The following is a 115,343-nucleotide window of genomic DNA, read 5'->3' as shown; positions in this document are numbered from 1 at the left end:
ACAAAGTTATTCCCGGCATCGCCGCAACCAGGTTTAAATGGAGGCAGCTCCTTATAATCACTATTTTTGATCTTATAATAATATTCCATAGACGGAGGTAAAATAAACCACGATTTATGCACCATGGCAGATGGCGCTTCGCATTCATCGGTTACCCTGTAAGTTCCTGTACGGTCCAGATGGACCATTTTATGGTAGGGGCAAAGACCTGTTTTTTCACCTGCCGGAGAAACCAGCTGTATCACTTTATCAGTGCAATATTCGCCAGCTTTATAGCCACTTTCTTTGCAAACCACAATTTTCTTAAGTTTACTTGTAGGGGTTTTAAACCATTTAACAACAGGTAATTGCTTAAAAATATCAAACATAACAGGAGCAGCAGCATCTATACCGGTTAAGCCCGGTCGGCCTTCGCCATCGGCATTGCCAACCCAAACGCAAACTACATAGTTCGGATTAAGTCCAACTGCCCAGGCATCCCTGAAACCGAAACTGGTACCTGTTTTCCATGCCAATCGCTGCGAAGAGGAAAACTGTTCCCATAAACCTTCCTCGCCCGGCCTCATTAACTCCTCCATAGCATTAAATGCATTCCAGATAGAACCATGATCAATGGCTGAGTTTACTTCAGTCTCAAACTCATCAAAACGTTTATCCCGCTGTTCGTTCACATACAAAGGCTCATCGTAATCATGCGGATTGTACCTGCCTTTATAATCATTAAAATGGTTAAGCGTTCTGGCCATTCCCATATAAGTTCTTGCCAGGTCCCACATCGTTACCTCGCTGCCACCAAGAATAAGTGAAAGCCCATAATGATCGGCTGGTTTGTTTAGCGTAGTAAAGCCCAATTGTTTAAGCTTATCATAAAACCTTTGGTACTTATAGTTCTGCAGCATTTTAACCGCAGGGATGTTTAGAGAGCGGCTCAGCGCTCTATCGGCTTGTATGGCACCATCGTAGCCCATATCATAATTTTGGGGCGAGTAGCCGCCTATTTGGGTGGGTATGTCGGCTATTAAAGTTTTAGGAAGTATAAAGCCATCATTTAACATACTGGCGTACAGAATGGGTTTTAATGTACTTCCCGGACTCCTTGGTGCCTTAATCATATCCACATGACTTTCCAGTTCGGTGTTTTCCGGTTGGTAGATGTTGCCAACATAACTAAGTACAGTACCTTTTTTTACATCTAAAACCAATGCTGCAATGTTGTTAATGTCGTTTGCCCGATATCGGTTGTTGTAGCGCTTCAGCAAACTGCTTACCCGTAGTTGCAAATCATAATCAAGTGTAGAAGTGATCCTTGTAGATCCTGTTTTTAAGGCCGACCGCTCTGCCTTAAATCTGTTAAGTAAATGCGGTGCGTTTTGAGGCAGTTGTTGTGGCTTGCCCGGAATAGGCTCCAGCTTAGATAGATTGGCGGTTGATTGGTCTATGATTTTTAATACCGCTAATTTATCCAGCAGATCGTTCCGTTTTTTAATCAGTCGGGGAGAGTTTTTGCCAGGGTGTACCAGTGACGGGCTGTTTGGTAGCACAGCCAGTGTAGCCATCTCTCCCCAGGATAAACTTTCGGCACTGCGGCCGAAGTACCTCCATGCTGCAGCATCCAATCCAACCACGTTACTCCCAAAGGGGGCGTTGCCGGCATAGAGCTTTAAAATTTCTTTTTTTGAATAGCTGGCTTCTAGTCTGATAGCCAGGATAACCTCTATTAGCTTTTGCCAAACTGTTCTGCTTTCGCGTCTGGATAGCCTGATCACCTGCATGCTTATTGTGCTTCCGCCACTTACCACACTTTTGGCTTTAAAGTTTTGGCGCATAGCTCTTGCCATAGCAATAGGATCTACACCGGGGTGGTAATAGAAACGTTTATCTTCAAAAGCGACCAGACATTGCGCAAATTTCTCTGGTATGGTGTCGGCTACAGGGAAACGCCATTGCCCATCTTTAGCAATAGAAGCGCTTAATAAATCGCCATTTGAAGCTTCTACAACATATGAGGTAGGGCTTACAAAAAGCTTTGAAGGCAAAGAAAATAGGAATATAAGTAGTAAAATGAGGAAAACAACATCCGTCATCCAGAGCGCAGCGAAGGATCTCTTGTTGTTGCTATTCAAGAGATCTCTCCTTTGTCGAGATGACGGAAGTCCGGTTTCAGGAAGTCCTGTTTTGGTTAATTTACAACTACTCACTTACTTTATACCTACCCACTTGCTTATTTAATAACCTGCACCCATTTTCCTGCTTCTGTTGCACTTATGCTGTTGTTATACATTGCTTCGCACTGAACAGCCGATAAATAGTACCTACCAATATAAGATGCATTTAAAAGCACTTTATAAATAACCGTTTCGTTCTCACGCAGGTTAAAATAAGTAAACACACGATCATCTCTAATATCCCTGTAAGTATATGGCGATGAAGCAATGATGCTTTCATTGTCATTTACGCGGGTATTAATGATTTCCCATCCCGATGGGAAGATCTGTGTAAGTGCCATTTGCTCATAATATCCACTCTTACCAGGATTTTTAACCACAACTTCAGCATAAAAGTCTGTGCCTTGTTTCAAAGTAGTAGGATCCAACACCTTGCCATTAAGTAATTTATAGCTGATACTCATGTCTAACAGATCAGGGTTGTTCGGTTGAAAATTATTTTGTCCGGCCGAAGGTTGCCCCTGTAAAATCAAACGGGCAAACAACACCCTGTCGCTGGTATTGGTAACAGCCACATTGCCTTTAAATGCCAGTGGCGTGCTAACAATGTACTGGTTTGAATTTACATTGCCTTTTTTACCATCAATAGTATAGCTGTATTTAAGGTTATTTGATGAAGAATTTACACCACAAAACTTTGCGATGCCTAGTAAACTGTAAGCCGTAGTTTGTGTACTGTACCAATCATCTTTACCTAATCTGGCAGCTACCGACTGCAATAACTGCGCTGCTGTACCTTTACGGCCCAATAGAGTCAGTGTTTCCAATATCATGGCCTCATCTCTTAAATCAGAACCATAAGTGCCGCCTAGCTGATTGTAAGGTTTTATTTCAGTAGGTAAATCTTTTATCAGTTTATTGGCTGCATCTGCTTGTCCGGCAAGTTTATATGCGGCAGCCAAACGCCATTTTGCAGATACAGAAAGGTATTCAAATGCCCTTAATCTGTTCATTGCTGCTATCTCCGGTCTCTTGGCCAATGCAAGCACATATAACCTGTACGATTGAGAAAGATCACCACCATAAAAATTACTGCTATTTGGCGCCCAGTTATTGGCTTTTGTTTTTAAATAACGAACAAGTTCATCAATCATTCCTACTGGAAGGGTATATCCTGCATTTTGCGATTCCACAAGGAAATGCCCTGCATAATTGGTTCCCCACTCATCAGACGTACCTTCGCCCGGCCAGTAACTTAAACCACCATCAGTAGTCTGGAAGCCTTTCAACCTGTTAATACCCGCTTTTATGTTTCGCTCTGTATTTGCCTTTTGCTGTTCATTTAAAGCAGTTAATTGGTTAAGGAATAACTGAGGGAATACACCGGAAGTAGTTTGCTCTACACATCCATGCGGATATTGCATCAGGTAACTTAAGCGCTTTTTAAGATTGATAGGAGGTATAGACGAAAGCTCTATAGACCCTGAATTTGTACCAGCCATACCAATAGGCGCATAGTTTAACGACCAATTGGCACCCGGTTCAACTACTGCCGATACCACATTGGTAACAAACGGATTAGGATTACGAATGTCCATCTCTACATCATAAACAGCCTTCTCAGTACCGCTTTGTGCAATGATCTTAACCTTGGCAATACCTGTAACCTCAGGAGCCTTGATTTCGAAATATGCCATCTGTTCGCCTGGTTGTTTAAATCCAAGCTGTTGTGTTTTACTGCCAATTACCTGTAAATTCTGTGCCTGTAGTTGAACAGTTACGTTTTTAAGGTTATTTTCTGTAGCAAATACGGTTGTAGGTAAAGTAAAGCTTTCGCCCGGACCAATAACACGTGGTAAAGTAGCCAGCAGCATTAAAGGTTTTTTAACCTGTACAGATTTCTCTGCAAAGCCATAAGCACCATCTTGTCCGGCAACCACCATTGCTCTTACCGCGCCAATATATTGCGGAAGCGTAAACTTATGGGTTTTGCTTTCGCCTTTGCCCAATGCAAAAGGACCAAGATATTTTACCACAGGTACAAACCTGTTGGCTTTTGCCGGATTCAAATTCCTGTTTACACTGCCATCACCACCAATGCTTAAAATACGTTCCAGATTGCCGCCCCATGCACCAAGTACATAATCGAACAAATCCCATGTTTTAACACCCAAGCCTTCTCGGGCATAAAAAGCACTATGAGGATCAGGAGTTTTAAATCTGGTCAGGTCAAGCAAACCTTCATCTACAATGGCTATTGTATAGGTCATGGCCTTGCCATTTTGTTCCGCAACAGTAATGCTATTCTCTGTTTCAGGTTTAATCTTATCGGCCATTTTAATAACCGGTTTTAAGATCGTTTCAGGATCTTCAATAAGCAATGGAATAGCTCCATACATCCTTATTGGCAAATCATTTACCGTTTGGGCATGTGGCTGAAGCAAAGTAACCACGGCAAACACATTAGGCGCCATGTTCTTTTCGGCCTTAAAGGTAAATTGTGTTTGGCCGGCTTTAGTTTCTGTCCAGAAGGTTTTTAATACCCTGCTGCCATTTTCTATAGAGATTAATGCTCTGCCGCCTTTACCTGATGGAATGGTTAATACCACATCTTCGCCAACATTGAACTTGGTTTTATTGGCAGTAAATGATAGCATAGAGGCTTCGGTAGGGTTGTTGGCCTGTTCACGTTGTGCCCAACCCGGCCAGTCAACATATACAGATTTGCCGGTTACATGGCCACCATTTACATCGCGTACCAGAATCAGATAACGACCCCATTCCGGTTCATCTATTCTTAAATTCCAGCTTCCTTTACCGTTTGATAAAGTGATGCTTTCTTTTTTAACGAGTTTATTATAAGAGTTTTGGGTAAAGTTAGCATAGGAGTTCTGGTCGTCCTGATCCCACCACCAACGCCACTGTACTTTGTATAGCTCAACCTCAACAGTTTTGCCACCTTGTACCAGTTTACCGTTCCTGTCTACATTCACAATATTAACTTTATGATCCTTGTCGGTTACCAGCATTCCGCTTAATTTCTCACCATCAGGGGTTTTAATACCGTAATAGTTGTTGTAAACATGGTAAGGGATACTAAAGTTATCGATACTGAAATTACCGCCTGCTTCAAATACCTTAGTGGTAAAGTTTGCCTTAAGCATGCCCGGAGCAGTATTGTTTTCATTTAAACTGGTATTTACAACGGCAGTTCCATTCTCATTTAGTGTGCCTTCGAATATGGTTTTTACCTGCGATTGGAACACTACTGTAGGGTTATCAAAAGTATACTCATCAAAACCCTTAAAAGTAGTTTTCATGGTATTCAGATTCACATCAACCTTGGCTTTAAGGTTTTTGCCTACAGAACCAAATAACCAGTTTGCCGAAAGCGTGGCTGATGATGCACCGCCAACACCTAAATAGGTAGCATTACCGATATTGAAATTTATCTTTAGCCTGTTAGGCATAACGGTTTCAACCTTAATGGTTTTGCTGAAAACTGCACCACCTGCTTTTACCTTGGCCAGCCAGTTTCCGGTAGGAGCAGTATTTTCTGTAGCCGTTTTAAAAGCATAGAATCCATTTAATGGTTTACCATTGATGATTCTTTTAATTAATTGTCCCTGAGGGTTATATAATTCAAAAGTGACCGGATATCCGCCTGGAAGTTTCTTTAATTTATCTTCAAGAATAAAGGATACGAATATAGAATCGCCTGGTCTCCAAACGCCGCGTTCTCCATAAATGTAACCTTTCAATCCGTTCTGCACCACATCGCCGCCAACATCAAAGCGACTTAATGGAAGCGAACTACCATCATCCATTTTCAGATAGCCACGTTCATCGCCATTTTTAGCGATCAGTAAGAAGGGTTTTCTTTTCAGATCAAAGGTAGCCATACCATCGCCATCGGTTTTAACCGTGTGGATGATCTGACGCTGGTAATCTAACAGCTCCAAAGTAACACCGCTCATTGGTTTAGCGGTAAGCAGATCTGTAGTTACAACAAGCATACTGTTGTCGTTACCACGTTTGGCAATAAGACCAATATTCGAAGCCATTACATTTCTGCTGGCCCATTTGTCATTGGTATAATAGGATGGGGTACAAGGATTGTCACGATCTTCCCATCTGTAATTATTTGGATAATAACTGTTGTAACGCTCCCAGAACTCATCGTCCTCATCAATCTTTTCACCATAACCACGATAGCCGTCTTCATCAGAAGTTTCTTCATCGTTAGTTACTTCAGCACATTTAAATACATTGTACTCATTTCTGAAACCGATGGTTATGCGGTACATGGCACCAGGTTCAGTTTTAATCAGCTTATCAAGATCTAAGGTAAAACGGTTCTTTTTATGCAGATTAAGCGCTTTATCTTCATCTAAACGAATTGTTTTTTGTATCACAGGTTTACCAACACGACGAATCTCACCTCCATCTTTATAGCTGTTGGTTTGGAAGAACTGAGGGATATTATTTTCATAGATCTTGATAACCGTAACATCAACCGCCTTTAAATTGGTTGCTTCGAAAGGCAACACCAATTTACCGGAATTTGGAAGTATGGTACCACTGCCTGCAATAACCACCGAAGGCAGTTTGTTCTCAAAAACGATATTGGCAGTTTTTCCTGCTCCAAGTTTCTTTCCGTTGATATTTTCGATGCCAGAATTTACTGTAAGAGAATAATTGCCTTCTAAAGCCAGGGCTGAGTAAACTTTTACCTGACTGCCATCGATGGTAAACCTTAAATCAGATAAACCGCTTAAAGAGATTAAACCGGCCAGATCCTGAGCTACGCCTACAGGTTCAGAAAGCTGTACTAAGGCATAATCTTCGAGGTCTTGTACTGCTTTCATGTCCAGTACTTTAAATACGCCTTTGGCAGGAACAGCAACGGTTTGTTCGCCTTTGCTGTCGGCATTAATAGCCTCACCAGACCATTTTAAAGTTAGTTTTGTATCCTGACCAGCTTTTTTAATACTATCTATGGTAAAGGCAGAAGTGTTTTTCTCTGGATTATGCTGCCATTTAACTTTTAAAGTTTGCGGAAAATTTAGTGTTAATGCTTTTTCAATCGCCTTTGGGTCTTCCTGATCGGAGGTCGTAATCTCTCCCTTAAGCTTCATATAATCAAGAGAAGTGTTGTTTTGCGACACCAACCCATCCTGAGTTAAATTCATGCCGGGTTTGATCACTCTAAATCCGAACTCAAATTCTTCAAGGTCCTTTTCTGTTTCAGTAACCTTGCTCAAATCGAGATTGGCCTCATAGGTTTCGCCTGATTTTAAAGGCTCATCAGGTCTGAATTCGACTGTTTGCGCATCGATCCAGTAAGCTTTTCCTTTTACAGAAGGAGAGAAGCTAAACAAATCACGGGTGTCGGCAACGCCAACATCACTCATTGTTTTTACTTCACTGGCCAGATGCACCCTTATAAAACTCTTTTTAGAGATGGTTCCGGAAGTGTAAGCTTCTATATATTTAGAATATTTTTGGTTGTAGTCCTTAGGCTTTTCTTTTTTAAAGAGAAAAAAAGATGCAATTCCAGCTAGCAGAAAAGCAGTAATGCCAATAACCAGGGGTTTTTTATTCCTTTGGAAAAAGGAAGAGCGAGATGATTCCATAACACAGATATTTCATAATAAGATGTGTACGAAAATCAACAAAAATCATCGGAAACGAAAATAATTGTTATCCACAAGAGAAAAATGTTGTGGGAATACTTGCAGGTGGCTATTTAATCATTACGCCCGGCATATTAACTAGGGGAACACGGATTAGGTTTTCATCTACAATACTTTCTGGAAGGAAAATAAACTTTTTATCGTAGATGACCCCGTTGATGTAATAGCTTAACCAGTACTCATTTGTTAAGCCAAATACTTCGGTATCAATAGCTTCTACGCCGGCGAAAGACTTCGCTTTAATATCGCCCAGGAAGTGTCTTAATACCGATGTTTTTACCATTTTACCGTCTTTTTCTCCATAACCCTTAGAGCTGATTAATACGTTGTCAAGCGGGATATCTTTAAGATTGATCAGGTAAACGGTCCAGTTTTTTACTTCCGGGCTTTCGTTTTTTAGCACTACGGCCATTGCAACATCTTCAACTATATTTTCAGGAAGGTCTTTTTTCATGTTAAATTATGCAAATCGTCATCTCGAACATCGTGAGAGATCTCTTGAACTATATCTGAACAAGAGATCTCTCACGATGTTCGAGATGACGGGTGTATTAATTATGACAGGCGTACACCTACTTCTTCGCTACTGCTTTCTTTTTTGCAGGTGCTTTAGTTGCTGTTTTCTTTGCAGTGGTACCAGTTTTCTTTGCTGCAGCTTTCTTTGCTGCAGCTTTCTTGGTTTTAGGTTCAAAAGCATTAGGCACTTGCTCAACTATCAATTTTTTAACCTCATCTAAAGAAACTACTTCTAATTCCTCCTGAGTATATTTATCATTAGTAGCCGGGTTTTTACGCAGCTTAAGCATTTCTTTGCCGAAACGGATAAAAGGGCCCCATCTGCCATTTTCTATCGCAATTTTTTCTTCAGCCCATTGCTGAATAAATCTATTTGCTTCTTTTTCTAACTTTTTACCAATCAGTTCTTCAATGTCCGACTGTTTAAGGTTATCAAAATTATAAGCCTTAGGAACATTGATAAACAAATCATTCCATTTAATAAACGGACCGAATCTGCCTTTTCCTTTAGTAACTGGTAAGCTCTGGTAATGAGCAACAGGAGCATCGGCAGTAATTTTTTCGCCAATAATCTCTATTGCGCGATCTCTATCTATCGATAAAGGGTCCTCATTTTTAGGAACAGAGATGTAAGCATCGCCCCATTTAACATACGGACCAAAACGACCTACACCAACAGAAACCTCTTTACCTTCATAATCTTCAAGCTGAAAAGGCAATTTAAATTGCTCCAGAGCACTTTCTAAAGTAACAGTTGCTACAGATTGCGATTTAGATAAGCTCGCATAACGAGGTTTTTCTTCGTCGTCATTCTGACCAATTTGAACCAGCGGGCCAAATTTACCAACTTTAGCATATACATTTTTACCACTTACCGGATCAATACCCAATAAACGTTCACCATTAGCTCTGTCGGCTGTTTCTAAAGTAGTTTCAACCTCAATATGAAAAGGAGTATAGAAGGAGTGAAGCATTTTTGTCCATTCCTGTAAACCCTGTGCAATCTCATCAAATTCCTTTTCTACATTCGCAGTAAAGTTAAAATCTACGATTCCTTTAAAATGTTCAACCAGGAAGTCATTCACAACTTCGCCTATATCTGTAGGGAATAATTTACCTTTTTCGGCACCTGTTATTTCCGTTTTAATTAGCTTTTTAACAGAACCATTGTTTAAAACAATAGAACTAAATGAACGCTGACGGCCATCACGATCTTCCTTAACCACATAACCACGGTTTTGGATGGTTGAAATAGTTGGCGCATAAGTAGATGGTCTGCCGATACCAAGCTCTTCCAGTTTTTTAACCAAACTAGCCTCAGTATATCTTGCCGGTGGTCTGGAGAAACGCTCAGTTGCATTCATCTCTTTTAAAGTCAGTTCCTGACCTCTTACCAATGGTGGCAACATGCTGTTACCTTCTGAATCTTCAACATCCTCATCATCGCTTGATTCAAGATAAACCTTTAAGAAACCATCAAATTTCAAAACCTCACCCTCTGCAATCAAATTCTCTTTACGAGTGCTGATGCCGATCTGAGCTGTTGTTTTTTCAAACAAAGCCTCACTCATTTGTGAAGCAATGGCGCGTTTCCAAATCAACTCATATAAACGTTGTTCAGAGCTGTCGCCTGGTACAGTATGGTGATTAAAATAAGTAGGGCGGATGGCCTCGTGAGCCTCTTGTGCACCTGCAGATTTAGTTTTATATACTCGTAAGTGATGATATTTATCGCCATAGGCAGATTTTATTTCACTTGCAGCAGCTTGTAATGCGGTTTCCGATAAGTTCACTGAATCGGTACGCATATAAGTAATGCGTCCACTTTCATACAGCCTCTGAGCGATCTGCATTGTTCTTGAAACGGAGTAACCCAGTTTGCGGGAAGCCTCCTGCTGCAAGGTAGAAGTGGTAAACGGAGCTGCAGGATTACGCTTTGCAGGTTTTGTCTCCAAACTATCAACCGAAAAACCAGCATTGATACAGTCTGTTAAAAACTGTTCTGCATCTGATTCTTTCTCAAAACGCTGAGGTAGTTCTGCTTTTACAATTTCCTTACCTTTTCCGGTTGAAAACTGTGCTGTTATTTTAAATGCTGCTGAAGCATTAAATTTATTTACTTCTCGTTCTCTGTCTACAATTAAACGAACCGCTACCGATTGTACACGACCTGCAGAAAGTGATGGCTTGATTTTTTTCCATAATACCGGAGAAAGTTCAAAACCCACCAATCTGTCGAGCACACGACGAGCTTGTTGTGCATGAACAAGGTTATAATCAATTGTACGTGGAGTTTCTATAGCCTTTAATATAGCAGGCTTAGTGATTTCGTGAAAAACTATACGTTTTGTTTTGGCTTCTTTAAGTCCTAAAGTTTCGAATAAGTGCCATGAAATTGCTTCTCCCTCGCGGTCCTCATCGGATGCTAGCCATACCATTTCGGCTTCCTTAGCTAGTTTTCTTAATTCGGCAACAACTTGCTTTTTATCAGAAGGAACTTCATAGGTCTGAGCAAAATTATTAGAGATATCAATCCCCATATCCCCTTTAATTAAGTCACGAATATGACCGTAACTAGATTTAACAAGGAAATCTTTGCCCAAATACCCTTCAATGGTTTTCGCTTTCGCAGGTGACTCAACTATTAGTAAATTCTTCGCCATTCAGAACGTTTTTCTGCAAATAAAGCTATAAATAAGCCTAATTTCAAAATCCGATCTAATTTTTCTAACAAATTTATTTAAAAATGACCTGTTTTACCTGATAATGAGCAATGGCCGGAATGCTGCTTTTAGGGCATTAAATTAATTCGACCGAGATAAAAGCTGTTTGAAACATTTTACTTAAATAATATAATTATCTATTTTTTTTGTGCTTAACTTCGTGAGTATAAAAAAACTTAAAACCATGAATACAATACTCATCCTGTTAAGCCTTTTATTTACGCCTCCAACTAAAAGCGTTTATGATTTTTCTTTTAAAACCATTGATGGCAAGGAAATTAAGCTTTCGAAATTTAAGGGCAAAAAAATCCTTATTGTAAATACAGCTTCGAAGTGCGGATTTACGCCTCAGTATGAAGATCTTGAAAAACTACAAAAACAATATGGTAAAAATGTAGTTTTAATAGGTTTCCCGGCTGGCAATTTTGGCGGTCAGGAATTGGCTACAAATAGCGAAATCAAAGAATTTTGTACAGGAAAATATAATGTTACTTTCTTGTTGTCGGAAAAAAGCAGTGTTAAAGGAGATGACATCAGTCCTTTATTTAAATATTTAACCAGTCAGGAAAATCCTGATTTTACAGGTGATATTCAATGGAACTTTGAAAAATTCCTGATTAATGAAAAAGGTCAGTTGGTACACCGCTTCCGCTCTAAAGTTAAACCTTTAGATGAAGCGATTACAAAGAATTTGTAGGGTAGGAACCCATCATCTGCCCCTCGTCATCCTGAATTTATTTCAGGATCTCGTTTAAGCAGGTTTTTAATGTCATGTCCGGGATCCTGAAATAATTTCAGGATGACGAGAGACGCGTAAAACGAATCAGATAAACACAGCCTGTATTAAACCATGATACGGGCTGTATTATTTAACACTATTATCACTATATTTTTACACCATATTCTAATGTTTGCCGTACTTTTGTACCAAAATAAGTATGGATCATATCAAATCATTCCGGAATTATTTAGCGCTATCAGTTGCCCTTTTAGTGGCTTCCTGCTCATCAGGATACAAACTGGTAAAGACCAATCGTGCAGAATACAATGTTAATAAGGAGCTTGCGGTAGACAGCTCTATTATAAAAACCTATTTGCCCTATAAAGTTCAACTTGAGGCTGAAATGAATAAAGTAATTGGTCATTCTGCAGCGCAGATGTCTAAAAAAAGCAGCGACACCTTACCTGAAAGCTTGCTTAGCAATTTCTTTTCTGATGCTGTTTTGGAACAGGCCCTTAAATATGATCAGAATATTGATTTTGCATTGCCATCCACAAAAGGAGGTTTAAGGGTAGATTTTCCTAAAGGCAACGTTACTGTTTCTAATGTGTTTGAGCTGATGCCTTTTGAAAATCAACTCATGATTTTTACACTAAAAGGTACTGATGTTAAACAGATCCTGGACTTTATTGCTTCTACCAACGGACAGCCTGTGGCCCGTTTACAAATAAAAATAGTAGATAAGAAACCTGTAGATGTACTTGTAAACGGTAAACCTTTTGATGTAAACAAAACCTACCGAGTACTTACATCTGATTATATTGGTGGGGGTGGCGACAATGTTCCTGCTTTTAAAAATGCGACAGATACAAAGGTTATAGGTCTTAAAGTACGCGATGCACTGATGAATTACGTTAAAGAAGCTGAGGCCGCTGGCAAAACAATTAATCCAAAATTAGATGGAAGAATTACTAAAAACTAACCGCAGAGATTTTCTAAGAACCGGTGGTATTGCTGCAGCGGCTCTGGCCTTAAACTTAAATGCGTTTGAAGCTGAGGCTGCAGGAGGGGTAACAAAGCTTACCATTTTGCATACTAACGATGTTCATAGCAGGGTAGAACCTTTTCCTATTGATGGATCTAAATATGAAGGTTTGGGTGGTACTGCCCGGCGATCGGCCCTGATCAAAAGGATAAGAAGTGAAGAGAAAAACGTGTTGTTGTTTGATGCCGGTGATATTTTTCAAGGTACGCCATACTTCAACAAATTTGGCGGTGAGCTTGAAATTAAGCTGATGACCGCAATGGGTTATGATGCGGTAACCATGGGTAACCATGATTTTGACAATGGTATGGAGGGGTTTTATAAGCAACTTCCTCATGCCAACTTTCCTATTCTCAGCAGTAATTACGACTTCTCTAATACAATACTAAATAAATCGATCCTTCCGTATAAGGTATTTAAGAAGGATGGACTAAAGATCGGTGTTTTTGGAGTTGGGATAGAATTGCATGGTCTGGTTGAAGGTAAAAACTATGGTGATACAGTTTACTTAGATCCAGTTGCAAAGGCTAATGAAATAGCTGATGTATTAAAGAATGACTTTAAGTGTGATCTGGTAATTTGCTTGTCTCATTTGGGTTACAAGTATAATACTGATAAAGTATCCGATCAGATTTTAGCGAAAAACAATAAGAGTATCGACCTGATAATTGGTGGGCATACGCATACTTTTATGGATCAGCCAGAAGATGTGCAGAATTTAAGCGGGGCAATAACTACTATAAATCAGGTTGGTTTTGCTGGTATTAACCTGGGTAGGGTTGATTATTATTTTGAAAGATATAAAGGTAAAAAGTTAAAAAAGGCTTCACCTTATCTGATTTCAAATAAATTGGAAGCTTAGCATCTATTTGTATATTTACGATCTGTTTTTTTTCTAAAGAGAAATCATATTCCTCTGGTAGTTTAATGTGTATCTATTTTTTTACTGATATTTACGCTATTTTTAATTTTTTCTGTAAAAATGGCGTTAAAATTGAGGACGAGAATACACACACAAATTTGAACCAAATGAAAAAAGCAATTCTATTTATGGTAGTCGTTGTCACGTTTGCCTCGTGCAAGAAAAAATCTGAAGAAATCATAATTGAAGAGAAATTATCACCAGATATTGAACTGGTAGTTAACGGAGCAACTGAAGAGACTCAACCCTTATATCAGCCATCTGAAACCTATAATTTTTTAGGATTTGGATATGATGCTACAGATAAGTTCAATAACCAGGCTTCTATAAGAGCAAGCGTAGTTGATGTTGAAGCTTATACTGCTGCTGAATTTTCTAAAATTAACATAGATAGAGCCGGAGAGGGTTCATGGAAAACTATCGAAGCGGATAATGCAGTAGATTTATCAGAAAGATTTTCCAATTCGTTTCAAGACACTCAAGGTTTGAGACTCTTTGGAAACACCGTAGAAAATACATTCCCTGGAACCTTTGTTACTGATAAAAAGTATGTTTATGGACATTATTGCCTTTACTGGATTTTTAAAAGATGCAAGTTTCATGATTGGCAGTCCTTAAATAATTCTTTAACATCTGGTTTTAAGAGAGATATTACTTTATTAAGTGCTCAGGAGCTTGTTCATAAATATGGAACTCATGTTCTGAAAGGGGTGAGAATGGGTGCTAAATTAGACGTCTTTTATCAGGCAGAAGCTAAGGGGGAAAATAGACAATCTATCATTAAGGAGGGATTACGTTATGCTGTGAAACGGACATTTGGTTTACCAACTGGCGGTTTGGATGATGTGAATTTACGGAACTTAAATGCAAATTCTTCGGCCCAGATCTACTTTAGCTCTACTGGCGGCGATATGAGCAAATTGAAAATCGAAACTATAAATAATAGGCAAATAGTGAATATTACAAACTGGCTTTCGGCTAATACAGAAGATAATGCACAGTTTATTTTTGCTTATGACAATGGTTTGGTACCGCTTGATAGCTTTATTGATGATAGCGTAAAAAAAGCTGAGGTAAAATCTTATCTCGAACAATATTTTGCCTCTAAAGCGGCTAAATTGACAAATTAAATTTAAGGTACTGAATCATGACGGTCTGCATCGTCATCTCGACGATAGGAGAGATCTCTTGGTTATGCAATTTGTAGCTGCTTTGTAGTCAAGAGGTCTCTCGTTGCCTCGAGATGACGACCTTTATGTCTTTTAACAAAGGAAACCGCCGCCTAACAGATCGTTTCCTTCATAGAAAACTGCTGATTGGCCGGGTGCAATTGCTGATACATTATGATCAAATACTACGCGCATTTTGTCTTTTTCCTGAACAATAGTGCTTAACATACCTGCATCTTTATATCGGATTTTAGTAACCACGTTATCCATTGGCTCTAAAATACTTCCGTATTTTACCAGGTTAACGTTGCGTACAAGGGCCTCGTTTCTTTCCAGATCTTCGGCTCTTCCAAGTACTACTGTATTACTTTCAGGCATGATTTGGGTTACAAACATTGGTTCGCCGAACGCAATTCCAAGTCCTTTACGTTGGCCAATGGTGTAAAAAGGGTAGCCTTTATGCTGACCAACTACCATTCCGTCTTTAGTGATGAAGTTACCACCAGCAACTCTGTCTTCTAAATCTTCAACTTTATGTTTTAAGAAAGCACGGTAATCATTGTCAGGTACAAAACAGATTTCGTAGCTTTCACTTTTCTTAGCAAGTTCTTCCTGTCCCATATCTAAAGCCATTTGTCTGATATCAGATTTGGCAAATGAACCTAAAGGGAATTGTGTACGTGCAAGGTTTTCCTGAGAAACTCCCCACAGTACATATGATTGGTCTTTGTTTTCGTCTTTTCCTTTAGAGATTACATAACGACCGCTATCTTGTTGTCGGATGTTCGCGTAATGTCCGGTTGCAATAAATTCGCAATCCAGTTTGTTGGCACGTTTTAATAGTGCTTCCCATTTGATATGGGTGTTGCACAATACACATGGGTTTGGAGTGCGGCCGGCAAGGTATTCATCAACAAAGTTGTCGATTACAAAATCTCCAAACTCGTCGCGAATATCAAGGATGTAATGTGGGAAGCCATAGTTTACGGCAAGCGTTCGGGCATCGTTTATGCTATCCAAACTGCAGCAACCTGTTTCCTTACTGCTGCTGCCTGATGTGGCATAGTCCCATGTTTTCATGGTAAGCCCAATAACTTCATAACCTTGCTCGTGTAGCATTACTGCGGCTACTGAACTGTCGACACCGCCACTCATGGCGACTAATATTCTTCCTTTTTTACTCATTTTATTTAATACTGCCTCGGGTTCAAAGCCCGGTGATTAGAAATAAGATGCAAAAGTAAGTGATTTTAATGGGAATTTTTTAATTGAGACGTCAATAGGTTGTCAAAGTAAAATTAAGTGATCGGTTTTCGGGCTGGAACAAATTGCGCTGAAGGGCGCAAATGGTTCCGATGCCCTCTTCCCGACACTGAATTTTAGCCGAATTGGGAGGAGAGGAAGGGAGGTTTAGTTAGGAAGAGAGTTAAGGGGTGATAGGTATGGATGGTAGATGGTTAAAGCATAGTGAGAAATATTTTGATCAAACGTTATAGCAAGACTGAAAAAGCTGTTTTTTGTATGATTTTTTTATACCTTAGACAATCATAAAAAAATAGAACTAAAGTTAAATATGAAAAAAATCCTCCTGTACTGCTTTTTATCGGCTCCGGTGCTAGTAAATGCGCAGCAAAGCCTGGTAAAATATGTGAAACCAATTATTGGAACACAAAAAATGGGACATACTTATCCAGGAGCTACGGTTCCTTTTGGATCTGTTCAGCTAAGCCCTGATACTGATACTTTGTCGTACGAATTGAACGGCAAGTATAATGGCGACGTTTATAAGTATTGTGCAGGGTACAAGTATGAGGATAAAACGATTGTAGGATTTAGCCACACACATTTTAGCGGAACGGGACACTCTGATCTGGGTGACTTCCTGATTATGCCAACTCAAGGAAAACTTCAATTAAATCCAGGTACAGCGGATGATCCTAAATCAGGGTTTAGATCGGCATTTTCTCATGATAATGAGGTTGCAGAGGCCGGATATTATAAGGTTAAACTAGACGATGACAATATTTTAGCTGAACTTACCGCAACTAATAGGGTAGGTATGCATCAGTATACATTTCCTAAGTCAGATCAATCGCATATTATACTGGATTTGATGTCGGGCATTTATAACTATGACGACAAAACGGTATGGACTTTTGTGCGTGTGGTAAATGATACTTTAATTACGGGTTACAGACAAACTAATGGTTGGGCACGTACGCGCACGGTGTATTTTGCTATGTCATTTTCTAAACCGTTTGTTTCTTATGGACAAAAGAATTTCGATAAGCCTCAGGTATATAAAGGTTTCTGGAGAAAGTTTGACCAGACTAAAAACTTCCCTGATATAGCGGGAAGACGTATCAGAATGTATTTTGATTTTAAAACTGAAGAGCAGGAAAAGATCAAGGTAAAGTTCGCTTTATCACCGGTTAGTCAGGCCAATGCATTAGAAAACATGCAGGCAGAGACTCAGGGATGGGATTTTGATAAGGTAAAACAGCAGGCACAGGCAGAGTGGAATAAGGAGCTTAACAAGATTAAAATTGATGCTTCTGAAGATGATAAGATTAATTTTTATACTGCAATGTATCATGCATTTATTAATCCAACAAACTATAGCGACGTAAACGGAGAATATAAAGGGTTGGATCAGAACGTACATAAAGCCGATGGCTTTAACAACTACACCACGTTCTCTTTGTGGGATACTTATCGTGCTCTGCATCCTTTCCTGAACATTATGCAGCCTGCCAGAAACAACGATATTGTAAAATCTATGATGGCTCATTATGATCAGAGTGCGCTTAAAATGCTTCCGATATGGTCTCACTATGCAAATGACAACTGGTGTATGAGTGGTTACCACAGTGTTTCTGTTTTAACGGATGCAATTATTAAAGGTGTATATAATGGTGATGCTAACAAGGCACTGGATGCTTGTATAACGACTGCTAATCATCGCGACTACGAGGGGATAGGTGATTACATTGATTTGGGTTACATTCCTGCAGAGCGCAGCGGAACGTCGGTTTCAAATACATTAGAATATGCATATGATGATTGGTGTATTGCCAAGCTGGCTAAAAAGTTAAACAGAACGGATGTTTATGATGAGTTTACCAAACGTTCAGGAAACTGGAAAAATGTGTTTGATAAGTCGATTGGTTTTATGAGACCAAAAATGGCTGACGGTTCGTTTAAAAAGGAATTTGATGCGTTAAGTACTCATGGCCAGGGATTTATTGAAGGTAACACATGGAACTACAGTTTCTTTGTACCTCAGGATCCTAAAGCTTTAATTGAGCAGATGGGTGGCAATAAAAAGGTTGGATTAAGATTAGATTCTTTGTTTTCTATGCATCTTCCGGATGAGTTTTTTGCCGAAACTGAGGATATTACCAGAGAGGGTATTATTGGTGGATATGTGCATGGGAATGAGCCTGCTCACCATGTGGCTTATTTATACAATTGGATTGGGCAGCCGTGGAAAACACAGGAAAAGATACGCATGATTTTGAAAATGCAATATAAGCCAACACCTGATGGACTTGGTGGTAATGATGATTGTGGACAAATGAGTGCGTGGTATATGTTTTCTTCTTTAGGTTTTTATCCTGTATCTCCGGGATCGGAAGATTATTCTTTAGGAAGTCCGGCGGTTAAAAATGCAGTGCTAGCACTTGAAAATGGAAAAACATTTACTGTTGAAGCTTTAAACCAAAGTGATAAGAATGTATATGTTCAGAGGGTTTTGTTAAATGGAAAACAACTTGCTGGAACTACCATAAAGCATTCTGATATTACGGGTGGGGGGAAACTGACGTTTTATATGACATCTAAACCGGTTAAGAAATAAAGGTTTTAAATAATGCTAAACAGAAAAGGCCGATATAACTATCGGCCTTTTCTGTTTAATCGCTGAATTCATTTCTAAACAAACGCAGGCACATCTGATCTCGGATCATTGCCCTGAATTTGATTTCTTCTTATATCCGATATTTCGGTTGGTTTTTTAATTATTTTTTTGTTTAAACCACTTGCTGCATTATACAGCAGGATACTTCCCAGCGCTACTTCTTCTATACCAGTAAACGGATGTTGACGAATATTTCTGATTCCCTTTTGTAAGATATATACACCCGCAATTACAGAGATCAGTCTTTTTCCGGTATTTAAATCTTTCGCTTCGTAACCAGCAAGCGAAGTATTTACCACAGATAGCACGAATCTCTCTTTTATTTTCCCAAACATATTATTCTTAATTTAATTCTATTGACCAAACATTTCTATTGAATGTACATTAATCATACCGAATGAACATTGGACGCATTATTTTTGTTTGATTATTTTCTCTAAAACCATTTTTATCGCCTTGTCTACAACTGCCGCCGGATTTTTACTGAATTCGAAATTAACCCGGCTTGCAAGTATTGCATTTACTGACAGGGCTTTATGTCCTAAAGCTTTTGCCAACGCATAAATTCCTGCGGTTTCCATTTCTAAGTTAGTAATTCTATAGTTACTATGCTGAAAATTATTTAATAAATTGATAAAATCAGGTATGGCATTCTTAGCTCTTACCTGTCTGCCTTGTGGTGCATAGAAACCTGGAGCAGTTACTGTGATTCCTTTTTCCATATCACTTCCTATGGTATTCAGCAATACATTGTCGGCGGCTGTAAGGTAAGGGGTAATGCCTTTAATATGCGAAAACCGTGATTTAAAGGCATCTAGAATGCTATGTTCATCACCAGATAGTTCATTAATGTAGTATTGCATTAAGGCATCCAGTCCGAGGCCAAATGAAGAAGCAAGTATGGTTCCCATGGGTATGTCGGGCTGTATAGCACCTGAGGTACCAATGCGAATAATATCTAATGAGGTTAATTCTTTTTTAACTTCCCGCTTTTCAAAATCAATGTTTACAAGGGCATCAAGTTCATTAAAAACGATGTCGATGTTATCTGTTCCAATGCCTGTAGAAATTACGGTAATGCGCTTTTTATCTAAATAACCTGTATGGGTTATAAATTCACGTTTTCCTTTTTTAAGCTCTATGCTATCGAAGTGTTTAGAAACTTCAGAAACCCTGTCTGGATCACCAACTGTAATTACTGTTTGAGCCAAGTCTTCGGGCAGCAGGCTCAGGTGGTAGATGGTACCATCCTGATTAATAATCAGGTCTGCTTCAGATATTTTATTTCCCATATGTTCTCAATCTTATCTAATTTACCTAATACTGTATTTAAATTTGCCTTTCTTACCTCAAACTGTATCACACAAGCGTTGTCAAAATTTTGATTAAGGATGTTCAACTGCTCGTCTTTCATTAGGCGCATTACATCATTCATAGCCAGATAATCGAAGGTGATTTCGTAAATATCGTTTAGTGTTTTTTCTACAACATTGGCTTCTTTAATTGCTTCTGCAGCAGCAGTTTTATAGGCGTTAATTAAACCGGGTACACCGAGTAAAGTGCCGCCGAAATACCTTACCACTACAATAAGGATATTTGTTATATCAGCCGAGAGCAGTGTGTTTAAAATAGGTCTGCCGGCTGTGCCAGATGGCTCGCCATCATCTTGAATTCGGAATACGCTTCTATCAGGACTTAAACGCAATGCCCAGCAAAAATGACGTGCTTTTGGATGTTCTGACCGAAGATTTTGAAGTATATTTTTTACTTCTTCATCAGAACGTATGGGGTATGCATAAGCAATAAATTTGCTTCCTTTATCCTTAAAAACCCCTTCGGAAGCAGCGGATATGGTTTTATAGGTGTCATCAAATAGCATAAATCTTAGATAGTGTTATTAAAATAATGGCGGCCAGCGCTAAAAACAGACCCCAGTAGTTCAATTTGTTTAGTTTTTCTTTGAAAACAAATATTCCGATAAGGCTGCCCAGGATAATTACACCCATATTCATACTGGCAAATACGGTTGATGGGTTTTGTGCCATTGCACCATGCGCTTTAAGGTAGAACAGGATATTGAAGAAGTTAAAGAAGCCTAACACACAGCCACAAAGGAAGTTAACCAGTTCCAGCTTTTGGTTTTTGAATGCCCTGAAATATAGGATGGCAACAATTGAAATGGTAAAAGCTAAGATGAAGACGATGGTTAATGAAGTAGTATAAGGTATTGATTTGATCTGTGCAACCTGCTTAAAAAGTATGTCTATTATCCCAAAACCTACAAAAACTACAAGCGGGTAAAACCAGCTGCCAATGGTAATTCTTTGCGTTGTTTTCTTATGTAAAGTAAAAAATATGGCTACAAAGCCAATAGCAAGTCCGCAGATTTTAGTGATGGTAAAGTGTTCTTTGAATAGGAAATAGGAGGCCAGGATTGGAATAAATAAGGATAATCGCTGTGCAATGTCTGTTCTGGCGATGCCAATGTTTCTGATTGAACCTGCAAGGAACCAAAAAATAAGTGGCAGCAAGATTCCAAGACCTAAATAAATATCGTAATGTGAAGTGGAGGCAAGGTCTTTGAAGCTGGGTTTAAAAAAGAAAATACTTAAGCCAATAGCAAAGAGGTAATTCCACGTAACTGCCTGAAGGATATTGATTTTATATCTTTTGGCAAACTTTAGTAGTACGCCAACAGTAACGCTGCAAAAAATGCTTATTAGCAGGTAAATCATTTGTTTTGGTTATTTTGATAGATAGTTAATTTGTCTTTTTCTACGTAGTGTTCTTCTGTTATTATTCCATTGATTACAGGAGATGCGATGCCGTCTGACCAAGAGGTGGCAGAGGTGAAAACTCTTGCCTCATCCCATAAATTGCCCTGAATAAATTGGTTAAGGATATTTGCTCCGCCTTCAATAATGACAGATTGGATATCCATAAGATACAGCTGGAAAGCTATTTTTTGTGGCAGGTAGTACTGCATATCTTCCATCTGAATGAAGTGAACATTGTTTTGTACTTCTGTTTTTACTTCATTTATAACGATGGTTTTTGCGCTGTTATTATATATGTGGTTATTGGCAGGAACATGCAGATTGCGGTCAATAAGTATCCTTACCGGGTTTTTACCGGGCCATTCTCTGGCGCTTAATTGAGGATTATCGGCAATTGCGGTTTGCTTTCCAATAAGTATGGCGTCTTCTTCGGTTCGCCATTTATGTACCAGTTTTTTTGAAAGTGGACCGCTTATCCATTGTTGTACAGTGTTTTTTGGTGCAAAGTATCCGTTTGCTGTTGTAGCCCATTTAAGAATTATGAATGGACGTTGTTGCTTTATCCTGGTAAAAAAGCGACGGTTAAGGTACCTGCATTCGTTTTCCAGAATGCCTGTTTCTACTTTAATACCCGCATTTTGCAGCTTTTCTATTCCTTTTCCGTTTACATCTGCAAATGGGTCTGTATTACCGATAACAACCTTTTTTATTCGGTGTTTAATGAGCAGATCTGCACAGGGAGGGGTTTTGCCAAAGTGAGCGCAGGGCTCTAAACTTACGTAAGCTGTTGCATTTGATAGCAATTCGGCTGCTTTATCGCGATGGTTTTTCAGAACATCGTTTATGGCATTTACTTCTGCATGGGCTTCGCCGAATTTTTTGTGGTATCCTTCGCCAATTATTTGACCATTATTTACTATTACACATCCTACAAGTGGGTTTGGGCTAACACTTCCGATTCCCATTTTTGCCAATTCAAGGCAGCGTTGCATATATAGTTGGTCTGTCATTACAGCAAAAGTAAGGTATATTGTTCGATTTACTTACTTTTGCATAGCATGAATTTAAAGCAATTATTGCATCATTTTACGAATGAGTTAATAGCCATTTACGATGAACAGGAAATAATTTCTATTTTCAATATTACTGTGGAGCATATTTCTGGTTTCAATAGGAGCCAATTGATGCTAAATGCAGATGCTGAAATAGAGGATGTTAAGTATAATGAGTATTTACTGGCATTGAGCAGATTGAAAACCGGTGAGCCTTTGCAATATGTTATTGGGGATACTGTTTTTTATGGTTTAACTTTTAAAGTTAGTGGCGCTGTATTGATTCCGCGACCGGAAACAGAAGAGCTGGTTGATTGGGTTATAGAAAGATGTGGTTCAGATCAGTCTAAAACGCTTAAGAATGGTAGTATTTTGGATATTGGTACCGGGAGCGGTTGTATCGCCATTTCACTGAAAAAGAACCTGGATAACTTTAAAGTAAGTGCTATTGATGTTTCAGAAAGTGCTTTGGCAATTGCCAGCGAGAATGCGCAGCTAAATAATGCTGAAATTAACTTTATTCATGCGGATATTCTGAGCTATAAAAGTACTGAAATGTACGATGTGATAGTGAGTAACCCACCTTACATTACAATGGAAGAGCAAAAGGCTATGCATAAAAATGTATTGGAAAACGAGCCTCATTTAGCCCTGTTTGTATCTAATGAAGAGCCTTTGATATTTTATGAGGCAATTGCAGAATTTGCACTTCGTAATTTGAATGAGAATGGTCTTTTGTGTTTCGAGATTAATGAATATTTAGGTAAAGAGACAGTACAAATGTTATCTGATAAATCATTTATAAACATAGAGTTAAGAAAAGATATGCAGGGCAAAGACAGGATGGTTTTAGCTTCGGGGATGAAACTCCGTAATGATTCCTTTTAGATAATCTCTATCCAGATGTGTATAGATTTCGGTGGTAGTAATGCTTGAATGACCCAGCATTTCCTGCACCGCTCTTAAATCGGCACCGCCTTCTATTAAATGGGTAGCAAATGAATGCCTGAAGGTATGTGGACTGATGCTTTTTTTTATTCCCGCCTTTAAAGCTAAAGCTTTGATCATGGTAAAAACGGAGATTCTTGATAAACCGGTTCCGCCACGATTTAGAAAGATGTAGTCTTCAAATCCTTTCTTAATGCTAATATGTACCCTGGATTCTTCTATATAGATTTTAATGAATTTTAAGGCACTGGCCCCAATTGGCACTATACGCTCTTTATTTCCTTTTCCAATTACCTTTATGTACTCGCTTTCGTAATGTATATTGGATATTCTTAAACTGATAAGTTCTGTAACCCTTAGTCCGCATCCGTAGAGTACTTCAAGGATTGCTTTGTTTCGCATCCCATCTGGTTTGGATGCATCTATGGCCTCAATTAATTGGTTGATTTCGATAATGTTGAGCGTATCAGGTAGCTTACGTGATAACCTGGGTGATTCTAACAGGGCTGTAGGATCTATAGTAATGATCTGCTCCAATAAAAGGAAACTAAAGAACGACTTTAGGCCCGATATTACTCTGGCTTGTGTGCTTGGGAGCATTCCGAGTTCATTTATCCATGTGATAAATAACTTTAAGTCGTTACTTGTAACATCCTTTAAATTAGTGTGTTTATTTATAGAGTCGAAGTACTGGAACAACTTATCGATATCGGTAAGATAGGCATCAATAGAGTTGCCGGACAGCGAGCGCTCCAGTTTTAGATAGTCTTTAAACGATTTTAAGTAGGGGTTATTAATCACACAAAAATTTTCTGATGTAAGTTTTTAGCTTTAAGTTTGAACTGATGAAGATACAAATTATTAACGGCCCAAATTTAAACCTTTTAGGGGTTAGGGAGCCTGGTATTTATGGAAATTTAAGCTTTGATCAATATATTCCGCAATTGCGTGAAATGTATAGCATCTTTGAGATTGATTATTATCAGAGTAATGTTGAGGGTGAGCTTGTAAATAAACTGCATGAGGTTGGGTTTGATTATGATGGTATTGTACTTAATGGTGGTGCTTATACGCATACTTCTGTAGCTATTGCTGATGCAATTGCAGCTATTAAAACGCCTGTAATTGAAGTTCATATCTCTAATATTTATGCAAGAGAGGAGTACAGACATGTTTCACTTACAGGTAAGAACTGTAGAGGCGTATTAACGGGATTTGGGATGGATGGTTACAGACTGGCAATTGAAAGTCTGTTAAAGGGCTAGAAAGCATGCAGATTAAAATTTGTTTATTGATGGCCGTTTGTTCGGCTATAGGTTTTGGCGCTGTTGCACAAACTGATGTTACTGAAAAAGAGATCCTGGGTCATATCTCATTTCTTGCTTCGCCAAAAATGGCTGGCCGTTTCCCTGGAACTAAAGAAAACAAAAAGGTTGTAAGTTATCTGATTAAAGACTTTAAAAAGGCTGGTATTAAGCCTGTTAATGGTAGTTATGTTCAGGAATTTATTGCTAAAATACGGGTGAAAAAAGGGGTGACAGATACCCCAAGAGTTAAAACCCAGAATGTTGTGGGTTTTATTGAAGGTAGTGATCCGGTTTTAAAGCATGAATTTATTGTGCTTGGCGCACATTATGATCATTTGGGAATGGGTGGACCTTCGTCTAAAAAGCCGGATACTGTTGGTATACACCTTGGTGCCGACGATAATGCGAGTGGTACGGCTGCATTACTGGAAATTGCAGAGAAATTGTCGGCCAACAGAAAAGATTTAAAACGCAGTGTGCTTATAATTGCTTTTGGTGCCGAGGAGCAAGGTTTATTGGGATCCAAATATTTTGTTGAGCATCCATTGATTCCTTTATCCGCGATTAAGCTGATGCTGAATATGGATATGGTGGGCAGAATGAATGCTGAAAAGCAATTATATATGGGTGGTGCAGCTTCTTTTGATGGTGGTATGGATTTAATGAAAAGTCTGGGCCCACAGGTGGGAATTAACCCGATTGTAATTGCTTATGATGTTGGTGGCTCGGATCACGTATCATTTTATAAAAAGAACATTTCAGTATTAGGTTTTCATACTGGAGGGCATCCTCAGTACCATACGCCGGAGGATGATATTGCTCATATCAATATAGCCGGTGAAAAACTGGTTTGTGATTATATTTACAAAGCAATTGTGAGTGTAGCAAGCAGGGAAGGGGCAATATCGTTTGTTCCTGAGAAAAAGGATTGATATTGGTGTAGAAAAAGGGTTGATGTTGATGTTATTGCACAACATTCCGCCATGGCTGTTACACACACCGTCATTTCGACGATAGGAGAAATCTCTTGATCAGTAAGTAGTTGCGAGCAAATTAGCATGGCCAAGAGATCCCTCGATTCCTCGGGATGACGGCAGTTTTAAGTAATCTGTGATTATCGTTTAAATTTTTAGCTGACTAAAAAACCTGATTTTCTGTATAAAATAGGCATACACAATACTTGATGGATACTGACCAACGTGTTTTTGAAAGCTGATCTGTTTAGCTGTTCTTTTCTTTGCGTTGGCTGATAGGCTTTTAAGGAAATGAAAATGGGCTTTGTTAATGGCAAAAGCAAAATCTGTTTTTCCTTGTAGCAAAAAATGGATCCAGGCTACAAAATCTATACACATTCTAATAAATATCCTTGAATACGCATCGCCTATTGGCAGGTTCTTTTGAAGTATAATCAGGTTATTTCTGAAGTTTAAATAGGTTTTATAAGGATTATTTGCGCTTAAAGTTCCACCACCAACATGGTATACTTCTGCATCGGCACAGTAAACCACCTTGTAACCGAGGTTTTTTAAGCGCCAGCAGAGGTCAATTTCTTCCATGTGGGCAAAGAAATCAGGGTCCAGACCGCCAACTTCTTTCCATTGCTTGCTTTTTATAAAGAGGGCAGCTCCACTGGCCCAGAATATCTCACTTGAATCGTTGTACTGACCAAAGTCTGATTCAACTGTCTCAAAGAGTCTGCCTCTGCAGAATGGAAATCCGTGAAGATCAAGGTAACCTCCGGCTGCACCGGCATATTCAAACTCTTTTCTGTTTTTTTGCCATTTTATTTTAGGCTGGGCAACGGCAATACTACTGTCCGTTTGCATCATATCTATAACTGGCTGTATCCAGTTTTCTGGAACTTCTACATCTGAATTTAAAAGCACGTAATATTCGGCATCTACCTGCTCTAGTATTTTACGGTATCCTTCTGCAAATCCGTAATTGGCGTCGTTTTGTATGATCCTGATATTAGGGTAGTTGGTACGAACAAACTCAACTGAATTATCAGTAGAAGCATTGTCGCCAACTATTAATTGTAAATTACCGTACTTAGATTGAATTACACCGGGTAAAAATTGCTGAAGCAAAGCCTGCCCATTCCAATTCAAGATCACTACTGCTACACTTGGTTCCATTTATCCTGCGTTTTCGTGTTTATTGTGTTTCCATCGCCTATGGCTCCATAACCAGTAGGCGGGGTTTTCATTGATCATATTTTCAAGGATATTGAAACTCATGTCGGTAATTTGATGTTCGGTAGTTTTACTTGGGTCGTTGCAAATTGTCTCGCAATCTACCTCATAATAACCATTTTTTATATGTTTCATTTTGAAATAGATTACTGGCCTGTTGGTTTGTAAGGCTATTTTTTCTAATCCAAGTAACACAGGTGTACGCTGATTGAGGAAAGGGAGCCAGTATTGTATTTCGTGTCCAACAGGTGTTTGATCGTTGGCAAAACAAAACATAGTGAGCTCATTCCTGGTAGATGCTAATACTCTAAGTGTTTGTTTCATAGCAATAAACCGATTGCCAAATCTGGTTCTCATTTTATAGAACCAGCTGTCAAAAAGTTCATTGTTGATTGGCTTAAAAATCACGTAGCTCTGGGGGCAAAGCGTTAAACTGAGCGCCAGCATACCCCATTCCCAATTGCAGTAATGCCCTGTACACGCTAATATGCTTTGGCCATTTTTAACGTGTTGTTCTACTATTTGAAGGTTGTTAAACTTAACACGTTTTTTAAGTTCTGATTCAGAAATGGAAGCCATTTTTATTGTTTCGAGAACGAGCCGCGTAAAGTGTCTGTAGTACGCTTTCTCAATTTTAATAATCTCTTCAATGCTCTTTTGAGGAAAGGAATTGACCAGGTTCTGGCGAACAACTTTTTTACGGTAGCCTAGAATATAATATAGCGGATAGTATAGTAGTGCCGCAAAGAAATACAACAAAGAGGTTGGGAGCAGAGACAAAAAGTTCAAAAAAAATATTCCTGTAGAAGAAAAGCTTTTTTTTATCATTAATTTGGCGAATTGAGAATGCAAACATAAATTATCAGATGCAAAGTTCAGCTATATTCCCACTTTTTTATCTTCCACCTATCAGTTATTTTTCTGGTTTAAAAGACTTTGATGGTAACTTTTTGATTGAAAAGGAAGAGCATTTCCCTAAACAGACCTATAGAAACAGAGCTAGAATATACTCGCCGAATGGAAGTTTGGATCTTATTGTGCCTGTTATTAGAGGTAATAAAGTCCATACAAAGGTTAAAGATGTTAAAATAAGTAATGATTTTAACTGGCAAAGGCTTCATTGGAAGAGCCTTGAAAGCTGCTATCGCAATTCAGCTTATTTCGAATTTTACGAGGATGAGTTTGCCCGTTTTTATCATAATAAATTTGAATTTCTTTTTGATTATAACCTTGAGCTATTGGAATGGTTATTGAAACAGTTAAAAAAGGATGTAAAACTTAATTTTACTTCTGAATATATTGATGATATTGCTCCTGAATTAGACTACAGGACTAATAAAATACATTTTAAAAACGTAGATGATAATACGGTATATAAGCCTTATTTTCAAGTTTTTGACGATAGGGAAGGGTTTAAGCCAAATTTAAGTATTGTAGACTTGTTGTTTAACCAGGGACCACAATCCAAATCATATATGTAGTATGAGTAAACAAGCAAAACGTAAACATCATAAGCACAAAAAATATTCGCTGCCAGCTGCTGGATCTAGTCCTGGTGTTATATACATTGATGAAAATGCCTTAAAACCTGTAATTAGGTTGTATAAATACAATGCTGAACATTATGAGGTTAAGGAGCTTAGTTCCTTAAATAATGTAGCTCAAATTGTTTCTGATAAGAATTTTACGTTTTGGATTGAAATTAAGGGGTTTGATTCGTTAGCGATGTTTGAAACCTTATCCACTGATTTTAATGTAAATAAACTTGTCTTAGAAGATATTACGCGTACTTATCAGCGACCAAAGTTTGAGGAGTATGGTAGTTATGATTATGCGGTAAGCAGAATGCTCCATTTTGATGAAAATAAAGATCTGGATAATGTTCAGGTGTCATTTTTACTTACAGATAATGCATTATTTACGCTTCAGGAAAATTACGAGGATTGCCTCGAACCTATTAGATCGAGGTTAAAAGGCGGAAAAGGTAACATAAGGATAGCTGGTAGCAGCTATTTGATGTATGCCCTGATGGATATTATAGTTGATACTTATTTCGTGATTTTAGGTTCATGGGGAGAGGATTTGGATGCTATTGAAGACCGTTTGTTTGATAAACCTGATAAAACGGTGATGTTCGATACTCAGATGATTAAAAGAAACCTGATTGGAATTCGTAGAGTGGTATGGCCCGAAAGGGATAAGTTAAATGATATCCTGAGAAGTGATAGTCCTTTAGTTAGCGATCAAACGAAGCTCTATATTAAAGATGCTTATGATCATTGCATACAGATTATTGATGTTGTAGAGTCCTTAAAAGAGATATCTATCAGTAACCTGGATATGTACTTATCAATGATCAGTAATAGAATGAATGAGATCATGAAAGTACTTACTATTATCTCATCCATCTTTATTCCTTTAACATTTATTGCAGGGATATACGGAATGAATTTTGCCATACAGGATCCACTTACGGGTAAATTACTGCCTAAAAATATGCCTGAATTGTATGCTGCCCATGGATATTTATATACTATGATTGGTATGGGCCTTATTGCAGTAGCACAAATCATATATTTCTGGCGTAAAGGATGGTTTAAATAGGACTGATTATTCTTACCTTAGCGGCTTATGCAATCTTTCGATCTAGACAAAACAGACGTATCTAAGATTAAGGCTGCTTTAGGCGGTAGTGATGAGGAACTAAAGGTTATTCTCGAAGAATATCACGCGTCTGAAATTGCGATCTTATTTGAAAGTTTAGCTAAAGAGGACAAGCAGCGCATTATCAACCTTTTATCGGTAGAAATCGCTTCAGAAGTCATCTCAGAGATGCACGAGGAGTCGCATCCTGAAGAACTTTTGCTTCAGTTGCATCCCGATAAGCGGACAGAGATTGTTGAGGAATTGGATTATGATGATGCTACAGACATCATATCTCAACTGGAGGAACACGAACAGAAAGAAATTCTTGGAGATCTGAGTGAAGATGATGCTTCGAGCATCCGTAACTTGTTAAGTTACCACGAAGAAACTGCCGGTGGTTTGATGAACACGGAGTTTATCCGTATAAATTTAAACCTGACCAAAAAGGACGCTATTGATGAAATTATCCGCCAAAGCGAAGAGATTGAAGAGTTTTATACTGTTTATGTAATAGACGATGAAAATACTTTTCAGGGGATTGTTTCTTTAAAGGACATCATTAAAGCCAAAGGAAATGTAAAAATAACAGAGCTTGTTAAAGCTGAGGTTGCATGGGTACATCCGGATACAGATCAGGAAGAGGTTGCCCGGCTTATTTCTCAATACAACATTACCAGTATTCCGGTTTTAGACAATGACATGAAATTGCTAGGACGTGTAACGTTTGATGATGTTATTGATGTTTTAGAGGATGAAAATACTGAGGATATCTTAAAAATATCAGGGGTATCGGAAGATGAGGAACTAAGTGGTAACTGGGTTGAGGCTGTGAAATCGCGTTTACCATGGTTGATATTGAATCTAGGAACGGCGTTTCTCGCTTCTGGGGTTATCCGTCATTTTGAGCCCACTATTAAGCTAATTGAAGTATTGCCTGCTTACATGACAATTATTGCCGGAATGGGCGGTAATGCAGCTACTCAGGCACTTGCTGTAACCGTGAGAAGGATTTCACTATACGACCTTACGGATAACCAGGCATACAGAACAGTATTGAAAGAGGTTACCGTAGGTCTTATTAACGGTGCCGTAACAGGCTTAATTGTATTTTTATTTGCCGTGTTTTTTGATTCTAATCCAATGCTTGGATTGGTGATTTTTCTGGCTATGACAGGTAATTTGTTAATAGCCGGCATAACAGGAGCAGGTATTCCATTAATTTTAAAGCGGGTTGGAATTGATCCGGCCATTGCTTCTTCAATAATTATTACAACATTTACAGATGTTTTCGGATTTTTGCTGCTGCTGGGTTTAGCAAGCAAGCTTTTACTTTAATTCTATTATTCATTATTATATGCAACCAACAAAACACAACTGGACAAAAGAAGAAATATCAGCCATATATCATAAGCCATTTTTGGATCTCGTTTACGAAGCAGCAACAATACACCGCGAGAATAAAGACTATGCAGAAGTGCAGGTGAGTTCTTTGATCTCGATAAAAACAGGTGGTTGCGCCGAAGATTGCTCTTATTGCCCGCAGGCAGCACGTTATCATACTGATTTGGAAGTTCAGCCTTTAATGCAGGTTAGCCAGGTGGTAAGTGCAGCTGTAAAGGCTAAAGAAGGCGGTGCATCACGTTTGTGCATGGGGGCGGCATGGCGCGAAGTACGTGATAACCGTGACTTTGATCGTGTAATTGAAATGGTGAAGGCCGTAAATGATATGGATATGGAGGTTTGCTGTACATTAGGTATGCTTACTGAAAATCAGGCCCAACGACTTGCTGACGCAGGTTTATATGCCTATAATCATAATATTGACACTTCAGAAGATGATTACAAGCGCATTATCTCGACCCGTACTTATGATGATCGCCTGAATACTATAAAGAACGTGCGTAAAGCAAAATTAACAGTATGCAGTGGTGGTATTATCGGATTAGGGGAAACTGTTGAAGACAGGGTTTCTATGCTGCAGACCTTAGCAAATATGGCTGTCCACCCGGAGTCGGTTCCGGTAAATGCATTGGTTCCGGTGAAAGGAACACCATTAGAATCGCAACCACGTGTTCCAATTTGGGATATGGTTAGAATGATTGCTACAGCACGTATTGTAATGCCGAATTCGGTAGTGCGATTGTCGGCAGGTAGAAATGAAATGAGCACACTGGAGCAAGCATTTTGCTTTATGGCAGGAGCAAGCTCTATTTTTGCCGGTGATAAATTACTGACTACACCAAACCCGGCGTTTGTTGACGATATGGCTATGTTTGAACTGTTGGGCTTAAAGACCAGAGATGCTTTTAAAAATGGAAGACCTGCGAATACACTTGCAGATAAACAGACTGAGGCAGCAGTTTAATCATTAGAGAATTTTACATAAAAAGAGACCCAGACGTAATGCCCGGGTCTCTTTTTATGTAATAAAAGGCCTTACAAAGCTGTAACCCTTGTTTCAATATTGCCTTTAGTAGCTTTAGAATAAGGACATGCCCTGTGTGCTTTTTCTGCCAGGTGCTGAGCTTCTTCGGTAGTTATCCCTGGAATATGTACATCCAGATCTGCTGATAAAACAAAGGCGTTTCCATCTTTATTAAAAGACACCTGAACATCTACAGTTGCCTCGGAGGTATCAACGCCATCGTGTTGTGCAATTGAGCCGAGTGCGCCTAAATAGCAGGCTCCCCAGGCAGCGGCAAATAGTTGCTCCGGATTTGTTGCACCGCCTTGTCCGCCTAACTCTTTTGGTTTTCTTAAATCGAATTCTATTATTCCGTCACTAGATTTGATATGTCCATCGCGACCGCCTTTAGCGGTTACAGATGCAGTATACAGTTTTTCCATATTTTTCATTTTACAATGAAATTATAACAACAGCGGCAGAACTAAAGTTTTACAATTTAATTTTTTCTGATAGTTTATAGATATCGTACGCTACCTTTTGGATCATGTCAAACTGCTCTGCAATGATTATCTCATCACTTTGCTCATCATCGTTAACATTCATATTTCTTCTGATTAATGGAACGTTATTAACCACTCCGGTATTTTTGAACAGATTCTCAGAAGCTAAGTTTAGCAAATAGATGGTGTTTTGTGTGATTGGATTTAGCTCTTCAAAATTTGAAAAAACAAAGGAGTGGTCTTTGTTATACAAAGATAATGTAGCTATATAAGAGGATAAGAGGTGATTTAGGGCAGTAAACTGATGTAACTCCTTCATCATGATTTGCTTGCTTTTTGGCTCAGAAAACATACGCTGAAATAGCGAGGCCAGATTTGCTGTTGTTACATAAACTTCTTTTCTGGCTACCTTATAGTTAGTTAGATCTGTAACCTGCTCTGAATAAAACAGCTTAACCTGTTCAAAGTATCTTATGTTTGCGGTTAGCGTGTCCATCATGGCCTCCTTGAGCTTTTCATACTCCCAATTTGGAAACAATGAATAGCTGGCCAGCATTGCGATACCTGATCCTATTAATGTGTCGTAGATTCTTTCGCGGGCCAGGGAGAGACCTCCAAGGCCAAGGAAATCAAATAATACTAATATATAGGGTGTCATGAAAAGTACACTTACTACGTAATTTTTGCGCTGAAAGCTGTAACAGCCAATCATACATATCAGTAAAATCACAAAGAGGGTGTTTTTATCGTCAATGTAGACCAATATTCCCATACCAACGAAAGCACCAATTACAGTGCCTATCAGACGCTCTATATTTCTTTTTTTAGCTAAACTAAAACCTGGTTTAGAGATTACCAGTATGGTTAAGAGTATCCAGTAGCTATGAGAGAAACTTAAAGATTTTGCGACAATAAAACCAATAAGCATTACTATAGCAACCCTTAATGAATGCCTGAAAGTTGAAGAGTTAAAGGTTATGTTTTCAAGTAATAGTTTAAAATCGATATTTTGTCTTGTAATGAATCTTTCAACCTCAATGTTACGTGGTTTAAGGTTCTTTTTCTCACTTTTATTGAAATATCCATTGATGGTTTTAATTCTAGATAGGATATTTTCTATGTTTACCTCAATATTCTTTAAAGCGATGATACCAAGCGTATTATATTGATTTTCCGTATTATTAACTTCAAGTGCAGTAATTTCATTTTTTAGTTTAGCTACATCTTCAATTAGCGAAGTGGGTAGGCTAGGGGTGCTTCCTGTTTTTAAGGAGAAGGCAATATCATCGAGCTCATCGGCTATTTTTATAATTACGGATTCGTAATGTATCAAAATTCCTGAAGCATCAAATTGTTCATGAAGTTGCTTGTAATTGTAATAGGTAGACATTACTTGTTCGAAGAGATCGACCATATCTACAAAAACCAATAGGAGGAACCTGCCTTCGGGAGTTGTTTCTCTAACTATTTCTCTAGTTTTAAATAGAACTTCTCTAACAGCATCTTGTTTTTCATGTACGGTGACTTGCAATTGAAGTAAATCAGCATAATTATCGTCGTAATCTGTATTTTGACGATAAAATTTCGCTTTTGCTCTTAAAAACTCGCTAACCGAGTGGATTGAGTCACTAAGGGTTTGCTGAACAATTCGATATGGCCTTAATCTATAGAAAAAGTAGCTGAGCAACGTATACCAAATGCTACCAGCGAAAATAAGTAAAGCAGAGAACAGAACTTCCGTCCAGGGTCTAATGTCATCAATACTTAACACCATGATCAATAATGCAGCGGTTCCAATTGAAGCAGCTCTTAAACCATATAGAAAAAACATGGAGAACACAAAGCTGAAGGCAGCGATAACAATTCCTGTAAAATAAATATTGCTGTTGGTAAGCCCGACAATTATAAATATTAATGTGATTAAAACTGTGGTAATTAACATGGCATTTCTGCGATGTATAATTGGGCCAGGAGAATCGACAACGCTAGCACATAAAGCTCCCAATGATAAAGTCATACCATATTGAAGCATTCCAAACTGGGCTAAAATTAAAGAAGGACAAAGAACACCGAATGTAATTCTCAGGCCGTCAGCAAAGTAAGTGCTAAGCAGGAAATCATGAATACTTCTAATGGGACGATCAAACATATTGCAAATTTAGCAGATCAAATACCAATAATTTGACAATTTTTAAAACTATGTATCAGCAAAATCACTTATTGCAAAATAATAAAAAAACTGATAGAACGCACTTACAAATAATATTATATATAAGTCACATAATTAATATTATGTTAAGTAATAAATTGCACATCTCTCTTGTGAGGGATGTTATCCGAATTAAAACTCTTCTAGTTTGGATTTAAGTTCTTGAACTTTATCCAGCTTGTTCTTACGCGTATAGATTTCTATTAACAGCTGGACAGTTGGTTTATCATTCTGATTGATCTCATGAGCTTGTAGTAATGCAACTTCAGCTCTGTTAATGAATGATGTAAATTTCTGATTTTTATCTGCGCTGGTTGATTTTAAGGCTTCATTGGCAGATTGTATATACGCGACACCTAATTGGTACAAAGCATCGAAATAATTCTCATCTATAACTAATGCTTTATTATAAGCCAATTCTGCCGTTCCTAAGCCGGAATTATTTTGGTATAGGTATCCATATAGGAAATAAAGTAATTTGTTGGCTGTGTCAGTCTTAAGTGTATTCTCAATAACTTTTATCGCTTCAACATATTTTTCGTTATCAAGTAATAAGTTGATGTAGTTGTTAGTCAAATTTACATCTCCGGCATTTACTCGAATTCCATCTTCAAGTGTTTTGATTGCTTGGTCGGTTTCAAATTTTGAAGTGTATATATTGGCAAGATTCTGAAATATTGCGGGATTTCTTGCTCCGTTTTCTTTTGCTCTTTTGAAATATTCGAGCGCATTGTCGAAACCTCTGATATTTTGAGCAGCTAAAGCTGTATTAACAGCTAAAGTGGTATCTTTTGGAAAAAAATCACTTACTTCTTTTAATAAGCTGAAGGCTGTTGTGAAATCATTCTTTGCGAAAGCTGCATTTGCTTTTTCCTGCTTTTTGATATTAATATTGTATATAGATGCCTCTATTAAATGGGTATTTGTTTGAAATTTATCTAGTCTTTTAGCTGAATCTATAGCCTCTATGGCTAAACCATAATATTTATCGGAATTACCCTCATTAGGATCTGTGATAGCTACATATGAGCTTAAGTATGCTTTAATTGCCCATGTTTCAGGCCATTTCTTTGTTTTCTTATCATTCTGCGCAGCTTCGCTCGCTTTTATCCCTTCCCCTATTATTCCCAATTGTGCATTAGCATCTTGCTTATTGTTTATGGCCATTTGCAATTTACCTACGCTATTTCTTGCTATTAGAAGTTGACTTTTTTGTGAAAAAGCCAGGTTCCAAGTCGTTACAACTAAAAATATAGTACCAATAAAAGATATCTTACTCATAATACAAACTTAAAAAAAAAGAGGGATAAATCTATCCCTCTTTTCACTTTCAAAATTTTTGAATATACCTATTTTAATTCGGCAAGTCTTTTCTTAATTGCTTCGTAGTTAACATTGTCATTTTTAAAAGCATATATAATAGCTAAGTTTTCCAAAGTATTTACATGTTTTGGATCTATATCAAGTGCTGCTTTATAGTAAGGAATTGCCTGATCTATGAATTTAGTCATTTTAGTACCCAACTCACTAAATTCTTTAGTTTTCTTAGGATCTAAAGCATTTCTTTGAGTTTGTATAGCAAGTGCTTGTTTATAGTAAGTATCACCTAGTAACGACTGATAGTTTGCATTTTTAGGCTCTTTTGCTACCAATTTACCAAGCATTTCCTGTGATTTAGCAATATCTCCTCTTTTTAAGTAAATGTCAGTTTCAACACCTATAAAATAAGGATCCTCAGGATACTTAGCAGATGCTTCTTTTAATATAGTTAAACCTGCAACACTATCCTTTATATCATCAAAAGTAGTTTTGATGATATCATTATAAAGCATTTTAGAATCTTTGTAGTTCAGCTCAATAGCTCTTTTAAAGTTTCTAACTACTTCAGGGTAGTTTTTTGCTTCTTTAGCCACAACACCAGCGTTGATAAACATGGCTGTGTCATTAGGGTTTTTGGCAGTTACTTCATTAAATGCTGCTAAAGCTCCAGCGAAATCTTTCTTTTGGTAAGCGTAGATTCCTCTGTTTCTCATTGCATCCTGAATAGTCAGTCTGGCATTTTCAATGTTTTCTTTTTCATTGCCTTTAGTATCTAATGCTTTTGCTTTTTCTACCGCTTCTTCAGCAATTTTTTGATTTGCAGATGAATTGGCAGCATCTAATGAATCTACCAATGCAATTCTTGAAGCAAATAATGCTCTGTACGACCAAGATTCAACCAGGTCTTTAGATTTCTCATGAGCAATTGCTTTATCTGTATGTGCCAATCCTTCATTAAGAGTTTTTAAATTGTCAGCCAAAGTTTTGTCTTTGTTTAAAGACAAAAGTGCCCATTGTTTTTTAGCAGCTTCAATTTCACTCTTTTGTGCATTAGCAAGTGTGGCAACACCTACAAATAATAAACTAAAAAGTATCTTTTTCATTTTATTTAATATATGTTCAACAATTTGATTTTTAATCTTCGGTTTCTTCCTCCGCATCGTCGCCAGCTTCCTCTTCGCCAGTTTCTTCTGTAATATCCTCATCAGGAGCAGCTTCAAGAGCTTCACCGTCTACCACAATATGGCTTTCAGTTGTTTCTTCTACTTCTTCGTCATCGTGATCAATTCTAGCTACTGAAGCAATCTCGTCGTTACCTTTTAAGTTAATTAAACGAACACCCTGTGTTGCTCTGCCCATTACTCTTAATTCGCTAACCACAATTCTGATAACGATACCTGATTTATTGATGATCATTAAATCATCTGCATCAGTTACGTTTTTAATCGCAACAAGTGCTCCGGTTTTTTCAGTAACGTTAATGGTTTTAACTCCCTTACCACCCCTATTTGTAACGCGATAATCTTCGATGTCGGTACGTTTGCCATAACCTTTTTCTGATACAACAAGAACAGTAGCTCCCGGATCATTAACAGCAATCATGCCAACTACTTCATCATTTTCATGAGCAAGGGTTACACCACGAACACCAGTTGCGGTTCTACCCATCGGTCTCACCTTTTCTTCGTTAAAGCGAATTGCCCTTCCAGAGCGCAATGCCATAACAATTTCACTGGTTCCGGTGGTTAAACTTGCTTCAAGTAACTGATCACCTTCATTGATATTGATTGCATTAATACCATTAACCCTAGGTCTTGAATATGCCTCCAAAGAAGTTTTCTTGATTGTTCCTTTTTTGGTACACATGATAATATAATTATTTTCAAGGTACTCCTGATCTTTAAGGTTTTTAACCTTAATAAAGGCCTTAATCTTTTCTTCTTTAGGGATATTAATGATGTTCTGGATTGCTCTTCCTTTACTTAATCTAGATCCTTCAGGAATTTCGTATACTCTTAACCAGAAACAACGACCTGTTTCTGTAAAGAATAACATATAGTTGTGGTTGGATGCAATTAGCATATGTTCAATGAAATCTTCATTTCTTGAGTCACTGCCTTTTGAACCTTTTCCACCTCTACCTTGTGTACGGTATTCTGTTGCCGGAGTACGTTTGATATAACCTTCGTGAGAAATGGTAATTACTACATCTTCATCTTCGATGAAGTCTTCCATGCTCATGTCTTCTGCAGAGTGTACGATCTGAGTTCTACGCTCATCACCGTATTTTTCTCTCATTTCGGTTAATTCCTCAGTGATGATCTGCATACGTTTACCTTCATCATCTAAAATAGACTGTAGGTATTCTATCGTTTTCATTAATTCGTTGTACTCATCTTTAATTTTATCACGCTCCAGACCAGTTAACCTGCGGAGTGTCATATCAAGGATGGCTCTGGCTTGAATATCACTTAATCCAAATTTCTCCATTAAGCCTACTCTCGCTTCTTCAGGGGTATCTGAACTACGAATCAGGTTAATTACTTCATCTAAATGATCAAGTGCAATTAACAAGCCTTCTAAGATGTGAGCACGTTTTTTTGCTTCGGCTAATTCAAACTTAGTTCTGCGGATCACTACTTCGTGACGGTGTTCAACGAAATATTGAATCAGATCTTTTAGATTTAATAATTGCGGCCTGCCTTTAACCAGGGCAATGTTATTTACACTAAATGAAGTTTGTAGCGCAGTTTGCTTGAATAGATTGTTTAGTACGATTGAAGCATTGGCATCGCGTTTAATTTCGTAAACAATACGGATACCGTCTTTATTGGACTCATCCTTAATGTTTGAAATACCTTCAATTTTTTTCTCTCCAACAAGTTCAGCAGTACGCTCGATCATCATTGCCTTATTAACCTGGTAAGGTATTTCGGTAACAATAATGGTTTCGCGGTCCTTTGTGGTTTCAATTTCTGCTTTAGAGCGCATTACAATACGGCCTCTACCAGTTTCAAAAGCTTCCTGAACACCTGCGTAGCCATAAATAATAGCTCCTGTAGGAAAATCAGGTGCTTTTATGTGCTTCATTAATTCAGGAATAGTAATATCGTTATTTTCGATGTAAGCTATTGTTGCATTAATAGCTTCTGTAATGTTGTGAGGAGGCATATTTGTAGCCATACCCACTGCAATACCTGATGATCCGTTGATCAGTAAGTTTGGAACTTTTGACGGAAGAACTGTTGGTTCTTGCAATGAATCATCAAAGTTTAACTGGAAATCTACAGTATCCTTATTGATATCAGCAAGCATTTCCTCTGCAATCTTCTGGAAGCGGGCCTCTGTATAACGCATTGCTGCTGGAAAGTCACCATCGATTGATCCAAAGTTACCCTGTCCTTCAACCATTAAATAACGTAAGCTCCATTCCTGAGCCATCCTTACCATAGTGTTGTAAACAGAAGCATCACCATGTGGGTGATACTTACCCAGTACCTCACCTACAATACGTGCAGATTTTTTATATGGTTTGTTGTTTGTTAATCCCAGATCGAGCATACCATATAACACTCGGCGGTGTACAGGTTTTAATCCATCACGTACATCAGGTAGAGCCCTTGATACGATAACCGACATCGAATAATCGATGTAAGCTGATTTCATTTGCTCGTCAATATCGATCCTTATTATTTTGTCGTTTTCTTGATTTTCTAAATCTTCTGCCATAAATATTAATGTTCCTTAAGAACGATTTAAATGTGGTATTCTTATAACCTTGCGAAGCTAATAAAAAAAGCGCCATTAAGGCGCATTGTGGAAAAATTTTAACGTAAAAATTAGGCTATTCTTAAGCCCATTCTATCCCCTTTTTAAGCTTGCTTAATGTATAGGATTCTTCACTGTCTGGAAGTGTTTGATGATTGTAGATCCATTTGGCCATAGGTGGTAAACTCATTAAAATAGATTCAATTCTACCGTTGGTTTCGAGACCAAATTTTGTTCCTGCATCGTACACCAAATTAAATTCAGCATATCGGCTTCTGCGCAGGTATTGCCACTCTTGTTGTTTCTCGTCAAATTCTTTATCTCTGTTTCTGTCAATTAGTTCCGTATATGCGGGAATAAATGTATTGCCAACTGCTATAGAAAAATCAAGAATCTGATCAAAGGATAAACCTGTGTTTTCAGGTCTTAATCGGTCGTAAAAAATACCTCCAACTCCCCTTGTTTCTTCACGGTGTTTGATGAAGAAATAATCATCGGCATGAGCCTTAAACTTAGGGTAAAAAGACGTATCAAATTCGTCGCAAGTTTGTTTTAAAAGATGGTGAAAATACCGTGCGTCGGTATCAATAATATAATGTGGAGTTAAATCTATCCCTCCACCGAACCATCTTGTTTCGTTATCCATTTCGAAATACCTGATATTCATATGAATTATAGGTACAAACGGGTTATTTGGGTGCATAACGATTGATACACCGGTAGCAAAGAAGTCTTCGCTATCAACCTTAAAGGCTTTTCTAACGGATTCTGGTAGTTTACCATGTACTGCAGAAAAGTTAACGCCACCCTTTTCAATAACATCGCCATGTTGCATTATGCGTGTGCGACCACCGCCGCCACCATCTCTATTCCAAATCTCTTCTTCAAATTTAGCTTTGCCATCTGCCAACTCCAGGCTTTTGCAAATCTGATCCTGAATTTGCTGATAAGCCGCTACTACTCTATCTTTAAACACCATTTCTTTAAAACTATACACGCAAAGTTAACCTTAATAAAAAGGCATCATTCCTTTAATTTTCAGATAGTACATTTTTTTGACACTACTCCTCTTCAAAGTTCAAATCGCGACTATAAGTCTCATCCAAATTATACAAACCGATGTATGCAAGTCCTACTGTTAATACTGCCAGACAAAGTGCTGCGTTGATAATTCCCATTCTTACCACTAAAAACTGAAATAAAAGCGTAACCAGGATTAGCGATCCTCTTACCATATTTGGAACACTTGTAGTTACTGTGGCACGCAGGTTGGTTCCAAATTGTTCTGCTGCAATAGTTACGAATACAACCCAATATCCTGTGAACAAACCGAAAAATACGCACAATATATAAAAACCAGTTGCTGTCCATCCTGTGTTTAACAGATATACCAGCATGGTGCAAAATGTTAGGGTAATAAAGATAAAAACGATCTTTTTACGTGTTTTGAAAAGCTGACTTAAAGCACCGCTTAAGAAATCACCTAGTGAAATTCCTATATAGGTAAACATTACACCCTTTCCGTTGTCTAGAACATCCACGGCCTTTAATGCTTTTCCAAATTCAGGGGCTATGCCAACCAGAATCCCTACTACAAACCATAGCGGCACAGCGATAATGATACAGCTTAAATATTTAGAGAAGCGCTTCCAGGGATAAAATAGCATGAAGAAGTTTCCTTTGGTAACTTCTTTTTTAGACATTTTTTCGAATAATCCAGATTCAAAAACACCAAATCTTAAAAGCAATAACACAATACCCAGGCCTCCGCCCACAAAAAATGCAGTTCTCCATTCAAAAAGATCCCCAACTATATATGCTGCTACTGCACCCATAAGGCCAATTCCCGCCACCAACATGGTTCCATATCCCCTCTTTTCCTTACTCATGCTTTCGCTTACAAGCGTAATACCAGCACCGAGTTCTCCTGCTAAGCCTATTCCTGCAATAAATCTTAACGCCGCATATACCGGAATGCTTGTCGCAAATCCGTTCGCAATATTAGCAAGGGAATACATGATTATGGAGCCAAAAAGTACAGACAACCTTCCTTTTTTATCTCCGAGAATACCCCAGAATATACCTCCAATAAGTAGCCCCGCCATTTGCCAGTTCATCAGATAAAGGCCTGTTTCGGTAATTTTGTCTGTCGGAACTCCTAATGACGATAAGCTTTTGTTTTTGATAATAAGGAATAAAAGAAGGTCGTATATGTCTACAAAATAGCCTAGGGCGGCCACCAGGATTAAAAAAAATACACTTTTATTCTGTTTGCTGTTAATCATACAAAGTTTGTTTGGTTGCTGAAAATACAAACAAATTTTATTTATGATAAAACATTTTGATAAAAAAACATGTATCGAAGAATTTAGCCCCGATACATGTTTGAATTATTGCTCGTTATTTACCTAAGATTTCTATTACTAAGGTTTTACAGTTGTATCTGGAGGTAATTTAGTAGTGTCAGCCGGAACTGTTTTAGCAGTATCCACGGGTTTCATTGTTGTGTCTGTTGAGGTACTATCTGAAGTACCTGATACATTCTTCGTTGAGTTGCATGCTGAAGTGGCTATTATAACCGAGCCCGCAAAAGCAAGACTTAAAATTAACTTTTTCATAGGATTATTTTTATATAAGTACTGGACAATCAACAAGGTCAACCCATAAAAGTTTTAAATAATTTAAAACTGGTTAGTTAAAAACACAAAAAAAGGCCTTCCTGTTTTACCAGAAAAGCCTTTAAAAAATTAACAATTATTTATTTTTTTGGCATCAAAACACCGTCTATTACATAAGTTACACCGTTACTGGAAATTACATCTGGAATAGTGATTTTGGCATCGTTAACCCACCATTCACCGTTTTTCTCAGTTAGCTTGATTTTCTGACCCTGAACCGTTGTAAGCTCCATTCCATTTTTTAAATCAGAAGATTTATAGCTACCCGAAACCACATGATAAGTTAGTACATTGGTAAGATCTTTTTTCATTTCCGGTTTCAATAAATTATCAACCGCACCTGCAGGCAATTTAGCAAATGCTTCGTTTGTAGGTGCAAACACCGTAAATGGGCCTGTTCCGCTTAGCGTTTCAACCAGTCCGGCTGCTTTAACAGCTGCAACCAATGTAGTATGATCGCTTGATCCTAAAGCATTTTCTACAATATTTTTAGACGGAACCATCACGGCGCCACCAACTTTAACCCCATTTTCGGTAGCTATAGTTGTGTCAACAACAGACGTGTCCATCATTGAACTATCGTTCATTGTATCGGCAGTTTTAGAAGAATTACAAGCAGAAACAAGAGCCAGTAATGCCACCCCTGCGCTTAAACTTAAAAATTGCTTTTTCATAAAATTTAGTTTTGTTGTTTTAGATTTTCGTTTTATTTAACATATAAACGAGAATAACAACAAAGCAGATTTTTATTGATGCATTTTTAATTTATCGAGCAATTCAGGAGAAACATTTTCTGCGTAGGCACCGTAAGCATCAATTAATACCCCTTTTAAATTACCTACCGGAGATGATATGGCGTAGATCACGGCACTATCGTCTGGGTCGTTCATGCCTTCAAACCTGTAAAATTCATCAATCTCAAACTCCTCAGGCATCAATTTCATGTCAATTGCTTTACACTCCAAGAAGTCAGAGTTAAGCGTAAAATCGTATTCATAACCTCGCTTCTCAAGGTCAGATACAGCTGCTGTAAGGGTATCGTATATATACATACTCTAATTTACTAAAAATTTACTTTATCCTGCCACATAAAATTTCATAGTTCAATAAACTTTCTGATATTTAAGCATCATGGTTGTATCAGAGAAAACCCTTAAATGGGGATTGTGCTTGTACCCTCCTATGCTGTTCCAGCGCATATGGGTTAAAAGATTTCATAAAGGATTTAGAGGAGTTGATGTAAAAATTAACAAGAGCATTTTTAATAAGAATTATAACGGCTCTATATTTGGAGGTACTATATATGCTGCAACTGATCCATTTTATGCATTGCTGTTTGATCAGCTGCTCCAAAGAGAAGGATTTAAGGTAAGGGTTTGGTTAAAAAGTGCTTCAATACAGTATTTAAAACCTGGTCGGGGCAATTTATACTTTACGATAAAAGTTACAGATGATATGTTGAATGAGGCTATTGAGACTTTAAACACTTCTGGGAAATTTATAAAAGCCTATCCAATGGAAATAACCAATGCTGAAGGTGAAATATGCGCCACAGTATTAAACGAAGTTTACGTTAGGAACCTTCATCAGGGCGAACAACCAAGAATAGCTTATTAAATTACCATTCGCTTAAGAAAATATACAAATGAATATCAGGAAACTAATTTTGCAGGGCGAAGGAACTACACTGGATTTCAAAAAGACGATTACAAACAACGAAAAGATTGCTAAGAGTCTGGTTGCATTTGCTAATAATAAAGGAGGCCAATTGCTTATTGGTGTAGCTGATGATGGTAGTATTAAAGGCGTAAAATCTGAAGATGAAGAGCGTTATATGATCACCAAGTCTGCCCATCAGTTCTGTAAACCTGCAATAGAACCTGAATTTGAGGAAATATATATTGATGACAAATTAGTATTGGTTGTGAAAATTGCCGAAAGTGATACTAAACCTCATTATGCGCTTGATGAAAATAAAAAATGGTGGGTTTATTATCGGGTAAATGATAAAAGCATTTTGGCCAGCAAGATCATCGTTGATGTGATTAAAAAAAGTAGTAAAGTCAACGGCCAGTTGATTACTTATACAGAGCAGGAAAAGAAATTATTTGAGCATCTTAATCTTGAAGGGAGGATAACGCTTAAGCAGTTTAGTAAGCTTACACGCAGCTCCTATCGGCAAGCTCAAAAGATATTGGTAAGCTTAATTCTAAGTGGCGTTATAAAACCTCACACGTCAGATAAGGAAGAATTCTTTACTACTGTATAAAAGGTGGCTATGTTTTCATAAATCACAACAAAATAACCGACTTTTGCTAAAATGTTGAATACCTTATACACTAAGTACAAACCTTATTATTCTGATAATTTACGATTGGCAATGCCTATTGTTGTTTCTCAGCTGGGCCATACCCTTGCACACCTGGCAGACAGTGTTATCGTTGGTCATTTTGCTGGAACAATTCAGCTTGCTGCTGTATCATTAGTGAATAGTCTGTTTATGCTGATCCTGGTTTTAGGTATGGGGATAGCTTATGGATTAACACCTCTGATAGCTCAAGAGAATGGCCGTAAAAATTACGATGAATGTGGTAAGCTGCTTTCTAATAGCTTAATTATAAATTTCTCTATCTCTTTATTGCTATATGCCTTTGTTCATTTAGGGACTTTGATGGTAATAGATCATATCGGGCAGTCGCCCGAAGTTGTTGCTTATGCAAAACCGTATCTGGGTTTGCTTGGTTTCTCTATTATCCCGTTAATGATATTTCAAACTTTCAAACAGTTTGCCGAAGGATTGGGCTTTACAAAACAAGCAATGTTCGTGTCTATCTGGGGTAACGTGATTAATATTATTTTGGGAGTCATTTTTGTTAAGGGGATGTTTGGCATAGCTCCTATGGGCGTAAAAGGTGTAGGCCTAAGTACTTTGATAGATCGTACGGTTATGGCTATAGTAATGACTATATATGTTTTACGGTCAGCTGTTTTTAAGGTTTATATTAAGCAATTTAAGGCCACCTTTTTTGATAAGGTAAGAGCATTTAAAATTGTTAAAATTGGTGCGCCGGTTGCACTGCAGTATTCCTTTGAAATTAGTGCTTTTAGCGGAGCAGCTATACTAATCGGAACCATAGGGGCTGTAGAACAAGCTGCCCATCAGGTAGCTATAAACCTTGCCTCTATTACCTATATGATGGCGAGTGGAATTGCCTCTGCAGCTACTATTAAAACAGGCAATAACTTTGGGAAAAGCAATTTTAAAGACCTTAGGCAATCAGCCATTGCAAGTTACCACGTAATACTTTTGTTTATGACTGTTACCGCATTGTTTTTTGTACTGGCAAATAACCTACTGCCCTTTCTTTATACAGAAGATAACGCCGTAATCAGTATTGCCGCTCAGTTACTTATTATTGCAGGATTTTTTCAATTATTTGATGGTACCCAGGTAGTAGGTTTAGGGGTTTTAAGAGGTATTGGAGATGTGAATGTTCCAACCATCATTACCTTTATTGCTTACTGGGTAATTGGTATTCCGTTGGGTTACTTCCTTGGTATAAAGCTCAACATGGGCGTTAATGGTATTTGGTACGGGTTAACGTTCGGATTGCTCACAGCCTCCATCCTATTGTTTATCAGGTTTCAAAATAAGACCAGAATTTTGCTCGCTAGGGTATCTGCGTAAATAAAAAAATAAAAATTTTGTTTATTCATTAAGTTGCGCTAATATTGTCGACTAATTCGATAGATTTAATATGAGCAGACAATAATGAGCATACGCGAAAACCAGATTAGAATTGCCGTAAGCAATAAATTACAAGAAAAGAAGTGGAAACGGATAGCTTATATATGTCTATTTATATTGGCAGCCTTGTTTATCGGCATTGCCATTTATAATAATGTTACTTATCAGGATGCCTTGGCATTTGGCGAAGAACTATACGCACAGTTAGACGATAAGTTTTTATGGATGCTTGTTGTCGGGTTTATGGCGCAAATGGTTGATGGTGCTTTGGGAATGGGCTATGGCGTAATTTCTACTACCCTGCTGTTGTCTGGTGGCTTAAATCCGGCAGTTATTTCTGGGAGTATTCATACTGCCGAAATGTTTTCTAGTGGAGCATCTGGTTTTAGTCATTATCGTTTTGGTAACGTAAATAAAAAACTTTTTAAAACCCTGTTAATTCCAGGTGTGCTGGGCGCAATTGCAGGTGCATTATTACTAGGATATGCCGGAGATGCCTTTTCGGTATGGATAAGGCCGGTAATTTCTATATATACATTATTACTTGGGATCAGGATATTAACTAATGCATTTAAAGAAAAACAGAAGCCTCAAAAGGTAAAACGTGCAGGCTGGCTGGCTGGAGCCGGAGGTTTCTTGGATTCGTTTGGTGGCGGTGGCTGGGGGCCATTAGTTACCTCTACCCTAATTTCTAAAGGCCGTACACCTAAATATGTAATCGGCTCTGTTAGTTTAACCGAGTTTTTTGTAACCATGGCAAGTGCAGTTACATTCTTCTTTATTCTTGGCGTTAGTCATTGGCAATCTATACTTGGATTAATTGTTGGTGGAATAATAGCTGCCCCATTAGCTGCTCGTTTAGTAGGTAAACTTCCTATTAAAAAGATGTTTATAGGAGTTGGTATTATAGTAATTATATCGAGTTTGCGCATCATTTGGATGTTTATAGATAAATTAACCTAAGAATCTTAGTTGCTTAATATAACCTGGAAAAATATTCCATAAATTTATAGTGTATAAGGAATCTTAAAAGCACGCTCCAAATGAATGTTAAATTAAATTAATAATGGAACAAAGTTCAGCTGGAATTGAAAAATATCATTGCCGTAGATGCGCTAAACCACTAGATTATCGAATTCCACGACAACAAATCGTAAAAACAATACTGTTTTGGGTACCACTTAAAAGGTATAAGTGCACTTCATGTGAAAAAAAGCAATATATAATCGCTAAAAAATAAAAGGGTATTGAAGATATTTCATTACCCTTTATATTTTCTTAGGCAATTCCTTAGCTGTGCTCTACCTTGTAAATAGTGGTTTGAGTGTATGTTTCACCAGGCCTCAATACAGTGCTTGGAAATGCAGGAATATTAATCGCATTTGGATGATGTTGCGTTTCTACACAAAATCCTCCAAAAGGTTCGTAATTTCTTCCTTCTTTGCCGTGCTTCACATTAAGGTATTTAGCTGTATATAAATGGGCAATTGGTTCAGTAGTATAAACAGATAGTTTTAAGCCTCCGGTTTGTTCAGTTGTTTCAGAAGCTAATGTGAGCTCACCATATTCTTTATCGAGTACGTAGGTTTGATCGTATCCTTCGGCAGGATCCCAGTCTGCGTCAAATTCCTTACCACCCAAAAAATCATGATGAGTACCTTCTACAGGAATAAGTTTTCCTGTTACTACATAGTTGTCGTCTTGTTCAAGATAGTTGCTTGCAGGCATTCTGTGGTGATGTTTCCCTACTGAACCACCAGTTGGGGAAAGATTAAAATAACCATGATGGGTTAAGTTAATAGCTGTTGCTTTGTCTGTTGTTGCTTTAAAATCAAGAATCAGCTCGTCCTCATCAGTTAACTTAAAAGTTAACTGAATGGTAAGGTTTCCTGGGAAGTTCTCTTCGCCATCCGGACTTGTGTATTGAAGTGTTACGCTTGGGTCAATGGTAGACAAGACCTCCCATACCCTCTTGTCATAACCCATATCGCCACCATGCAGGCAGTCTCCTCCTTTTGCTTGCGATAGCTGATAAACCTCTCCATCAATAGTAAATCTGCCATTTTTAATTCGATTGGCATATCTGCCAATAACAGCACCTAAATAGGGATAATTTGCTAAATATTCTTCGCTTAAGTATTGATCAAAATCATCAAATCCCAATACGATATCCTGCTTTTCTCCATTTTTATTGGTTACTATAAATTTACTTATTATAGCCCCATAATTGTATATTTTGACATATGTTCCCTTAGTATTTGTTAATTCTACACCAAGTACTTCTTTGCCATCTATAATTTTACCTGTCTTTACTAGTTTAGTCTTCATTTATATATAATAAAATGCATTTTATGTTGAATTGAACTTACTCGATTCGGTTCATAGTTGTATATTTAGGGCCAGGTATTTTTGGATCCACTCGTTTGTCAAACAATACTATAAATACTTTATTAAAACTAAAACATTAATTTAAAATATTACAATGAAAGCGGAATTAACCAATAAATTCTTTGAAAAGTATGAACAACAACCAACAGCACATTATTTTACTCCAGGTCGCGTAAACTTAATTGGCGAACATATAGATTACAATGGAGGCTTGGTAATGCCTTGTGCAGTTACGTTAGGAACCTGGTTAATTATTGCTCCAAACAACGACAACGTAATCAGATTTAAAAGCTTAAATTTTGAGGAAACTGCACAAATTGAACTGAAACCATCTTATACTAAAACTGGTTCTGAGTGGTTCAACTATCCCCTGGGTGTTTTTAATGAAATTTCAAAGAAACATAAAATTCCGACAGGCTTGGATCTATTGTTTTTTGGTAATATTCCAATTGGTTCAGGTCTATCTTCTTCCGCTTCTATTGAAGTAGTAATGGCTTATGCTTTAAATGACTATTTTAAGTTAGGTTATGAGAAGATTGAACTACCATTGTTAGCTCAGAAAGTTGAGAATGAATTTATAGGTGTGAACTGTGGTATTATGGATCAATTTGCCGTTGCCTTTGGTGAAACTGATAAAGCCATAGTATTAAACTGCGATACCTTGAAATATAAGATAGTAGATTGTAATCTTGGAGATTATTCACTTGCTATCATCAATACAAACAAACCTCGTAAGCTGGCTGAATCTAAATATAACGAAAGAGTATCTGAATGCCAGACAGCATTAGCTCAATTAAATCAAGAAATTAAGCTTAATAATTTATGTGAACTAACAGCGGAAAAATTCGCTTTACATAGTCATCTAATTACTGACGAAACTGTTTTGAAGAGAGCGACTCATGTTATTAAAGAAAATGATAGGGTTAATTTAGCAGCTAAAGCATTGAATGAAGGTAACTTAGTGGAGTTTGGACGTTTGATGTATGCTTCTCATCAATCATTAAAAGATCTGTATGAAGTAACTGGAGTGGAGCTTGATACTGTAGTAGATTTCTGCTCTGATTATGAGCACGTTATTGGTGCCCGTATGACAGGTGCAGGTTTTGGGGGATGCGCTATTGCCTTGCTTAAAAAAGGACAGGAAGAAGATTTTGCCAAACAGCTTACAGACTATTATGTAGATCGCGTTGGATACCCTGCTGCAATTTATATTAGTGAAATTGGTAACGGTGCATCTGCTATTTAATGAAAAAGCTAAAGTTAGATGAGCTAAACCGCGTTGGTGTTGATGAATTTAAAGAACAAGAGAAGCTACCTGTTATTGTAGTACTTGATAATGTGCGAAGTATGCACAATATTGGCTCTGTTTTTAGAACGGCAGATGGTTTTGCTATCGAAAAATTATATCTGTGTGGAATTACGGCTCAGCCTCCGCACAGAGAAATTGAAAAAACAGCTCTTGGTGCCACCCAATCTGTAGAATGGGTTCATTTTGAAACAACTCTTGATGCTGTAGCATCTCTAAAAGCCGATGGGTATCGGGTTATTGGCATAGAACAAGCTGCAGGCAGCATCATGCTAAATACATATAAACCGAAGTCTTCTGAAAAATATGCTTTGATTTTTGGTAACGAAGTTAATGGGGTTAGTGATGAAGTGATGGCCCAGATTGATGAATGCATCGAAATTCCACAGTTTGGCACAAAGCATTCTTTTAATATCGTAATATCTGCAGGTATTGTGCTTTGGGATTTCTTTGCTAAATTAAGACTGTAAAATATTTCTACTTCAATATTATGGAGAACGGGTTATTAAAGAAAATATACTTCAAACCTGGTTTTAAGGTGTTATTGGCAAATGCGCCCAAAAATGGTACTGCTATTTTAGGTGATGTTAGCAGTATATCATTAGTGAACAATTCTGCTGACGATTTTAATGGTCTACTCCTTTTTGTAAAGGATAGCTCAGAATTAAACAGGGAACTCAAAATCTGGGCACCAAAAATAGATGACAAAAAAACAGTTTGGATTGCTTATCCAAAAAAGACCTCCGGAATAGTTACCGATCTGAAGATGGAGAAATGGAATGAACTGGAACTTTATAAACTTACTCCGTGTGCTTCTGCAGCAATTGACGACACCTGGACAGGTATTAGAATTAAACCAATTGATCAGGTAAAAGCATCTGGTGTTGGAAATAATGAAATTAAAAAAAATGAATTTTCTGAGTTTATAGATGTTGAAAATAAAAAAGTAACGGTGCCATCAGATTTGGCAAAGTTATTTTTGCAGCATCCGCAAGCACAGTCTTTTTTCGAGACCCTCGCCTATTCTCATAAAAAAGAATATGTATTGTGGATTCTTACGGCCAAACAAGAACAAACAAGGATAGGCAGATTGCAAAAAACTATTGAAATGTTACTGGTTGGTAAAAAGAATCCAACTATGAAATAGTCCTGACATTCAAAATTTGTATATCCCTTTAATTTGTGGTATGCGAATATTTTTACTATTTCTACTCTGTGCTGCTTTAGCAAGTTGTAACCATTTTGAGTTTAGTCCAAATCAAACTTTTGATAAAATTTCGTTAAAGGATGTAAACGCCACCAATCTGAAAAGATTGGGTAATGGTGCGGATGATGATACCGTAACTTTCGTTTTAACTGGCGATAGCCAGAAATCACGAGACGAAACGGTAAAGTTTTGTAAAGCCGTGAATGCTATTAAGGGGATTGACTTTGTAGTTCTGGCTGGTGATATTACTGAATTTGGTGTTTTAAAGGAAATGCTTTGGATTTCAAGAACTCTTGAAGATCTTCATGCTCCCTATGTAGCTGTTATAGGAAATCACGACGAAACAGCCCGTGGTAAGGAAACATTTCAGCATATGTTTGGCGAACTTAATTATTCTTTTATATACGGAGGTGTAAAATTCGTTTGCCACGATAGCAATAGCCGGGAGTATAATTTCAATGGTCAGGTGCCCAATATTCCCTGGTTAAAAAATGAATTGAAACCATCGCCCGGGATTAAAGGTTTTGTAGGTATTTCTCATGTGCCGGTTAATTCAGAAGATTTTGACAGCAAATTAATCAAGGATTATACAACCACACTTGCTCAAACTCCAGGCTTCCTGGCATCACTTAACGCACATACTCATAATTATAATCTCTTTTATCCGGATGATTCGGGTATTCCCTACGTGATCACAAGCGCGATGGCAAATAAGGAATTTTTAGTTGTACAAATTGTAAATAATAAGATAAGTTTTGAGAGAGTATATTTTTAAGTTCCGTTTCGTTTTTTTGCTGTTGGTTGCAAGTAGTGCTAAAGTATCTGCACAAAGTTTTAAATTCTTAATTCCTGATCAGGCAATTGTACAGTATGCCGGAAGTATAGGTTATTTTAGTGGAGGTGTTGGTTATGAACTGTTTGGTAACAAAAAAGGTAATTTAGATTTACTTTATGGATTTGTACCGGGTAGTAAAGGTGGGGTTTTGAATATAGCAACTGCTAAATTTGGCTATAAACCATGGGCTATTAAATTGAAAGAATGGGGGAAAATTTATCCTTTTAATCCTGCAATATTTGCTACTTATACTTTTCATAAGGAGCTGTCATTTAAATTTCCAAGCGGACAATATGCTCATGATTATTATTACTGGTCAGAAGCTTTGCGTCCGCATCTTGCTTTCAGTAGCGAAATTGAGCTGGATGCAAAAAAACTTTTGAAAAATACGGGTATCAGAGCAATTGGTCTTTATATAGAGGCAAATACGAATGATTTTTATCTGATCAATTATCTTCAAAATACATCTGCACTAACTGTAACGGATATTTTTCAGCTGGGAATAGGAATGCGTGTTAAGTTTTAAAATTAGAAACGCAGCAACAAACAAAAGGCTCCGGTATATTTACCGGAGCCTTTTGTTTGTTATAATATTTATACCTCTACTTAAGCGTATGGAATACCATCTTTTGATGGCAAACTACTGTGTCCCATTAAGTATTGATCTACTTTTCTGGCCGCTTCTCTTCCTTCAGATATTGCCCAAACTACTAATGATTGTCCACGGCGCATATCACCGGCAGCAAAGATCTTAGCAATATTGGTTTGGTATTTACCTTCTTCAGCTTTTACGTTTCCTCTGTTGTCAAGCTCAACACCAAGATTTTCAATTAATCCTTCCTTTTGAGGATGTAAAAAACCCATAGCTAAAAGAACAAGCTGACAAGGAAGATCACGTTCTGTTCCTGCTTTTTCTTTGAAGTTTACCGGGCGACCATTAGCGTCAATTTCCCATTCTACATCAACAACTTTTACAGCTTTCAGATTTCCGTTTTCGTCTTTGATGAACTCTTTGGTATTTACTCCCCATCCTCTTTCGCATCCCTCTTCATGAGAAGAAGTTACTTTTAACAACATTGGGTAAGTTGGCCAAGGCATGTTGCTGGTACGTTGTTGCGAAGGCATCGGCATAATTTCAAATTGAGTTACCGATTTTGCACCCTGACGGTTAGAAGTACCAATACAATCAGATCCTGTATCACCACCACCAATTACAATTACATCTTTACCGGTTGCTAATATAGCTTCACCATCAACTGCGAAGTTTTTAACTCGTTTGTTTTGTTGTTTTAAGAAATCCATTGCAAAGTGGACACCTTTCGCCTCTCTTCCTTTTGCAGGAAGATCTCTTGGAATGGTTGATCCACCAGCAAGAATAATTGATTGAAAATCTCTAAGTAAGGTATTCAATTCAACATTTACACCTACGTTTGAGTTACATTTAAATACGATACCTTCTTTTTCCATTAAAGCGATGCGTCTTGTTACAACATCTTTTTGTAATTTAAAATCTGGGATACCATAGTTAAGCAAACCACCTGGTGTGTCGTCACGTTCGTAAACAACTACCTCATGTCCGGCTTTGTTTAATTGAGCAGCAGCAGCTAAACCTGCAGGTCCTGAACCGATAACAGCTACTTTTTTACCAGTGCGGATTAGCGGTTGCTCTGCTTTAATATAACCTTTATCAAAGGCAATTTCAATAATGTGTTTCTCTATTTCCTCAATTGATACGGGTGATTTGTTAATTCCAAGTACACATGCTGATTCGCATGGTGCCGGGCAAATCCTTCCTGTAAATTCAGGGAAGTTGTTTGTGCTCAGTAAGATAGTGCTGGCCAGATGCCAGTCGCCTTTATATACAGCTTCATTGAATTCAGGAATCACGTTGCCTAAAGGACAACCCGACTGACAGAAAGGAACACCGCAATCCATGCATCTGGCTGCTTCTTTGTTAACTTCCTCCAGTTCAAAATTCTTTACGAATTCATTATAATGTTTTAAACGCTCTTTTGCATCTTCTTTTAAAGGAGCAGTTCTTTCGTATTCTAAAAATCCAGTTACTTTTCCCATTATTTAAGATATTTTCAGTTTGTTACTTTTGTTCATTAATACTGCTTTGTATTCTTTAGGGAATACTTTGATGAAATGTGCAGATTGTGTTGCCCAGTCGTCTAGCAAGAATTTAGCTACACTACTTTCTGTAAGCTGAAGATGTTTCTTTAATAAATGAGTGATACGTAGTTCATCCTGTTCATCAAGAGGATCCAGATCTACCATCTCTTTATTGCATTTGTTTGCAAAATCACCTTTAACATTATAGATCCATGCAATACCACCGCTCATACCAGCCGCAAAGTTGCTACCTGTATCGCCAATAACCAATACCTCGCCGCCAGTCATGTATTCACAACCGTGATCTCCAAGTCCTTCTACAACAGCAGTTGCACCAGAGTTACGTACCGCGAATCTTTCACCCGCCTGCCCTCTTACAAACAGCTCACCAGAAGTTGCACCATAAAGAGCCACGTTGCCGATAATGATGTTTTGCTCAGGTACATATTTAGTAGTACTGAAAGGGAAAATCGATAATCTTGCTCCCGAAAGTCCTTTACCTACATAATCATTGGCCTCGCCTTCAAGATGTAATGAGATACCTCTAGTAGCAAATGCTCCGAAACTCTGACCAGCAGAACCTTTGAATTTGAAATTGATGGTATCAGCAGGTAAACCTTGTGATTTGTATATTTTCGAAACTTCGTTTGAAAGCATGGTGCCAATTGCACGGTTGGTATTTTTAACTTCGAACTCCTTATATATAGGCTCTTTGTTAAATAATGCAGGCTGTGCAGCTTTGATTAATTCGTGATCCAGAATTTCTGATAATCCGTGATCCTGATCTTCTGTTTTAAATAAGCTTAATCCATTATCTGGTGCTTTATATAAAATTGCAGAAAGGTCAAGGTCTTTTTGTTTCCAGTCTTCCTGAGCTATTGCACGTACTTTTAATGCGTCAGATTGACCAACCATTTCTTCAACGCTTCTGAAACCAAGTTCAGCCATTGTTTCTCTTAACTCCTGAGCCAAGAAATAGAATAGGTTAACTACGTGATCCGCTTCACCTGTAAATAGTTTTCTTAAGTTAGGATCTTGAGTAGCAACACCAACAGGGCAAGTATTTAAATGGCATTTACGCATCATAATACATCCTGCGGTTACAAGAGCTGCAGTTGCAACACCCCATTCTTCGGCTCCAAGTAAAGTTGCAATTGCAATATCTCTACCTGTTTTTAGCTGTCCGTCTGTTTGTAACACAACCCTGCTACGCAAGCGGTTTTTAACAAGCGTTTGGTGCGCTTCAGCTAATCCAAGTTCCCAAGGTAAACCAGCATGTTGTATTGAAGTTAACGGAGATGCACCTGTACCACCATCAAATCCTGATACCAGAATTACATCAGCATGTGCTTTAGCTACTCCTGCAGCAATAGTACCAACACCAGCTTTAGAAACCAGTTTTACGTTGATTCGTGCTTCTCTGTTAGCATTTTTTAAATCGAATATTAACTGTGCCAAATCCTCGATAGAATAAATATCGTGGTGTGGCGGAGGAGAGATCAACCCTACTCCCGGAGTAGCGTGACGAACTTTTGCAATCCAATCATCTACTTTGTGTCCAGGTAACTGACCACCTTCACCAGGTTTTGCACCCTGTGCCATTTTAATTTGTAACTCATCTGCATTGGTAAGGTAGTAACTAGTTACACCAAAACGTGCAGAAGCGATTTGCTTAATTGCAGAGCGCATTGAGTCACCATTTTCAAGCACTTCATATCTCAACTCATCTTCACCACCCTCACCGGTATTGCTTTTTCCACCAATACGGTTCATTGCAATAGCTAATGTAGAGTGTGCTTCGTGAGAGATGGAACCGAACGACATTGCTCCGGTAGCAAATCTTTTAAAGATATTTTCAACTGGTTCAACCTCCTCTAAAGAAATAGCCGGGCGATTGTAACTGAATTCAAATAAACCTCTTATTGTATAAGCCTGGTTTGTTTGCTCGTTTACCAGTTTAGAGTATTGCTTATAAGTGCTGTAATCATTTTTCCTTGTAGCGTTTTGCAACAAGTGGATGGTTTGAGGGTTGAACAAATGCTGTTCACCTTTACGTTTCCATTTATAGTTACCACCAGTAGGTAAAATAGCATCCGGACGGTTAGCTAGTTTAAAGATCCTGTTGTGTTTAATCAACGTTTCTTTAGCTATTTCGTCTAAGCCTAATCCACCGATTCTTGAAACAGCTCCGGTAAAGTAGTTGTCTACTACACTTTTATGTAATCCAAGAATTTCGAATATCTGAGCACCATGGTACGATTGTAATGTAGATATACCCATTTTAGAGAATATCTTTAACAAACCATTGTTAACCGCGTAGATATAATTTTGGAATAATTTTTCTTTTTTCTCTTGAAGTTCAGTTTCAAAACCAGCAATAGTTTCTAAAGCCAGGTAAGGATTTACTGCAGTTGCACCAAAACCAATTAAAGTTGCAAAATGATGAACTTCCCAAACATCACCAGCCTCAACCACAATACCCACAGCACCTCTATATCCTTTACGGATTAAGTGATGGTGAACGGCTGAAACAGCTAATAACGAAGGAATGGCAGCATGCTCAGAATCAAGAGCCCTGTCAGAAAGGATAATTACCTGGAAACCATCTTCAACAGCATCAACAGCATAGCGGCAAAGCCTTTCGATACCTTTAGCTAATGCACCCGGGTTGCCATCTGCTCTGAAATAAGTTTGTAGTGTTTTGGATTGGAATACTCCGGTATCTATACTTCTTAATTTCTCAAGTTCAAGGTTGGTTAATATAGGATGTTTAATGCCTACACAATGACATTGCATTGCATTTTCTTCCAATATATTACCGTTATTACCCATAAAACCGGCTAAACTCATTACCACTTTTTCCCTGATAGGGTCAATTGGTGGGTTAGTAACCTGGGCAAATAACTGCTTAAAGTATGAGGCTAAGTGTTGTGGTTTTTGAGAAAGGATAGCCAAAGGAATATCAGTACCCATTGAACCAATTGGTTCTTTGCCGTCCTGAGCCATTGGTTTTAAGATTAGATCAATATCTTCTCTGCTATAGCCAAAAACCTGTTGGTATCTAAAAATAGACTCCTGAGACAGATTGCTAAATACTAATCTTGGATCAGGAAGTTCTTCCAGTCTGATTTGGTATTTATTGATCCAGTCGCCATAAGGCTTGCTACCACATACCTGTTGTTTAATTTCAGCGTCACTAATGATTCTGCCTTGCTCCATATCTACCACAAACATTTTTCCAGGAGTTAATCTTCCTTTCTCAATGATTTTGCTTTGGTCAAGAGCTAGTGCGCCAGCCTCAGATGCCATAATTACACGGTCATCCTCAGTGATGGCATATCTTTGCGGACGAAGTCCGTTTCTATCTAATGTAGCACCTATAAGGTTTCCATCGGTAAATGAAACTGCCGCTGGTCCATCCCAAGGCTCCATTAAAGTAGCATGGAATTTATAAAAAGCTTGTTTCAGTTCATCCATATCGTCATTACCATCCCACGCTTCAGGAATTAACATCATAAGAACGTGTGGTAAAGAACGACCAGAGTGAAGTAGTAATTCTACTATATTGTCTAAACATCCAGAATCTGAGTTAGACTCATCAATTACAGGAAGTAAAATATTTAATTCTTCAGGAGTAAAGTAAGAAGAAGCAAAAGATTTAACACTTGCTCTGAACCAGTTCAGATTACCCTGCAAAGTATTGATCTCTCCATTATGAGCGATATACCTGAAAGGTTGTGCCAGCCTCCAGGAAGGGAAAGTGTTTGTAGCAAAACGCGAGTGAACTAAACCAAAAGCTGAAACCACACGTTTATCGCTAAGCTCAGTAAAATAGCTTCTAACTTGCAGTGAAGTTAGCTGACCTTTATATACAATTGTTCTTGACGAAAAAGAAGCAATATAAAAGTCGCCATTAATACCTTTTACAGTATTATTAATTGTTTTAGACAGGTAGTTTTTAAATACGTACAGTTTACGTTCAAAATCTGCACCTGCTGCAATTGCATAAGGACGGGCAATAAATACCTGTTCCATTTCCGGTTCTACTGACAAGGCCATATCGCCAATACCTTCTGTATTGGTTATTACCTTTCTAAAGCCCAGAACTTCCAGGTTTAGTTTTTCGGCAGCGCGGTAAATAATTTCCCTACATTCTTCTCTTGCCTTCACATCTTTGGGTAGGAATAGCATTCCGACGCCGTAATCTCCAGATTCATTTAAACTGAATCCGATTTTGAGACACTCGTCATACAGGAATTCATGGGGTATTTGTATCATAATACCAGCCCCATCACCTGTATTGATTTCAGCTCCGCAAGCCCCGCGGTGATCAAGATTTTCAAGAATGGTTATAGCGTCAGAAATAATTTGCTGTGATTTCCTGCCCTTTATATGGGCAACAAATCCGATACCGCAGGCATCGTGCTCAAAACGCTGGTCATATAACCCTTGGTTATCTTGTTTTGGTTCCATAAGTCTCGTTTAAATATTAGTTTTGGTATAGTGTATTTAGGACACTAAGATACGAATAAAATTCAAGGAATTATAATATTCACATATTTTTTAGAAAAAAAGCAGTACTTGGCAATGAAGTGCGTACTTAATTATCATATTAGTAAATTACATCGTTTTAATTTATGATGTTGGTAATGGTGTTATTTAGAATTATTTTGCATAACAAAATAATTACAAATGGCTTTACGTGCTTTAAACGCAATTTTTCTTGTTTTTTGCTGTCGGTTTTTTGATTTTCTTCTATTTAATCTAGTGTGTTCCCTTGTAAGGTTATCTAAATATAAGGGAAATATTAAATTATTTACAAACTCAATCTCTTTAACGTCAATTGATTATCTTTATTTCCTTTAAAAAGTTGAAATATTTAGTGATTTTCCTTTCGTAGATTCAGGTCTTTTGCTACTTTTGTGGCGGGCAAGTCTTTTACGATCAGCTCCTTTTGAACTCCCCCAGGTCGGGAACGAAGCAAGGGTAGAAAGTTGTAGCGATGCGATAAGAGGTGCTTGCCCTTTTTTTACTTTCAATGTAAAAAAAGGCTCTCCTCTCCTATTTTTTCCATCTTTTCTTAAAAGACTTCAATGTAAATACCTAATTTAGGCGTTTATTAATTGACAACTTATAACATTAACCAATTTGCTAAATTAAATAACATGAAATTTTTTATTGACACAGCTAATCTTGATCAAATAAAAGAAGCCCAAGATCTTGGTGTTTTAGATGGTGTAACCACTAACCCTAGTCTTATGGCTAAAGAAGGTATTACGGGCGATGCTAACGTAATTGCGCATTACAAGGCCATCTGCGCTATCGTAGATGATAATGTAAGTGCAGAAGTGATATCTACCACCTATGATGAAATCATCAAAGAAGGTGAAGCTTTAGCTAAATTAGATCCAAAGATTGTTGTTAAGGTACCTATGATTAAAGATGGCGTTAAAGCAATTAAATATCTTTCATCTAAAGGTATCAGAACCAATTGTACTTTAATTTTTTCTGCCGGACAGGCATTATTAGCTGCTAAAGCGGGTGCAACATATGTATCTCCATTTTTAGGTCGTTTAGACGACATCTCTACTGATGGTTTACAATTAATTGAAGATATCAGATTAATATTTGACAACTACGGTTACCCTACTCAAATTTTAGCTGCTTCTATCCGCGGTCCGTTGCATATTGTAAATTGTGCTAAATTAGGTGCAGATGTAATTACAGGTCCTTTATCTGCAATTACGGCTTTGTTAAAACACCCATTAACTGATAGCGGTTTAGCTCAGTTCCTTGCTGATCACAAAAAAGCTTCAGAAGCAAAATAGTGTTTCTTTAACGCATAAAAAAGGCTGGATCATAATTTATGACCCAGCCTTTTTTATGTGATTTATATATAATTGCTTAAGTTCGGTCGGGTGAAGACTTAGTCTTTATCTCTGGCTAATATTCCTGCACTAAGTGTTTGAAATTCATTCCCTGCAAGTACTTCTTTAACAAGATTGTAATCTATTTGTTCATCAGGTAATATCTCTATACCCTTTACCCCTGCTCCGTTTGCAGCTTCAACATCCCTTGGTTTGTCGCCAATCATTACAGAAAGGGCCGGATCAATGTTGTATTTAGCGATAGCTTCTAGTAGCATTCCTGATTTAGGCTTTCTGCATTCGCAATCGCCAGAAATAGTTGGATGATGAGGACAGTAGTATGCATGCGTTATTAAAGCACCCTGATCTTCAAATTTTTGAGCAAGAACTTTATGCATTTCGGCCAGTGCCTCTTCAGTATAACGCTTTTGAGCAATTCCACCTTGATTTGTAATTACGATTAGCAAGTAGCCCTCGTCATATAGTTTTTTCAAGGGAGGAATCTGATATTCCAATACTTCAAAATCTTCTAGTTTGGTAATGTAATCGTGAATTTCGTGATTAAGAACGCCATCGCGATCCAAAAAAATAGCTTTATTCATTATTTATAGTTATTCCTCTCGGTATTTTTATACCTTATGGGTTAGTTTAATATTCCAAATATGAGAATATAAAGTTTATTGTGGCCAGATATTGTTTGTTTTTATTAAACAAATGACCTCTGGCTATGTTATTAGAAGAGTTAAATTTTAAATATATACGATTATGCCATACATTAAAAAGAACGCCGAGAACAGTTCATCAGTTAATATATTTTTTGAAGATTTAGGTACAGGTAAACCTGTAGTTTTGATCCACGGATGGCCGGTATCTCATGAGATGTGGGAATATCAAGTAAATACCCTGGTAAACGCAGGATATAGATGTATAGCATACGACAGACGTGGTTTTGGTCAATCAGACAGACCATGGCATAATTATGATTATGATACACTTGCAGCCGATTTACACGAGGTAATTACAGCACTAAACCTAAACGATGTTACCCTTGTAGGGTTTTCGATGGGTGGTGGCGAAGTGGTTAGGTATTTAGGTAAATATGGATCATCTAGAGTTACTAAAGCTGTATTGATTAGTTCTGTAGTTCCCTTGCTTTTGAAAACAGAAGACCATGAAGAGGGTGTTCCCCGTGAAGTATTCGATGGTATGATTGCAGGCCTGCAAAATGACCGACCTGCTTTTTTAACAGAATTTGGGCGACAATTTTTTAGTGTAGACGGGCAGAACAAACCAGTTAGCCAGGAAATTCAAAACTGGATGCATCAACTTGCAATTGTTGCCAGTCCTAGAGCTACCACTGAATGTGTTCGTTCCTTCTCTGAAACTAATTTTAGAACAGATTTAAGTGTAATCACCATTCCTGTATTGATTATTCACGGTAATGATGATAAAATTGTACCTATTAACATTACCAGTGATGTAACTTCTTCACTATTGCCCAACTCAGAATATCATGTTATTGAAGGTGCATCACATGGCGTATTCCTTACCCATAAAGATGAGGTCAATAAATTGCTGCTTAATTTTCTGTAAAAATATGTGGCGCTCTGTCCTACTGTTTAATCGCAATTTGCCTTTTTTATAGAGATGGGAATATTAATTGAAGGTGAAGAAAAGATTAAATGTAAATAATAAGGCTAGGAATCAGCTTACTATGCGATTTCTGGATATATTATTTGCAGAATATATATCGTAATCCTATATTTGCACCACTTTAAACGGAAACGCTTTAGAGGAAAGTTCCAAATAAGAACTTTGATTCCGTAGCTCAGCTGGTAGAGCATTACACTTTTAATGTAGTGGTCCTGGGTTCGAATCCCAGCGGGATCACAATCGAAATTATCAATGCCCTGTTACTTAAATAGTTGCAGGGCATTGTTGTTTACAGGTACAACATAGGTAAAACATTCACTAAACTACTTTTTTTAGCTTCTGAGTTTTATCGAAAATATTCATGGCTTTATCCAGTTCTTCGTTCAATATTCTCGCGTAAACTTCTGTATGTTTTACCGAGGCGTGACCCATCAATTTTGAAACGTATTCAATTCGCATTCCTTTCTGCAGAGCTCTTACCGCCCAGCTATGTCTGGCTGTATGGAAGGATATCTTTTTGTTAATGCCTGCGAGAATGCCAATTTTGCGGAGACTTTTATTTGTGAAGGCGGTCGCTGATGAAATTGCATTGAAAAGTTTCAGTTTATCAGTTTCATCAGTAGCTATATTAAGCAACGGGAAGATGAATGATTCCGGATCAAGAGTGTCACTCTTACGCTGATAGGTTTTGTAAAACTGAAGTATATCGAGTGACTTTTTAAGTAGTTTGATACTCAGATCCTCTTTGGTCTTTTTGACCTGGAAGTAGAGGTGTTTTCCATTGAAATTCTTCCAGCGCATCATTAGCAGATCGGAGATCCGGACGCCTCCGGAGTATGCACTGAAAACGTAAAGGTTTCGATGATGGTTGATGATGGAACCATGCTCCAAATCCAGGCTTTCAATTCTCTCCAGCTCGTCATCTAGGAGAAATTCTCTGAAGGTCTTTTGTCCTTTCAGTTTGATCTTATTGAATGGATTTTTCTCTGCCGGCATCAGCTCTTCGTCAATTGCATCACTAATCATTTTCCTGACCACTTTCAGGTTGGAATGCACAGTATTGTTGTGATTCTTTAGTTCCTCAATCAGGAACTGCTGGAAGTCTCTTATAAACTTGACATTGATCTCATCAAAGAACAGCTTGTCTCGTTTTGTAAATTTTTTCAGTTTGCCAAGTATGCCATTGAACCGCCTAATCGTTCCAATACTCAACTCTTCTGATAGTGCCTTACTCCTATTCGACATGAACTCAAAAAAGTCAGCTGGAGGGCTCCCAATGATCCTGGACTTGATATCATAAGCAGTAATGAATTTGGATTTGGTTTCCATCTCCAGAGAGATAGCTTCTGCTTCTGCTTCTTTGGAAGAAATGAAACTGTTTATTTGAGTAGCATTCTTTGCACCTGGTTTTACTTTACCTGTTTTCTCATTCCAGTCTTTTGGATTGATGTAGACATCGAGAGCGATGTACTTTGATTTTCTGTTTTTGGTTAGACGTAGATAGATCGGCACCTGGCCGTTCTTATTGATTTTATCCAGTCTGGGATAGACTTTTACTGATGCCATAGATATACTTGAATTTTAATTCAAGTATAAAAATTTAGCTACTTATCTTGTTAAGGGTCATCTGCCTATAGGTTGACCAAAAGTCAACTTATTCAAGTATGGTACAGAGGTTGCACTAAAAAAGTCTACACGCTATTACCATGTAGACTTTTACTAATCAGTCTTATCCCATGCCGTCAAATTGGGCGATTGATGTATCAAAAGTAGACTTGGCCATTTCCTCCAACGGAAGTTTGCGAATAACTTCTGAAAGCACCTCTACCCCCCAAGGTCCTTTATATCCTTTGGATTGTATTGCTTTTATAAACCCGCGAATATCAAGGGTGCCTTGTCCAGGCAGTTTCCGTTTATGGATAGTGTCCTGCCAAAGCGGATCTATTGGATATCTATCCGCATCATCCAATTCTACTGCACCGATAAACTCCAATGGGATTTTTTCAATCTCACTAAAGGCTATACCGCCGCGACTCAAATGCCACACATCTAAAAGCAATCCACCATTAGGGTGGTTTGCACCCTGTACAATCTCAAGAGCTGTATCTATTGAGTTTACGTTACTAAATGGCATGATCTCCAATACAATAGTGGTACCTGCATCTGCCGCCTCCTGACTTATTTTAGCAAACTCCTCGGACATTAACGGGATATTGATATCGTCCCTAAAAAGACCCGGTGCAATCTTTATATTTCTTGCCCCCAAGGTTTCCGCCGCATGGAGAAGTTCCTGTCTCATTTTATCGGATGTTCTGCGGGCTTCCCCCGTTTCGAACCAATTGTCCAAAAACTCAAACTCCAAATGTTTGATACCGTTTGTTTCTAGGATAGTTTTCATTTCTGAAAAGCCAATCTTATCTATGGTAGCCATCAGATCAGCATGTACCAATCCTATTCCCTTGTAGCCAACTTTAGAAGCTGCTTCAACCCGGAACCTAAAATCAAACGGACTGATCTCAGTCGGACCAAAGGGATGTATGTCTCCAGCTATGGTAAAATAAGCTGCCAATAATTCTATCTCTTTCATTTCTATAAATTTTATAAAGCAAAGTTCCTTCTTGAAACCTGAAAATTAAGGTATATTTGTTTCAATTATCAGTATAATTAATAGATGAAAATCCTAAAACAGTTTGAGCCACTAAGTATTGAGCACGAGGAAAATTTAAGTGAAAGCTGTTCCCGCCATACGCATAACCATTTTGAAATCGTGTACATCAATAATGGAAAGGGCAGTCATTTATATAATGAGAACACATTGGCATATGAAAGTGGTGACCTGTTTTTAATCGCTCCGGGAGACGAGCATTTTTTTGAAATTAATGAGGTCACCACCTTTACCTATATCAAATTTAATGAAGCTTATTTTAATTCGAACAGACACCTTGCTCCCGACGAGTACTATTCCAGTACGCCAGAAGCCATAATGAAACTGCGCTTCCTAAAGGAAGTTAAAATAGAAATGGGCAGTCTTCATTCCGGGATCCTCAAAAACCTTATAAATAGCTTACTTGCCTACGATAAGGTGAAAAATGTTGCTTATTCAGCTGTTGTTTTTTATTTGCTGCTGGGAATCTTCGGCATTATAAAAGAATCGATGCCAGTAGAGGCAATTATGGTTATAAATAATGACCCTAACAACGAACAGATTTTATCCTACCTCCATGAGAATATCTATTGTAGGGAAATGATAACAGTAAAGGCGGTTGCTTCACATTTCAACATTTCAATTAGATATTTCAGCAACTATTTTAAAAGAAACTTTGGAATAGCTTATCAGGAATACCTTGACAATTACCGGATCAAGCTCATCGAAAAGAGAATAGCTATTGGAGGGCTCAAATTGAAACAGATTGCAGATGAGTTTGGATTTACCGATGTCAGTCATTTATCAAAGGTTTTTAAAAAGCTGACCGGGGTAAACCCAACTGACTACAGAATAGCTAACACTCACAAATAATTAAAGCTAATATAACTTATCTTTAGCCGCAGTGGCAATGTAAAGACATTTCAGGCAACTTGTACTCGTTTTATGATCTTCGTCAATATAACTGCTGATCTTTAACCGATCGCGGAATACCTTCTTTTTCTATCGTAACATACAATGATGTAATTGCATATTTCCATTATCGCCTGTGCCCTGGTCTGAACTTTTGATCGGACCATCACAGTTTTCAGTATTTAAAGAAGCTTACCGCAATCGCATTGTCCTGTCATTTCCTGTTTCTTCTCATAAGGGCGGTCCCTTTTGTTATTCTTAAATAAAAACTTCAAAAAATCCTATCCTTAAAATGTATCACGTCTTCCCTGATTTGTATAACGGGCAGCTAAACTCATCCCCTAATTTTGTCTTATAATTAAATACATAAAATTATGAGCAATCTTAAAAAAACAATAGCAGTGATCGGAGCAACAGGCTCACAAGGTTCGGGTGTGGTTAATACCCTTGTACAGGAAGGTACTTTCAATGTAAGAGCAACAACCCGTGATCCCGAAAATTATTCGGGCAAGGCAAGTGAGGTAGTTTACGCTGATTTAACTGATTTGGAGTCATTAAAGGAAGCGTTTAAGGATGTTTATGGCGTATTTGTAGTAACCAACTATTGGGGAGGTGCAGACGAAATTGGCCAGGGCAAAAATGCAGTGGAAGCAGCAAAAGCAGCCGGAGTAGAGCATTTCGTATGGTCAACACTTCCTGACGTTGAATCAATAAGCAACGGTGAATTTGATGTTCCTTTCTTTACAAATAAATCAAAGCTAGATGATACAGTAAAGAATGCAGGATTTAAGTATACATCTTTTGTAGAAGCTCCATTCTATTTCCAAAATCTCGCCGCTTGGCTTGCACCACAGCCGCAGCAAGACGGCACAACCGGTTGGACGCTACCGCTCGATCCGACAAAACAGGTAGTCCATTGGTCAGACATCAACGATATGGGAAAAGTTGTGGCTGGTGCATTTTTGCAGCCTGAAAAAGCAGGCAATGGCAATTACCTTACCTTGGCAACAGAGCTGTACAGCTTTGACGATATTATCGCAGTTTATAAAAAGCACGGCAATACGTATAGCTATGCGCAAGTCCCGGGTGCAGTGTTCTCCAGTCTAATGGAAGGAGGAAAGGGAGTAACGGATATGTTTGGATTTTGTGAAAAATACACCTATATGGGGCCAGGTTCAGCGGCACGAATTGAATTTGCCAAAGAAATTGCCACCAGTGAATATGTATCATTTGACGAATGGTTAAATCAAAATAAGTAGTAAAATAAGATATCAATCAGTAAACAATAATTACCAGTTAAAATGAATCAGAATAAAAAAGTACTGCTTATCAATACCCATCTAAATTATCCCAATTTTAGTGAAGGAGTACTCAATGAATCCCTTCAGACTATTGCCAAGGTTTTTTTTGAGGCCAACGGGTTTGAAGTTTTGGAAACGAAAGTAGAAAATGGTTATGATGCAAACGAAGAGGTTGAAAAACATTTAGTGGCAGATATTATCATTTTGCAGACTCCTATCAACTGGTTTGGGGCTCCCTGGATTTATAAAAAATATGCCGACGATGTCTTTAACAGTGGCAGAGAAAATTTCAGATTTTTGAACGGAGACGGAAGAACCAGAGCAGATTTAACAAAGCAATATGGAACTGGTGGAAACTTACAGCAGAAGAAATTTATGGTATCTGCTACCTGGAATGCACCAAAGGCAAGTTTTGACGATCCAGCACAGTATCTTTTTGAAGGCAGAAGTACTGCTGACGTATTAATAGCTATTACAGCCAATTACCGATTTTGTGGTGCTGAAGTTGTGCCCGATTATAATTGTTTTGATATATTTAAAGATGGGAACGTAAAAAGTGATCTGGAAAAATATCCGCTTTATCTTAAAACCGCCTTTAATCTTTAGTAACATATAAATGTTACAAGAAACTGCCTGTAAAATGGCTTTGATTATATTTTATATGATTGGTCTATTACTTTAACAAAATCGTAGCACATCCAATACATCATTAAAACTTCAGTATTTACTGGGGTTTTATTTTTTTTAAAGGCGTATCCTTAAAATGTATCGTATCTCCCTTGTTTTGTATAACTGGCAAATTAACCCATCTCCTAATTTTGTTTTATAATTTAAATATGTGAAATTATGAAACAAACAATTGTAGTAATTGGGGCAACAGGCTCACAAGGTAAGGGTGTGGTAAATACACTTGTAGAGGAAGGATCTTTCAATGTAAGAGCAACAACCCGTAATCCTGAAAAATATTCAGGCAAGGCACATGAAACAGTTTTTGCAGATTTGGACGATTTACAGTCATTAAAAGTTGCCTTTAAGAATGCCTATGGTGTATTTGTGGTTACCGACTATTGGGCAGGTGCAGACGAAATTACCCAAGGAAAAAATGCCGTGGAAGCAGCTAAGGAAGCAGGGGTGCAGCATTTTGTCTGGTCAACACTTCCTGATGTAGGAGTAATCAGTAACGGTGAATTTGAGGTTCCACATTTCTCAAATAAATCAAAGGTAGATGATGTGGTGAAAAATGCAGGGTTCAAATACACTACATTTGTTGAAGCTCCATTCTATTTTCAAAACCTTATAGGTCCGCTTGCACCGCAGAAAAAAGAAGACGGCACAACTGGTTGGATGCTGTCACTTGACCCTACAAAAGAAGTAATCCATTGGTCAGATATCAACGATATGGGAAAAGTTGTGGCTGGTGCATTTTTGCAGCCTGAAAAAGCTGGCAATGGCAATTACCTTGCGCTTGCAACGGAACTGTACAGCTTTAACAATATTCTCGAAGCCTATAAAAGACAAGGTAAGGAATACACCTATACAGTAATCCCTGGTGAAGTATTTGCAACTGTATCTAACAGAACAAAGGAATTGAAAGAACTGTTCGGATATTGGGAAAAATACACCTACATGGGACCTGATTCAGCGTCAAGGATTGACTTGGCAAAAGAAATTGCTACCGGTGAATATGTAAGATTTGACGAATGGTTAAATCAAAATAAATAGAATTCGCGGGCGAAAAGTAAAATAAGCTTATAGCGTGGAATGTCATCGAAGTTGTGCACGCTCTGCGGAATGTGCTTTCCGTGTGGAAATTTATTAAAGAATAACATTAAAGAATAATAGGAGAAAAATTCAATGGATATTAGTCAGGCTAAAACGCGAGTGCTTGTTCTAGGCTCCAGTGGGCAAGTAGGTAAGAAACTGCTCTCTCACTTAGAAGGGAGCTCAAACCTTAACGTCAGGACGACTTCCCGCAGATTGGAAGAGGTTCAACGTAGGCGTGCAGAGGGGCAAGATATCGTTCACCTTGATCTGGACGATCCTCGAACTTTCGGCGCTGCGCTGGCTGGTGTAGATCGAATATTTCTTCTGACCGGATACACAGTTGCCATGCTTACACAGAGCAAGACACTGTTGGATGCAGCACGGAAAGCCGGCGTTGAGTATATAGTGCATCTGGGTGTGTTTGGAGAATGGGATTGCACGAGCCCAGCCTTCGCCTGGCATCAACTGGTTGAGGCTTATATCAAAGCTAGCGGAATGGCCTGGACATTCCTGCATCCAAATACGTTTATGGAAAACATACTCACCCTATACCTAAAGGGTGATACCCTCACCACTTATTGGAACGAGCACCGGATGGGTTGGGTGGCCGCAGCGGATGTTGCTCTAGTTGCGGCTACCGCGCTTCGGGAGGGGCCGGCCAGGCACGCTGGGAAAGACTATTGGTTAAGTAGCGATGTTGCCACAGGCGCTGAGCTCTCCATACTTCTAAGCGACATCCTGGATAAAGAAATTACTCCCAACCACCTTGGCCCTGCGGAATTTCAGGCTGTTTTCACGTCGGCAAGTATCCCGGTAGAGACCTGGTATGCGGATGGCGGCGTCGAGGTCATGCGTCAGGTGGTGGATGGGCGGATGGGCTATATCGGAAGCGTTCGAAATGATGTTCCGCATGTAACCGGACAGCAAGCCATGACCCTTAAGCAATGGATTCTGAAGCATCGGCAGGAGCTGATTTCGGGTATTGGGCAGTAGCTGTCTGATTACGGCACATCATTGGCCTAAGACAGCGCGTTATAGATTTTAGCCTTAAGGTCGCCTGTACCGCTACCTCGCAGAAGGGTTGGCAAGAGCAGGTTCGAATTGGATGCGTTGATCGACCCTCTGACTGGGGCAGGACTTAATTGATCATAGCCGAAGGATGACGGTGGCTTGGACGAAATGAAAGGACGTGAGTAACTGCTTGTCTTCCGGTTACACCTGCCAGAGATATTCGTCATTTAAACTATAAAGAAATATAAACTGACTCAGTTGATTAGACAACAAAATTCTTGCTGTCAATCAGCTTGACCCTGATTAACTTAAAGCGCTTGGAGCCATTATTAAACTTAAGGGGTGGGCCATTAAATACCCGGACAGACAATGGTTTTCGATAAAAATCCATTGTCTGTTTAATAAGTAGGTATCTGATATTAGACCAATTAATATCCCTTTCAGATAAAGAATCATTGGAAAAAGGGAATCTTAAATTTATCATTGAAAAATAATTGTAAATTTCAGTAGATTAAACATGAAACATTTTAAGACTATAACCGAGATGTATAAAACAAACGGATTTCCTCCACCGGAAAATCCATTGCTTGGTGTTCTAACATTTGAAGACATAAAAGGCTGCAATTTTGTTTATTCGGAATTCACACTGGGTTTTTATAAGATTGCTTTAAAAAAGATGAAATCTGGCACGCTTATGTACGGAAAGACCAAGTATGATAGCGATACCGGTTCTATGTTTTTTATGAAACCCGATCAGATCATACAGATGAATGACATTGAATTAGAAGATAACGGATTCATCATCTTTATAGATGAAGATTATTTGATCAATCATCCACTTCATGCAACAATTAAAAAATACGGCTACTTCGATTACGAGGCTAATGAGGCACTACATCTATCCCCTAAAGAAGAAGAAACCATTTGGAATCTCTTTAATAAAATACGTGAGGAATATTATAACAACCAGGATAATCTCAGTAGAGAGATAATGATTGGCTATATTGAGTCCATTCTGAAATATTCGTCAAGATTTTATAATCGGCAGTTCTTGAACCGGACTATTCTGTCTGGCACAATAATTTCTAAGTTTACAGAAATCCTAAATGCATATTTTGAGAGCGGAAACCTTCAAAAGCATGGATTGCCAACGGTAAAATATATGGCATCTCAGTTATCATTGTCGGCAGGATATCTTAGCGATCTATTGAAACAGGAAACCGGCAGGACTGCCATAGACCACATTCATTTAGCACTAATCATCGAGGCAAAAAACATATTGATGAGTACGGACAACACTGTAGCAGAAACTGCATTTCAACTTGGTTTTGAAAATCCCCCTTATTTTTCACGCTTATTTAAAAAAGCTGTTGGGATTACCCCTACTGAATATAGAAATCAGTTCTTGAATTAGTCAAATATTAATACATTTAGTTACTGATTTTTTCTAAAAATCTTGGTAGAGATTCTTTTAGAGGTTTGGAAAACTGGAATCAGCATAATAAAATTGACGATAGCCTTGGCCAAATCCTACTAAATGATTATATTTGTATCACACAAAAAGTTCTTTAAAACACATCAAAACAGGTCAAATAAAATGGTGCCCCATTCAGGACCCCAATTTTAAAACCCTTTGAAATAACGCCATTTAACCGGATTTTATCGATATAAAGTGATTCCAGCGGGATCACAAAGAACAACACAAAAACCTGCAAGTTAGATTATTGCAGGTTTTTGTGTTTTAGTACCCTCCCCCTCCAAAAAAAAAAGAAACGGAATCCTATAGCTGCCTGGTTTTGGTTTGTATAACCAAAATAGATAAATGCCAAAAGTAGTATCATTGTTCTCACATCAAACACACATTAGGCACACTTTTTTCACAAAAAGGTACCTGTTTGTGGATTTGATGTGAAGGAGGTGTGAATAAGGGATCAATTCCAAAAAGTTACGCGAAATAAAAATATTGACAATCAGCGTTTTATTTGTCTTTCTCAAAACTATGGGTCCTTATATATTTTAGGGATACTAAAAGGCATAATTATTGAACCCACTTCATTACACACAAATAAACACATATGAAAAAAATAATTTTAATCTGCCTGGCGGTAATAGCTTTAGGCTGCAAGAGTATGTCATATCAAGAATCCTCAATTAAGATCGGCATGTCAGAAAATGAATTCAAACAAGCTAACCGCTCTGCGGAATTGATGTCACTCGATAATAATGGCACAAATATTTATCGTATTATCTCCAGAGGAGTAATTATCGCCAATGCTGAACCTTATTTATTCTTTTATTTCCACGACGGTAAGCTGACGCGTTTTGTGAAATCAGATCGTATAGACGACTATAAGTTTATTTGGTAAAGCAGAATATAAGCAAGGCGCAGTTGGAGTATCATCACAGCCAACCTAGGTTGGCTGCTATTCCTCTCTTTTAACGTTTTTAACAAGAAAGTAAACAGACATTACAAAAGTCAATATATATACAATAGCTAATGCTGGTTTTTCAAATTTCAAATTTTCAAAATCAAACTGTTTAAAAATAGTCCATCCTAAAATAATTGCTATAATTAGGAATAAGAATGATTGCCCTTTTTTAATGCTCATAAGTTTTAATGTCTAATTATTGTGTCTATTATTGCCCCAATCATTATTGCCGTCAATGCAAAAGTGATCATACCTAAAATGTAAGCAAAAAATGCTTTCACATAATTAATGGCTTTTCCTTTTTCATAAAATTGTCCAATTGCCCAAGTAGTATAAACAAACCCAACAATACCTGCAGTTTGCATTAGGTTAAAATGTGTTAAACCTTGAATAATTATGAAAACTGAATAAATCAACATTCCCATTCCAATCACAAAACACAGAAGGATTAAAATTTCAAAAATGTTTAATTTATATTTTCTGAAAAATAGCTTTGTCCATAATGCAATAAAAATACCCATGATTATATTCGCATAACCATAATGTCCCTGTATCCATTTAAAAATTGCACTCGTTGTAGATTTATGATCGTCTAAATAATTTACATAACCATCTTCAATATGGAAAAAGTTGCTAAATGTTGAATAAATAAGAGATGTAACAATAATGAAAATTATTGGCTTAACAAGTCGACTTCTGTTATCTGAAAGATAGTTTCTTACGTTCTGTCCTGGATTTGCTATAAGTTCTTTTATAGTGTATAGGATCCCACGTTCAAAATGCAAAACATGTTCAATTTCATGAATAATGTAGTGTCCATCAATTCTTTTAAGCTGACTAGGTTGTCCGCAGTTTGGACAGTATTTTGAAGTTAATTCGAGGTTGCAGGTTTTACAATTTGTCATTTGTTTTGTATGTCTGTATTTTGGCCGTTAGTGTGGTTTCATACCATTTTGGGATAGCTCTCTCTTAGCTATGCGAAAAATGTTTCTTGTAAAAATCCGCACAAAAAAAATCTCAAAAACTACACTTTAGTGTAGATTTGCTAATAAGCCCTAGTAGCTAATGAAAAGCAACATTAATTCAAGCCTGCTTACCAAGAATAAGGTTGAAAGAATATCAGATTACGACCATCTTCAACAGCAACATTATTTGGAAGTCGTAAAGTCTTTTGCAAGGTTAACATATGAGAGTATATATGTTATTGATTATGAAAAGATGGCGTTTGAATACGTTTCAGAAAACCCATTGTTTTTATGCGGGTATTCTTCTGAGGAAGTGTTGGAGATGGGTTATGATTTCTATTTTAAAAATGTTCCTGAAAGAGATTTGGAACTGCTAAACCTCATTAATGATGCAGGATTTGATTTCTATAAAAAACTGCCTGGTCACGCGAAAAAATCATATAGCATAACTTACGATTTCCATTTAGTTAATAAGGATGGTAAGCATATTCTCATCAATCATAAGCTTACCCCGTTGTTTTTGACAAGCGATGATCAGTTATGGAAAGCAATGTGCATCGTTTCTATTTCACATCATAAAAATGCAGGCAATGTTTGTATTCATAAACAAGGCACAGATGAAACCTGGGAATTAAATATAGAAAATAATGTTTGGCGTAAATCAGAGAAACCTAAACTCACAAAAAGGGAGATCGAGATATTGCGTTTGCATGCGCAAGGATTAACAATTAATCAAATTGCAGAAAAAATATTTGTTTCTGCTGACACAGTGAAGTATTATAGGAGACGGATTTTTGAGCGTTTAGGTGTGAGTAATATTGTTGAAGCCCTTTCTTACACTGTTAACAACAAGATTATTTAGCTTGTATAGGCTATAGATCTCATCTCTGTTTACTAGTTTTGCAGCCAAAATGAACAAACGGTGCGGAATGCCCTGAATGCCTTAAACAATTACAACAAACATAAATGGAAAAGAACGATTTTGTATCCATCTGGTTGGAAGAAAGCGGCAACCCTGCTATAGAAGAATTAACGCAGCTGAATCTGGACATTGCCAATAAAACAGCAAAAAAATTAGCAGATAAAGGCCTTTCGGCAAATGACCTTGCTGTCTCTCTTGACATCAATCCGGACGAAATCCAAAGGTGGCTGATGGGCAGGCATTCTTTCAGTATAAAAATAATAAAGGAAATCTCTGGTACACCTTTGTGAACTAAAACTAATTCCATTTAATATTAATAAGTTTGAGAATGAAGATGTTTATTGAAACCGAGCGACTTTATTTTAGAGAATTATTAGAAACTGATGTCGAAGGCATCTTTAGTTTAGATTCTGATCCCGAAGTGCATCAGCACCTCGGAAAAAATCCAATTAAAAATATTCAACAGGCTAAAGATGTTATAAAATTCATTAGACAACAATATGTTGACAACGGAGTGGGACGGCTAGCAATAATTGAAAAAGAATCGAGTGATTTTGTAGGTTGGGGCGGATTTAAATTAATCACTGATTTAACCAATGGCCATAAAGACTATCATGATCTAGGCTATAGATTTCTAAAGAAGCATTGGGGAAAAGGTTATGCGACTGAATCTTCAAAAGCAGCAGTAGAATATGGTTTTAACGAACTTAAACTTCCTTCAATTTATGCTATAGCTGATATAGATAATTTGCAATCCCAAAGAGTTCTAAAAAAATGCGGCTTTATAGAAAAAGAGATATTTAATTATGACCTTGTCCCCCATTACTGGTATGAACATCACAAATTGACTATGGAGCTGTTTTAAATTATGCGTATTCAATTATACGATATCATGACGAGCCTCCGGCCCTATGTCAAAGTGATATGTACTATGGATTGTGATGAAGGCACAGATATAAGTCATATACGAGTATTACCTGATACTTGTGTTGAGTTATTTGTGAATTACACCAGCACGCCAGTGGCAATCATTGGCGATGAACTGCACAAGCGTAGTATCGTTAGCTTTCGTATGAGCCGGCCCATGGATGTCCAGATGCGCAAAGGGGCAGGTTGCCTTGCTGTTTGTTTCCATCCTGGCATGGCATATAAGTTCTTTCAGATACCCATTCATACATTAGCCGACACTACAGCTGCCTTATCCGATATATGGAATAATCTGGCGGAAGAAATAGAAGATAATCTAGCCTGTGCCTGTAACAATGAAACACGTGTAGGCATACTGCAAAACTATTTGCTGCAACAATTAACCACAGCTAAAAACGATTTGCAGGTAGCCTATTGCCTGCAGCAGGCGCAATTTTCCGGTGGCTTGTTGTCTGTAAGTAAGCTTGCAAACGACGCTGGTGTCAGTCAGCGCCATCTTTCACGAAAATTTCTGCAATGTATTGGCCTATCACCCAAAGAATATTTGCGTGTGTACCGGTTCATACAATCACTTCACTATATAAAAAAATACCCAGCCCTCTCACTTACGGAAATTGCTTATAAAAGCGGTTACTATGACCAGGCTCATTTTAATCGTGATTATAAAACATATACTGGATATGCTCCTGGTAAATTCACTCATGCGCAACATATTATTCATTGATGTCCGTTTTGTACAATTTGAGTTAATTTAATCTTTGCAGTTTTGCAATACAAAAACATTAGCGATATGAGAAAATTAATATTAGGATTAGCAATAACACTGGATGGATATATTGAAGGACCTAACGGTGAATATGATTGGTGCTTTACGGACCAGGACTATGGCTTAAACGAATTCTTTGACCGCATAGATGCCATTTTTATTGGCCGTAAAAGTTACGAGATAGCGCAACAGTATGCCGATAGCAATAACGGAGAAATAGTTCCCGGAATGCCTGCAATGAAAGAATATGTATTTTCTAAAACATTGAAAACAGTAAAAGAAGGTGCCATACTTATATCTGACAATAGCATTACTGAAGCGCGAAGGATAAAAGAAGAACCAGGTAAAGATATATGGTTATATGGTGGTGCTGAACTTACCGATGCCCTGATGAAAGAAGGCCTTGTCGATGAATTATGGTTGTCAGTACATCCTATACTGCTTGGTGATGGTAAAACCCTGTTCCACAAAAAGGATAACCGAACCAAACTCACTCTTCTAAAAAGCAAGACTTATGAAAGTGGTTTGGTATCGCTCAATTACCGTATCAACAACGATCAATGGCCTCCGATGTGACGCCTGTAATCCAAAATGCAATTGCTTGTCTAAATGAGTTTTCATGAGCTTCATTATCAGAAGCCCAGGCGATAATTCCATCAGGGCGTATCAACACAACACTTAGGCCGAATTGTTCTTTCACTTGTCCAGATATAAAGTTGATTTGATTGCCATATTCAGTTGCCAAAGTTTTTATTAAAACATTCTTGTCAAAATCAAGAAGTGTCCAATGGCCATCCCGCATAAGCTCACCAATCGTAGTACCATCTTCGAACTCAAAGTTGGGAACGCTGTGCCCTACCAGCGGGTGGATTCCTCCTAAATGGTAATGTATGTTGATACCCCATACCCTTCCTGCAAAATAGGTGGCGCCCTCACGCGTGTTGATCAAATCGCGAAAAATTGCATTCAGCGCGCGAGCATGCGGGTCTGGTTTCATAATTGCAACCTGTGCGCGTGACCAATCCAAAACTTGTGCGCCAATTGGATGCCGTTCGGTATAATAAGTGTCTAGCAAACCATCTGTGGCTTTATCATTGATGGTTGCTGCAAGCTTCCAACCCAGGTTCATGGCATCGCCTAGCCCAAGGTTAAGCCCTTGTCCCCCTAACGGCGAATGGATGTGTGCAGCATCGCCAGCTAAAAGCACCCGCCTGTTGCGGTAGGTTGTGGTCTGCCGCGCCCGATCGGTCCAGGTGGTGGCAATATGGAGGGTGCTGATCGTTACATCGGTATTCGACACACGGCGCAACACTTCTTGAATATGTTCGAGCGTGATTGGATTTCCCGAGTGATGAAATGCTCCACCATCAAAATCCTGTATTAGTACATAGCCAGGCTGAGATTGCATATACATGCCTCTTGCAGTCACATTTCGGCCAGGGCTGAGCTTTTCCGGGTTAGCTATATCCGCTTTTACAGAATAACCGGTGAATTCCGGTTCTGTGCCTGCAAATTCAAAACCAGCAATCTTCCGGACAACGCTTCGACTCCCATCACAACCTACCAGCCATTTAGCTTTAAAAGATTGATCACCAGACTGAACCGCTACCTCATCCGCAGTTTGATTAAAGTCAGTAATGGCATGCCCGCGCCTGATTTGTACATTTAAAGATTCTGCACGGCGGGTTAAAACTGTTTCAATCTCCTGCATCTCAGAAATTAAATTAGTCTGGGTAGAGCAAGGTAAACGATACGCCCATTGTGAAGTGTCAACATTGACGGCAAGAAATGGAATACCAGCAAAGTGTCCTCCCTGCCTTTGTGCCCCTTCCTTTGCATTTTGATGTGGATTTTTAAGCTGTTTATGCAGCTCTAGCTCTTCAAGTAAACCACGGCGGTAAAGCGCTTCAATAGTAGGTGCTGAGAGTCCTCGTATCCCGAAAGGAAGTTGTTTCAATGGAGACTGCGGATTCTCCGCCTTTTCCAGTATCAGGACTGAACATTTGGCAAGTGCTAGTTCACAGGCAAGGAACAGACCTACAGGTCCTGCACCCGAAATGATGACATCGTAAATGGATTTATTTTGTGTTTTCATATGATTTATTTAAACACAAAATTCTGGAATGTTCCTGCGTTAGGCTTGTACAAACGCGACAAAATCACTGCCGACAGTCTGTTTTCCTTTCTTTGCCTTTCGTGCAAATACCCCTGGTGTAGTGCCACTGTAGCGCTTAAATTCCTTGCTAAGATGCGCTTGATCCGCGTAGCCGAGTTCCTGGGCCAAGCTGGCAAGGTTGGATTCCGGGTAATGCCATAACCGGTTTCGTACCTCCTCAAAACGCATCAGGCCAGACACGTCTTTAACTGTATGGCCAGAAGATTGCTTAAATCTCCTTTCCAATGTACGAACCGTTGCATGAGCCGCCGCCGCTACCTCGCTTACCAAAATAGCACCCTTTGCCTCTCTCATAGCAACTCCCGCTTTGAATAAGGTATTGTCGGGGCCAATCTGAGAGCGTTCATTTAAGAAATACTGTTTTACATGGGCTATCGCATCATCTATCCTATTGGCATGAATCAATTTATTCAAAGTCAACTGAAGCCGGGCTATCGGATGTTCAAATATGCGCAGCCCATCTTTACCGGATGGCAATCCAAGCAAATCGAAAACAGTCCATGGAAAGCACCTGATACCAATGATTTCCAAGCGGTTTTGTGTATTAAAAAGAACAGGTTGATTTAGCAGTCCCATCATAAACGGTGAGGGCAATGGCTGTAAACCATCATTATAAGAAATGCTATAAAGGTTTCCAAAATAAAAAATAATTTCAGCGTAGCCATCAGGCACTACCTCGAAACTCGATTCCAGTTCTCCAGATTCTTTTCTGTTGTACCAAAAGCACTTTATGATATCTTGTAGCTCTTCAGGAGGTTCAAATTCTTGATGGTGCATGGCAAGTAGTTGTTTTATTGCTGATCTGGATGATGAAGATGGATGTCCTGTTGAGGAAATGGTATTGCGATGCCATTGGCTTTAAAAGCTGCAACGATAGCTATAATCAGATCGCTCCTTGTAGCAGACGTATCTCCAATATGTTTTGTCCAGAAATATATCCGCAGATCGATTGAACTATTGCTGAACTGCTCGAATTGTACAACAGGACCCGGATTCTTGCTGATCCGCTGATCATTGTTTAAAATCTCCGTCAGTAACTGCCTGCACTTCTCCAGATCAGCATCGTAGGCAATGCCGATCAGGATCGATATGCGTTTACGGTTTCCGCCGAGCGACCAATTGATCAGATGAGCATTAAGCAAATCGCCATTGGGCATAACTACATCGGCGCCATCCCAGGTAGAAATTACACTGCTCCTGAACCCAATAGATTTCATTTTACCACCCTGGCCGTCAACATCAACAATATCTCCAACATTAACGGGCTTTTCAAATGCAATAATGAGTCCACTTACCAGGTTGTTAACTAAAGTTTGCAGACCAAAACCTATACCCACACCTAAAGCACCCAAAACGATGGTTATCCTATCAACAGGAATCCCTGCTGCTGCTACAGCCAAAAATAACCCGATGCACAGGATCGAAATACGCACCAGTAGCAACCAGCTCCCTATCCCCTGTCTCTCATTCTTATTTTCCTTATTATCTGGAAGATGTCCATCAGATGCAAAAAAAGAAACGATCTTGGACACAATAACTGCAATCGACATAATTGCAATAAATAATACCAGATTATTGATGCTGAAGGTATAATCACCAAGAGTGCGCTCCTGGGTAAAAAAGTTTTGAAAAGGCTTAAGTAGGTAATCAAATGCCGGGAAATTACGGCCAAGTAATATCGCCCAACCTACAGCCAGTAGTATATAGAATAACAAAGGAGCCCTTTTGCCTACCCTTTCAAAGTTGAGGTAAAAAAGCTTTTTATCCTGTCCTGAATATACATTAAATGCAAGAAAGAGCCCTTCATTAATAAGCCGCACTGTCCAAAGAAAAAGAATGGCAATAACCACGTTTAAAAATCCGCCAATGAACAGTGTTTTTGCCAAATTATACCTTCCAAACAAATTTGCCAGCGTGGATATTAGTTCAAGTAAGGCCATAAAAGCGATAGACCATACAATCCATTTCTCTCTAAGCTCTTCGCGATGCCCTTTTAATATTGTAATCAGGCCAACTATTACCCCAAGTATAGAAGTAATAAGCATACCCCATCGCTCTATTCTGGAGGCCTGTAGTATCAAATTACCCAAAGCAGCAATCAGAAAAACTACAACCATAATCAACCACACACGCATCCAGTATTTGCTTATATATTTTCTAAAAATAATGCTCAGACAAATGCAGGATATTGACCAAAAAATAACGTTTAAAATAAAAGGAGGCGATACAAAAAAGAACTGAAATAAACTTATAATAATTAACATAGCAGAGAGCAATGGATACCTGAGTACCAATTGGCCATCAAAATCAGTTTTTAGCAGATTATTTTCTAAATAAATATTTTTAAGTGAGCGCAGATAAATAAAAGAAGTAGCAATAAGTAAAACAAGCAATATTAATTTACCTGTATTGTTCCCCGCATAAAATGTAAGGGTCAATAATCCTTTTGTTTTTGAAAAATAAAGTATTTCTTCAAATGGCCGGTAATTACCAGGTGACTTCCAGAGGTTTCCAAACTCCCTTTTGTAGGTCTGCCCCGCCATGTCTTTCTGATAAGATTCAATTTCTTCTAAACTGCTTTCCAATTTAAAAGCCGTCATGTTTACCTGATTAAGTAAGTTCTGAATGTTATTGCTTGCCATCTTAAGTGAGGTATCGATGGGGCTAGTTTCATATGCAATAACTTTTATCTTTTGCAAATACTTCATCAGTGTTACTGAGTCTGCCGGAAATTTAAATAATGCGGGTACACTTAATAGTGAATCAAGCTGATACCGGAAATTGTTCAATTCCTGTTGACGGGCATCTAGCTTTAGTTTTCTGGCATTTACTTTATTTAGCAGTTGCGATAATATCTTTGAGGTAGCAGTTAGATTTCGGAATGTTTGTGATGATCCTCTGTCAGTAAAAATACCATCACCAGCCACAGCAAAATCTTCTTCGATCTTTTTAAGCTCGTTTTTTGTATCCGTCGTGTCTAATTTGCCATTTACATAGATCTTTGCTTTTTGCATGGTCCGTTGTATCTCGTCAAACGTTTTGATTTGAGCAATCGTTGCTTTATCGGCATCAAACTCATCAGCACTTTTTTTCGAAGAACGTTTTGCAAAAGCCTGCATTTTAGCTACAAAATCTAATTTTGAGCTGTCCTTTACAAGGGATTTATTAATTGAATCTTTCTTTTGAGCACGTAAGGCAATGCAGCTAAATAAGCAGATACAAACCAGTAGAAAGCAGCTTAGTTTTTTAGGGAGCATCATCTGACTAAGGATTAATGTTCAATATTACGCAAAAAACCATAATTATCCTCCCTTGGAACTTTAGATGGCCTTTAAGATCCCTTTAACCCATATTCTTGCCAGCTCTTTTGATCCTTCGGCATTTGGATGCAAATAGAACGTGCCCTTTTTTCCTTGTTCAGGTTTAAACAAAGTAGTATGATTCTTTTTGAAAAAATCAAAGCCAGATTTATCACCTGCAAATATCCGTTTAGGAGCTAATTTGGTATACCTTTTAACCAGGTTATCAATTTTTGGGAAGTAACTTTCTAATCTGTTTAAACCTTCTTCTAAATAAGCTGCATTGTTTTGAGTATTAGCGCTATACCAAAGTGGATACTGAAGTACAAATTTTGCCTTTGGAAACTGATTTAATAAAATATCAATCACTTTGGAAATATTTTGATCGTATTGCTCAGCAGAGATAGGCGATCCGTTGGGCCCGAATATTGCGCTATCGTTAGTTCCCAACATAATAGAAAACAAAAGCGTGGCCGAGGTATCCTTGTTTAAAGCGTTTGCGGCTTCGATAACCTTCGGGAAGTCAGTATTAGTGGCCGGCAAAAAATCAAGGCTGGTATGTCCGCTATAGCCCATGTTTGCAATATTAACAGAGCTAAAGCGTCCTTTTGAAGTTAGGATTTGCTGAACTATAAGAGGCGTTGCCTCTAAGGATGGCTGTTTTAGTGCACCTCCCTCCGTTATACTGTCTCCTATAAAAACAATATTCAGTTTTACTCTTTTTCCAGAGGAAAAGGAAGTTAGCAATAATACGGAAACCAGCATCAACAATCTTGGTATCAGCTTAGCCACAGGGAAACTCTTCATGATTCTTTTTTTTCATGAAGATAAACAATTGATCCAGTTTACAAACCCTAATCAGTTAAAGCAAATCAACATGCTCTTCCTCGATCAGTTTTCCAATTTCATTTACGTACGACTGATCTATCCATCCCTTTGTTTCCCAGGTAATACCCAGTTCATGGACTACAGCATGTAGAATAGCAAATTTATTTGAACCTTTAAAAACTTTATAGATGCCATCCTCTTGTGGATAGACTGTAAGCTTAACTCCATGGAGTTCGATGGCAAAGGGATCCGTGTAAACTAATTTCATTCTTATTATTTAATATCAAAGCAACAGCAATAGATCAAAATTGTTTGATGTTAACTTCTATCACTGTTTCAGCATTTTTGAGTAACGTCCTGCAATCTTCACTAAGATGCTGCAGGTGTAATTTCTTTCCTGCCAGTTTATAACGTTCAGTTAATTTATTTAGTGCTTCTATACCACTCATGTCCGCTACTCTACTTTCGTTAAAATCTATGATAACTTCCTGAGGGTCTCCGGTCACGTCAAATTTCTCATTAAAAGCGGCTACAGATCCGAAAAATAAGGGGCCAAATATTTCGTAATGTTTAACCCCAAGTTCATCTATATATTTTTTTGCACGGATTCGTTTTGCGCTTTCCCATGCAAATACCAAGGCTGAAATGATAACACCTATAAGTACTGCAAGTGCCAGATTATGAAGCCAAATGGTAATTCCGGCCACAAGAATTCCTATAAAGATATCCTGCCTGGGCATTTTGTTAATGATGCGGAAACTAACCCATTCAAATGTACCTATGGCAACCATAATCATTACCCCTGTTAATGCAGCCATTGGAACGCGGTCAATAATAGGTGCACCGAAAAGTATAATAATAAGTATGGTTAATGAAGCAATTATTCCAGATAATCTTGCTCTGGCACCAGCCGATAAATTAACCAGTGTTTGAGCAATCATTGGGCACCCCCCCATTCCAAAGAAAAAGCCATTAGCAATATTTGCAGTCCCTTGCGCAATACATTCTCTATTACCGTTGCCTTTTGTGGTGGTAATCTCATCAACCAAATTGAGGGTCAATAATCCTTCTGTTAAACCAACGCCTGCCATAATTAAGGCATATGGAAAAATAACCTGTAAAGTCTTAAACTCAAAGGGTATAGCAGGTATGTGAAATGGAGGGAACCCACCACTAACAGAAGCAATATCTCTTACCATTTTTGTGTCAATATTGAATCCAAGGACCAGTAAAAAAACTACTATTATAGCTATTAGAGATGGAGGGACAGCTTTAGTTATTTTTGGCAAAAGCACCACTATTGCTATGGTAAGCAGTACTAAACCACCCATAATAAATAATGGAGTACCACTGAGCCAGGCCGATTCTCCATTCACAACAGTTTTAAATTGTTGCAATTGCGCCATAAAAATGATAACCGCCAAGCCATTCACAAAACCATACATTACCGGTTGAGGCACCAGGCTAATAAATTTTCCCAGTTTAAACAGGCCAACCCCTATCTGGATAATGCCAGCCAATGCAATGGCAGCAAAAACATATTCAATTCCATTTGACTTCATTAAAGCAATAAGAACAATTGCGGTAGCGCCTGCACCACCCGAAATAAGACCCGGCCTGCCACCTAAAATTGAGGTAATCAGTCCCATAATAAAGGCGGCATATAAGCCTGATAAGGGAGGGAATCCGGCAAGGATAGCAAATGATAAAGATTCGGGCATCATTGTCATGGCAACCGTTAGGCCTGCCAGGATTTCATTTTTATAATTGACCTTTTGCGAAAAGTCAAAAAAGCGATTACGAGAAAACATATGTAAAGTTGATGCTTCGAAAGTATGAACCAAAAGTAGAAAAAATACTTGATCTCTGCGTTATTAAGATGTATGTGTATGATTTTAATCAAATGATTAAAATGTTTGATTAAATAAAATAATTACGCTTATATTTGTAGTACTTAAGGTATTACAAGATAAAGATGAGTAAGAAAACAAAGATAGAAGCCGACAGCAGCACTGAAGAAAAGATTAAAGCAGCAGCAAATATTGTTTTTACAAAAAAAGGTTACTCTGGTACTCGTACAAGGGATATTGCTGAAGAAGCCGGTATAAACCTTGCGTTGCTGAATTACTATTTCAGAAGTAAAGAGAAGTTGTTTGATATTGTAATGATGGAGAACATACAGCAGTTTTTAATGGGGATAAGAGGACTATTGAATAATGAGGCATTTAGCCTAACAGAAAAGATTTCACTGGTTGCCGAAAACTATATCAATTTATTAAGAGAGCAACCAGACATGCCATTATTCATTTTAAGTGAAATAAAAGCTAACCCCGAAAAACTGGCTACAAATATGAATGTTAAAGAGATTCTGCTTAAATCTCATTTTTATCAGCAGTTAAACGAAGCCCTAAATAGTAAAGCTAATCCCCTGCATTTTATTATAAACATTATCAGTTTAACGGTTTTCCCTTTTGTAGCCAGTCCCCTACTTAAAATTATAGGAGAATTAAAACAAGAAGATTTTGATAAAATGGTTGAAGAAAGAAAAAAAATGATTCCTGTTTGGATTGATGCGATGCTAAAAACCCATTAAAATTTTTTGTTCAGAGATTAATCAAATGATTAAAACAAATAAATAAACAGTAGAAATGAAATCTATATTTTTCACCACCATCATTTGTTTTGTGTTTTACCAAACGAATGTGCAAAGCCAGGAAAAGCTTTCAATTGAAGAATGCTACAATCTGACCCGCCAGAATTATCCATTGGTAAGGCAGTCGGAATTGATTTCAAAAACTGCAGCCTACTCTATTGAAAACGCTGCAAAAGGGTATCTTCCACAATTTAATATTAGCGGACTGGCCAGTTACCAGTCTGATGTAACAAAGATTCCAATTCAAATTCCAGGAACGAATATTCCTCAACTCAGTAAAGACCAATATCGTTTAAGTGCCGAAGGAACTCAAGTCCTATTTGATGGTGGGGTTATCAGACAACAAAAAGAAGCGATTGGCATTAATGCCTCGGTTGAAACTCAGAAACTTGAGATTGAGCTATACAAATTGAAAGAACGAGTAAATCAGTTGTTCTTTGGCGTATTGTTAATAGATGCCCAACTAAAACAAAATGAATTACTTCAAAAAGATATTCAGCTTGGCATCGATCGCGCAAAAGCTACTATAGCTAATGGAACGGCCTTTAAAAGCAGTTTGAATATCCTTAAGGCCGAATTACTCAAAGTAACCCAAAAAAGTATAGAGCAGAAATTTACACGCAAAGGATATATAGATGTGCTGAGCTTATTTATTAATAAAACACTTACAGAAGATATTGAGTTGCAAAAACCTGTACAACCTATAATGCAAGCTGAAATCCGCCGGCCAGAGCTTAGCCTTTATGAACAGCAACGCAAAAGTCTGGAGGTAAAAGAACAAGCTATAGCAGCCCGGAACCTGCCTAAATTTAATTTGTTTTTGCAGGGTGGTGTAGGCAGGCCAGCATTAAATATGTTGAACAATGCAGCCGAACCTTTTGCCATGGGTGGACTTAGAATGAGCTGGCCCCTATCTGGTTTTTATACCAGCAAAAAAGAAAAGGCAATTATAGACATCAACAGAAAAGAGATTGATCTGCAAAAGGAAAGCTTTTTATTGAACACTAATTTTGTGGTAAAACAGCAGGAATCTGAAATTGATAAGCAAACAAACCTATTGAGCTCAGATGATGAGATTATTGCGTTGCGAGCAAGTATAAAGGAAACATCGGCCGCACAATTGCAAAACGGAGTAATCAATACCAGCGATTATTTACGTGAGGTAAACGCCGAAGATCAGGCCAGACAAAGCAAAATCATGCACCAGATACAACTGCTTATGGCACAGTATAATAAACAAACTACCACTGGCAATTAATTTTTAAACAAACTAATCATGAAGAAAATAGCATTTGCAATAACTACCGCTTTGTTTTTGATGTCTTGTGGGCAAAAGGAACAAGTCTATGATGCTTCGGGCACTTTCGAAGCTGTAGAAACCATCGTATCTGCTGAGGCAACCGGAACCATTAAGACCCTGAATCTTGCAGAGGGGCAGGTACTTAAGGCAGGCGAAACGATAGGCTATATTGATACTACTCAACTATACTTAAAAAAGAAACAACTGCGAGCCCAGATTAATGTTGTACTAGGTAAAAAGCCTGATGTACCAGCTCAGATAGCCGCATACCAGGAACAACTAAAGCAAGCAAACAGAGAACGGCAAAGAATTACCAATCTTTTAAAGGCCGATGCTGCAACACCAAAACAATTGGACGACGCCAATGCTCAGATTGCAATTATTAAAAAACAGATAGCTGCTCAGAGATCTTCTCTGAATATTACCTCGACAAGTTTAAATCAAGAAACACTTCCATTGAATGTACAGATTGATCAGTTAAACGATCAGCTTTTAAAGAGTAAAATTATAAACGAAACAGCAGGCACTGTACTGGTCAAATATGTTGAAGTAAATGAAATGGCTTCAATAGGCAAACCTTTGTACAAAATCAGTGATTTGTCGTCCATCATTTTAAGAGCTTACATTACTGGCAATCAGTTGCCAGCTATTAAACTTGGGCAAAAAGTTGAGGTATTGGTTGATTCAGCAGACGGAAAATATAAAACTTACGAGGGTATTATAGAATGGATTAGCGATAAAGCAGAATTCACTCCTAAAACCATACAAACCAAAGACGAGCGGGCCAATCTGGTATATGCAATTAAGGTAAAGCTAAAAAATGATGGCTATTTAAAAATAGGCATGTACGGAGAGATTATTTTATCTAAAAAAATATGAGCAGCGCCTTTGCCATCGAGGTAAACGAGCTCCGTAAAACCTACGGTAAAGAGCAGCTAGTTGCTGTCGATGATGTTTCTTTCCATGTAAAAAAGGGAGAACTGTTTGGCCTTATTGGTCCTGATGGCGCAGGTAAAACCAGTATTTTCAGGATGCTGACTACCCTGCTACTTCCTGAAAAAGGAACGGCAAAGATAGACGGTTATGATGTAGTTGCCGACTATAAACAGATTAGAAAAACAATTGGTTATATGCCTGGCAGATTTTCACTCTATCCGGACCTGACCATCGAAGAAAACCTTCGCTTTTTTGCTACTGTATTTGGCACTACCATCGCTCAGAATTATCATCTGATCGAAGATATCTACGTCCAGATCCAACCCTTCAAAAACAGAAGGGCGGGGAAACTCTCAGGTGGAATGAAACAAAAACTAGCATTATGCTGTGCTCTTATCCACAAACCAACCGTATTGTTTCTGGATGAGCCAACAACTGGAGTAGATCCGGTGTCAAGAAAAGAATTTTGGGAGATGCTGAAAAGGCTTAAAGCGCAAGATATTACCATTCTGGTATCAACCCCGTATATGGACGAGGCTACTTTGTGCGACCGCATCGCCCTGATCCAGAACGGGAAAATATTATCCATCAACACCCCTCAAAATATGATTCAGCAATATCCGGAGCAACTATATGCAATCAAAGCAGATCAGATGTATGAACTGATTAAAGCACTTAGAAAATACCCTGAGGTAATGGATTGTTATGCCTTTGGCGAGTATGCCCATGTTTCCTTTAATGGTTCTTTTGAGGATAATAAGCTGAAGACCTACCTGAAAGCTGAAGGTTTAACTCAGATTGAAATTAAGCCTGTACCACCAACCATCGAAGATTATTTCATCAAATTATTGAAGAACTAGCTATGGAATATGTAATAAAAACGGATAGGCTGACCAAGCGCTTTGGAGATTTCACAGCAACAAATGAAATTACTTTTGAAGTAGAAAAGGGCGAAATATTTGGTTTTCTGGGTGCTAACGGTGCCGGTAAAACAACTGCCATGCGCATGCTATGCGGCTTATCTATACCCAGTTCTGGTACAGCCACAGTAGCAGGTTTTGATGTATATAAGCAAACAGAAGAAATTAAAAGGAATATAGGCTACATGAGTCAGAGGTTCTCTTTGTATGAAGATCTCACCGTGCAGGAAAACATCAGGTTTTTTGGAGGAATCTATGGGTTAAGCAATCGGGAAATTAAAACTAAAAGTGAAGACTTACTGGAACAGCTAGAACTTAAAAACGAAGCTAAAAAATTAGTAGCCTCCCTGCCCTTGGGCTGGAAACAGAAGCTTTCCTTTTCAGTTGCGGTTTTACACCAACCAAAAATTGTATTTCTGGACGAACCAACCGGAGGAGTTGATCCGGTAACAAGAAGACAATTCTGGGACCTGATCTACGAGGCATCTGCAAAAGGAATTACCATTTTTGTGACCACTCATTATATGGATGAAGCTGAGTATTGTAACCGCATATCTATTATGGTAGACGGAAAAATAGAAGCGCTTGATACCCCGGCTAATTTAAAAAGTCAATTTAAAGCAAGCTCAATGGACCAGGTTTTTTATCATCTGGCCAGAGGTGCAAAACGTAGCGATTAGAATAATAAGGCAATGGAACAGTTTATCAACTTTGTAAAAAAGGAATTTGCCCATGTTTGGAGGGACAAAAAGACCTTGCTAATTCTATTTGGAATGCCGGTTATCCAGATTCTTATTTTTGGATTCGCACTAACCAACGAGGTTAAAAACTCTGAGATCATTGTTATGGATCAGGCCAAAGACCAGGCCTCACAACAAATCATCAGCAGGATAGCTGCCAGCAGGTACTTCGATATTCAAAGCAGCGTGATGAACAATAAGCAAATGGAAGCGGCATTTAAAAAAGGAAAAATTAAGATGGCCATCGTTTTTCCGGCAGGATTTAATGAAGCCCTACTCCATCAGCGCAAGGCACAGATCCAGATTCTTGCCGATGCTTCTGATCCTAATACTGCCAGTATGCTTACAAATTATGTTTCTTCAATTATTCAGGACTATCAAAATTCAATTGATAAAGCAGCAGCTATACCCTACTTGATAGTTCCCGAAGTAAGGATGTTGTACAACCCGCAACTAAAGGGTGCACATAATTTTGTTCCGGGTGTCATGGCCCTGGTACTAATGCTGGTGTGTGTAATGATGACGGCTATTTCAATTGTAAAAGAAAAAGAAACAGGAACCATGGAAATTTTATTGGTTTCACCGTTTAGTCCGCTTCTGGTTATCCTTTCTAAAGCAGTACCATACCTTTTTCTATCGCTCATAAATGTAGCTTCCATCCTACTGTTGAGTGTTTATGTGCTCGATTTGCCAGTTAACGGAAGTGTGGCCCTGCTTTTTGTAGAAAGCACCTTGTTTATCATCACCTGCCTAAGCCTGGGCATATTCATCTCTGTAAAAACAGATTCCCAGCAAATGGCCATGTTAATCTCTCTGATGGGAATGTTTTTACCAACAGTGCTTTTCAGTGGTTTTATGTTTCCTATAGAAAACATGCCTTACCCATTGCAATTGATCTCTAATCTGGTTCCTGCAAAATGGTTCTATTTAATTGTGAAGTCCATTATGATCAAAGGATTAGGATTTTCGGCCATTTGGAAAGAAACGTTAATTCTGGGTGGTATTACCCTTGGTTTATTAGTAGTGAGTTTAAAAAGTTTTAAAATCAGACTGGCATGAGAACGATCCGTTTTTTACTCGAAAAAGAATTCAGACAGATATTTCGCAACAAGGCTATACTGTTACTGATCATCATAATGCCGGTTATGCAACTGATAATTCTGCCGCTTGCTGCAAATTATGAAGTAAAGAACATCAATCTTTCTGTAGTAGATCATGATCATTCCAGCTATTCCCAAAAACTGATCTCTAAAGTTACCGCCTCTGGATACTTTAAACTTACCGGATATAATGCCTCTTTTAAGGAAGGAATGAAACTGATTGAAGCGGACAAGGCCGATCTGATTCTGGAAATTCCGCATGGATTTGAGCGCAACCTTGTCCGCGAAAACCACCAACAGCTATTTATTGTCGTAAATGCCATAAACGGAGTAAAGGCAAATCTTGGAGGAGCATATCTTGGGTCTATCATAAGAGACTTTAATAACGATATAAGACTGCAATTGCTGCCGGTTTCAAAGTTTAGCGGCGCTGCGGTTATCGAGATCAGCTCATCCAATCTGTTTAATCCTTTAATGAAGTACAAATTTTTTATGGTTCCCGGTATTTTGGCTATACTGGTTACCATGATTGGAGGTTTTCTATCGGCACTAAACATTGTAAAAGAAAAAGAGTTTGGTACTATCGAACAGATCAATGTAAGTCCAATAAGAAAACATCATTTTATATTGGGAAAACTCATCCCCTTTTGGGTACTTGGAAATGTGGTGTTTACGCTAGGGCTCCTAGTATCGTGGTTAATTTATGGTATTGAACCTCTCGGAAATTTGCTAGTGCTGTATCTCTTTGCATCTGTTTTCTTGCTGGCCATTTTGGGTTTCGGACTTTTGATTTCAACCTTTTGTGATACCCAGCAGCAAGCTATGTTTATCATGTTTTTTTTCATGATGATCTTTATTCTGATGGGTGGCTTATTCACCTCTATAGACAGTATGCCCGATTGGGCAAAAATAGTTTCGAGGTTCAATCCGGTTAGTTACCTGATAGAAGTAATGCGAATGGTTATCCTTAAAGGTAGTGGGTTAAGAGACATATTGCCTCAACTAGGTACTGTTGGTGTTTTTGCCATTGTACTGAATGCCTGGGCGGTATGGAACTATAAGAAAAGAAACTAAATGAATGATTAAAAAAATTGTTTAAACAAATACATGGCTGTTTTGTTCAGCTAACATGAAATCGTCATTCTTTAAATATTTTTATGAATACTCACGAATATTGGTTGTTTATACTTGCAATTCCTGTGGCCTGCATCTCATGGACGGTAACAAAGGAAGAAGTTTTTAGAGAGATAAGAGAGTACTTTGTTGAAAAATCAAAAACGGCTAGCCATATTCTGAAAAGAAAGCTGTTTTACATGCTTACCTGCGAGTATTGCTTTAGTCATTATGTTACGCTCTTTTTACTTGTTCTTACTAAGTATACGCTGCTGTATCCAGGGTTTACAGGTTATCTTATATCTGGATTCTCTATTGTTTGGGTTGCTAATATCTATATGAGCTTGTATAACCTGATCCGTGTTGACCTCAAAAAAGAAAAAATAATAGCCCAAAAAGAAGCAGACAGCGTTAAAGAATCATATGAGGTACGGGATCAAACTTGATCTGGCACAAAATATTATGGGAAATTATTTTATAAGGTTTTAAATAAAATTGTTTGATATTTGCGTCAAATTTTTTAAAAATAGAGTGTATTATTAAGCGATCTATTCCATCTTTCTAGTCCGGGATCCTGACCACGAAGTAGCTGCGAAGCAAAACAAATTCAGGATGACGACCGCCTAAAACAAAAACACCAAACAATGCAAAAACGCCCAGTAATGCAAAACATCCAATAATGCCAAATCTAATTGATGAAAATTCAGTATTCTGCCCTTTCGAGGAATCTGCAGAAATCAATGCACTTGCCGATGGACTTAGCTTTTCTTTAGAAAGTGAATTACATCCGCTTTGTCTTTTGGCGGCAAGTAAACTGCAGTTTCATCTAGCGCATCAACAAGAATGGGCACATAATTTTGGTTTGCTTACCGGTGCCGAAGGAATGGTAATTGGAAAGATGTTTGGTGTATTAATAGTTAGAACCGAGGAAGGCAAACTAGGATATTTGGCTGCGTTTTCGGGTAAACTGGCCGGCAGAAATTATCATGCTAAATTTGTGCCGCCAATATTTGATGGTTTGGAACCGGGTGGCTTTGTAAATGCAGGGATGGAAAAACTTACTCAGATTAACGAGAAAATCAGTTACCTGGAATCATTTAAAGACGAGGCTCATACCAAAGAAATCCTGCTTTTAAAAGCGCTAAGAAAAGATCATTCTAATGCATTACAAAGTCGAATCTTTGAGCAATACCATTTTTTAAACAAAGCTGGAGAATCCAAAAGCTTAATTAAAGCTTTTGAACATACCGCTTCGGGCAAACCGCCAGCAGGTGCCGGAGAATGTGCTGCACCTAAATTATTACAATATGCTTTTGCTAATGGAATGGAACCACTCGCTTTGGCAGAATTTTGGTGGGGCTTGTCTCCTAAATCGGCAAATTGGAAACACGGGCACTTTTATGCCCCATGTATCGAAAAATGTGGACCAATACTGGCCCATATGCTTAATTAATAGATACGTTGTTTATTTTTCGTTTAGCATTAAACATAATAGATTGTAAGTTCTTATCACATTTAAACAGAAAGAAAATTAAAAGTTCATTAAAAATAAAGATAGTATTGCTGACCTCATTTATGGGCGTTCAGGCATATAGTTATGGACAAACTAAACCTTTGTCTGATTCACTTAAAATCGACACGACAGTAAAGCAATACGATATTGGCGATTTAGGTCGTAGTATTTTTAGTCCGGGTAAACCACCCAAGCCAACTCAAAATAAATCGGGCCTTACACCTATGCCAAGTATTGCCTATAATCCAAGTATTGGGGCTCAAATTGGACTTAAAGCAGTTGTAGGTAAGGTATTGGGGCAAGAACCTAATACATTAATGTCAGTAGCGGCAACATCAGCTTCCATTACAACCAAGGGCATCATTTATTTTTACCTGAGTCACAATGTTTACACGCCGGGTAACAGGTGGAACTTACAAGGAAGTTTGGTTGCCGCCAAAACAGTTACTCCTGATTTTGGATTGGGGATTGGCAAGGTATCAACTGGAACTGAAGAGGAACTGATATTGTCTAATCCTGAGCGTAAAGGCTATGCAATTCATGGGGAATATTATAATTTCCGTGAAAAGGTATATAAGCAAATTATGGATCGCCTTTTTATAGGAGCTGGTGCATCATTCGAAATCCGCAGAAAACTGGAAGATCCAAATAATCCAAATGGCTCAACGCCCTATCATATTTATAATCAGATACATGGTTTTGATAAAGATCATTACATGGCTAATGGATTTTTATTAAACTTACAGTACACCACGCGGGATAATCAGAACCGGGCCTATAAAGGAATATATGCAGACGTTGGGATTCGTGCAAATCAAAGCTGGATAGGAAGTACAAAGAATGCGGTACAGGTAACTACTGATTTTAGAAAATACTGGAGCCTTTCGGCCAGAAATCCGGAACATGTAATCGCACTCTGGAATTGGGGATCTTATCTAGTAAGTGGTACACTGCCCTATCTGGAACTTCCAGGGACTGGAAAAGATGCAAATTTTAGAAGTGGCAGAGGGTATACTATCGGTTATTTTAAAGGCACTCAGTATTGTTATTCAGAGATAGAATACCGCTTCCCTATCACAAGGAATGATTTTATAAGTGGTGTTACTTTCTTTAATATTCAAACTGCCAATGACCTATCTGGCACTAAGCTGTTTCAGCAATGGCAACCTGCTGGCGGGGCTGGTTTGCGTGTATTGTTTAATAAGGCAACACGAACCAATCTCTGTTTAGATTACGCCTTTGGTAATTTTGGTGCAAAGGGATTTTTTCTCGGTTTAAACGAGGTGTTTTAATATAGTAGCTTAGTTCTTCTTCGGCTCATCTTCCAGTGTTCCTCCGGTCATCTTCTGGATCTAGACTTGAAGCAGAATTAAGCTACTATATAAAAACTGATTCTATTTTGAAGGAGTAATCACTATCTTTTTAAATTCAATTGGGCCATGATCTCCCTGGATATAGATTGGTCCCGGTTCACCTTCATTGCTATCTAATGCGCCGCCAGTAATTCCCGGGATTTCCTGATTAGTAATCACAGTTTTTCCATTAACAACTACTGTAACCATTCTGCCTATTAAAGTAATATCAAAAGTTTGCCATGTATTAGGTCCTAATGCATTGATCTCGCTAGGTGTTAGGAATCCGTAAATGCCACTAAACAGCACACTTGATGGATGTTGGTCTTTAGGGCTATCTTCTATTTGAACCTCATGTCTGCCCCTTAAGTACACACCGCTATTGCTTCCTTTTTGGTATCTAAACTCAACATGCAATTTAAAGTCGGTAAATTTTTGATCAGAAATTAGGTTAGCACCTGATTTTGGACTGGTTAAAACACCATCTTTTACTATCCATTGGTTTTCTCCCATTGCTTTCCAACCGGCCAAATCCTTCCCGTTAAACAGGTTAATGGTTTTACCCCAAACCGGAGCAGCGGTTCTTTTTAAATATGGAGCCTTTACTCCTTTCCAATTGTATTTTTTGCCTTCGTTTGTGGTAATTGTTCCTTGAATTGTGCCTCCGGTTACTTCACCTTCAATAACAAAATCCTGACCTCCATCTTCCCATTGAGGAGGAATAGTGAAACTGAACTTACCATTGTCGAAATTTACCTTTGCTATCGGACGAGCGCTTCCACTAGGACCAACATAATAGCCTACCAATGTTTTTAAACCTGATAGTTTTACTTCTAGCCATGATGGTGCTGATTTCCCGTTTTCATCAATAGTGATATCCCAACGGCCAATTAAATCTTTAGAACTTACTTTTGTTTGAGCGCTAACAGGCATATTTTTTCCTGATGCCAAAAGAGATTCAGCAGAACCCAGCATCAACAAACAACTCATACCAAATACAAAGAGATTTTTACGCATAATTTTCTTTTAATAACATTAATACTATTTATTTTAAAGTTAGCTGAAAAACTTAAGCTTTTAAAACATCGTGATTATTCCTGTATAAACTCAAGGCTTAGCCAGAAAGCAAGAATCGGGTTGATTATGTTTGATTTTACCAATTAATTTGCCTTTAAATACTAAAATATGAGATCGATAACTGACCGAATAGCCGAAATTAACTGGCCTAAAATAAAAGTTGAACTACATGATAAAGGGTTTGTTGTGATAAAAAATATACTAACAAAGGCTGAATGTGAGAATTTGATTGAAGATTATAATGCTGATGATACTTATCGGAAAACGGTAAATATGGAACGGTACCGATTCGGTTTAGGAGAGTATAAATATTTCAGTTACCCTATGCCCGCAATTATAACTGAATTACGGGAGAACATATATCCGCAAATTGCTCCTGTGGCGAATAGCTGGATGGAAGAATTGAAGTTAAATACCCGTTTCCCTCTTGCCCATTATGAGCTTAAACAAATATGCCATGATCATGGGCAAACCAAACCAACGGTGCTGATATTAAAATATGGGGAGGGTGGATTTAATACGCTTCATCAGGATTTATATGGAGAGATTTATTTTCCAATGCAAATGGTGCTTATGCTCGATCAAGCAGACGAGGATTATAAAGGCGGTGAATTTGTGATTACGGAACAAATTCCGCGGGCGCAATCAAAGGCAAATGTATTAAAACCCGATCTTGGAGATATGGTTATTTTTACAACTAATTTTAGACCTGTAAAGGGAAGCAAAGGGTATTACAGGGTAAACATGAAACATGGGGTAAGTCCGCTGCATAGTGGAAACAGACATAGTCTTGGTATCATTTTTCACGATGCGTTAAGTTAGGTGTGTTTTAAAACTAAACAAGTACTATCTTCACAAAGTTAATTAATGAGTATACCCATAAACCAAATATTTGTGATAGAACAAATTAAACAGACTTATCCAGATGCTTATTTAGCTATAGACGAAGCAACAAAGAATACCGAATTTTCAATGGCATCTGATGTATTAACTTGCTCTTTATTAAGAACATTAGCTGGTACAAAGCCTGGCGGCAGATTTTTAGAACTGGGAACCGGAACAGGCTTGTCAACCTCATGGATTCTTGACGGGATGGACAAGGAAGCTACCTTAATCTCCATTGATAATGATCCTAATTATTTATCTGTAGCATCGCGTTTTCTTGCCGAGGATAACAGGCTTGGCTTGGAATGTATTGATGGTGGTGAATGGGTTGAGCAGAATAAAGACCTGAAGTTTGATTATATCTTCGCTGATACATGGCACGGGAAATACTTAATGCTTGATGAGGTGATTAACATGTTAAATCCGGGTGCATTTTACATTATTGATGATATGTTGCCGCAGCCAAACTGGCCTGAGGGCCATCAGGAAAAAGCAATTAAGCTAATAGAAGATTTAGAAAAAAGGAATGATCTGCTTATAACCAAGCAATGCTGGGCAACAGGAATTGTTATTGCAACTAAAAAAGATAATTAATTTTAAAGATCATCAGTAAAATGGCGTTTCTCTTTTTCATTTGAGAACTTTCGTGCATTGTAATCTGCCGATTTGTTTCTGGCAATAGATAAGGTTTTCCACTCTTCATTTTTTCTCATTTTGGCTATAAAAACAATCTGGCCAATATGATAAGGATAATGAGCAAGTTGTCTGTTAATTGCTTCGGTAACAGTGTGCCCATCATTTCTGATATAGATTATCGCATTTAGGTCATCATCGTCAAGCTGATTAATGGCATTTAGCAGGCAATCCCACCCCTTATTCCAAAGCTTTATTAATTCTTCCTTGCTTGTTATTTTAGACTCAAATTCATTATCCCTGTTTCGCCATGGCTTTTCTCCATCTGAAGTTAAAAAGTCTGTGAATCGGGATAACATATTTCCTGACAGGTGATTAACTATGGTTGAAATGCTATTGCTTTCTTCATTGCATTGCCAGAACAGGTCTTGCTCTTGCAGTTGCTCCATTGCTTTCTCTCCGAGTTGCTTATAGTAAAGAAATTGTTTCTTTACACTTTCCAGATAATTGTCCATTCTTTTTAAGTTCTCTTCTTAGTTGCTAAACAGCTTATTAAGATCAGCATATGGTTTTGCATCATCAGCAAAGCTGAATGTTCCTTTTTGAAGTATTTCTTCAACTGCTTTAAAAAAACCACCGTAGGCAGCTCTAACTAAAGAAGAGCCCACACTTACACGTTTTACACCCATATCTTCCAGCATATTAAGCGAAAAATTGTCTCCGGCCAATCCCATAATTACATTTACAGGCTTAGGAGAAACTGCTTTTACAACTGTTTCTATTTCTTCTTTAGTTTTTAAACCTGGTGCAAACAAAACATCGGCACCTGCATCTGCATAGGCAACAAGCCTTTTAATGGTATCTTTAAGATCAGGGCGCCCGTGTATCAGGTTCTCTGCCCTGGCTGTTAGTGTGAAAGGATAAGGTTGGCTGCGTGCAGCTTCAACTGCGGCTTTTATACGATCAACAGAAAGTTCAAAAGGATAAATGGGGTCGTTAGGATCCCCGGTGGCATCTTCAATAGAACCTCCAGACAATCCGGTATTTGCAGCAAGTCTGATGGTTTGTGCACACTTTAAAGGATCGTCGCCAAATCCATTCTCTAAGTCGGCGGATACAGGCAAATCTGTTACATTAATAATACTTTGTACGTTCTGTAAAGTTTGCTCGCGAGTAATAGCGGCATGGCCATCTGGCTTTGCAAGCGAATAAGCAAGACCAGCACTTGTTGTTGCAAGTGCTTTAAATCCTAACGTTTCTAATATTCTTGCCGATCCTGCATCCCATGGATTGGGAATTACAAATATACCGGCTCGTTGATGTAAGGCTCTAAACTCTTCAGCTCTGCATTGAAATGAATTTTCTGTTCTCATACTGGTACTGTAAAATGCTCATGCATAAATTTAATTATTTTATATCACGAAAACCAAACCTGTCTTGATTTGCGTAAGTGTTATCAAATCAAAATCTAAAATGAAAAGAGTAATTCAATCTGTATTTGCCATAATAGTTATGGCATTTTCGACACAAGTTTATGCGCAAAAAAATCCAATGGTTGGCGGTGCGGATATGTATTCGACTAAAGATATTGTTGACAATGCGGTTAATTCAAAAGACCACACCACACTGGTAGCTGCGGTTAAAGCAGCAGGATTGGTAGAAACATTAAAAAGTGCAGGGCCCTTTACCGTATTTGCGCCAACAAATGCAGCTTTTGATAAATTACCAGCAGGAACAGTTGAAACGCTGGTAAAACCTGAAAGCAAAGATGTGTTAACCAGGATATTAACTTATCATGTGGTTGCTGGTAAAATGGATTCTAAAGCAATAGCAAAAGCCATTAAGGATGGTAATGGTAAAGCTGAACTGACTACCGTTCAGGGAGGCAAGTTGTGGGCCTGGATGGATGGCAAGAAATTAGTTCTTAAAGACGAAAAAGGTGGAATGAGTACTGTTACTATTGCAGATGTTTATCAGAAAAATGGAGTTATCCATGTTGTTGATACGGTATTAATGCCGAATTAAGATATATCAGTTTAACTTCGACGAGAAAAACGCCCATACTAGCATGTGAGGCGTTTTTTTATTGTCAGACTGCGCATTGCATATGATAATAAGTACCTCCCATAAATTGCCTTTCGTCCGCGATCTTAAAGCCTAAATTTGTATAGAGCCTTTCGGCATTAGGATTATCCTTACTCACCAATAGCCCTGCTTTAGTGTGTTTTGAGTTAGTCAGCTGCCCTACCATAGCGTTGATTAACTTTTTGCCAATACCTTGCCCCTGTTTGTTTGCGGCAACACTAATACAGTCGATATAGAACTCACCCGGTTGTGTTTCATCTTCAGGGATATCCTTAAAGTTATATGATGATGCAATATAATTCAGGAAAGGTGACCTGAGCAGGTTGAGGTCTGCCCCATCGTAGCCACTAATAGCTCCACAGATACCCGATTCATCTTCATATACAAGCATATTTTCGTAGCTGTACTGATTGCCACGCAAGCCCGCAAAATGCTCAAATAGAGGTATAGCCTTTAAAGGATCCGATTGGCCAACAAACTTTGATGCCAGATCTTCCATTGCATGAATAATTAATCTTGCTATTTGAGGTGCATCTGTGGCTAAAGCTTGTCTTATCATTTCATAAAATTAAATATTTTTTTGTGCTAAATTCTAGTAAGAGCATCTATATTTGGTAGCATTGTTTTTAAGCTAAACAGAATAAACCAAACACAGAAATGAATAATAAAATAATTGCAGGTTCCTTGGTTATTGCATTTTGGCTAAGTACATTTTCAGGAATTGCTCAGGTAAATTTCAATGATAAACCTGAACTGGCGGCTACTCCTCCTATGGGATGGATGACATGGAACTACTTCGCAGATAAGATAAATGAAAAAGATATTAAGGAAATGGCCGATGCAATGGTAAGTTCAGGAATGGTGAAAGCAGGCTACAATTACCTGATGATAGACGATGGATGGCAAGGCGGCAGAGATAACCGTAATCAAATTATTGCCGACCCCTTGAAATTCCCATCTGGTGTAAAGTCACTGGCTGATTATGTGCATGAAAAAGGAATTAAATTGGGTATTTATTCTGATGCGGCGCAGTTAACCTGCGCGGGTTATACAGCGAGTTTGAATTTTGAGGAGCAGGATGCTAAAACATTTGCTTCGTGGGGTATTGATTACCTTAAATATGATTATTGTGATGCGCCTGCAGATTCTGCAACTGCTGTTGTAAGGTATAAAAAAATGGCTGATGCATTAAGGAATAGCGGTAGGGAAATTGCGCTAGGTATTTGCGAATGGGGTAATAGAAAACCATGGCTTTGGGCAAAAAATGCCGGAGGGCAATTATGGCGTACTACTGCAGATGTGCGTGATAAATGGGCTGCATTAAAACCATGGAAAGATCCTAATGATTTACATAGTATAGGTGCCGGGATAATGGATATTGTTGATGTAAATGCTGATCTGGCTCAATATGCTGGTCCGGGTGGATGGAATGATTTTGATATGCTTGTAATAGGCTTAAATGGTAAAAAAGGACCCTCGGGCGACTTAGGTGGTAAAGGTTGCTCAGAGACTGAATATCAAAGTCAAATGAGTTTGTGGAGTATAATGACCGCTCCTTTGGTAGCTACTAATGATTTACGTATTATGAGTGAGGCAACTAAAAGAATTTTGCTGAATGAAGACGTTATTGCTATAAATCAGGATGCGCTTGGTAAACAAGCAGAACGTAAGATTAATAAAGGCAATTGGAATGTTTTTGTGAAGCCGCTTAAAAATGGTGATTATGCTATTGCTATTTTGAATCGCGGAGCATCTGCTGAGTCCCTTAGTTTGAATTGGAAGGATTTAGGGTTGGATGGTTCTTATAAAATCAATGATCTATGGTTGCATAAGGCTGTGGGTAATGGCAAAAAATGGAGTGGCAGGGTATTGAGTCATGAAACTAAGTTGTTTAGGCTGAGTAGTACTGATAAATAAAACAAACAAGGCCGATATCATTATCGGCCTTGTTTGTACTCCGGTCATCCTGAAATAAATTCAAGATGACGACTGCTTTAGTTACCAATTCCTATAACTTTATAAGTGATGTTATCGCCGTCCACTATTTTCTCGTAATAAACACCTTCTTCAGAAACGTAATATTGTGCTCCTTTGATCATCACATCTCTTGTACCTTCTGGCAACTGATTTACAACATCTCCTACCTGAGGTAAGTTGCTGGTGTCGTCTGTAACAGCACCATTGTCGGTATCTAATACACCATCTTTACCTGCCACCACATAAACAGTTTTACCATCAGCATCCACAGTTGTGCTGTAATAAACCCCTTTATATTCGTAATAGGTTTGGCCATTAATAGTGATCTGTTTTGCTTCAGAAGGAATGCTTGGTACCTGAGCACCTACCGGAGGCACAACTACTTTATATCCCTCGTCGTACTGTCTGTAAAAGAATCCTCCTGAATAGTAGAATTGATCTGCACCAAAATAGAATGGGTAATAACCATAAGGCAATACGCTTAAACTGATGCCTAAAAATGGTCTATAGTAATTATAATAGTATCCGTAGTAAGGTCTGCGATAAGAATAACCTGGTCTGTAGTGGTAACCTGGTCTGTAACCATAGCCTGGCCTGTAGCCATAACCAGGTCTATTGGCCGGACGACTTGGTCTGTAATCAGGACGCGATCCACTGCCTATTGATGGCCTTGACGGTCTTGTGCCGCCAGATATATTTCCTTGAGACGGTCTTGATGGTCTGCTTCCCCCACCCGCTGATACATGACTACCGCCACCACCACCACTGCCACGAGAAGATCTTTGTGCTAAAACGTTGTTAGTTGTTAATCCACTGATCAGGATTATAGACCCAGCTATAATTAATGATTTGAAATTCAAGGTTTTCATAATATATTATATCTATATATAACCATAAGACATAATATAAACGAAAAGGATTATTTCTTATTAATCAATTGCTTTAAACTGACAAATTAATGATAATCCAATTCGTTTTCTCCCCCCTCTAATTAAAATTCGCCTTCGATCTCCCATCCTTTTCGGTATTTCCTTCTGATGTATTTATTAGCTTCAGGATAGTTTGGAAACTTCATGTTCTCAGCATCCCATTGCAGCAACTGATCGGGTACACGAATAGCAACGGTACCCAGTAATATAGCCTCGGTCATGGGACCCGACTGTGCAAAATGCGATTCCGTTTTTTCTCCACCCAGGCAGGCATTTACAAAATGGTGATAGTGGTTCCGGCCTTCGATTTTACGCACCTCTTTGTCCTTAAATTTATCTTCCGGCAGCAATATCGGCTTTTCTCCGCCATGCGGGATTAGCAAAGCGCCATCGGTACCGACCAGCAGGGCACATTCTTCGGGATATTTGCCGGGAGTATATAATTTACGGACGTCCTCTGGCGGAAACATCTCACCGTCAAACCATTCAAGGGTCAGCTTTTCAGATTCAGTAAAGGAATTTCCGGGAAAAACCCAGGTGATGTGATCGGCCCATGGCCAGTTCTCTTTTCTTTTGTCAGGCGAATTTTTCCAGCCCTGATGAACTTCCGCCTGTACAGATACCGGGGCTTTTAGTCCTAGCCCCTTCCAGACTGCATCAAAGATATGGCACCCAATATCTCCTGACCATCCTGTTCCGAAATCTTGCCATGACCTCCATTTGGCCTGGTGATATATGCCCGGGGCGTAAGGTCTTACCGGTCCCGTACCCAGCCAGAGGTCCCAGCTTAAGTTTGCGGGCGGGTTTTGTGCAGGCTGAGGTTCTACCATCCTGAATTCTACTGCACCAGATCTGTTTGAGCATAAATAAGCATGTTTGATCTTGCCGATTGCTCCATCTTTGATCAGCTGCACTGCAGTACGGTCACATGCTGATGAAGCGATCTGGGTACCCAGTTGAGTGGTTACTCCTGCTTTGATAGCAGCTTTAGTAAGAGATCTTACTTCAGCCACATCATGGCAAAGTGGTTTTTGGCAATAAACATGTTTGCCTGCCTTGATCGCTTTGTAGGCAATAGAGAAGTGCATGTGATCTGGCACCGAGACATTTACGGAGTCAATGTTTTTTCCTTCCTTCTTTAACAATTCCCGCCAGTCTGCATAGGTCCTGACTCCCGGAATACCTTCAGCTGCCTTTTTTAGGATATCAGCATCAACATCACAAATGGCTACGATCTCTACATCTGGGTGCGACTTAAAATTTGACAGATCATAGCCACCCATCCCACCTACGCCGATACAGGCATGCCTGAGCTTGCCAGCCGGAGCTTTTGCCGAAGCGGTAAAAGCATTCATTAAAAATGATGGCACTATGGCTACGGCAGCAGCAGACATCAAGAAATTTCTACGGGAAACCTGTGGTTTTTGTTCATTTGTGTCCATAAGAGGTATATTTGGTTTAAGCTACTGTCTGGTTACTAGTAGCTTAATAACAAATATAAAAGAAAAACTCACACTTGTATACACAAGTTGAAAAAGAATTTTTTGCTATCTTTATTTCCTCTATGATACATCAAAATCTCCTTTTAATTCTTGCGTTATTTTTTGCCATGGCGTTACTTTACCTGTTAAGTCAACGCTGGAAAATTTCTTATCCTATTTTCCTGGTAATAGGAGGTTTAGCAATTAGTTTTATTCCCGGGGTACCATCAATAAGTGTACATCCAGATATTGTATTTCTTATTTTTCTTCCACCACTTTTATTTGAGGCCGCGTGGTATACTTCCTGGAATGATTTCTGGAAATGGAAAAGATCAATCTTTTTGTTGGGTTTTGGATTGGTGTTAATTACCTCGTTGGCCATTGCTTACTTTTCTGTAAATATTATACCGGGATTTACACTTGCATTTGGTTTCCTGCTTGGAGGAATTATTTCTCCTCCTGATGCCGTTGCTGCAACTTCTGTATTGAAAGGTTTAAATATGCCCAAGAGAGGCTTAACCATTTTAGAGGGCGAAAGTTTGGTTAACGATGCCGCTTCTTTAACTGTATTCCGGTTTGCAATTGCTGCTATTCTTACAGGGCAATTTGTTTTGCAGGAGGCAGTGACTGACTTTTTTGTGTTAGCACTTATGGGGGTAGTTGTGGGGCTTTTTATTGCTCATATTTTGTATTTTGTATTGAGGTATTGGGCTAAATCGTCGAGCATTACTACCCCTATCACATTAATTGCTCCGTATCTGATGTATATTGTTGCAGAAGAGTTTCATTGGTCTGGTGTTTTAGCAGTAGTAAGCGGCGGTTTGTTTCTTTCATTCCGCTCCAACGATTTCCTTAATTATCATACACGTTTACAGGCCAAAGAAGTATGGGCTACAGTAGGCTTTTTATTAAATGGTTTTGTCTTTATTTTGATTGGGCTGGAATTACCTGTTATTGTTGAAGGTTTGGAAGATTATTCTATGGAAGAGGCCATTAAATATGGACTTCTCATTAGCGCCATAGTAATTGTTGTTAGAATCATTCTGGTATATGTGGCTGGATTTATCCCGAGATTTATAAGTGCAAAAATCAGAAAGAAAGAAAAGAGTCCGGGTTTAAAGCTGCCTTTTATCATTGGATGGGCTGGAATGCGTGGCGTTGTCTCTCTTGCATCAGCACTCGCAATTCCCTTAACTTTAGATACGGGCGAAGCTTTCCCACATCGCAATATGATTCTGTTTATCACATTTATTGTAATACTTGTTACGTTAATTTTTCAGGGATTAACATTGCCTTTGTTCCTGAAGTGGCTAAAGATTGAAGAGATAGATGAGGGGGTACCAGAAGAAGATCAGATTGAATCAATACGTTTGCAACTTGCCAGGGAGTGCGTTGAGCATCTTGATGAAAAATATAGTAATGAGATGAGCCAGTTTGAAACAATTGCCAGAATTAAAGAGCAGTTGGAACGGAGCATCAGGGCAACTGAGCGTACATTGCTTGAGCAAACGCAAAAGGAAGAAGTTGGCTCAGTGAGGAAACTCTATAGAAAGATCATGCTTGAGTTGGTTACACTAAGGAGAGCTGGCCTTAAAAGACTCAAAGCTACTAAGCAATATGATCATGAAGTGCTGCGCGATATGGAGGATAACCTTGATCTTGAAGAGGCAAGGTTAAACAAACACTAATTGAGTTGTATTATTCTTCTATAACTATGTGAGATTTATCCACTCCAAGATTTTTAAGATTATCGACCATTGCTGCGGTAAATGCATCTGGCCCACATATGTAATACCACTTTTCTCGATTACCAATGTATTTTTCTAGAAGATTCTGGTCAATTATCCCACTTTGTGTTTTCGGGTCTAACGGATCTTTTAATACATCAATATAATTGTCCCCAAGCAAATATTTTAACTCGGTTTTGTGTATGATATCGCTCTCATTATGGTTGGCAAATAATAGTTTGTTTCCCTGCAGTGAGCCATCAAGTTTAAGTTGTCTGAGTATTGCTAAAAATGGAGTGATACCTGCGCCACCTGCAATAAATACACCTGAACCTTTGTAATTTATGGTTCCAAATACATCATGGATGATTAATTCATCTGTTGGATTTAGAGAAGAGAGTTTGTTTGTTAAACCATCATGGTCTTTATAAATCTTGATGGTGAACTCAAGGTATTCTGCCTGGTTAAGAGAGGTAAAAGTAAATGGACCAACCATAGATTTTAGTGCTGGTTTGTTAATAGCTACATCGGTAGCCTGACCGGGTATAAAAGTATAATTGGCTGGTTTTTCGACGGTAAACCGCTTTACATTATGCGTGACGTTTTCAACGCTCAATATTTTAACAATGTGTTGATTTGTGTTAACAGGCTCTTCCATAGCTACGGTTGTTTACTTGTGTTGGAGATGCGTCAACTTTAAAGCATATAAAATTATGCTGTTTTATGATCAAGATAAAAAAAATTTGAGATCATTTTGCATTAAATCCTTTAATTATTAAGGCATATAAATACGCAAAAAGCATATATATTTGGGCTCAAATTTTAGAAATACATTTTTATGGCAAAGGCATCCGAAATTAAAGTGGGAAATATTTTACGTTTCAATAACGAACTGGTAACAGTTATAGAGTTCTTACACCGTACACCTGGCAAAGGTGGCGCTTTTTACTTAGGTAAATTTCGTAATATTAAAACTGGAAGAATTGTTGAAGCACGTTTAGGAACTGATGAGCAGGTTGAAATTTGTCGTGTTGAGACTAATGATTTCCAATATTTATATGAAGAGGGAGATTATTTTGTGGTAATGGATAATGTTAGTTTTGAACAGTTTAATGTACCTAAGTCACTATTCGGACCATCGGCAAAGTTTATTAAGGAAGGAATGGATGTAATTGTTTCTTTTGAAAGTGAAGAGCCAATAATGGCTCAGGCTCCAAACTTTGTAGAACTGGAAATTACATATGCTGAGCCAGCCGTTAAAGGCGATACCTCTTCTGGAGCCTTGAAGTATGCTACTACTGAAAATGGAGTAGAGCTGAAGGTGCCTCTGTTTGTGAACCAAGGTGATAAGATAAAGGTGGATACACGCACCGGAGAATACGTTGAACGCGTAAAATAAGATTCAAAAGTTTTTCATTACAAGCGGCTTACAATGGCCTCATTCGATATTCGATTTAACGCAGAGATGTGCTGATCGAATATCGATTTTACTAAATTTCCGCTCAAAAAACCATTCAAATACTCATAACCTGTATTTGATAACTAAGGTGCTCCATTCACATGTTTTTCTGGAAATAATAGCGATCTATATTCTAATTTTAGAGCATAATCTAATCGCCTATTTGCTATGAAAAATCTAAAATCCAAGAACAACAGGAAACCGTCTGACCCTGATCTTATTTAAGTACGCCTTAAATTGACATTGTCATCTTTGTTACCCTAAATTTTATCTGCCAACACGGATTACTCCGTATGCCTTTGCAGGTAGTATTTAATAGATAATTAATTGATTTCTCTACTAAACGAAGCTGATATGAAAGATCCTAAAACATCATCATACTTTGATTTTTTAAAACACTCGCGAAATAGGCTTGGTGTGCAATTTTCAGAAGCAGAAAGGATCCTTCTGCACTTTGATAGTGAATCATTGAATAATAATTTTTTTCCTTCAATTTATTATGTAAGTGATTATATCGAAAACTCCAACTGTTTCAGACCATCTCGTACAAGCCATTTTTTAGGATATTCTTATGAATTTTTATTAAAGGCGGACTTTCTATTCCTAAATAGAATCAGAAACCGGGAGGATATGAAAATTTTTGATGAGCAAATATTCCCAGATCAAATGGCTTTTCTAGCCAATCGTAAGCAGGAAAAAGATGTGAAATATACTTTCACTACAAACTTTCGAATAAAAAATGGCGATGACTCATGGTCATCAGTAGTACAGTGTACGCACTATCTTTTTAATGAGTATTATAGAATGCCGATAGCTTCTGTTAATTCACTTACTGACCTAACCTATTTTAAAAATGATTCGAAAATTAATCATTTAATAGAAAGGCACGAGGCTGGTGGTGAGAAATCAGTGATTGAGAACAAGTCTTATTTCCTGCAGAAAACAGAAGATATACTCAGTAAACGGGAAATTGATGTTTTGAAATTAGCAAGTCAGGGAATGGGAAGTAAAGAGATTGCAGACCAGCTTCATATCAGTATCAATACCATTAATAATCACAGGAGAAATATGCTCATGAGGTCAAAATGTAAAAACTTCCTGCAGCTTGTAGATATCGCGGTTAAAAACGGCGTGCTTTAAGTTAAAATAAGCTCTAGTTATCTATTAAATATTGCAGCAAGTAATCTGATGTGTGTTTTATATTTAGATCATAATCCTTTGCCATAACTGTTAAGGCCGTAATGGGTAAGGAAATTAATCCATTGGGGATATTCATCTGTTCCTTGCTCCAATATTTTTTGTACAATTCCAATGCGCTTAATAGTGTCTCATTGAAATCTTTCTCATCGTTCATGAAAATTGGAGTAAACATATCTATCACAGGGCCATCAATAAACAAAGCGTATTCATATGTTGGCTCTGGCATTTTATCTTTTTTTATTTCATTTGCTGCGGCCAAAAGATTTTGTCCGTGAGGTTCTCCTTTAACGAATAAGCGTTGTAGAAATTTGGCAAATAATAGACTATAGGCCCCTCCTTTGGTTCTTTTCTTTTGATTAACAAAATCTAAATCAATAGCACAAAATGCATGTACAATTTGCATTTTTCGTCGGGCCAGGGCGGCCATATAGCCTGTTATCCAGTTTTGCTCAGAAACGGAATAATCTACATCCTCAGGTAAAATCTGGTGCTTAGTCCCTGTTAAATTAATTTCAATTGAGTTACCTATGTTTGTGGCGATTTGATATTTCGCTAATGATGCATCTATAAATAGATCCAAGTAAAATAGCTGCTTATCAACTGGGTATTGTAAGGAAGCAGAATAGCAAAGGTTTTCGAGAGATAACCTTTCAAGTCCCCTTATAACCAAGTGGTTATTACTTAGTTCCTTAAGGTATAAATTGATGTTCTTGTCGTTGAGTATTACATTGTTTTCTACAATTTCCTTATTAAACGAATGTCTTGTTATGTGCATGATTTAATAACTATTTAATATCAAATTTTTTAATTTCAATCGGAGCAAGATTACCGTTAGCATCGATTTTTTGTGATACCTTATAATAATCCAGTTTACCCTGATCAAGTGCAGTTTCAATTTTTGCTGCAATTTCAGCATCCTTGCCTCCCCTTGCCTTCATTTCTTTTATTGTCTCTTCTAAATAAGGTCTTGTGCCCTGTTCAGCAATTTCGCCGCTGCTCACCTTTTTGCTTCCTACATCAGAGCTTCCCCCCTTTGCCTCGACCACGGATACCCTATCAACAACCTCAACCTTGCCGGTAGCTTCATCTATATAGACAGACTCACTATAAACCTTATCTAAGGTACGACTTCCTTTACCAGTATAATCAGGATCAAGACCGAATTTTTCCTTCATTGCTAAATCAGCGGCCTCTTCTCCTAATTTCTCACTCTTGTCTATTACTTTTTTATTTGCCTTATTATATTCTTCTGATCCTTTAGGATGTTTGTCTCTTTCAATTATTTCATCTGCTCTTTCTTTCTGTGTTTGTTTTAGTTTTTTGGCTTCATCAGTGGTCATCCCACTTGTATCTATTTTTTCTACCTTATCTTTTGGTTTTGTAGATGTGGGATCCTGCTCATATTTGGCTTCAACATCTATTTTTCTTGGAGTCTTCCCATCAAAATCTTTAAACGTTTTCGACTCTGGATCATATACGCGCTGATTGCCTTCTGTTGCTCCATTTTTCACGTAGGTAGGCTCGCCCTCACCGTTAAGACGCCAGTGGTAACCAGGTTCCGCATCTGGTAACCCCATGTCCCGTGCTTTTTTTCCGCCTGCGCTGAAGCTGTCATATTCTAGCTTCTTGATTTTCTTATCGAATGCCTCCAGATCTCGCATCACCGCCGGATCCTCTGGTGTTTTAGCCATTCTTTTTCTTATCGCCTTTAATTCTTCTGCCAGTTGTGGATTTTCCTTCAGCATCTCACTGTGACTGATCTCATAAACTTTGCAATTAGAACATTCTACTATATGACCTTCTTTATCGGCTTTTAAAGCGTGACCGTCTTCTGTTTCCCCTTTAGATACAACACCCTCGTCATTTTGAGCTTTTTTGGCAAAGTCTTCTCCTTTCTGTTGATCAGGCGTTTTAGCTTCTGGCTCAGCAATTGGTTCAGCTTCCGATTTTACTTTTGGTTCTGGCTCAGCAATTGGCTCAGGCTCAGTTTTTACCTTTGGTTCTGGTTCAACCTTAGTTTCTGGAACTTTGGTTTCCGCTTCTGGTTTTATTGGGGTATCAACCTCAGATGCGGTTGGCTCTGTATTTGTTTTTGCATTTTCGGTGGCTTTTTCTTTAGGAGCACCGGGTTTTTCTTCCCCTCCTAATCCAACTTTCTCTTTAAGACCACCGATTTTTTCTTTCATTCCGGCCCTGCCTTCATTAAATCCTTCGCTGGCTTTGGCAAGTCCCTGTCCAAATTTGCTGTCTTTTAAAGCTCCGGCTGCCCCTTTAAATCCTTCCGCTACCTCAGGCAACAATTTGCCTATAACAGTACCTAGTTTTTTGATTCCAGCCAGCAAGCCCTGTGCAATTTTGCCGCCTATTGCACCCAGTAATAGAAGAGCTACCATTACACCAAGGGTTAAACCACTATTGGCAATGCGCTGATAGGCATATAATATTCTATCCCGACCAGTTTTAACTTGTCCACTTGCATATTGCCTTGGTCCATCTTCTGCTTTTGCGGCATCGGCATGTACCTCTCCTGCTGTTTTTTCTTTTGCAGGTGCAGGTGGTGGCGGTGTAGATTCTACTCCATCGTCCTCGGTTACAGAAAGATCATAAACAGATTTGGCAATTACGGCTGTTTCGGTAACAATCATTGATGCCATGATTCCTTCCCCTATAGCTATTCCAACTTCAAAACCAGCCCCTGCGCCAGGAATTGCACCGGCACCTACTCCAAAAATACCGCCCAGAATTGCACCGACCACTGTACCTCCAATAACTATCCAGCCGGCAAAAGCACCGATGGTCATGTTCAATGCCTGCATCCACTCGAGGCCACCATCAATCACTTTACTAAACTCACCATCCCAAAGGTCGTTCCACATCTGAGGAATTAATCTCCAGAGTTTAGGGGCGTCATCATATAATGGACTTTTGTCTGCAAATGGGTTAATTAAGAACCAAATCATCTTTTTGGCCTCTTCCCACCAGTTGCCTATTAAGTGGTTGATGTTTGGAGTAAGATATTTCATTATCCCGGTAATGTGTTTGGCTGTTGCCAAACCAAATAATGCCAAAGCTTTTTTGACTTCACTTTCGGTACTACCGGGTATGTCTTTAATGTAAGGCTCTAGAAACTCTTTTGCTTTTTCTTCTAATATTTCGGGATGATCCCAGATTAGAAGAAATCCATCAATCATGGCTTTAAATAATTTGTATTGCCTTTCAATATCATTCAGAAAGGCCATTACCTTAAGGAAACCGACAACAATAACTTCGATAACAGAAAGTGCGACAGTAAGGGCTTTTTGTACAAAGGCCAGGGCAGTATCAACGAATTCAGCAAATGCATCTATTATATCTGATACTATCTGTTTAAACCGCTCAAAAGCTTTATTTGTTGCGGTGACTGCAGTATCCACAGCAGCATCAATTTTAGTGTTAATTGCATCGCGTATGGTAGGAAAAGCTGCAAAAGCGATATCAACAAAACCCTTTAATATAACACCAAAGCCTTTTATCAAACCAACGACTGCTTTGCGAGCCAACTCTAAAGCAGCCATGGCAAGTTTTTTGGCCTGTTCAAAAACCCATTTAAGTGCAGCCCTAAGCTTATCGAAAATAAAGTTTACAGCTCTTTTTAAACCGTCTATAAGTGCAGAAGCAGCATCAGCCAACCAACCAAAGAAACCTCCACTCTCTTCTTCCGATTTTTTCTTTTTATCTTCTGCCTCTTGCTTAGCTGCCGCGGTTTTTTCTGCAGCTTCTTTATTGGCGTCATCATAATGTTTTTTTGCTTCGGTATTCCCTTTTTCAGTTTCCTTGCCAATTTTACCAATATGCTCTATCGCGCTATTTGTAGCTTTTGTTTTGAAATCGGTTTCTGTGGCATCCAGTTGTTTTTGCCAATCAATTCTGGATTCTGCAACCTGTTTCTGTGCGTTTTGTTGGGCTTTGTTTTGCGATGTTTTCGATTTAATCGTTTCATCACTAATTTGTTCATCCGTTTTTTGTTTCTCAACAATCAATTTTTGTTGATAAGCGGCTTCATCCTGTTGATATTTTTGCGATTGCTCTCCTATTTTTAGTGAGGCCTGGCCTGCAAGTGATGCATCAAGCCTTGCTGCGATCTCTGGTGATAGGTTTGATCCGGTGCCTAATGTTGTAGAATTCACACCCTGTGTTTTTTTGAATCGATGCTTACTTTTTATTTTTTCTTTTCCAGGTTTTTGTATTACATCATTTTCGCCAAAATCATTTTGAATTTCTTTCTGAGCATTGTTCTTTGCTATTAATAGATCTGCTGTTTGTTCTTCCTGTTCTTCAGATAGATTATTTATGCTGGCTTCACCTGTTAAAGTAAGTTCAGGGGCAGCGCCTAATTCATCCGGCAAATTGCTGGTATCTAAATTAATGTTACCCAGTTCATTTTGAGCTGCTCCTGTTATGTTTTCAGATCCCTCGCTATTTCCAAATCGTGATAAAAGTCCTGAAGGAACAAATCTTGCTTGTGGAGGAATAGCAACTTCCTCTACAGCCGGTGGCTGCCAATCGCCTTTGCCTTCAAATTTATTTTTAACTGTTGCGCTGGCCTTTGAGGCAATGTGTTTTGCCTTTGCTTTATTATTTTCGCCATAAGCACTGCCTGTACTTTCTGCAACGGTAGGCACAAGTTCTAAAGCTTTGTCTTTTTGCATCTGCATACTTTGAGATGAGATGCCTTTTGCCTGATTTAATGTTTCTGGTAACTGGGTAGCCGGAGTTGATTGTAGGATAACCAACATATCGCCAGGATTATCCGTTGCTGTTATAGTTGGTTTTTCTTCTGCTAAGCTTTCTGCTGCAACACCTTTTGCGCCAGCTGTTTTAGGAGTATCATTTCCTATTGGTGAAGTTGCCGGTTTTTCTGCTGTTTTAGATGTTGAAGTGGCAGCCTTACTAATACTGGATCCACCTTTGGATGACTCATCCGGCGGAAGAGTTTGAGAACCCTGATTATTAGCCGTTCCTGAAATATCCTTTTTATAAGTTTCATTTTTCTGCGGCTCAATCTCTCCGGTTTGTGTGGCTTTGGCGGCAGGATCAAAGGTTGTGTCTTGTTTCCTTTGCACAGCCTTATCTGTAACAGGGGCAGTTTGCTGTAGAACATGTGTAAGTTCGTGTGCAAGTAATCGTTTACCATCATCGGTTTCCGGGCGGTATTTTCCCTCGTTGAAATAGATGTCGTTTCCGGTGGTAAAAGCCTGGGCATTAAGTTCCCTGTTCATTTGTACCGATTCTTGCCCCGAATGTATTTTTACTGAACCAAAATCTGCACCAATCCTGTTTTCCATAAAGGATTTAGTTTGGTTATCCATAGCGGAGCCATTACCCCTGCTATTTTCTATTGAGGAAGTTAGATGATCACTAACTTTAAACTCACCATTACTTTTTGTTTGAACAAAGGGAGTAATATTTGTAGAAAGAGGTTTTTTATGGATGGTTTCCTCTTCCTCACATGCGGCACATTTAAGTTGGACAAAGTTTGCACTGCTTGAACGCATAACTTTATCAGCAACAGCATCTGCCTCTTTTTCAAACGGATCATCAGGACCACCAACATTCAATTTTGTTTGCAAAAAGAACGAGGCTTCGCCATCGGCCTGCAAGAGTTCATTTTGTTGCAGACTCTCCTGTCTGGCAGACGCAGCAGGTGCAATAATAGGTTCGGAAACAGAATCTTGTTTCACTTTAATTTAAATTGATGTAATATGGAGTTATGGATACTGAGCCAGGAAATAAGCGTAGATATTAGGGCGAAGCGCTTTTAAAGTAGCTGGCTGATTAATGTACATAGAAAATGCTTCGGCAAAATATTCACTTTCTGAAGTTTTTGTTGCAGCATATTCACTCATCCCCTTACGCAAGCCACCATCTTTTCCTAATGCTTCTGTAAAACTGCCTTTTGCCTTATCAGCGCTTAAGGCCTCACCTCCTTTTCCGCCAGAACCTTCATTTGGCCTATTATCTAGTGCATGACCAAATTCGTGGGCCATTATAAATGCTTTTTGAGGCAATGTAGCGCTGAAAAAATCACCATAAACTGTAATTCTTCTCTTCCAATCCGTACTGTCTTTAGGCTTGATCTGACTATATTCTGCAGACTCGTTTTTGGGCCCTTTTGGGCTTTGTCCCAAATGGACAGGTATACCCGTGGCCTTGCTTAAAATGGCTGTTGGCACTATATCTAAAGCTTCTAATACCTGATCAAATTTTGAGTCGCTCATGGTCTTTGATAAATCGGCTAACGGATCGCTTGTTACAGGAACTGCATTAGTTATCTGGTAGGTCGTTTCATACCTCTGGCGCCTTTGAGCTGGAGTTTCAGTATTCGTACGAGCAGTAAAATTGCTCAGTTTTTCTACAGCTAATTGAACGTTTTTCATTTTATTGGCCCCCTTTCCACTAACATCGAACTCAGTTGATGTGAATCGAACTATAGCATCAGGACCTTTTATTTTTGCATCTGCCGGATTTGTTTCTCCACTCAGATCTACGTGTTGTACCGTAGAAATATTGGTGATGGCGGCCTCTGTTGCATCTTTGTTTAAGTTAAAATTATAAAGTATCAATGCTCTCATTGCACTTTCAACCCACGCCTCTGTCGGATCAAAACCTTTTACTACATATGTAACATTGTATCCTGAGCGCACATCTCTAACAATACCTTTCTGGAAAAACAAAGAAATGTTTGTTTGAAGATTGAAACCGATATCGTAACGGATGTTCTGTCTCGTTGCTGCATCATATGATTCGAGATTTTGCACGGTGTCCTCTCCTGGCATTGGTGAACGTTGTATTGTATTTCCGTTTTGTTGTATGGTATGTGTTAACTCATGAGCAAGTAGATGCTTACCCTCTGCAGAATTTGGTCGATACATATTTTCATTAAAATAGATATCCTTACCAACGGTGAATGCCCGGGCATGCAATGAGGCAGAAAGTTGACTGGCATCAGTTCCACTATGGATATTAACGTCAGAAAAGCCGGTTCCAAACCGGCTTTCCATAAAGCTTTGTGTCTCTTTATCCATTTGCATTCCGGTACCCCTTGATGCCTCAATTTGCTCGTTAACTTCTGCTTTTAGTTTTGGCTGGTTGCGGTAAATCAGCTGATCAGTTGAATTACTTTTACTGTCTTCATTTTGAAATGATGCAGGTTTGGGAGTATCAGCATCTTTTGTGTGTTGATTTGCAGTGTTGTGCGATTTGCCTGTACCCTTCATAGTTTATTATTACCAGTCACTGCTACCGCTCTCTGGAGCTGTAGTTACTCCAGCCCCAGTCCAGCTAATTTCTTCGTCCCAGTTCCACCACATATATTGGGGCTCCATGCCACTTAGCGGAAAATAGCTTGCAAATCTTCCAAATGATGATTGATCCATTGTATTGTACATCCAAACCCTTATTGTAGCAGTGTGAGATCTGCAGTTAATGGAATCTACAGTTACATACAGGCCGAAAGAACCAATTGAACATGTATATAAATCCATGGATTGTACACTAGGCCCCACTAGTCTTGAGCTTTGATAAAGTATAAAGGCATTTCTACACGTCTCGGGATCTGTACCTGGAGGGCTTGAAACCCAAAGTGGATAAGCATTAGGATCTGTTACAGGAGGCTTGGTCATTCCGGCGTGCCATGAAGAGTCTGTTCGATGGCTGGCTGCCCACGCTGCACAATCCGATGAAATATTTGCTTTTATTGAATTAAGTCCATCAATTACAGGTTGCCAGCCTCTAACTATTGTAGTGTAGTTATCACCTTCGGGCATATCCCATTGCGTAGCACTAGAGAATGGGGAAAAGAATTCATCTAATATTGCTCCAACGGTAGTTCTTTGAACCAATCTTTTACTTTTTATAGATGAATCTTTCCCTTGTTGTAGGGTATGAGTCAACTCATGAGCAAGCAAATGTTTTCCCTTGTCGGACTGTGGCTGATATTCTCCCTGATTAAAATAAATATCGTTTCCAACGGTAAAGGCTCTAGCGCTAAGGTTGTTGCTTAATTGTACCGACTGATTGTCTGTATGAATGTTAACATCGCTAAAATCACTTCCGAAACGGCTGCTCATAAAGCTATTTGTTTCCGTATCCATTTTACTTCCGGCACCGCGCGAAGATTCTATGGCATCTGAAACCTGATTGCTTACTGTTGAACTATTTTCAGCTTTTGCCTGGATACCTGTAGTTATTCCAGCAACTAAAGGTTTTCGCTGTGCTTTCTCTTCTTCTTCGCAATGGCTGCATTTTCGCTGAATGAATGAACTTTTGGGCATACGCATTACCTGATCTGCCATTGCGTCGGCTTCATCTTCCAAAGGATCATTAGGCGATCCTACCGTCAGTTTTGCTTGAAAAAAAATGTCGGCACCGGTTTTATCAGCAGCAACTTCACTTTGCTGTAGCATCTCGTCTTGATGAGCTGCTGCCATTGGTGTTACAACAGACTCTGATACGGCAACATCTTTCATAGCCTAATAT

At 38.4% G+C, this 115,343-nt stretch carries 100 protein-coding genes, 1 tRNA gene and 1 other RNA gene (1 of these 102 running past the window's edge); 54 read left to right on the top strand and 48 right to left on the bottom strand.

Annotated elements, in window-relative coordinates:
- The 4 genes from pbpC to topA all read right to left on the bottom strand — a co-directional run.
- Positions 1 to 2,198: the 5' portion of a penicillin-binding protein 1C gene (pbpC, locus tag AC1DDK_RS16320; RefSeq protein WP_317171727.1), read on the bottom strand. 277 nt of this gene lie to the left of the window's left edge; 2,198 of the gene's 2,475 nt are visible here — the first part of the coding sequence; the start codon lies at positions 2,196 to 2,198; its stop codon lies off the left edge, out of view.
- 23 nt (positions 2,199 to 2,221) lie between these two features.
- Entirely contained in the window at positions 2,222 to 7,801 is a 5,580-nt protein-coding gene (locus tag AC1DDK_RS16315; protein ID WP_337716271.1) for an alpha-2-macroglobulin family protein, read from the bottom strand.
- Positions 7,802 to 7,910: 109 nt separating this feature from the next.
- Positions 7,911 to 8,315, bottom strand: coding sequence for a hypothetical protein (locus tag AC1DDK_RS16310; RefSeq protein WP_172662992.1), 405 nt, complete (start codon positions 8,313 to 8,315; stop codon positions 7,911 to 7,913).
- A gap of 118 nt (positions 8,316 to 8,433) precedes the next feature.
- Positions 8,434 to 11,040, bottom strand: coding sequence for a type I DNA topoisomerase (topA, locus tag AC1DDK_RS16305; protein WP_337716269.1), 2,607 nt, complete (start codon positions 11,038 to 11,040; stop codon positions 8,434 to 8,436).
- A 244-nt stretch (positions 11,041 to 11,284) separates the two neighbouring features.
- On the opposite strand from topA, the gene AC1DDK_RS16300 reads away from it, so the two are divergent.
- The 4 genes from AC1DDK_RS16300 to AC1DDK_RS16285 all read left to right on the top strand — a co-directional run bounded on the left by AC1DDK_RS16300 (position 11,285) and on the right by AC1DDK_RS16285 (position 14,918).
- Positions 11,285 to 11,797 (top strand): glutathione peroxidase, encoded by a 513-nt coding sequence (locus AC1DDK_RS16300; protein WP_288879361.1) that lies wholly within the window; start codon positions 11,285 to 11,287, stop codon positions 11,795 to 11,797.
- Between the two features lie 241 nt (positions 11,798 to 12,038).
- Entirely contained in the window at positions 12,039 to 12,803 is a 765-nt protein-coding gene (locus AC1DDK_RS16295; RefSeq protein WP_288879360.1) for a 5'-nucleotidase C-terminal domain-containing protein, read from the top strand.
- Positions 12,781 to 13,728 carry a bifunctional metallophosphatase/5'-nucleotidase gene (locus tag AC1DDK_RS16290; protein ID WP_337716267.1) on the top strand — a complete coding sequence of 316 codons (948 nt, stop codon included), beginning with the start codon at positions 12,781 to 12,783 and terminating at the stop codon, positions 13,726 to 13,728. Before AC1DDK_RS16295 ends, AC1DDK_RS16290 begins: the two co-directional genes overlap by 23 nt.
- 167 nt (positions 13,729 to 13,895) lie before the next feature.
- Positions 13,896 to 14,918: an MAC/perforin domain-containing protein gene (locus AC1DDK_RS16285; protein WP_337716265.1), complete on the top strand. Its 1,023-nt coding sequence runs from the start codon at positions 13,896 to 13,898 to the stop codon at positions 14,916 to 14,918.
- A gap of 132 nt (positions 14,919 to 15,050) precedes the next feature.
- Here AC1DDK_RS16285 and mnmA read toward each other — a convergent pair whose 3' ends face one another.
- Complete coding sequence (gene mnmA, locus AC1DDK_RS16280; protein ID WP_172662986.1) at positions 15,051 to 16,142, bottom strand: tRNA 2-thiouridine(34) synthase MnmA; 1,092 nt, start codon at positions 16,140 to 16,142, stop codon at positions 15,051 to 15,053.
- 388 nt (positions 16,143 to 16,530) lie between these two features.
- On the opposite strand from mnmA, the gene AC1DDK_RS16275 reads away from it, so the two are divergent.
- Entirely contained in the window at positions 16,531 to 18,816 is a 2,286-nt protein-coding gene (locus AC1DDK_RS16275; RefSeq protein ID WP_337716263.1) for a GH92 family glycosyl hydrolase, read from the top strand.
- A gap of 74 nt (positions 18,817 to 18,890) precedes the next feature.
- On the opposite strand, the gene AC1DDK_RS16270 is transcribed toward AC1DDK_RS16275, so the two are convergent.
- The 5 genes from AC1DDK_RS16270 to ribD all read right to left on the bottom strand — a co-directional run bounded on the left by AC1DDK_RS16270 (position 18,891) and on the right by ribD (position 22,663).
- On the bottom strand, positions 18,891 to 19,211 hold the full coding sequence (locus AC1DDK_RS16270) for a hypothetical protein (RefSeq protein ID WP_048905347.1): 321 nt from the start codon (positions 19,209 to 19,211) through the stop codon (positions 18,891 to 18,893).
- Between the two features lie 78 nt (positions 19,212 to 19,289).
- Entirely contained in the window at positions 19,290 to 20,168 is an 879-nt protein-coding gene (locus AC1DDK_RS16265) for a nucleoside phosphorylase (protein WP_288879357.1), read from the bottom strand.
- A complete protein-coding gene (locus tag AC1DDK_RS16260; protein ID WP_172662983.1) occupies positions 20,138 to 20,755 on the bottom strand; it encodes an IMPACT family protein in 618 nt (205 codons plus the stop codon). Before AC1DDK_RS16260 ends, AC1DDK_RS16265 begins: the two co-directional genes overlap by 31 nt.
- The gene (locus AC1DDK_RS16255) at positions 20,745 to 21,611 is read right to left on the bottom strand and encodes an EamA family transporter (protein ID WP_337716261.1); all 867 of its coding nucleotides are present in this window, start codon (positions 21,609 to 21,611) and stop codon (positions 20,745 to 20,747) included. Before AC1DDK_RS16255 ends, AC1DDK_RS16260 begins: the two co-directional genes overlap by 11 nt.
- Entirely contained in the window at positions 21,608 to 22,663 is a 1,056-nt protein-coding gene (ribD, locus tag AC1DDK_RS16250) for a bifunctional diaminohydroxyphosphoribosylaminopyrimidine deaminase/5-amino-6-(5-phosphoribosylamino)uracil reductase RibD (RefSeq protein WP_288879356.1), read from the bottom strand. Before ribD ends, AC1DDK_RS16255 begins: the two co-directional genes overlap by 4 nt.
- A gap of 48 nt (positions 22,664 to 22,711) precedes the next feature.
- Between ribD and prmC the strand changes: the two genes are divergently transcribed.
- Positions 22,712 to 23,593: a peptide chain release factor N(5)-glutamine methyltransferase gene (prmC, locus tag AC1DDK_RS16245; RefSeq protein ID WP_288879355.1), complete on the top strand. Its 882-nt coding sequence runs from the start codon at positions 22,712 to 22,714 to the stop codon at positions 23,591 to 23,593.
- Here prmC and xerD read toward each other — a convergent pair.
- Entirely contained in the window at positions 23,555 to 24,454 is a 900-nt protein-coding gene (xerD, locus tag AC1DDK_RS16240; RefSeq protein ID WP_172662979.1) for a site-specific tyrosine recombinase XerD, read from the bottom strand. The two genes, prmC and xerD, sit on opposite strands and share 39 nt — an antisense overlap.
- 44 nt (positions 24,455 to 24,498) lie before the next feature.
- Between xerD and aroQ the strand changes: the two genes are divergently transcribed.
- Together aroQ and AC1DDK_RS16230 are read left to right on the top strand one after the other, a co-directional pair.
- The gene (aroQ, locus tag AC1DDK_RS16235; protein ID WP_288879354.1) at positions 24,499 to 24,918 is read left to right on the top strand and encodes a type II 3-dehydroquinate dehydratase; all 420 of its coding nucleotides are present in this window, start codon (positions 24,499 to 24,501) and stop codon (positions 24,916 to 24,918) included.
- A gap of 5 nt (positions 24,919 to 24,923) precedes the next feature.
- Positions 24,924 to 25,892: a M20/M25/M40 family metallo-hydrolase gene (locus tag AC1DDK_RS16230; protein WP_172662977.1), complete on the top strand. Its 969-nt coding sequence runs from the start codon at positions 24,924 to 24,926 to the stop codon at positions 25,890 to 25,892.
- A gap of 189 nt (positions 25,893 to 26,081) precedes the next feature.
- On the opposite strand, the gene AC1DDK_RS16225 is transcribed toward AC1DDK_RS16230, so the two are convergent.
- Positions 26,082 to 27,098: a glycosyltransferase family 2 protein gene (locus AC1DDK_RS16225; RefSeq protein ID WP_172662976.1), complete on the bottom strand. Its 1,017-nt coding sequence runs from the start codon at positions 27,096 to 27,098 to the stop codon at positions 26,082 to 26,084.
- Positions 27,099 to 27,983, bottom strand: a complete 885-nt coding sequence (locus AC1DDK_RS16220; protein WP_288879352.1) for a lysophospholipid acyltransferase family protein — start codon at positions 27,981 to 27,983, stop codon at positions 27,099 to 27,101.
- A gap of 38 nt (positions 27,984 to 28,021) precedes the next feature.
- Between AC1DDK_RS16220 and AC1DDK_RS16215 the strand changes: the two genes are divergently transcribed.
- The 4 genes from AC1DDK_RS16215 to bioB are packed head-to-tail and all read left to right on the top strand — an operon-like array spanning position 28,022 to position 32,166.
- The gene (locus tag AC1DDK_RS16215) at positions 28,022 to 28,636 is read left to right on the top strand and encodes a WbqC family protein (protein ID WP_172662974.1); all 615 of its coding nucleotides are present in this window, start codon (positions 28,022 to 28,024) and stop codon (positions 28,634 to 28,636) included.
- A gap of 1 nt (position 28,637) precedes the next feature.
- The gene (gene corA, locus AC1DDK_RS16210) at positions 28,638 to 29,759 is read left to right on the top strand and encodes a magnesium/cobalt transporter CorA (protein ID WP_172662973.1); all 1,122 of its coding nucleotides are present in this window, start codon (positions 28,638 to 28,640) and stop codon (positions 29,757 to 29,759) included.
- Positions 29,760 to 29,786: 27 nt separating this feature from the next.
- Positions 29,787 to 31,136 (top strand): magnesium transporter, encoded by a 1,350-nt coding sequence (gene mgtE / locus AC1DDK_RS16205; protein ID WP_172662972.1) that lies wholly within the window; start codon positions 29,787 to 29,789, stop codon positions 31,134 to 31,136.
- A 19-nt stretch (positions 31,137 to 31,155) separates the two neighbouring features.
- A complete protein-coding gene (gene bioB, locus AC1DDK_RS16200; protein WP_288879351.1) occupies positions 31,156 to 32,166 on the top strand; it encodes a biotin synthase BioB in 1,011 nt (336 codons plus the stop codon).
- A 71-nt stretch (positions 32,167 to 32,237) separates the two neighbouring features.
- Here bioB and AC1DDK_RS16195 read toward each other — a convergent pair whose 3' ends face one another.
- From AC1DDK_RS16195 to AC1DDK_RS16150, 10 genes are all read right to left on the bottom strand, one after another.
- Entirely contained in the window at positions 32,238 to 32,648 is a 411-nt protein-coding gene (locus AC1DDK_RS16195; RefSeq protein WP_172662970.1) for an organic hydroperoxide resistance protein, read from the bottom strand.
- 49 nt (positions 32,649 to 32,697) lie between these two features.
- A complete protein-coding gene (locus AC1DDK_RS16190) occupies positions 32,698 to 34,857 on the bottom strand; it encodes an FUSC family protein (RefSeq protein WP_288879350.1) in 2,160 nt (719 codons plus the stop codon).
- A 192-nt stretch (positions 34,858 to 35,049) separates the two neighbouring features.
- Complete coding sequence (locus tag AC1DDK_RS16185; RefSeq protein WP_288879349.1) at positions 35,050 to 36,198, bottom strand: tetratricopeptide repeat protein; 1,149 nt, start codon at positions 36,196 to 36,198, stop codon at positions 35,050 to 35,052.
- 68 nt (positions 36,199 to 36,266) lie between these two features.
- A complete protein-coding gene (locus tag AC1DDK_RS16180; RefSeq protein WP_172662967.1) occupies positions 36,267 to 37,340 on the bottom strand; it encodes a tetratricopeptide repeat protein in 1,074 nt (357 codons plus the stop codon).
- Positions 37,341 to 37,371: 31 nt separating this feature from the next.
- Positions 37,372 to 39,966, bottom strand: coding sequence for a DNA gyrase subunit A (gyrA, locus tag AC1DDK_RS16175; RefSeq protein WP_172662966.1), 2,595 nt, complete (start codon positions 39,964 to 39,966; stop codon positions 37,372 to 37,374).
- Positions 39,967 to 40,087: 121 nt separating this feature from the next.
- Positions 40,088 to 40,984, bottom strand: a complete 897-nt coding sequence (gene hemF / locus AC1DDK_RS16170; RefSeq protein ID WP_172662965.1) for an oxygen-dependent coproporphyrinogen oxidase — start codon at positions 40,982 to 40,984, stop codon at positions 40,088 to 40,090.
- A gap of 82 nt (positions 40,985 to 41,066) precedes the next feature.
- Positions 41,067 to 42,290 (bottom strand): MFS transporter, encoded by a 1,224-nt coding sequence (locus AC1DDK_RS16165; RefSeq protein WP_337716259.1) that lies wholly within the window; start codon positions 42,288 to 42,290, stop codon positions 41,067 to 41,069.
- A 138-nt stretch (positions 42,291 to 42,428) separates the two neighbouring features.
- On the bottom strand, positions 42,429 to 42,623 hold the full coding sequence (locus AC1DDK_RS16160; protein ID WP_172662963.1) for a coproporphyrinogen III oxidase: 195 nt from the start codon (positions 42,621 to 42,623) through the stop codon (positions 42,429 to 42,431).
- 140 nt (positions 42,624 to 42,763) lie between these two features.
- Complete coding sequence (locus AC1DDK_RS16155; protein WP_172662962.1) at positions 42,764 to 43,357, bottom strand: fasciclin domain-containing protein; 594 nt, start codon at positions 43,355 to 43,357, stop codon at positions 42,764 to 42,766.
- 72 nt (positions 43,358 to 43,429) lie between these two features.
- On the bottom strand, positions 43,430 to 43,735 hold the full coding sequence (locus AC1DDK_RS16150; protein ID WP_048905364.1) for a hypothetical protein: 306 nt from the start codon (positions 43,733 to 43,735) through the stop codon (positions 43,430 to 43,432).
- A gap of 79 nt (positions 43,736 to 43,814) precedes the next feature.
- On the opposite strand from AC1DDK_RS16150, the gene AC1DDK_RS16145 reads away from it, so the two are divergent.
- The 4 genes from AC1DDK_RS16145 (at position 43,815) to AC1DDK_RS16130 (ending at position 47,394) form a co-directional block, all read left to right on the top strand.
- The gene (locus tag AC1DDK_RS16145) at positions 43,815 to 44,300 is read left to right on the top strand and encodes a DUF4442 domain-containing protein (RefSeq protein WP_172662961.1); all 486 of its coding nucleotides are present in this window, start codon (positions 43,815 to 43,817) and stop codon (positions 44,298 to 44,300) included.
- Between the two features lie 28 nt (positions 44,301 to 44,328).
- A complete protein-coding gene (locus tag AC1DDK_RS16140) occupies positions 44,329 to 44,952 on the top strand; it encodes an AlbA family DNA-binding domain-containing protein (protein WP_172662960.1) in 624 nt (207 codons plus the stop codon).
- A gap of 51 nt (positions 44,953 to 45,003) precedes the next feature.
- Positions 45,004 to 46,371 carry an MATE family efflux transporter gene (locus AC1DDK_RS16135; RefSeq protein WP_288879348.1) on the top strand — a complete coding sequence of 456 codons (1,368 nt, stop codon included), beginning with the start codon at positions 45,004 to 45,006 and terminating at the stop codon, positions 46,369 to 46,371.
- Between the two features lie 84 nt (positions 46,372 to 46,455).
- A complete protein-coding gene (locus tag AC1DDK_RS16130) occupies positions 46,456 to 47,394 on the top strand; it encodes a sulfite exporter TauE/SafE family protein (protein WP_172662958.1) in 939 nt (312 codons plus the stop codon).
- A 327-nt stretch (positions 47,395 to 47,721) separates the two neighbouring features.
- Here AC1DDK_RS16130 and AC1DDK_RS16125 read toward each other — a convergent pair whose 3' ends face one another.
- The gene (locus tag AC1DDK_RS16125) at positions 47,722 to 48,759 is read right to left on the bottom strand and encodes an aldose epimerase family protein (RefSeq protein ID WP_337716258.1); all 1,038 of its coding nucleotides are present in this window, start codon (positions 48,757 to 48,759) and stop codon (positions 47,722 to 47,724) included.
- A 154-nt stretch (positions 48,760 to 48,913) separates the two neighbouring features.
- Between AC1DDK_RS16125 and AC1DDK_RS16120 the strand changes: the two genes are divergently transcribed.
- The 5 genes from AC1DDK_RS16120 to AC1DDK_RS16100 are packed head-to-tail and all read left to right on the top strand — an operon-like array spanning position 48,914 to position 52,693.
- Positions 48,914 to 50,065, top strand: coding sequence for a galactokinase (locus tag AC1DDK_RS16120; protein ID WP_172662956.1), 1,152 nt, complete (start codon positions 48,914 to 48,916; stop codon positions 50,063 to 50,065).
- Positions 50,065 to 50,595 carry an RNA methyltransferase gene (locus AC1DDK_RS16115; RefSeq protein ID WP_172662955.1) on the top strand — a complete coding sequence of 177 codons (531 nt, stop codon included), beginning with the start codon at positions 50,065 to 50,067 and terminating at the stop codon, positions 50,593 to 50,595. Before AC1DDK_RS16120 ends, AC1DDK_RS16115 begins: the two co-directional genes overlap by 1 nt.
- 20 nt (positions 50,596 to 50,615) lie before the next feature.
- Positions 50,616 to 51,272, top strand: coding sequence for a YdeI/OmpD-associated family protein (locus AC1DDK_RS16110; RefSeq protein ID WP_337716256.1), 657 nt, complete (start codon positions 50,616 to 50,618; stop codon positions 51,270 to 51,272).
- Positions 51,273 to 51,312: 40 nt separating this feature from the next.
- Positions 51,313 to 52,107, top strand: a complete 795-nt coding sequence (locus AC1DDK_RS16105; protein ID WP_172662953.1) for a metallophosphoesterase family protein — start codon at positions 51,313 to 51,315, stop codon at positions 52,105 to 52,107.
- Positions 52,088 to 52,693 (top strand): hypothetical protein, encoded by a 606-nt coding sequence (locus AC1DDK_RS16100; protein WP_246269707.1) that lies wholly within the window; start codon positions 52,088 to 52,090, stop codon positions 52,691 to 52,693. Before AC1DDK_RS16105 ends, AC1DDK_RS16100 begins: the two co-directional genes overlap by 20 nt.
- 80 nt (positions 52,694 to 52,773) lie before the next feature.
- Here AC1DDK_RS16100 and AC1DDK_RS16095 read toward each other — a convergent pair whose 3' ends face one another.
- Complete coding sequence (locus AC1DDK_RS16095; RefSeq protein ID WP_172662952.1) at positions 52,774 to 54,240, bottom strand: glutamate synthase subunit beta; 1,467 nt, start codon at positions 54,238 to 54,240, stop codon at positions 52,774 to 52,776.
- Positions 54,241 to 54,243: 3 nt separating this feature from the next.
- The gene (gene gltB / locus AC1DDK_RS16090; RefSeq protein ID WP_172662951.1) at positions 54,244 to 58,755 is read right to left on the bottom strand and encodes a glutamate synthase large subunit; all 4,512 of its coding nucleotides are present in this window, start codon (positions 58,753 to 58,755) and stop codon (positions 54,244 to 54,246) included.
- Between the two features lie 454 nt (positions 58,756 to 59,209).
- Between gltB and ffs the strand changes: the two genes are divergently transcribed.
- Both ffs and fsa read left to right on the top strand, forming a co-directional pair.
- Positions 59,210 to 59,309, top strand: an RNA gene (gene ffs, locus AC1DDK_RS16085) — signal recognition particle sRNA small type.
- A 138-nt stretch (positions 59,310 to 59,447) separates the two neighbouring features.
- Positions 59,448 to 60,110, top strand: coding sequence for a fructose-6-phosphate aldolase (gene fsa / locus AC1DDK_RS16080; protein WP_048905467.1), 663 nt, complete (start codon positions 59,448 to 59,450; stop codon positions 60,108 to 60,110).
- A gap of 98 nt (positions 60,111 to 60,208) precedes the next feature.
- Here fsa and AC1DDK_RS16075 read toward each other — a convergent pair whose 3' ends face one another.
- Positions 60,209 to 60,751, bottom strand: coding sequence for a D-glycero-alpha-D-manno-heptose-1,7-bisphosphate 7-phosphatase (locus AC1DDK_RS16075; RefSeq protein ID WP_337716254.1), 543 nt, complete (start codon positions 60,749 to 60,751; stop codon positions 60,209 to 60,211).
- A 163-nt stretch (positions 60,752 to 60,914) separates the two neighbouring features.
- Between AC1DDK_RS16075 and AC1DDK_RS16070 the strand changes: the two genes are divergently transcribed.
- Together AC1DDK_RS16070 and AC1DDK_RS16065 are read left to right on the top strand one after the other, a co-directional pair.
- The gene (locus tag AC1DDK_RS16070; RefSeq protein WP_337716252.1) at positions 60,915 to 61,742 is read left to right on the top strand and encodes an alpha/beta fold hydrolase; all 828 of its coding nucleotides are present in this window, start codon (positions 60,915 to 60,917) and stop codon (positions 61,740 to 61,742) included.
- A gap of 224 nt (positions 61,743 to 61,966) precedes the next feature.
- A tRNA-Lys gene (locus tag AC1DDK_RS16065) sits at positions 61,967 to 62,039 on the top strand.
- Positions 62,040 to 62,120: 81 nt separating this feature from the next.
- Here the strand turns inward: AC1DDK_RS16065 and AC1DDK_RS16060 are convergent.
- Positions 62,121 to 63,368: a site-specific integrase gene (locus tag AC1DDK_RS16060; protein WP_337716250.1), complete on the bottom strand. Its 1,248-nt coding sequence runs from the start codon at positions 63,366 to 63,368 to the stop codon at positions 62,121 to 62,123.
- Positions 63,369 to 63,531: 163 nt separating this feature from the next.
- Complete coding sequence (locus AC1DDK_RS16055; protein ID WP_337716248.1) at positions 63,532 to 64,389, bottom strand: sugar phosphate isomerase/epimerase family protein; 858 nt, start codon at positions 64,387 to 64,389, stop codon at positions 63,532 to 63,534.
- 84 nt (positions 64,390 to 64,473) lie between these two features.
- Between AC1DDK_RS16055 and AC1DDK_RS16050 the strand changes: the two genes are divergently transcribed.
- The 7 genes from AC1DDK_RS16050 (at position 64,474) to AC1DDK_RS16020 (ending at position 71,800) form a co-directional block, all read left to right on the top strand.
- Positions 64,474 to 65,319 (top strand): helix-turn-helix domain-containing protein, encoded by an 846-nt coding sequence (locus AC1DDK_RS16050; RefSeq protein WP_337716246.1) that lies wholly within the window; start codon positions 64,474 to 64,476, stop codon positions 65,317 to 65,319.
- A gap of 413 nt (positions 65,320 to 65,732) precedes the next feature.
- Entirely contained in the window at positions 65,733 to 66,617 is an 885-nt protein-coding gene (locus AC1DDK_RS16045) for an NmrA/HSCARG family protein (RefSeq protein WP_337716244.1), read from the top strand.
- Between the two features lie 42 nt (positions 66,618 to 66,659).
- Positions 66,660 to 67,265, top strand: coding sequence for an NAD(P)H-dependent oxidoreductase (locus AC1DDK_RS16040; protein ID WP_337716242.1), 606 nt, complete (start codon positions 66,660 to 66,662; stop codon positions 67,263 to 67,265).
- A 240-nt stretch (positions 67,266 to 67,505) separates the two neighbouring features.
- Positions 67,506 to 68,381, top strand: coding sequence for an NmrA/HSCARG family protein (locus AC1DDK_RS16035; protein WP_337716240.1), 876 nt, complete (start codon positions 67,506 to 67,508; stop codon positions 68,379 to 68,381).
- A 132-nt stretch (positions 68,382 to 68,513) separates the two neighbouring features.
- Positions 68,514 to 69,416: an NmrA family NAD(P)-binding protein gene (locus AC1DDK_RS16030; protein WP_337716238.1), complete on the top strand. Its 903-nt coding sequence runs from the start codon at positions 68,514 to 68,516 to the stop codon at positions 69,414 to 69,416.
- A 535-nt stretch (positions 69,417 to 69,951) separates the two neighbouring features.
- Positions 69,952 to 70,848: a helix-turn-helix domain-containing protein gene (locus AC1DDK_RS16025; protein WP_337716236.1), complete on the top strand. Its 897-nt coding sequence runs from the start codon at positions 69,952 to 69,954 to the stop codon at positions 70,846 to 70,848.
- A 661-nt stretch (positions 70,849 to 71,509) separates the two neighbouring features.
- Entirely contained in the window at positions 71,510 to 71,800 is a 291-nt protein-coding gene (locus AC1DDK_RS16020) for a hypothetical protein (protein WP_216854484.1), read from the top strand.
- Between the two features lie 57 nt (positions 71,801 to 71,857).
- On the opposite strand, the gene AC1DDK_RS16015 is transcribed toward AC1DDK_RS16020, so the two are convergent.
- Positions 71,858 to 72,043 (bottom strand): hypothetical protein, encoded by a 186-nt coding sequence (locus AC1DDK_RS16015; protein WP_337716234.1) that lies wholly within the window; start codon positions 72,041 to 72,043, stop codon positions 71,858 to 71,860.
- A gap of 5 nt (positions 72,044 to 72,048) precedes the next feature.
- A complete protein-coding gene (locus AC1DDK_RS16010; protein WP_172662940.1) occupies positions 72,049 to 72,768 on the bottom strand; it encodes a DUF3667 domain-containing protein in 720 nt (239 codons plus the stop codon).
- A 160-nt stretch (positions 72,769 to 72,928) separates the two neighbouring features.
- Here AC1DDK_RS16010 and AC1DDK_RS16005 point away from each other — a divergent pair, with 160 nt between their 5' ends.
- The 5 genes from AC1DDK_RS16005 (at position 72,929) to AC1DDK_RS15985 (ending at position 76,019) form a co-directional block, all read left to right on the top strand.
- A complete protein-coding gene (locus tag AC1DDK_RS16005; RefSeq protein ID WP_172662939.1) occupies positions 72,929 to 73,690 on the top strand; it encodes a response regulator transcription factor in 762 nt (253 codons plus the stop codon).
- A gap of 104 nt (positions 73,691 to 73,794) precedes the next feature.
- Positions 73,795 to 74,040, top strand: a complete 246-nt coding sequence (locus AC1DDK_RS16000) for a hypothetical protein (RefSeq protein WP_172662938.1) — start codon at positions 73,795 to 73,797, stop codon at positions 74,038 to 74,040.
- Between the two features lie 38 nt (positions 74,041 to 74,078).
- Positions 74,079 to 74,615 (top strand): GNAT family N-acetyltransferase, encoded by a 537-nt coding sequence (locus AC1DDK_RS15995; RefSeq protein WP_172662937.1) that lies wholly within the window; start codon positions 74,079 to 74,081, stop codon positions 74,613 to 74,615.
- 27 nt (positions 74,616 to 74,642) lie between these two features.
- Positions 74,643 to 75,401, top strand: coding sequence for an AraC family transcriptional regulator (locus AC1DDK_RS15990; RefSeq protein ID WP_288879342.1), 759 nt, complete (start codon positions 74,643 to 74,645; stop codon positions 75,399 to 75,401).
- 66 nt (positions 75,402 to 75,467) lie between these two features.
- Entirely contained in the window at positions 75,468 to 76,019 is a 552-nt protein-coding gene (locus AC1DDK_RS15985; RefSeq protein ID WP_337716230.1) for a dihydrofolate reductase family protein, read from the top strand.
- Here AC1DDK_RS15985 and AC1DDK_RS15980 read toward each other — a convergent pair.
- The 6 genes from AC1DDK_RS15980 to AC1DDK_RS15955 are packed head-to-tail and all read right to left on the bottom strand — an operon-like array spanning position 75,991 to position 83,557.
- Positions 75,991 to 77,538: an FAD-dependent monooxygenase gene (locus AC1DDK_RS15980; protein WP_288879341.1), complete on the bottom strand. Its 1,548-nt coding sequence runs from the start codon at positions 77,536 to 77,538 to the stop codon at positions 75,991 to 75,993. The two genes, AC1DDK_RS15985 and AC1DDK_RS15980, sit on opposite strands and share 29 nt — an antisense overlap.
- A 39-nt stretch (positions 77,539 to 77,577) precedes the next feature.
- On the bottom strand, positions 77,578 to 78,396 hold the full coding sequence (locus AC1DDK_RS15975; protein ID WP_288879340.1) for an AraC family transcriptional regulator: 819 nt from the start codon (positions 78,394 to 78,396) through the stop codon (positions 77,578 to 77,580).
- A 14-nt stretch (positions 78,397 to 78,410) separates the two neighbouring features.
- Positions 78,411 to 80,879, bottom strand: a complete 2,469-nt coding sequence (locus AC1DDK_RS15970; protein ID WP_337716228.1) for a mechanosensitive ion channel domain-containing protein — start codon at positions 80,877 to 80,879, stop codon at positions 78,411 to 78,413.
- Positions 80,880 to 80,939: 60 nt separating this feature from the next.
- Positions 80,940 to 81,725, bottom strand: coding sequence for a GDSL-type esterase/lipase family protein (locus AC1DDK_RS15965; RefSeq protein WP_288879338.1), 786 nt, complete (start codon positions 81,723 to 81,725; stop codon positions 80,940 to 80,942).
- A 55-nt stretch (positions 81,726 to 81,780) separates the two neighbouring features.
- Complete coding sequence (locus AC1DDK_RS15960; protein ID WP_172662931.1) at positions 81,781 to 82,014, bottom strand: hypothetical protein; 234 nt, start codon at positions 82,012 to 82,014, stop codon at positions 81,781 to 81,783.
- Between the two features lie 34 nt (positions 82,015 to 82,048).
- A complete protein-coding gene (locus AC1DDK_RS15955; protein ID WP_288879337.1) occupies positions 82,049 to 83,557 on the bottom strand; it encodes a SulP family inorganic anion transporter in 1,509 nt (502 codons plus the stop codon).
- A gap of 164 nt (positions 83,558 to 83,721) precedes the next feature.
- On the opposite strand from AC1DDK_RS15955, the gene AC1DDK_RS15950 reads away from it, so the two are divergent.
- The 10 genes from AC1DDK_RS15950 to AC1DDK_RS15905 all read left to right on the top strand — a co-directional run bounded on the left by AC1DDK_RS15950 (position 83,722) and on the right by AC1DDK_RS15905 (position 93,313).
- Positions 83,722 to 84,339 carry a TetR/AcrR family transcriptional regulator gene (locus tag AC1DDK_RS15950; protein ID WP_172662929.1) on the top strand — a complete coding sequence of 206 codons (618 nt, stop codon included), beginning with the start codon at positions 83,722 to 83,724 and terminating at the stop codon, positions 84,337 to 84,339.
- A 55-nt stretch (positions 84,340 to 84,394) separates the two neighbouring features.
- Positions 84,395 to 85,657, top strand: coding sequence for a TolC family protein (locus tag AC1DDK_RS15945; protein WP_288879336.1), 1,263 nt, complete (start codon positions 84,395 to 84,397; stop codon positions 85,655 to 85,657).
- Between the two features lie 18 nt (positions 85,658 to 85,675).
- Positions 85,676 to 86,578 carry an HlyD family secretion protein gene (locus AC1DDK_RS15940; RefSeq protein WP_288879335.1) on the top strand — a complete coding sequence of 301 codons (903 nt, stop codon included), beginning with the start codon at positions 85,676 to 85,678 and terminating at the stop codon, positions 86,576 to 86,578.
- Positions 86,575 to 87,495, top strand: a complete 921-nt coding sequence (locus AC1DDK_RS15935; protein ID WP_288879334.1) for an ABC transporter ATP-binding protein — start codon at positions 86,575 to 86,577, stop codon at positions 87,493 to 87,495. The genes AC1DDK_RS15940 and AC1DDK_RS15935 overlap by 4 nt, the downstream gene beginning before the upstream one ends.
- 2 nt (positions 87,496 to 87,497) lie before the next feature.
- Positions 87,498 to 88,235, top strand: coding sequence for an ABC transporter ATP-binding protein (locus tag AC1DDK_RS15930; RefSeq protein ID WP_172662925.1), 738 nt, complete (start codon positions 87,498 to 87,500; stop codon positions 88,233 to 88,235).
- A gap of 12 nt (positions 88,236 to 88,247) precedes the next feature.
- Positions 88,248 to 89,354: an ABC transporter permease gene (locus tag AC1DDK_RS15925; RefSeq protein ID WP_288879333.1), complete on the top strand. Its 1,107-nt coding sequence runs from the start codon at positions 88,248 to 88,250 to the stop codon at positions 89,352 to 89,354.
- The gene (locus tag AC1DDK_RS15920) at positions 89,351 to 90,469 is read left to right on the top strand and encodes an ABC transporter permease (protein WP_288879332.1); all 1,119 of its coding nucleotides are present in this window, start codon (positions 89,351 to 89,353) and stop codon (positions 90,467 to 90,469) included. Before AC1DDK_RS15925 ends, AC1DDK_RS15920 begins: the two co-directional genes overlap by 4 nt.
- An 83-nt stretch (positions 90,470 to 90,552) precedes the next feature.
- Positions 90,553 to 90,954, top strand: a complete 402-nt coding sequence (locus AC1DDK_RS15915) for a hypothetical protein (RefSeq protein ID WP_172662922.1) — start codon at positions 90,553 to 90,555, stop codon at positions 90,952 to 90,954.
- Positions 90,955 to 91,187: 233 nt separating this feature from the next.
- Positions 91,188 to 91,961, top strand: coding sequence for a hypothetical protein (locus AC1DDK_RS15910; RefSeq protein ID WP_337716226.1), 774 nt, complete (start codon positions 91,188 to 91,190; stop codon positions 91,959 to 91,961).
- A gap of 107 nt (positions 91,962 to 92,068) precedes the next feature.
- The gene (locus tag AC1DDK_RS15905; protein ID WP_288879330.1) at positions 92,069 to 93,313 is read left to right on the top strand and encodes a BamA/TamA family outer membrane protein; all 1,245 of its coding nucleotides are present in this window, start codon (positions 92,069 to 92,071) and stop codon (positions 93,311 to 93,313) included.
- 102 nt (positions 93,314 to 93,415) lie between these two features.
- Here AC1DDK_RS15905 and AC1DDK_RS15900 read toward each other — a convergent pair whose 3' ends face one another.
- Positions 93,416 to 94,390 (bottom strand): 3-keto-disaccharide hydrolase, encoded by a 975-nt coding sequence (locus AC1DDK_RS15900; protein ID WP_172662920.1) that lies wholly within the window; start codon positions 94,388 to 94,390, stop codon positions 93,416 to 93,418.
- Positions 94,391 to 94,558: 168 nt separating this feature from the next.
- Here AC1DDK_RS15900 and AC1DDK_RS15895 point away from each other — a divergent pair, with 168 nt between their 5' ends.
- A complete protein-coding gene (locus AC1DDK_RS15895; protein WP_337716224.1) occupies positions 94,559 to 95,272 on the top strand; it encodes a 2OG-Fe(II) oxygenase in 714 nt (237 codons plus the stop codon).
- Positions 95,273 to 95,344: 72 nt separating this feature from the next.
- Positions 95,345 to 95,929: an O-methyltransferase gene (locus AC1DDK_RS15890; RefSeq protein WP_288879329.1), complete on the top strand. Its 585-nt coding sequence runs from the start codon at positions 95,345 to 95,347 to the stop codon at positions 95,927 to 95,929.
- A gap of 2 nt (positions 95,930 to 95,931) precedes the next feature.
- On the opposite strand, the gene AC1DDK_RS15885 is transcribed toward AC1DDK_RS15890, so the two are convergent.
- On the bottom strand, positions 95,932 to 96,483 hold the full coding sequence (locus AC1DDK_RS15885) for a DUF1572 family protein (protein WP_172662917.1): 552 nt from the start codon (positions 96,481 to 96,483) through the stop codon (positions 95,932 to 95,934).
- Positions 96,484 to 96,501: 18 nt separating this feature from the next.
- Positions 96,502 to 97,341, bottom strand: coding sequence for an isocitrate lyase/PEP mutase family protein (locus AC1DDK_RS15880; protein WP_337716222.1), 840 nt, complete (start codon positions 97,339 to 97,341; stop codon positions 96,502 to 96,504).
- Between the two features lie 100 nt (positions 97,342 to 97,441).
- On the opposite strand from AC1DDK_RS15880, the gene AC1DDK_RS15875 reads away from it, so the two are divergent.
- A complete protein-coding gene (locus tag AC1DDK_RS15875) occupies positions 97,442 to 97,993 on the top strand; it encodes a fasciclin domain-containing protein (protein ID WP_172662915.1) in 552 nt (183 codons plus the stop codon).
- 64 nt (positions 97,994 to 98,057) lie between these two features.
- Here the strand turns inward: AC1DDK_RS15875 and AC1DDK_RS15870 are convergent, their stop codons facing one another.
- Complete coding sequence (locus AC1DDK_RS15870) at positions 98,058 to 98,612, bottom strand: GNAT family N-acetyltransferase (RefSeq protein WP_288879328.1); 555 nt, start codon at positions 98,610 to 98,612, stop codon at positions 98,058 to 98,060.
- Positions 98,613 to 98,710: 98 nt separating this feature from the next.
- Here AC1DDK_RS15870 and AC1DDK_RS15865 point away from each other — a divergent pair, with 98 nt between their 5' ends.
- The gene (locus AC1DDK_RS15865) at positions 98,711 to 99,970 is read left to right on the top strand and encodes a glycoside hydrolase family 27 protein (protein WP_288879327.1); all 1,260 of its coding nucleotides are present in this window, start codon (positions 98,711 to 98,713) and stop codon (positions 99,968 to 99,970) included.
- 77 nt (positions 99,971 to 100,047) lie between these two features.
- Here AC1DDK_RS15865 and AC1DDK_RS15860 read toward each other — a convergent pair whose 3' ends face one another.
- On the bottom strand, positions 100,048 to 100,899 hold the full coding sequence (locus tag AC1DDK_RS15860) for a DUF6515 family protein (protein ID WP_288879326.1): 852 nt from the start codon (positions 100,897 to 100,899) through the stop codon (positions 100,048 to 100,050).
- Between the two features lie 122 nt (positions 100,900 to 101,021).
- Positions 101,022 to 102,401, bottom strand: coding sequence for a Gfo/Idh/MocA family protein (locus AC1DDK_RS15855; protein ID WP_288879325.1), 1,380 nt, complete (start codon positions 102,399 to 102,401; stop codon positions 101,022 to 101,024).
- Between the two features lie 122 nt (positions 102,402 to 102,523).
- On the opposite strand from AC1DDK_RS15855, the gene AC1DDK_RS15850 reads away from it, so the two are divergent.
- Complete coding sequence (locus AC1DDK_RS15850) at positions 102,524 to 104,128, top strand: Na+/H+ antiporter (protein WP_288879324.1); 1,605 nt, start codon at positions 102,524 to 102,526, stop codon at positions 104,126 to 104,128.
- Between the two features lie 10 nt (positions 104,129 to 104,138).
- Here the strand turns inward: AC1DDK_RS15850 and AC1DDK_RS15845 are convergent, their stop codons facing one another.
- Positions 104,139 to 104,825: an FAD-binding oxidoreductase gene (locus tag AC1DDK_RS15845; protein ID WP_288879323.1), complete on the bottom strand. Its 687-nt coding sequence runs from the start codon at positions 104,823 to 104,825 to the stop codon at positions 104,139 to 104,141.
- A gap of 180 nt (positions 104,826 to 105,005) precedes the next feature.
- On the opposite strand from AC1DDK_RS15845, the gene efp reads away from it, so the two are divergent.
- Entirely contained in the window at positions 105,006 to 105,566 is a 561-nt protein-coding gene (efp, locus tag AC1DDK_RS15840) for an elongation factor P (RefSeq protein ID WP_048905497.1), read from the top strand.
- Between the two features lie 690 nt (positions 105,567 to 106,256).
- Positions 106,257 to 106,766, top strand: a complete 510-nt coding sequence (locus AC1DDK_RS15835; protein WP_172662911.1) for a response regulator transcription factor — start codon at positions 106,257 to 106,259, stop codon at positions 106,764 to 106,766.
- Positions 106,767 to 106,779: 13 nt separating this feature from the next.
- Here the strand turns inward: AC1DDK_RS15835 and AC1DDK_RS15830 are convergent, their stop codons facing one another.
- From AC1DDK_RS15830 to AC1DDK_RS15815, 4 genes are read right to left on the bottom strand one after another with little or no spacing between them, the layout of a single operon-like run.
- Complete coding sequence (locus tag AC1DDK_RS15830; RefSeq protein ID WP_288879322.1) at positions 106,780 to 107,601, bottom strand: immunity 49 family protein; 822 nt, start codon at positions 107,599 to 107,601, stop codon at positions 106,780 to 106,782.
- Positions 107,602 to 107,611: 10 nt separating this feature from the next.
- The gene (locus tag AC1DDK_RS15825; RefSeq protein WP_337716220.1) at positions 107,612 to 112,546 is read right to left on the bottom strand and encodes an eCIS core domain-containing protein; all 4,935 of its coding nucleotides are present in this window, start codon (positions 112,544 to 112,546) and stop codon (positions 107,612 to 107,614) included.
- Positions 112,547 to 112,573: 27 nt separating this feature from the next.
- A complete protein-coding gene (locus AC1DDK_RS15820; RefSeq protein ID WP_337716217.1) occupies positions 112,574 to 114,082 on the bottom strand; it encodes an eCIS core domain-containing protein in 1,509 nt (502 codons plus the stop codon).
- Positions 114,083 to 114,091: 9 nt separating this feature from the next.
- Entirely contained in the window at positions 114,092 to 115,333 is a 1,242-nt protein-coding gene (locus AC1DDK_RS15815; RefSeq protein WP_337716215.1) for an eCIS core domain-containing protein, read from the bottom strand.
- Positions 115,334 to 115,343: the final 10 nt, after the last annotated feature.

The sequence above is a fragment of the Pedobacter sp. 05T44 genome, assembly GCF_056395985.1.
This window is presented reverse-complemented; position numbering and strand designations above follow the sequence as displayed.

Bases quoted from the DNA above. Each gene is read 5' to 3' on its own strand.
- AC1DDK_RS16315 (WP_337716271.1), bottom strand. From the start codon at position 7,801: ATGGAATCATCTCGCTCTTCCTTTTTCCAAAGGAATAAAAAACCCCTG.
- AC1DDK_RS16310 (WP_172662992.1), bottom strand. From the start codon at position 8,315: ATGAAAAAAGACCTTCCTGAAAATATAGTTGAAGATGTTGCAATGGCC.
- topA (WP_337716269.1), bottom strand. From the start codon at position 11,040: ATGGCGAAGAATTTACTAATAGTTGAGTCACCTGCGAAAGCGAAAACC.
- AC1DDK_RS16300 (WP_288879361.1), top strand. From the start codon at position 11,285: ATGAATACAATACTCATCCTGTTAAGCCTTTTATTTACGCCTCCAACT.
- AC1DDK_RS16295 (WP_288879360.1), top strand. From the start codon at position 12,039: ATGGATCATATCAAATCATTCCGGAATTATTTAGCGCTATCAGTTGCC.
- AC1DDK_RS16290 (WP_337716267.1), top strand. From the start codon at position 12,781: ATGGAAGAATTACTAAAAACTAACCGCAGAGATTTTCTAAGAACCGGT.
- AC1DDK_RS16285 (WP_337716265.1), top strand. From the start codon at position 13,896: ATGAAAAAAGCAATTCTATTTATGGTAGTCGTTGTCACGTTTGCCTCG.
- mnmA (WP_172662986.1), bottom strand. From the start codon at position 16,142: ATGAGTAAAAAAGGAAGAATATTAGTCGCCATGAGTGGCGGTGTCGAC.
- AC1DDK_RS16275 (WP_337716263.1), top strand. From the start codon at position 16,531: ATGAAAAAAATCCTCCTGTACTGCTTTTTATCGGCTCCGGTGCTAGTA.
- AC1DDK_RS16270 (WP_048905347.1), bottom strand. From the start codon at position 19,211: ATGTTTGGGAAAATAAAAGAGAGATTCGTGCTATCTGTGGTAAATACT.
- AC1DDK_RS16265 (WP_288879357.1), bottom strand. From the start codon at position 20,168: ATGGGAAATAAAATATCTGAAGCAGACCTGATTATTAATCAGGATGGT.
- AC1DDK_RS16260 (WP_172662983.1), bottom strand. From the start codon at position 20,755: ATGCTATTTGATGACACCTATAAAACCATATCCGCTGCTTCCGAAGGG.
- AC1DDK_RS16255 (WP_337716261.1), bottom strand. From the start codon at position 21,611: ATGATTTACCTGCTAATAAGCATTTTTTGCAGCGTTACTGTTGGCGTA.
- ribD (WP_288879356.1), bottom strand. From the start codon at position 22,663: ATGACAGACCAACTATATATGCAACGCTGCCTTGAATTGGCAAAAATG.
- prmC (WP_288879355.1), top strand. From the start codon at position 22,712: ATGAATTTAAAGCAATTATTGCATCATTTTACGAATGAGTTAATAGCC.
- aroQ (WP_288879354.1), top strand. From the start codon at position 24,499: ATGAAGATACAAATTATTAACGGCCCAAATTTAAACCTTTTAGGGGTT.
- AC1DDK_RS16230 (WP_172662977.1), top strand. From the start codon at position 24,924: ATGCAGATTAAAATTTGTTTATTGATGGCCGTTTGTTCGGCTATAGGT.
- AC1DDK_RS16225 (WP_172662976.1), bottom strand. From the start codon at position 27,098: ATGGAACCAAGTGTAGCAGTAGTGATCTTGAATTGGAATGGGCAGGCT.
- AC1DDK_RS16220 (WP_288879352.1), bottom strand. From the start codon at position 27,983: ATGATAAAAAAAAGCTTTTCTTCTACAGGAATATTTTTTTTGAACTTT.
- AC1DDK_RS16215 (WP_172662974.1), top strand. From the start codon at position 28,022: ATGCAAAGTTCAGCTATATTCCCACTTTTTTATCTTCCACCTATCAGT.
- corA (WP_172662973.1), top strand. From the start codon at position 28,638: ATGAGTAAACAAGCAAAACGTAAACATCATAAGCACAAAAAATATTCG.
- mgtE (WP_172662972.1), top strand. From the start codon at position 29,787: ATGCAATCTTTCGATCTAGACAAAACAGACGTATCTAAGATTAAGGCT.
- bioB (WP_288879351.1), top strand. From the start codon at position 31,156: ATGCAACCAACAAAACACAACTGGACAAAAGAAGAAATATCAGCCATA.
- AC1DDK_RS16195 (WP_172662970.1), bottom strand. From the start codon at position 32,648: ATGGAAAAACTGTATACTGCATCTGTAACCGCTAAAGGCGGTCGCGAT.
- AC1DDK_RS16190 (WP_288879350.1), bottom strand. From the start codon at position 34,857: ATGTTTGATCGTCCCATTAGAAGTATTCATGATTTCCTGCTTAGCACT.
- AC1DDK_RS16185 (WP_288879349.1), bottom strand. From the start codon at position 36,198: ATGAGTAAGATATCTTTTATTGGTACTATATTTTTAGTTGTAACGACT.
- AC1DDK_RS16180 (WP_172662967.1), bottom strand. From the start codon at position 37,340: ATGAAAAAGATACTTTTTAGTTTATTATTTGTAGGTGTTGCCACACTT.
- gyrA (WP_172662966.1), bottom strand. From the start codon at position 39,966: ATGGCAGAAGATTTAGAAAATCAAGAAAACGACAAAATAATAAGGATC.
- hemF (WP_172662965.1), bottom strand. From the start codon at position 40,984: ATGGTGTTTAAAGATAGAGTAGTAGCGGCTTATCAGCAAATTCAGGAT.
- AC1DDK_RS16165 (WP_337716259.1), bottom strand. From the start codon at position 42,290: ATGATTAACAGCAAACAGAATAAAAGTGTATTTTTTTTAATCCTGGTG.
- AC1DDK_RS16160 (WP_172662963.1), bottom strand. From the start codon at position 42,623: ATGAAAAAGTTAATTTTAAGTCTTGCTTTTGCGGGCTCGGTTATAATA.
- AC1DDK_RS16155 (WP_172662962.1), bottom strand. From the start codon at position 43,357: ATGAAAAAGCAATTTTTAAGTTTAAGCGCAGGGGTGGCATTACTGGCT.
- AC1DDK_RS16150 (WP_048905364.1), bottom strand. From the start codon at position 43,735: ATGTATATATACGATACCCTTACAGCAGCTGTATCTGACCTTGAGAAG.
- AC1DDK_RS16145 (WP_172662961.1), top strand. From the start codon at position 43,815: ATGGTTGTATCAGAGAAAACCCTTAAATGGGGATTGTGCTTGTACCCT.
- AC1DDK_RS16140 (WP_172662960.1), top strand. From the start codon at position 44,329: ATGAATATCAGGAAACTAATTTTGCAGGGCGAAGGAACTACACTGGAT.
- AC1DDK_RS16135 (WP_288879348.1), top strand. From the start codon at position 45,004: ATGTTGAATACCTTATACACTAAGTACAAACCTTATTATTCTGATAAT.
- AC1DDK_RS16130 (WP_172662958.1), top strand. From the start codon at position 46,456: ATGAGCATACGCGAAAACCAGATTAGAATTGCCGTAAGCAATAAATTA.
- AC1DDK_RS16125 (WP_337716258.1), bottom strand. From the start codon at position 48,759: ATGAAGACTAAACTAGTAAAGACAGGTAAAATTATAGATGGCAAAGAA.
- AC1DDK_RS16120 (WP_172662956.1), top strand. From the start codon at position 48,914: ATGAAAGCGGAATTAACCAATAAATTCTTTGAAAAGTATGAACAACAA.
- AC1DDK_RS16115 (WP_172662955.1), top strand. From the start codon at position 50,065: ATGAAAAAGCTAAAGTTAGATGAGCTAAACCGCGTTGGTGTTGATGAA.
- AC1DDK_RS16110 (WP_337716256.1), top strand. From the start codon at position 50,616: ATGGAGAACGGGTTATTAAAGAAAATATACTTCAAACCTGGTTTTAAG.
- AC1DDK_RS16105 (WP_172662953.1), top strand. From the start codon at position 51,313: ATGCGAATATTTTTACTATTTCTACTCTGTGCTGCTTTAGCAAGTTGT.
- AC1DDK_RS16095 (WP_172662952.1), bottom strand. From the start codon at position 54,240: ATGGGAAAAGTAACTGGATTTTTAGAATACGAAAGAACTGCTCCTTTA.
- gltB (WP_172662951.1), bottom strand. From the start codon at position 58,755: ATGGAACCAAAACAAGATAACCAAGGGTTATATGACCAGCGTTTTGAG.
- fsa (WP_048905467.1), top strand. From the start codon at position 59,448: ATGAAATTTTTTATTGACACAGCTAATCTTGATCAAATAAAAGAAGCC.
- AC1DDK_RS16075 (WP_337716254.1), bottom strand. From the start codon at position 60,751: ATGAATAAAGCTATTTTTTTGGATCGCGATGGCGTTCTTAATCACGAA.
- AC1DDK_RS16070 (WP_337716252.1), top strand. From the start codon at position 60,915: ATGCCATACATTAAAAAGAACGCCGAGAACAGTTCATCAGTTAATATA.
- AC1DDK_RS16060 (WP_337716250.1), bottom strand. From the start codon at position 63,368: ATGGCATCAGTAAAAGTCTATCCCAGACTGGATAAAATCAATAAGAAC.
- AC1DDK_RS16055 (WP_337716248.1), bottom strand. From the start codon at position 64,389: ATGAAAGAGATAGAATTATTGGCAGCTTATTTTACCATAGCTGGAGAC.
- AC1DDK_RS16050 (WP_337716246.1), top strand. From the start codon at position 64,474: ATGAAAATCCTAAAACAGTTTGAGCCACTAAGTATTGAGCACGAGGAA.
- AC1DDK_RS16045 (WP_337716244.1), top strand. From the start codon at position 65,733: ATGAGCAATCTTAAAAAAACAATAGCAGTGATCGGAGCAACAGGCTCA.
- AC1DDK_RS16040 (WP_337716242.1), top strand. From the start codon at position 66,660: ATGAATCAGAATAAAAAAGTACTGCTTATCAATACCCATCTAAATTAT.
- AC1DDK_RS16035 (WP_337716240.1), top strand. From the start codon at position 67,506: ATGAAACAAACAATTGTAGTAATTGGGGCAACAGGCTCACAAGGTAAG.
- AC1DDK_RS16030 (WP_337716238.1), top strand. From the start codon at position 68,514: ATGGATATTAGTCAGGCTAAAACGCGAGTGCTTGTTCTAGGCTCCAGT.
- AC1DDK_RS16025 (WP_337716236.1), top strand. From the start codon at position 69,952: ATGAAACATTTTAAGACTATAACCGAGATGTATAAAACAAACGGATTT.
- AC1DDK_RS16020 (WP_216854484.1), top strand. From the start codon at position 71,510: ATGAAAAAAATAATTTTAATCTGCCTGGCGGTAATAGCTTTAGGCTGC.
- AC1DDK_RS16015 (WP_337716234.1), bottom strand. From the start codon at position 72,043: ATGAGCATTAAAAAAGGGCAATCATTCTTATTCCTAATTATAGCAATT.
- AC1DDK_RS16010 (WP_172662940.1), bottom strand. From the start codon at position 72,768: ATGACAAATTGTAAAACCTGCAACCTCGAATTAACTTCAAAATACTGT.
- AC1DDK_RS16005 (WP_172662939.1), top strand. From the start codon at position 72,929: ATGAAAAGCAACATTAATTCAAGCCTGCTTACCAAGAATAAGGTTGAA.
- AC1DDK_RS16000 (WP_172662938.1), top strand. From the start codon at position 73,795: ATGGAAAAGAACGATTTTGTATCCATCTGGTTGGAAGAAAGCGGCAAC.
- AC1DDK_RS15995 (WP_172662937.1), top strand. From the start codon at position 74,079: ATGAAGATGTTTATTGAAACCGAGCGACTTTATTTTAGAGAATTATTA.
- AC1DDK_RS15990 (WP_288879342.1), top strand. From the start codon at position 74,643: ATGACGAGCCTCCGGCCCTATGTCAAAGTGATATGTACTATGGATTGT.
- AC1DDK_RS15985 (WP_337716230.1), top strand. From the start codon at position 75,468: ATGAGAAAATTAATATTAGGATTAGCAATAACACTGGATGGATATATT.
- AC1DDK_RS15980 (WP_288879341.1), bottom strand. From the start codon at position 77,538: ATGAAAACACAAAATAAATCCATTTACGATGTCATCATTTCGGGTGCA.
- AC1DDK_RS15975 (WP_288879340.1), bottom strand. From the start codon at position 78,396: ATGCACCATCAAGAATTTGAACCTCCTGAAGAGCTACAAGATATCATA.
- AC1DDK_RS15970 (WP_337716228.1), bottom strand. From the start codon at position 80,879: ATGATGCTCCCTAAAAAACTAAGCTGCTTTCTACTGGTTTGTATCTGC.
- AC1DDK_RS15965 (WP_288879338.1), bottom strand. From the start codon at position 81,725: ATGAAGAGTTTCCCTGTGGCTAAGCTGATACCAAGATTGTTGATGCTG.
- AC1DDK_RS15960 (WP_172662931.1), bottom strand. From the start codon at position 82,014: ATGAAATTAGTTTACACGGATCCCTTTGCCATCGAACTCCATGGAGTT.
- AC1DDK_RS15955 (WP_288879337.1), bottom strand. From the start codon at position 83,557: ATGTTTTCTCGTAATCGCTTTTTTGACTTTTCGCAAAAGGTCAATTAT.
- AC1DDK_RS15950 (WP_172662929.1), top strand. From the start codon at position 83,722: ATGAGTAAGAAAACAAAGATAGAAGCCGACAGCAGCACTGAAGAAAAG.
- AC1DDK_RS15945 (WP_288879336.1), top strand. From the start codon at position 84,395: ATGAAATCTATATTTTTCACCACCATCATTTGTTTTGTGTTTTACCAA.
- AC1DDK_RS15940 (WP_288879335.1), top strand. From the start codon at position 85,676: ATGAAGAAAATAGCATTTGCAATAACTACCGCTTTGTTTTTGATGTCT.
- AC1DDK_RS15935 (WP_288879334.1), top strand. From the start codon at position 86,575: ATGAGCAGCGCCTTTGCCATCGAGGTAAACGAGCTCCGTAAAACCTAC.
- AC1DDK_RS15930 (WP_172662925.1), top strand. From the start codon at position 87,498: ATGGAATATGTAATAAAAACGGATAGGCTGACCAAGCGCTTTGGAGAT.
- AC1DDK_RS15925 (WP_288879333.1), top strand. From the start codon at position 88,248: ATGGAACAGTTTATCAACTTTGTAAAAAAGGAATTTGCCCATGTTTGG.
- AC1DDK_RS15920 (WP_288879332.1), top strand. From the start codon at position 89,351: ATGAGAACGATCCGTTTTTTACTCGAAAAAGAATTCAGACAGATATTT.
- AC1DDK_RS15915 (WP_172662922.1), top strand. From the start codon at position 90,553: ATGAATACTCACGAATATTGGTTGTTTATACTTGCAATTCCTGTGGCC.
- AC1DDK_RS15910 (WP_337716226.1), top strand. From the start codon at position 91,188: ATGCCAAATCTAATTGATGAAAATTCAGTATTCTGCCCTTTCGAGGAA.
- AC1DDK_RS15900 (WP_172662920.1), bottom strand. From the start codon at position 94,390: ATGCGTAAAAATCTCTTTGTATTTGGTATGAGTTGTTTGTTGATGCTG.
- AC1DDK_RS15895 (WP_337716224.1), top strand. From the start codon at position 94,559: ATGAGATCGATAACTGACCGAATAGCCGAAATTAACTGGCCTAAAATA.
- AC1DDK_RS15885 (WP_172662917.1), bottom strand. From the start codon at position 96,483: ATGGACAATTATCTGGAAAGTGTAAAGAAACAATTTCTTTACTATAAG.
- AC1DDK_RS15880 (WP_337716222.1), bottom strand. From the start codon at position 97,341: ATGAGAACAGAAAATTCATTTCAATGCAGAGCTGAAGAGTTTAGAGCC.
- AC1DDK_RS15875 (WP_172662915.1), top strand. From the start codon at position 97,442: ATGAAAAGAGTAATTCAATCTGTATTTGCCATAATAGTTATGGCATTT.
- AC1DDK_RS15870 (WP_288879328.1), bottom strand. From the start codon at position 98,612: ATGATAAGACAAGCTTTAGCCACAGATGCACCTCAAATAGCAAGATTA.
- AC1DDK_RS15865 (WP_288879327.1), top strand. From the start codon at position 98,711: ATGAATAATAAAATAATTGCAGGTTCCTTGGTTATTGCATTTTGGCTA.
- AC1DDK_RS15860 (WP_288879326.1), bottom strand. From the start codon at position 100,899: ATGAAAACCTTGAATTTCAAATCATTAATTATAGCTGGGTCTATAATC.
- AC1DDK_RS15855 (WP_288879325.1), bottom strand. From the start codon at position 102,401: ATGGACACAAATGAACAAAAACCACAGGTTTCCCGTAGAAATTTCTTG.
- AC1DDK_RS15850 (WP_288879324.1), top strand. From the start codon at position 102,524: ATGATACATCAAAATCTCCTTTTAATTCTTGCGTTATTTTTTGCCATG.
- AC1DDK_RS15845 (WP_288879323.1), bottom strand. From the start codon at position 104,825: ATGGAAGAGCCTGTTAACACAAATCAACACATTGTTAAAATATTGAGC.
- efp (WP_048905497.1), top strand. From the start codon at position 105,006: ATGGCAAAGGCATCCGAAATTAAAGTGGGAAATATTTTACGTTTCAAT.
- AC1DDK_RS15835 (WP_172662911.1), top strand. From the start codon at position 106,257: ATGAAAATTTTTGATGAGCAAATATTCCCAGATCAAATGGCTTTTCTA.
- AC1DDK_RS15830 (WP_288879322.1), bottom strand. From the start codon at position 107,601: ATGCACATAACAAGACATTCGTTTAATAAGGAAATTGTAGAAAACAAT.
- AC1DDK_RS15820 (WP_337716217.1), bottom strand. From the start codon at position 114,082: ATGAAGGGTACAGGCAAATCGCACAACACTGCAAATCAACACACAAAA.
- AC1DDK_RS15815 (WP_337716215.1), bottom strand. From the start codon at position 115,333: ATGAAAGATGTTGCCGTATCAGAGTCTGTTGTAACACCAATGGCAGCA.